The sequence below is a fragment of the Bradyrhizobium sp. IC4060 genome (assembly GCF_020193715.1).
GTDB lineage: Bacteria > Pseudomonadota > Alphaproteobacteria > Rhizobiales > Xanthobacteraceae > Bradyrhizobium > Bradyrhizobium yuanmingense.
Genome location: NZ_JADYVJ010000017.1, coordinates 1 through 86,247, shown reverse-complemented (window position 1 = coordinate 86,247; position 86,247 = coordinate 1). Strand labels below are relative to the sequence as shown.

At 65.2% G+C, this 86,247-nt stretch carries 82 protein-coding genes and 1 tRNA gene; 43 read left to right on the top strand and 40 right to left on the bottom strand.

The features are described from left to right. The first annotated feature begins 408 nt into the window (after positions 1-408). Positions 409-1,284 carry a diaminopimelate epimerase gene (gene dapF / locus I6F16_RS33715; protein WP_036008867.1) on the top strand — a complete coding sequence of 292 codons (876 nt, stop codon included), beginning with the start codon at positions 409-411 and terminating at the stop codon, positions 1,282-1,284. Next, positions 1,284-2,537 (top strand): tRNA (N(6)-L-threonylcarbamoyladenosine(37)-C(2))-methylthiotransferase MtaB, encoded by a 1,254-nt coding sequence (gene mtaB, locus I6F16_RS33710; protein ID WP_225114543.1) that lies wholly within the window; start codon positions 1,284-1,286, stop codon positions 2,535-2,537. The genes dapF and mtaB overlap by 1 nt, the downstream gene beginning before the upstream one ends. A gap of 167 nt (positions 2,538-2,704) precedes the next feature. Here the strand turns inward: mtaB and I6F16_RS33705 are convergent, their stop codons facing one another. Together I6F16_RS33705 and I6F16_RS33700 are read right to left on the bottom strand one after the other, a co-directional pair. Beyond that, entirely contained in the window at positions 2,705-3,814 is a 1,110-nt protein-coding gene (locus tag I6F16_RS33705; protein ID WP_225114544.1) for a DUF2336 domain-containing protein, read from the bottom strand. 254 nt (positions 3,815-4,068) lie between these two features. Continuing rightward, positions 4,069-4,770: an RNA pseudouridine synthase gene (locus I6F16_RS33700; RefSeq protein ID WP_225114545.1), complete on the bottom strand. Its 702-nt coding sequence runs from the start codon at positions 4,768-4,770 to the stop codon at positions 4,069-4,071. Positions 4,771-4,827: 57 nt separating this feature from the next. On the opposite strand from I6F16_RS33700, the gene ftsY reads away from it, so the two are divergent. Both ftsY and I6F16_RS33690 read left to right on the top strand, forming a co-directional pair. Then, positions 4,828-5,772: a signal recognition particle-docking protein FtsY gene (gene ftsY, locus I6F16_RS33695; RefSeq protein ID WP_128265185.1), complete on the top strand. Its 945-nt coding sequence runs from the start codon at positions 4,828-4,830 to the stop codon at positions 5,770-5,772. A 122-nt stretch (positions 5,773-5,894) separates the two neighbouring features. After that, positions 5,895-6,497: a septation protein A gene (locus tag I6F16_RS33690; protein ID WP_036008846.1), complete on the top strand. Its 603-nt coding sequence runs from the start codon at positions 5,895-5,897 to the stop codon at positions 6,495-6,497. A 165-nt stretch (positions 6,498-6,662) separates the two neighbouring features. Here the strand turns inward: I6F16_RS33690 and I6F16_RS33685 are convergent, their stop codons facing one another. The 5 genes from I6F16_RS33685 to ccmA all read right to left on the bottom strand — a co-directional run bounded on the left by I6F16_RS33685 (position 6,663) and on the right by ccmA (position 9,716). Beyond that, positions 6,663-7,256 carry a DsbE family thiol:disulfide interchange protein gene (locus I6F16_RS33685; protein ID WP_036008843.1) on the bottom strand — a complete coding sequence of 198 codons (594 nt, stop codon included), beginning with the start codon at positions 7,254-7,256 and terminating at the stop codon, positions 6,663-6,665. After that, positions 7,253-7,438 carry a heme exporter protein CcmD gene (gene ccmD, locus I6F16_RS33680; protein WP_109141829.1) on the bottom strand — a complete coding sequence of 62 codons (186 nt, stop codon included), beginning with the start codon at positions 7,436-7,438 and terminating at the stop codon, positions 7,253-7,255. Before ccmD ends, I6F16_RS33685 begins: the two co-directional genes overlap by 4 nt. Next, on the bottom strand, positions 7,435-8,226 hold the full coding sequence (locus tag I6F16_RS33675; RefSeq protein ID WP_036008837.1) for a heme ABC transporter permease: 792 nt from the start codon (positions 8,224-8,226) through the stop codon (positions 7,435-7,437). Before I6F16_RS33675 ends, ccmD begins: the two co-directional genes overlap by 4 nt. 91 nt (positions 8,227-8,317) lie before the next feature. After that, a complete protein-coding gene (ccmB, locus tag I6F16_RS33670; protein ID WP_025032861.1) occupies positions 8,318-8,986 on the bottom strand; it encodes a heme exporter protein CcmB in 669 nt (222 codons plus the stop codon). Between the two features lie 127 nt (positions 8,987-9,113). Then, entirely contained in the window at positions 9,114-9,716 is a 603-nt protein-coding gene (gene ccmA, locus I6F16_RS33665; protein WP_036008829.1) for a heme ABC exporter ATP-binding protein CcmA, read from the bottom strand. A gap of 241 nt (positions 9,717-9,957) precedes the next feature. Between ccmA and acnA the strand changes: the two genes are divergently transcribed. From acnA to I6F16_RS33650, 3 genes are all read left to right on the top strand, one after another. Next, positions 9,958-12,678, top strand: a complete 2,721-nt coding sequence (gene acnA / locus I6F16_RS33660; protein ID WP_036040732.1) for an aconitate hydratase AcnA — start codon at positions 9,958-9,960, stop codon at positions 12,676-12,678. 231 nt (positions 12,679-12,909) lie between these two features. Continuing rightward, the gene (locus I6F16_RS33655) at positions 12,910-13,686 is read left to right on the top strand and encodes a DUF1223 domain-containing protein (RefSeq protein WP_057026569.1); all 777 of its coding nucleotides are present in this window, start codon (positions 12,910-12,912) and stop codon (positions 13,684-13,686) included. 530 nt (positions 13,687-14,216) lie between these two features. Continuing rightward, a complete protein-coding gene (locus I6F16_RS33650) occupies positions 14,217-14,588 on the top strand; it encodes a DUF2794 domain-containing protein (RefSeq protein WP_036008814.1) in 372 nt (123 codons plus the stop codon). Positions 14,589-14,718: 130 nt separating this feature from the next. On the opposite strand, the gene I6F16_RS33645 is transcribed toward I6F16_RS33650, so the two are convergent. From I6F16_RS33645 to I6F16_RS33630, 4 genes are all read right to left on the bottom strand, one after another. Further along, positions 14,719-15,249, bottom strand: coding sequence for a GNAT family N-acetyltransferase (locus I6F16_RS33645; RefSeq protein ID WP_036008811.1), 531 nt, complete (start codon positions 15,247-15,249; stop codon positions 14,719-14,721). A gap of 249 nt (positions 15,250-15,498) precedes the next feature. Further along, positions 15,499-16,290 (bottom strand): Bax inhibitor-1/YccA family protein, encoded by a 792-nt coding sequence (locus I6F16_RS33640; RefSeq protein WP_036008808.1) that lies wholly within the window; start codon positions 16,288-16,290, stop codon positions 15,499-15,501. A gap of 280 nt (positions 16,291-16,570) precedes the next feature. Beyond that, positions 16,571-19,141, bottom strand: coding sequence for an FtsX-like permease family protein (locus I6F16_RS33635; protein ID WP_225114546.1), 2,571 nt, complete (start codon positions 19,139-19,141; stop codon positions 16,571-16,573). Further along, the gene (locus I6F16_RS33630) at positions 19,138-19,857 is read right to left on the bottom strand and encodes an ABC transporter ATP-binding protein (protein WP_057026565.1); all 720 of its coding nucleotides are present in this window, start codon (positions 19,855-19,857) and stop codon (positions 19,138-19,140) included. The genes I6F16_RS33635 and I6F16_RS33630 overlap by 4 nt, the downstream gene beginning before the upstream one ends. 55 nt (positions 19,858-19,912) lie before the next feature. Here I6F16_RS33630 and I6F16_RS33625 point away from each other — a divergent pair, with 55 nt between their 5' ends. From I6F16_RS33625 to I6F16_RS33565, 13 genes are all read left to right on the top strand, one after another. Further along, the gene (locus tag I6F16_RS33625; protein ID WP_036008792.1) at positions 19,913-20,548 is read left to right on the top strand and encodes an arylesterase; all 636 of its coding nucleotides are present in this window, start codon (positions 19,913-19,915) and stop codon (positions 20,546-20,548) included. Positions 20,549-20,724: 176 nt separating this feature from the next. Next, positions 20,725-21,261 carry an RNA 2',3'-cyclic phosphodiesterase gene (gene thpR, locus I6F16_RS33620; protein ID WP_027572985.1) on the top strand — a complete coding sequence of 179 codons (537 nt, stop codon included), beginning with the start codon at positions 20,725-20,727 and terminating at the stop codon, positions 21,259-21,261. A 240-nt stretch (positions 21,262-21,501) separates the two neighbouring features. Continuing rightward, entirely contained in the window at positions 21,502-22,689 is a 1,188-nt protein-coding gene (gene zapE, locus I6F16_RS33615) for a cell division protein ZapE (RefSeq protein ID WP_036008788.1), read from the top strand. 240 nt (positions 22,690-22,929) lie between these two features. Further along, a complete protein-coding gene (mdh, locus tag I6F16_RS33610) occupies positions 22,930-23,898 on the top strand; it encodes a malate dehydrogenase (RefSeq protein WP_025032846.1) in 969 nt (322 codons plus the stop codon). Between the two features lie 203 nt (positions 23,899-24,101). After that, positions 24,102-25,301, top strand: coding sequence for an ADP-forming succinate--CoA ligase subunit beta (gene sucC, locus I6F16_RS33605; RefSeq protein ID WP_036008785.1), 1,200 nt, complete (start codon positions 24,102-24,104; stop codon positions 25,299-25,301). Between the two features lie 4 nt (positions 25,302-25,305). Continuing rightward, on the top strand, positions 25,306-25,785 hold the full coding sequence (locus I6F16_RS33600; RefSeq protein ID WP_036008783.1) for a DUF1579 family protein: 480 nt from the start codon (positions 25,306-25,308) through the stop codon (positions 25,783-25,785). 36 nt (positions 25,786-25,821) lie between these two features. Continuing rightward, positions 25,822-26,706, top strand: coding sequence for a succinate--CoA ligase subunit alpha (gene sucD / locus I6F16_RS33595; protein WP_036008780.1), 885 nt, complete (start codon positions 25,822-25,824; stop codon positions 26,704-26,706). A gap of 137 nt (positions 26,707-26,843) precedes the next feature. Beyond that, positions 26,844-29,801: a 2-oxoglutarate dehydrogenase E1 component gene (locus I6F16_RS33590; RefSeq protein ID WP_036008777.1), complete on the top strand. Its 2,958-nt coding sequence runs from the start codon at positions 26,844-26,846 to the stop codon at positions 29,799-29,801. A 163-nt stretch (positions 29,802-29,964) separates the two neighbouring features. Then, a complete protein-coding gene (gene odhB / locus I6F16_RS33585) occupies positions 29,965-31,206 on the top strand; it encodes a 2-oxoglutarate dehydrogenase complex dihydrolipoyllysine-residue succinyltransferase (RefSeq protein ID WP_225148676.1) in 1,242 nt (413 codons plus the stop codon). 11 nt (positions 31,207-31,217) lie between these two features. Next, a complete protein-coding gene (locus I6F16_RS33580) occupies positions 31,218-31,451 on the top strand; it encodes a hypothetical protein (protein WP_036024626.1) in 234 nt (77 codons plus the stop codon). Positions 31,452-31,476: 25 nt separating this feature from the next. Next, positions 31,477-32,226 (top strand): SDR family oxidoreductase, encoded by a 750-nt coding sequence (locus I6F16_RS33575; RefSeq protein WP_225174311.1) that lies wholly within the window; start codon positions 31,477-31,479, stop codon positions 32,224-32,226. 58 nt (positions 32,227-32,284) lie between these two features. Further along, the gene (gene lpdA, locus I6F16_RS33570) at positions 32,285-33,685 is read left to right on the top strand and encodes a dihydrolipoyl dehydrogenase (protein ID WP_225174310.1); all 1,401 of its coding nucleotides are present in this window, start codon (positions 32,285-32,287) and stop codon (positions 33,683-33,685) included. A 34-nt stretch (positions 33,686-33,719) separates the two neighbouring features. Then, on the top strand, positions 33,720-34,250 hold the full coding sequence (locus tag I6F16_RS33565; RefSeq protein ID WP_225114551.1) for a hypothetical protein: 531 nt from the start codon (positions 33,720-33,722) through the stop codon (positions 34,248-34,250). Positions 34,251-34,439: 189 nt separating this feature from the next. On the opposite strand, the gene I6F16_RS33560 is transcribed toward I6F16_RS33565, so the two are convergent. Further along, the gene (locus I6F16_RS33560; protein ID WP_036008765.1) at positions 34,440-35,027 is read right to left on the bottom strand and encodes a DUF4337 domain-containing protein; all 588 of its coding nucleotides are present in this window, start codon (positions 35,025-35,027) and stop codon (positions 34,440-34,442) included. An 85-nt stretch (positions 35,028-35,112) separates the two neighbouring features. After that, a complete protein-coding gene (locus tag I6F16_RS33555; protein ID WP_225174309.1) occupies positions 35,113-36,078 on the bottom strand; it encodes a tyrosine recombinase XerC in 966 nt (321 codons plus the stop codon). A 113-nt stretch (positions 36,079-36,191) separates the two neighbouring features. Between I6F16_RS33555 and I6F16_RS33550 the strand changes: the two genes are divergently transcribed. Beyond that, on the top strand, positions 36,192-38,396 hold the full coding sequence (locus I6F16_RS33550; RefSeq protein ID WP_225174308.1) for a primosomal protein N': 2,205 nt from the start codon (positions 36,192-36,194) through the stop codon (positions 38,394-38,396). A gap of 226 nt (positions 38,397-38,622) precedes the next feature. Here the strand turns inward: I6F16_RS33550 and I6F16_RS33545 are convergent, their stop codons facing one another. After that, complete coding sequence (locus I6F16_RS33545) at positions 38,623-39,120, bottom strand: septal ring lytic transglycosylase RlpA family protein (protein WP_225145392.1); 498 nt, start codon at positions 39,118-39,120, stop codon at positions 38,623-38,625. A gap of 658 nt (positions 39,121-39,778) precedes the next feature. Here I6F16_RS33545 and I6F16_RS33540 point away from each other — a divergent pair. From I6F16_RS33540 to I6F16_RS33520, 5 genes are all read left to right on the top strand, one after another. Continuing rightward, on the top strand, positions 39,779-40,339 hold the full coding sequence (locus tag I6F16_RS33540) for a F0F1 ATP synthase subunit delta (RefSeq protein WP_109141817.1): 561 nt from the start codon (positions 39,779-39,781) through the stop codon (positions 40,337-40,339). Then, positions 40,339-41,868 carry a F0F1 ATP synthase subunit alpha gene (atpA, locus tag I6F16_RS33535; protein ID WP_057026554.1) on the top strand — a complete coding sequence of 510 codons (1,530 nt, stop codon included), beginning with the start codon at positions 40,339-40,341 and terminating at the stop codon, positions 41,866-41,868. The genes I6F16_RS33540 and atpA overlap by 1 nt, the downstream gene beginning before the upstream one ends. Positions 41,869-42,038: 170 nt before the next feature. Further along, positions 42,039-42,911 carry a F0F1 ATP synthase subunit gamma gene (locus I6F16_RS33530; protein ID WP_036024640.1) on the top strand — a complete coding sequence of 291 codons (873 nt, stop codon included), beginning with the start codon at positions 42,039-42,041 and terminating at the stop codon, positions 42,909-42,911. A gap of 34 nt (positions 42,912-42,945) precedes the next feature. Beyond that, positions 42,946-44,388 (top strand): F0F1 ATP synthase subunit beta, encoded by a 1,443-nt coding sequence (gene atpD / locus I6F16_RS33525; protein WP_036008750.1) that lies wholly within the window; start codon positions 42,946-42,948, stop codon positions 44,386-44,388. An 86-nt stretch (positions 44,389-44,474) separates the two neighbouring features. Beyond that, a complete protein-coding gene (locus I6F16_RS33520; RefSeq protein WP_036008748.1) occupies positions 44,475-44,882 on the top strand; it encodes a F0F1 ATP synthase subunit epsilon in 408 nt (135 codons plus the stop codon). Between the two features lie 169 nt (positions 44,883-45,051). On the opposite strand, the gene I6F16_RS33515 is transcribed toward I6F16_RS33520, so the two are convergent. The 10 genes from I6F16_RS33515 to proB form a co-directional block, all read right to left on the bottom strand. Beyond that, positions 45,052-45,552, bottom strand: a complete 501-nt coding sequence (locus I6F16_RS33515; protein WP_225114555.1) for an RNA pyrophosphohydrolase — start codon at positions 45,550-45,552, stop codon at positions 45,052-45,054. Positions 45,553-45,749: 197 nt separating this feature from the next. Beyond that, positions 45,750-46,256: an RNA pyrophosphohydrolase gene (locus I6F16_RS33510; protein WP_036024645.1), complete on the bottom strand. Its 507-nt coding sequence runs from the start codon at positions 46,254-46,256 to the stop codon at positions 45,750-45,752. Positions 46,257-46,331: 75 nt separating this feature from the next. Beyond that, complete coding sequence (locus I6F16_RS33505) at positions 46,332-47,552, bottom strand: divergent polysaccharide deacetylase family protein (protein WP_225174307.1); 1,221 nt, start codon at positions 47,550-47,552, stop codon at positions 46,332-46,334. Between the two features lie 146 nt (positions 47,553-47,698). Continuing rightward, positions 47,699-49,060 (bottom strand): S41 family peptidase, encoded by a 1,362-nt coding sequence (locus I6F16_RS33500; RefSeq protein WP_036008736.1) that lies wholly within the window; start codon positions 49,058-49,060, stop codon positions 47,699-47,701. Beyond that, positions 49,057-50,436: a peptidoglycan DD-metalloendopeptidase family protein gene (locus I6F16_RS33495; RefSeq protein ID WP_036008738.1), complete on the bottom strand. Its 1,380-nt coding sequence runs from the start codon at positions 50,434-50,436 to the stop codon at positions 49,057-49,059. The genes I6F16_RS33500 and I6F16_RS33495 overlap by 4 nt, the downstream gene beginning before the upstream one ends. Positions 50,437-50,468: 32 nt before the next feature. Beyond that, on the bottom strand, positions 50,469-50,951 hold the full coding sequence (gene rlmH / locus I6F16_RS33490) for a 23S rRNA (pseudouridine(1915)-N(3))-methyltransferase RlmH (protein WP_225174306.1): 483 nt from the start codon (positions 50,949-50,951) through the stop codon (positions 50,469-50,471). Positions 50,952-51,042: 91 nt separating this feature from the next. Then, a complete protein-coding gene (gene rsfS, locus I6F16_RS33485) occupies positions 51,043-51,399 on the bottom strand; it encodes a ribosome silencing factor (protein ID WP_024338888.1) in 357 nt (118 codons plus the stop codon). 209 nt (positions 51,400-51,608) lie between these two features. Then, positions 51,609-52,253, bottom strand: a complete 645-nt coding sequence (locus I6F16_RS33480) for a nicotinate-nucleotide adenylyltransferase (RefSeq protein WP_036024650.1) — start codon at positions 52,251-52,253, stop codon at positions 51,609-51,611. Between the two features lie 19 nt (positions 52,254-52,272). Further along, on the bottom strand, positions 52,273-53,568 hold the full coding sequence (locus I6F16_RS33475; RefSeq protein ID WP_225174305.1) for a glutamate-5-semialdehyde dehydrogenase: 1,296 nt from the start codon (positions 53,566-53,568) through the stop codon (positions 52,273-52,275). Positions 53,569-53,674: 106 nt separating this feature from the next. Continuing rightward, positions 53,675-54,796: a glutamate 5-kinase gene (proB, locus tag I6F16_RS33470; RefSeq protein WP_036008728.1), complete on the bottom strand. Its 1,122-nt coding sequence runs from the start codon at positions 54,794-54,796 to the stop codon at positions 53,675-53,677. A 192-nt stretch (positions 54,797-54,988) separates the two neighbouring features. Between proB and I6F16_RS33465 the strand changes: the two genes are divergently transcribed. Beyond that, complete coding sequence (locus tag I6F16_RS33465) at positions 54,989-55,954, top strand: Bug family tripartite tricarboxylate transporter substrate binding protein (RefSeq protein ID WP_036024653.1); 966 nt, start codon at positions 54,989-54,991, stop codon at positions 55,952-55,954. A 157-nt stretch (positions 55,955-56,111) separates the two neighbouring features. On the opposite strand, the gene I6F16_RS33460 is transcribed toward I6F16_RS33465, so the two are convergent. From I6F16_RS33460 to I6F16_RS33450, 3 genes are all read right to left on the bottom strand, one after another. Continuing rightward, positions 56,112-57,746: an alkaline phosphatase family protein gene (locus I6F16_RS33460; RefSeq protein WP_225115130.1), complete on the bottom strand. Its 1,635-nt coding sequence runs from the start codon at positions 57,744-57,746 to the stop codon at positions 56,112-56,114. 236 nt (positions 57,747-57,982) lie between these two features. Then, entirely contained in the window at positions 57,983-59,023 is a 1,041-nt protein-coding gene (gene obgE / locus I6F16_RS33455) for a GTPase ObgE (RefSeq protein WP_036008723.1), read from the bottom strand. 85 nt (positions 59,024-59,108) lie between these two features. After that, on the bottom strand, positions 59,109-59,591 hold the full coding sequence (locus I6F16_RS33450; protein ID WP_225115129.1) for a MaoC family dehydratase: 483 nt from the start codon (positions 59,589-59,591) through the stop codon (positions 59,109-59,111). Here I6F16_RS33450 and I6F16_RS33445 point away from each other — a divergent pair. After that, a complete protein-coding gene (locus I6F16_RS33445; protein WP_225115128.1) occupies positions 59,590-59,802 on the top strand; it encodes a hypothetical protein in 213 nt (70 codons plus the stop codon). The two genes, I6F16_RS33450 and I6F16_RS33445, sit on opposite strands and share 2 nt — an antisense overlap. A 59-nt stretch (positions 59,803-59,861) precedes the next feature. Continuing rightward, positions 59,862-60,776, top strand: a complete 915-nt coding sequence (locus I6F16_RS33440) for a DMT family transporter (protein WP_225115127.1) — start codon at positions 59,862-59,864, stop codon at positions 60,774-60,776. A gap of 174 nt (positions 60,777-60,950) precedes the next feature. Here the strand turns inward: I6F16_RS33440 and I6F16_RS33435 are convergent, their stop codons facing one another. The 3 genes from I6F16_RS33435 to rplU form a co-directional block, all read right to left on the bottom strand. Continuing rightward, positions 60,951-61,544, bottom strand: a complete 594-nt coding sequence (locus tag I6F16_RS33435) for a GNAT family N-acetyltransferase (protein ID WP_057026542.1) — start codon at positions 61,542-61,544, stop codon at positions 60,951-60,953. A 162-nt stretch (positions 61,545-61,706) separates the two neighbouring features. Then, positions 61,707-61,976, bottom strand: coding sequence for a 50S ribosomal protein L27 (gene rpmA, locus I6F16_RS33430; protein WP_025032812.1), 270 nt, complete (start codon positions 61,974-61,976; stop codon positions 61,707-61,709). 103 nt (positions 61,977-62,079) lie between these two features. Next, positions 62,080-62,466, bottom strand: a complete 387-nt coding sequence (gene rplU, locus I6F16_RS33425; protein WP_036008712.1) for a 50S ribosomal protein L21 — start codon at positions 62,464-62,466, stop codon at positions 62,080-62,082. Between the two features lie 331 nt (positions 62,467-62,797). Between rplU and I6F16_RS33420 the strand changes: the two genes are divergently transcribed. Continuing rightward, the gene (locus tag I6F16_RS33420; RefSeq protein ID WP_036008710.1) at positions 62,798-63,925 is read left to right on the top strand and encodes an ROK family protein; all 1,128 of its coding nucleotides are present in this window, start codon (positions 62,798-62,800) and stop codon (positions 63,923-63,925) included. A 174-nt stretch (positions 63,926-64,099) separates the two neighbouring features. Here I6F16_RS33420 and I6F16_RS33415 read toward each other — a convergent pair whose 3' ends face one another. Next, positions 64,100-64,963 carry an alpha/beta hydrolase gene (locus I6F16_RS33415; RefSeq protein WP_225115126.1) on the bottom strand — a complete coding sequence of 288 codons (864 nt, stop codon included), beginning with the start codon at positions 64,961-64,963 and terminating at the stop codon, positions 64,100-64,102. 136 nt (positions 64,964-65,099) lie between these two features. Here I6F16_RS33415 and I6F16_RS33410 point away from each other — a divergent pair. Beyond that, positions 65,100-65,189 (top strand) — tRNA-Ser (locus tag I6F16_RS33410). Between the two features lie 34 nt (positions 65,190-65,223). On the opposite strand, the gene I6F16_RS33405 is transcribed toward I6F16_RS33410, so the two are convergent. Then, a complete protein-coding gene (locus tag I6F16_RS33405) occupies positions 65,224-66,135 on the bottom strand; it encodes a LysR family transcriptional regulator (protein ID WP_225174304.1) in 912 nt (303 codons plus the stop codon). A gap of 111 nt (positions 66,136-66,246) precedes the next feature. Between I6F16_RS33405 and I6F16_RS33400 the strand changes: the two genes are divergently transcribed. Continuing rightward, positions 66,247-67,887 (top strand): FAD-dependent oxidoreductase, encoded by a 1,641-nt coding sequence (locus I6F16_RS33400; protein WP_225115124.1) that lies wholly within the window; start codon positions 66,247-66,249, stop codon positions 67,885-67,887. Between the two features lie 75 nt (positions 67,888-67,962). Continuing rightward, positions 67,963-68,943: a tripartite tricarboxylate transporter substrate binding protein gene (locus tag I6F16_RS33395; protein ID WP_225115123.1), complete on the top strand. Its 981-nt coding sequence runs from the start codon at positions 67,963-67,965 to the stop codon at positions 68,941-68,943. A gap of 32 nt (positions 68,944-68,975) precedes the next feature. On the opposite strand, the gene I6F16_RS33390 is transcribed toward I6F16_RS33395, so the two are convergent. Then, complete coding sequence (locus I6F16_RS33390; RefSeq protein ID WP_225115122.1) at positions 68,976-69,878, bottom strand: LysR family transcriptional regulator; 903 nt, start codon at positions 69,876-69,878, stop codon at positions 68,976-68,978. Positions 69,879-69,970: 92 nt separating this feature from the next. Between I6F16_RS33390 and I6F16_RS33385 the strand changes: the two genes are divergently transcribed. From I6F16_RS33385 to I6F16_RS33350, 8 genes are all read left to right on the top strand, one after another. After that, positions 69,971-71,032 (top strand): aldo/keto reductase, encoded by a 1,062-nt coding sequence (locus I6F16_RS33385; protein WP_225115121.1) that lies wholly within the window; start codon positions 69,971-69,973, stop codon positions 71,030-71,032. A gap of 76 nt (positions 71,033-71,108) precedes the next feature. Beyond that, a complete protein-coding gene (locus I6F16_RS33380) occupies positions 71,109-71,624 on the top strand; it encodes a nuclear transport factor 2 family protein (protein ID WP_225115120.1) in 516 nt (171 codons plus the stop codon). Between the two features lie 290 nt (positions 71,625-71,914). Then, the gene (locus I6F16_RS33375; protein ID WP_225115119.1) at positions 71,915-73,186 is read left to right on the top strand and encodes a DUF2157 domain-containing protein; all 1,272 of its coding nucleotides are present in this window, start codon (positions 71,915-71,917) and stop codon (positions 73,184-73,186) included. Next, positions 73,183-73,797, top strand: coding sequence for a GDYXXLXY domain-containing protein (locus tag I6F16_RS33370; protein WP_225115118.1), 615 nt, complete (start codon positions 73,183-73,185; stop codon positions 73,795-73,797). The genes I6F16_RS33375 and I6F16_RS33370 overlap by 4 nt, the downstream gene beginning before the upstream one ends. Positions 73,798-74,118: 321 nt before the next feature. Then, a complete protein-coding gene (locus I6F16_RS33365) occupies positions 74,119-75,528 on the top strand; it encodes a DUF4041 domain-containing protein (protein ID WP_225115117.1) in 1,410 nt (469 codons plus the stop codon). Positions 75,529-75,672: 144 nt separating this feature from the next. Continuing rightward, entirely contained in the window at positions 75,673-76,812 is a 1,140-nt protein-coding gene (locus I6F16_RS33360) for an FAD-dependent oxidoreductase (RefSeq protein ID WP_225115116.1), read from the top strand. Positions 76,813-77,239: 427 nt separating this feature from the next. Next, positions 77,240-78,100, top strand: a complete 861-nt coding sequence (locus I6F16_RS33355) for a DMT family transporter (protein ID WP_225115152.1) — start codon at positions 77,240-77,242, stop codon at positions 78,098-78,100. A 78-nt stretch (positions 78,101-78,178) separates the two neighbouring features. Continuing rightward, positions 78,179-78,463, top strand: coding sequence for a hypothetical protein (locus I6F16_RS33350; protein ID WP_225115153.1), 285 nt, complete (start codon positions 78,179-78,181; stop codon positions 78,461-78,463). Between the two features lie 3 nt (positions 78,464-78,466). On the opposite strand, the gene I6F16_RS33345 is transcribed toward I6F16_RS33350, so the two are convergent. Together I6F16_RS33345 and I6F16_RS33340 are read right to left on the bottom strand one after the other, a co-directional pair. Then, positions 78,467-79,681, bottom strand: a complete 1,215-nt coding sequence (locus tag I6F16_RS33345) for an EAL domain-containing response regulator (protein WP_225115154.1) — start codon at positions 79,679-79,681, stop codon at positions 78,467-78,469. A 497-nt stretch (positions 79,682-80,178) separates the two neighbouring features. Further along, on the bottom strand, positions 80,179-81,342 hold the full coding sequence (locus tag I6F16_RS33340) for a hypothetical protein (protein WP_225115155.1): 1,164 nt from the start codon (positions 81,340-81,342) through the stop codon (positions 80,179-80,181). A gap of 335 nt (positions 81,343-81,677) precedes the next feature. On the opposite strand from I6F16_RS33340, the gene I6F16_RS33335 reads away from it, so the two are divergent. Beyond that, a complete protein-coding gene (locus I6F16_RS33335; protein ID WP_057026527.1) occupies positions 81,678-82,307 on the top strand; it encodes a helix-turn-helix transcriptional regulator in 630 nt (209 codons plus the stop codon). A 69-nt stretch (positions 82,308-82,376) separates the two neighbouring features. Here I6F16_RS33335 and I6F16_RS33330 read toward each other — a convergent pair whose 3' ends face one another. From I6F16_RS33330 to I6F16_RS38250, 5 genes are all read right to left on the bottom strand, one after another. Further along, entirely contained in the window at positions 82,377-82,625 is a 249-nt protein-coding gene (locus tag I6F16_RS33330; protein WP_036024694.1) for a hypothetical protein, read from the bottom strand. A gap of 151 nt (positions 82,626-82,776) precedes the next feature. Next, a complete protein-coding gene (locus I6F16_RS33325; RefSeq protein WP_057026528.1) occupies positions 82,777-83,151 on the bottom strand; it encodes an Hpt domain-containing protein in 375 nt (124 codons plus the stop codon). Between the two features lie 154 nt (positions 83,152-83,305). Beyond that, on the bottom strand, positions 83,306-84,004 hold the full coding sequence (locus tag I6F16_RS33320) for a Crp/Fnr family transcriptional regulator (RefSeq protein ID WP_192893380.1): 699 nt from the start codon (positions 84,002-84,004) through the stop codon (positions 83,306-83,308). Between the two features lie 186 nt (positions 84,005-84,190). After that, the gene (locus I6F16_RS38255) at positions 84,191-84,592 is read right to left on the bottom strand and encodes a helix-turn-helix domain-containing protein (RefSeq protein ID WP_345960995.1); all 402 of its coding nucleotides are present in this window, start codon (positions 84,590-84,592) and stop codon (positions 84,191-84,193) included. Then, entirely contained in the window at positions 84,589-84,900 is a 312-nt protein-coding gene (locus tag I6F16_RS38250) for a hypothetical protein (RefSeq protein ID WP_346656624.1), read from the bottom strand. The genes I6F16_RS38255 and I6F16_RS38250 overlap by 4 nt, the downstream gene beginning before the upstream one ends. Before the next feature lie 335 nt (positions 84,901-85,235). On the opposite strand from I6F16_RS38250, the gene I6F16_RS33310 reads away from it, so the two are divergent. Further along, the gene (locus I6F16_RS33310) at positions 85,236-85,718 is read left to right on the top strand and encodes a response regulator (RefSeq protein WP_225152508.1); all 483 of its coding nucleotides are present in this window, start codon (positions 85,236-85,238) and stop codon (positions 85,716-85,718) included. Positions 85,719-86,247 lie beyond the last annotated feature (529 nt).

The following is an 86,247-nucleotide window of genomic DNA, read 5'->3' as shown; positions in this document are numbered from 1 at the left end:
AGGCACTTGCAGCCGGGGCGGGCGCAGCCGACGGGGCCGGCGAGGGACTTGCCGATGCGGCCGGCGCCGGGCTTGCGGTCTGCGCCAGAGCGCCTGACAGCCCATGCGACAAGGCCGCAGCCGGGATCAGCGCGGCCAAAGCGAGGCGACGAAAAGTGTTCATTTTATTCTCCCCGAGGCCCGCTTCGTCGGGGCCTCAATTCATCAAGGCCTTACCCACCAAGGCCTTAACCCGGCCGCGCGTCCCGGTTCGCGCGAACCGCGCCGTTCTAACACGCGAGCGCCGAATTCGTCCCATGACAGATGCGTCATGGCAGGCACCTTGCCCGATGTGCCGGCTCGGGCGGCAAATCACTGGCCAAGCGGCCGAGGATCGCCATATAAGGCAGGCGAAATTCGGGAATTTTCATGAGCGCGCTGGCCAACCACGCATTTGCCAAGATGAACGGCATCGGCAACGAGATCGTCGTTGTCGACTTGCGCGATTCGGCGGCCAAGGTCACGCCGGACGATGCCCGCGCCGTGGCGTCCGCGAACGGCGGCGTGGCCTACGACCAGCTCATGGTGCTGCAGAAGCCCCGGCTCGACGGCACCGAGGCCTTCATCAGCATCTACAACAATGACGGCTCGGAGGCCGGTGCCTGCGGCAACGGCATGCGCTGCGTCGTGCGCCGCATCTTCGAGAAGACCGGGCAGACCAGTGCGACCTTCGAGACGGCCGCCGGCCTGCTCAATGCCTGGCAGGGTCCGGCGCCCGACCTCTACACAGTGGATATGGGCGCGCCGAAATTCGGCTGGCAGGACATTCCGCTGGCGGAAGAGTTTCGCGACACCCGCTACATCGAATTGCAGATCGGGCCGATCGACAATCCCATTCTGCATTCGCCCTCAGTGGTGAGCATGGGCAATCCGCACGCGGTGTTCTGGGTCGACGACGTCAACGCCTACGATCTCGGCCGCTTCGGTCCGCTCCTGGAAAACCATCCGATCTTCCCCGAGCGCGCCAACATCACGCTCGCCCATATCGTCGATCGCGAGCACATCACGATCCGCACCTGGGAGCGCGGCGCCGGCCTGACCAAGGCGTGCGGGTCGGCGGCCTGCGCCACGGCGGTCGCCGCCGCGCGGCTGAAGCGCGCCGAGCGCAAGGTCGAGATCACATTGCCCGGCGGCAAGCTCGGCATCGAATGGCGCGAGCGCGACGACCACGTGCTGATGACCGGCACCGCGACCTTCGAATATGAGGGCAGCTTCGATCCGGCGCTGTTCGCGCCGGTCGCCTGATGGCCGTCGACATCGTCACCTTCGGCTGCCGCCTCAACGCCTTCGAGGCCGAGGTGATCCGCAGCAAGGCGGAAGTCGCAGGGCTTTCTGACACCATCGTCATCAACAGCTGCGCCGTCACCAACGAGGCGGTGGCGCAGGCGCGCCAGTCGATCCGCAAGTTGAAGCGCGAGCGCCCCGAGGCGCGCATCGTCGTCACCGGCTGCGCGGCGCAGACGCAGGCTGCGATGTTTGCGGGCATGGCCGAGGTCGATCGCGTCGTCGGCAATGACGACAAGATGCGCGGCGAAGCGTGGCGGGAGACGCGCCACGCTTTCGATCTTGGCGCCAGCGAGAAGATCGCCGTCAGCGACATCATGGCGGTGAAGGAGATGGCGCCGCACCTCGTCGATGGCTATGCGAGCGGCCTGCCGCGCGTCTTCGTGCAGGTGCAGAACGGCTGCGATCATCGCTGCACCTTCTGCATCATCCCGTTCGGCCGCGGCAATTCGCGCTCGGTGCCGATGGGGGCGGCGGTCGAGCAGGTGCGCGCCCTGGTCGAACGCGGCCATGCCGAGATCGTGCTGACCGGCGTCGATCTCACCAGCTATGGTGCGGACCTGCCCGGCGCGCCCAAGCTCGGCATGCTGACCAAGCAGATCCTGCGCCATGTGCCCGAGCTCAAGCGCCTGCGCATCTCCTCGATCGATTCAATCGAGGCGGATGACGACCTGCTCGATGCCATCGCGGAGGATGCGCGCCTGATGCCGCACCTGCACCTGTCGCTGCAGTCGGGCGACGACATGATCCTGAAGCGCATGAAGCGGCGGCATTCGCGGCAGGATGCGATTGGCTTCTGCGAGCAGGTGCGCCGCCTGCGCCCCGATGTCGTCTTCGGCGCCGACATCATCGCGGGCTTCCCGACCGAGACCGAGGACATGTTCTCGCGCTCGCTCGACCTCGTCGAGCAATGCGGACTGACCTTCCTGCACGTCTTCCCTTATTCGCCGCGGCCCGGCACGCCCGCCGCGCGGATGCCGCAGGTGGCGGGGCCGGTCATTAAAGAGCGTGCGAAGCGGCTGCGCGCGGTAGGAGAGGCGGCGCTGCAGCAGCGGCTGCAAGCCGAGATCGGCGCAAGGCGCGATGTGCTGATCGAGAGCGAGGGGCAGGGCCGCACGGAGCATTATCTGCCGGTGGCGATTGCGGGCGAGCGGGTGGGAAGCATCGTGCGGCTGAAGATTGCTGGCATTGATGGCGAGCGGCTCACGACGTAAGCAGCTGCTCTCTTCCTTCTCCCCTTGTGGGAGAAGGTGGCGCGAAGCGCCGGATGAGGGGTTGTATCCGCGCAATCGCATTGAGAGGTCATGCGCGGAGAGAGACCCCTCACCCGTCTCGCCGCTCTCGCAGCGAGCCACCCTCTCCCGCAAGGGGAGAGGGAAAACTACGACGCCCTGACCTGCCAGAATCGCAGCGTGCGCTTGGCGTTCTCCGCCGTCATTCTCGCAAAATGCCCCTGTGTCCTCGCGATGTCCGCGGGCGTCATCGCGCCTGTCGCGAAACGGGATTCGAGCACGGCCATGGTGGTCTCCCAGCTGAGCTGTGCGGCCTTGCACGGCACCAGCAGGCCGTCCTCGCGGAGACTCTGCATCAGCGGTCGGATCACCTCGACCGTCGATCCCGACAACGCCGCCAGCGCCGCCACCGTCTCCTCATAGCGCCGCTGTCTGGCGAAGCCGAGCAACGTCGCCTCGTCGAGCTGGCCGGTGGCCTTGAGGCCGGCGATGGCGCGCTTGGCACCTTCGAAATCGCGCACCGCCGACATTTCGCGTTCGGCGCCGATGGCGACGGCGGCGATCGCGCTCTGGATCTCCTCGAACAGATGCGGCGGGGCGCGCGACAACAGGCGGGTGCGCACGGCGTCCGTCGCCGAGCGCAGCAATTGGCGGCGCAGCTCCGAGGGCAAGTCGACGCGGACGCCGACACTGACTGCGAGCTCCGGGTCGCTTTCGGCCTGGCCGACGATGATGGCGAACCCTTTTCCGGAGACGCGCGCGCCGGGATTGGCCGCAAGCCGCCGGCTGACGCTGGGGTAGCGGCGCGCCAGCAGCGCGTCGGTGACGATCTCCTTCAGCCACCAGCGGCCGGCGACCGCGAGCAGATGCGGCTCGCCCTTAGCTGATGCGATCTTCACCAGCTCGCCGTCGTCGAGGCGCGCGGATTCCTGCAGCACGGGGCCGGCGATGCGGATCTCGTCATTGTTGGCGAGGCGGCGGATCACCGACGGCGGCGCCTGCGCGACCGGCGCCAGCTGCGCGCTGATCTCGGCCAGCGCCACGCGCGCTGCCACATCGGCGATGGCGCGCAGCTCGATGGTGCCGATCAGGCGCTCGAGCACGTCGTCGAACAGCGCGATCTGCTCGTCGTCGAAATTGCCGGCGGAGGAGAGGAACAGGTCGGTGACGCGCCTGGCCGTCTCCAGGCCCTTTTCCGGCGAGCCGATCCGCAGTGCGGATTCGACCTCGTCGATGATCGATAGCCCGGAATTGGTCATCGCGCGCGGCTCGTCCTGAGCGGTTACGGAAGCTTGTTCTAAGCAACCGTTATCATTAGAGGCGAGCGCTGAAGGTTTCGTAAACCATGGCACGGTAGCCGAGCACAGCCGCTTCTCGACCGACCACCGCTCCTCATCCCGAGGAGCCCGCGAAGCGGGCGTCTCGAAGGATGGATACGACCGCGATGCGCCTGCGGGGCCTCTATGGTTCGAGACGGCGCTGACGCGCCTCCTCACCATGAGGGTCTAAGAGGCTACTCCCCCTTCCACCCGCAGGCCCGGAGCTTCTCGTGCATATGCGGCGGGGCCGGCGCCACCACGCGGACCGGCTCCTTGTTCCGGGAGATCGGCACCACGATCTCGCGCGAATGCAGGTGCAGGCGCGGCTCGCCGAAGCGCGGACCGTTGCCGTAAATGTTATCGCCGAAGATCGGCCAGCCGCTCGCGGCCGCATGCACCCGCAATTGATGGGTCCGGCCGGTCACCGGTTCCATGGCAAGCCAGGTGAAACCGTCGCCCCGGCCCATCACCTTCCAGTTCGTAATCGCCTTCTGCCCTTCCGGATCCGGCTTCTGCCACCAGCCGCGTTCGGCATTGAGCCGGCCGAGCGGCATGTCGATGGTGCCTTCGTCCTCGGCAGGGCCGCCTTCGACCACGGTCCAGTAGGTTTTGCCGATCTTGCCGTGCTTGAACAAAAGGCCCAGCGATGCCGTCGCCTTGCGGTGGCGGCCGAGCACGAGGCAGCCCGAGGTGTCCTTGTCCAGCCGGTGGGCCAGCACCGGCGGTCGCGGCAGGCCGAAGCGCAGCGCGTCGAAGCAATCCTCCAGATTGGGGCCACCCTTGGGGCCGCGATGCACCGGCAGGCCGGCCGGCTTGTCGATGACCAGCATCAGGCCGTCGCGATGGAGCACGCGGCCTAAGATCTCATCGGCGGTCAATTGGGGAACATCGAGCAATCGCAGGACTTTCGGTCAAGGCTTTCGTTTACGGGCCGGAACGGCTAACACGCCACCATGAACGATACCACCTCCGAGACCCCCAAGCTGAGCTGGTGGCGCCGCCTGTCCAATGGGCTGAAGCGCACCTCGTCCTCGCTCGGGACCGCGGTCGCCGACCTCGTCACCAAGCGCAAGCTCGACCGCGCCATGCTCGACGACATCGAGGACGTGCTGCTGCGCGCCGACCTCGGCACGTCGGTCGCGGTGCGCATTGCGGATGCCGTCGGCACGGGGCGCTACGACAAGGCGATCTCGGCGGACGAGGTCAAGGACGTCGTCGCGACCGAGGTCGAGAAGGTGCTGTCGCCGGTGGCAAAGCCGCTCGTGATCGATGCGGCAAAAAAGCCGTTCGTGATCCTCGTGGTCGGCGTCAACGGTTCCGGCAAGACCACCACGATCGGCAAGCTGTCGCAGAAATTCGCCTCCGAAGGCCGCAAGGTGATGCTGGCCGCCGGCGACACGTTTCGCGCCGCCGCCATCGAGCAGCTCAAGGTCTGGGGCGAGCGGACGAAGACGCCCGTCATCGCGGGCGCGCAGGGCTCGGATTCCGCAAGCCTCGCCTTCAACGCGCTCACCGCGGCGAAGGAGCAGGCGATTGACGTGCTGCTGATCGACACCGCCGGCCGCTTGCAGAACAAGGCCGAGCTGATGAACGAGCTCGAGAAGGTCGTGCGCGTGATCCGCAAGGTGGATGACACTGCGCCGCATGCCGTGCTGCTGGTGCTGGATGCGACCGTCGGCCAGAATGCGCTGTCGCAGGTCGAGGCCTTCCATCGCACCGCCGGGGTCACCGGCCTCGTCATGACCAAGCTCGACGGCACCGCGCGCGGCGGCATCCTGGTGGCGCTCGCGGAGAAGTTCAAGCTGCCGGTGCACTTCATCGGCGTCGGCGAAGGCGTCGACGATCTCGCGCCCTTCACCGCGCGCGACTTCGCCCGCGCCATCGCCGGAATCGAATAGCGTCATCCTTCGAGACGCCGCTTGCGCGGCTCCTCAGGATGAGGTCGTGCCACACATGAGGTCCTCATCCTGAGGAGACCGCGAAGCGGTCGTCTCGAAGGATGGGAGATACGGAAGAGAGAATGGACAAGACCCAGCCGCATCCGCTGTTCAAGCTCGCGACCGAGCTCGGTCCGCTGCTCGTGTTCTTCTTCGTCAACGCGAAGTTCAATCTGTTCGCGGCGACCGGCGCCTTCATGGTGGCCATCGCGGTCGCGATGGCCGCCTCTTACATCGTGACGCGTCACATCCCGATCATGGCGATCGTCACGGGGGTGATCGTGCTGGTGTTCGGCACGCTGACCCTGGTGCTGCACGACGAGACCTTCATCAAGGTCAAGCCGACCATCATCTACGGCCTGTTCGCCGCGATCCTCGGCGGCGGCCTGTTGTTCGGCCGTTCCTTCATCGCCGTGATGTTCGACCAGGTGTTCAACCTGACGCCGCAGGGCTGGCGCATCCTCACCTTGCGCTGGGCGCTGTTCTTCGCCGGAATGGCGGTGCTGAACGAGATCGTCTGGCGCACCCAGAGCACGGATTTCTGGGTGAACTTCAAGGTATTCGGCGTCACCCCGATCACGATGATCTTCGCCATCGCACAGATGCCGCTGACCAAGCGCTATCATCTCGCGCCGGTCTCGCTGGAGAGAAGCGAGGCCGAGGCGGGGGATGTGAGCAAGGGTTAGGCGAAGGACAGGCGAAGCGTCGCTCCACATACCGCTGTCATGCCCCGGCTTGACCGGGGCATCCAGTACGCCGCAGCTTCTCCGTATACGACTGGCGTCTCTGGAATACTGGATCGCCCGATCAAGTCGGGCGATGACAGTTGAGCGTGTGGTACGAGCGCGGCATCAGCTTCCTGCCTTCAGCGCCTTCTCCAGCTCCGGCATCAGCACGGCCTTGAGATTTTGCGGCGTGATCGGCCCGACCAGCTTGTAGACGATGGTGCCCTCGCGCCCGACGACGAAGGTCTCCGGCACGCCATAGACGCCCCATTCGATCGACGCGCGGCCGTTGGCGTCGACGCCGACGTGGCCGAACGGGTTGCCGTAGCGGCCGAGGAAGCGCCGCGCATTGTCGGCGGCGTCCTTGTAGTTGATGCCGACCAGCTGGAAGCGCTTGTCTTTTGCCATTTCGGTCAAAAGCGGCGCTTCGTCATGGCAGGGCACGCACCAGGACGCCCAGACGTTGACGAGGCTGACCTTGCCCTTGAACGCAGCCGGATCGAGTCCCGGCACCTGCGTGCCATTCTCTTGCAATCCCTGGAGCGGCGGCAGCACGGTTTGCGGTGCGGGCCGGCCGATCAGCGCGGACGGAATCCGCGAGGGATCGCCACTCCCGAGCCGGAACCAGAACAAAAGCGCTAGGCCGATGAAGACGATCAGCGGCAGCATCACCAGGAAGGTGCGGCGCTGCGGCGAAGCGGAGGCAGGCTGATCGCTCATCGCAGCTCCGTCGCGCTGCGGCCCGACCGGCGGGTGATGCCGCGCTGCTCCAGCTCGCGCAGGCGCTGCGTCTGGCTGCGATAATCGAGCATGACCCAGCCGATCAGGATCGCGACCACGAGGGCGACAGCTGCGTAAGACGCCACGATGAAAGAGGCATAAGGACCGAGCGACATCGTCATGCAGCCCCAGCTTCTTTGGACGCGTTGTCTTCACGCGAACCGGCGGCCATGTCGCTCGAAAACGCCATGCGGCTGGCCTGCATCATCTGCAGCGAGCGGACACGGCGGCGCAAAATCTCGTTGCGCATCGCGGCCAGGTGCAGCGTGACGAACAGCAGCGTGAAGGCGACCGCCATCACCAGCAGCGGAATCAGGAACGACTTGTCCAGCGCCGAGCCGCCCATGCGCATCACCGAGGCGGGCTGGTGCAGCGTGTTCCACCAATCGACCGAGAACTTGATGATCGGCAGGTTGATCGCGCCGACCAAGGTCAGCACCGCGGCTGCGCGCGCTGCACGCGAGGGATCGTCGACAGCGCGCCACAGCGCCATCAGGCCGAGATACATCAGGAACAGGATCAGCACCGAGGTCAGCCGCGCGTCCCACTCCCAATAGGTGCCCCACATCGGCCGGCCCCAGAGCGAGCCCGTGAGCAGCGCGAGGAAGGTGAAGGCGGCGCCGATCGGAGCTGCGGCCTTGGCGGCGACGTCGGCGAGCGGATGCCGCCACACCAGCGTGCCCAACGATGCGATGCTCATCACGCCCCACACGAACATCGACAGCCATGCATTGGGCACGTGGATGAACATGATCTTGACGGTCGCGCCCTGCTGATAGTCGTCGGGCGCGAGCGCAGCTTGATAGAGACCGATCGTGAGCAGGATGATTGTCGCGGCCGCCAGCCACGGTAACACCCGCGCTGTCAGCGCGAGGAACCGCGTGGGGTTGGCGAGGTCGATCAGCGTCATGGTATCCTGATAATCACCGGGGGCCGCTCAGGCAATCAGCACGAAAGCCCGTCGCGAAAGTTGATCCGGGTCAAGGTCCGTCGAGCCCATCTCAGTCGAGGCCATGCCGCAGGCTTGCTGCGGCCGCGAACGGGCCGATCACGAGGCTGACCAGGGACAGCGCGCACAGGATCGAGAACGGCGCGCCGAAGGTCATGGGACCGACGATCACCGCCTGCGAGGCCGCGACGCCGAAAATCAGCACGGGAATCGACAGCGGCAGCACCAGCACCGCCATCAACAGCCCGCCGCGATGCAGCGTCACCGCCAGCGCCGCGCCGATCATGCCGGTGAAGGTCAGCGCCGGAGTGCCCGCCAGCAGCGTCAGCGCCACCGCGGCCGTGGCGATCATGTCGAGGTTGAGCAACAGCCCGAGCACGGGGGTTGCGACAATCAGCGGCAGGCCGGCGGCGAGCCAATGCGCCAGCGCCTTGGCGGCGCAGGCGAGTTCCAGCGGCGTCCGGCTCATCGTGATCAGGTCAAGCGAGCCGTCCTCATGGTCGGCCATGAACAGCCGGTCGAGGGTCAGCAGGCTCGCGAGCAGGGCGCCGAGCCAGAGGATCGCAGGTCCCAGCCGCGACAGCAGCGCCAGATCCGGCCCGACCGCGAACGGCATCAGCACCACCACGGTCAGGAAGAACAGCACCCCGATCAGCGCCCCGCCGCCGACGCGAAGCGCAATCCTGATGTCCCGGCGGATGAGGGCGGCAAGGGCGGTCATGGGAGGCTTCCAGCTTCTGGGAACGCATCCGACAGCCACAGGCACACTGCGCTCCCTTCCCCCTTGTGGGGGGAGGGAATGGAGAGAGCCGAGCCCGGCCGCTTGGAAAACTGAGGGTGCCTGAACTTCACGCCACACCCCCGATCCGCAGCTCCCGCGATTCGATCCCGAGCGGGGCATGCGTCGCCGCGACGATCATGCCGCCGCCGGCCAGATGCTCGCGCATCAGGCCGGCGAACATGTCCTGACCGGCGACATCAAGCGCATTGGTCGGCTCGTCCAGGAGCCAGACCGGGCGGCGGACCGTCAGCAGCCGCGCCAGCGAGAGCCGGCGGCGCTGTCCCGCGGACAGGAATCCGGCGGGCAGATGGATGGCGTGGTCGAGCCCCACCTTGGCAAGGCTCTCGACGGCATCGAAAAGCTCGCCGCCGAGAAAATCAGCCCAAAACGTCAGGTTTTCGGCCACGCTCAGCGCCGGCTTCAGGGCATCGCGATGGCCGAGATAGTGGCACTGCTCCGCCAGGGTCAGCTCACTATGGCCCCCCTCCAGCGCGATCGTCCCGCCGGCCGGAACGAGCAGGCCCGCGATCAGCCGCAGCAGCGAGGTCTTGCCCGATCCGTTGCGGCCGACCACAGCCACGGCCTCGCCCGACCCGGCCGCGAAATCGAGCCCGGCGAACACCTCGCGCCCGCCCCGCACGCATCTCAGCCCGTGACCTGACAGCCGCATGTCGCCTTGGTTCAGTCCGCTCACAGCCGGGCCTCAGGAAATCTTGGGGTAGCGCATGGGAATTTTTGGCTCGCGAATTGCTGCGGCACGATAGTGGCTGTGGCGGCGCGGTTAGAAAGCTTCTATAAGCCCGGAACTACTTGATGCAGCAACTCAACCTGCCCCTGCAAGCGGCCCAGCCTGATACGCTGACGGTGTTAAAATACCCTGCCGGGTATAACTAGCAATTGGGATCTCCTACATGACCTCGCTCGACAGCTTCAAATGCAAAAAGACTCTCAAGGTCGGCGCCAAGACCTATGTCTATTACAGCCTGCCCACCGCCGAGAAGAATGGTCTGAAGGGAATTTCGAAACTTCCCTACTCGATGAAGGTCCTGCTCGAGAATTTGCTGCGCAACGAGGATGGCCGCTCGGTCAAGAAGGAAGACATCGTCGCGGTGTCGAAATGGCTGCGCAAGAAGTCGCTGGAGCATGAGATCGCCTTCCGCCCGGCGCGGGTGCTGATGCAGGACTTCACCGGCGTGCCCGCGGTGGTCGACCTCGCCGCGATGCGCAACGCGATGCAGAAGCTCGGTGGCGAGCCTGAGAAGATCAACCCCTTGGTGCCCGTCGATCTCGTCATTGACCATTCCGTGATCGTGAACTTCTTCGGCGACAACAAGGCTTTCGGCAAGAACGTCACCGAGGAATACAAGCAGAACCAGGAGCGCTACGAGTTCCTGAAGTGGGGCCAGAAGGCGTTCTCGAACTTCTCCGTCGTGCCGCCCGGCACCGGCATCTGCCACCAGGTCAATCTCGAATATCTGGCCCAGACGGTCTGGACCAAGAAGGAGAAGATGACCGTCGGCAAGAAGACCGGCACCTTCGAGGTGGCCTATCCCGATTCGCTGGTCGGCACCGATTCGCACACCACCATGGTCAACGGCCTTGCCGTGCTCGGCTGGGGCGTCGGCGGCATCGAGGCGGAAGCCTGCATGCTCGGCCAGCCGCTGTCGATGCTGCTGCCCAACGTCGTCGGCTTCAAGCTGAAGGGCGCGCTGAAGGAAGGCGTCACCGCGACCGACCTCGTGCTCACCGTGACGCAGATGCTGCGCAAGCTCGGCGTGGTCGGCAAGTTCGTCGAGTTCTTCGGCCCCGGCCTCGACCACCTCTCGGTCGCCGACAAGGCGACGATCGCCAACATGGCGCCCGAATACGGCGCGACCTGCGGCTTCTTCCCGGTCGATGCCGCCGCGCTCGATTATCTCAAGACCTCCGGCCGTGCCTCGGCCCGCGTCGCGCTGGTGCAGGCCTATGCCAAGGCGCAGGGCCTGTTCCGCACGGCCAAGTCGCCCGACCCCGTGTTCACGGAAACGCTGACCCTCGACCTCGGCGACGTCGTGCCGTCGATGGCCGGCCCGAAGCGTCCCGAAGGCCGCATCGCGCTGCCGACCGTCGCGGACGGCTTCTCGCTCGCGCTTGCCAGCGAGTACAAGAAGGCCGAGGAGCCGGCCAAGCGTTTCCCCGTCGACGGCAAGAACTTCGACATCGGCCATGGCGACGTCGTGATCGCTGCGATCACCTCCTGCACCAACACCTCGAACCCGAGCGTGCTCATCGGTGCCGGCCTGCTCGCGCGCAATGCGGCTGCGAAGGGCCTCAAGGCCAAGCCGTGGGTGAAGACCTCGCTCGCGCCGGGCAGCCAGGTGGTCGCGGAATATCTCGCCAATTCCGGTCTGCAGCCCGATCTCGACAAGGTCGGATTCAACCTGGTCGGCTTCGGCTGCACCACCTGCATCGGCAATTCCGGTCCGCTGCCTGAGGAGATCTCGAAGTCGATCAACGACAACGGCGTCGTCGCGGCCGCCGTGCTCTCCGGCAACCGCAACTTCGAAGGCCGCGTTTCGCCGGATGTGCAGGCGAACTACCTGGCCTCGCCGCCGCTGGTGGTCGCCTACGCGCTCGCGGGCAGCGTCACCAAGAACCTCGCCACCGAGCCGCTCGGCGAGGGCAAGGACGGCAAGCCGGTGTACCTGAAGGACATCTGGCCGACGACCAAGGAGATCAACGCCTTCATGAAGAAGTTCGTGACCGCGTCGATCTTCAAGAAGAAGTATGCCGACGTGTTCAAGGGCGACACCAACTGGCGCAAGATCAAGACGGTCGAGAGTGAGACCTATCGCTGGAACATGTCTTCGACCTATGTGCAGAACCCGCCCTACTTCGAAGGCATGAAGAAGGAGCCGGAGCCGGTCACCGACATCGTCGAGGCGCGCATCCTCGCCATGTTCGGCGACAAGATCACCACCGACCACATCTCGCCGGCCGGCTCCATCAAGCTCACCTCGCCCGCCGGCAAATATCTCAGCGAGCACCAGGTGCGTCCGGCCGACTTCAACCAGTACGGCACGCGTCGCGGCAACCATGAAGTGATGATGCGCGGCACCTTCGCCAACATCCGCATCAAGAACTTCATGTTGAAGGGCGCGGACGGAAACATCCCCGAGGGCGGCCTGACCAAGCACTGGCCCGACGGCGAGCAGATGTCGATCTACGACGCCGCGATGAAGTACCAGGAAGAGAAGGTGCCGCTGGTGGTGTTCGCGGGTGCCGAGTACGGCAACGGCTCCTCGCGCGACTGGGCCGCCAAGGGCACGCGCCTGCTCGGCGTGCGCGCCGTGATCTGCCAGAGCTTCGAGCGCATCCACCGCTCCAACCTGGTCGGCATGGGCGTGCTGCCGCTGACCTTCGAGGAAGGCACCTCCTGGCAGTCGCTTGGGCTGAAGGGCGACGAGAAGGTGACCATCCGCGGCCTCGTCGGCGACCTCAAGCCGCGCCAGAAGCTGACCGCGGAGATCGTCTCCGGCGACGGTTCGCTGCAGCGCGTTTCGCTGCTCTGCCGCATCGATACGCTGGACGAGCTCGACTACTACCGCAACGGCGGCATCCTGCACTACGTGCTGCGCAAGCTCGCGGCGTAAACGCGGATTTGTGAATGATGGCTCACTGCGAAGTGAGTAGAAGCCTTAACGAAGGCGGCCTATCAAAGGCCGCCTTCGCGCGTTTGCGGTACGCTTCAGATGGGCCCGCCCGGCGGAAAACCTCCCTTTGGACGGTGGCCCGGATGGATGAATGTACCGCGCCCCGTAAGACTACGGTGACCATCCGGCGATAAGATTTCCCTCTGAGAGCAACGGTGTGCGGCGTTCGACATGACGACAATGACGGCTTCCCATCTGATTCCACGTTGGTCCGGCGCCCTCTGGTCGGGAGCTCTCGGCATATGTGCGATCATCGCCGTCATTCGTCCTGCCGAGGCTGAACCCCGCGCCGTCGTCGAATTGTTCACCTCGCAGGGCTGCTCCTCCTGCCCGCCCGCCGACCAGATCATCGGCGATCTCTCCAAGGACCCCTCCGTCATCGCGCTGAGCATGCCGATCGATTATTGGGACTATCTCGGCTGGAAGGACACACTGGCGGATTCGCGCTTCTCTGCACGGCAGCGTGCCTATTCGCGCATGCGCGGCGACCGCGAGGTCTACACGCCGCAGGTCGTGGTCAACGGCTCCACCCATGTCATCGGCAGCGATCGCACCGGCATCGAGAACGCGATCGGCAAGACCGACAAGGGCACTGGCGTGATGAGCGTGCCGGTGACGATGTCGCTCTCGGGCAAGCAGATCAACGTGTCGGTCGCCGCAAGCAAGGAGCCCACGGTCTCGCGCGGCGAGGTCTGGATCTGCTCGATCGCGAAGTCGGTGCCGATCGCGATCACCCGCGGCGAGAACAAGGGACAGCAGGTCACCTATCACAACGTGGTGCGCAGCCTGCTCAAGGTCGGCGACTGGACCGGCCGTCCGGAGAGCTGGACGGTGCCGATCGAGAACCTCACGCGCGACGGCGTCGACGGCGCGGTGGTCTACGTCCAGGACGGCAGCCGCGAGCGACCGGGCCCGATGCTGGGTGCGGCCTACACGTCGCTGCATTGAAGCAGGCAGAACGTCTCAGCAATTGATGCTCGTCATTCCGGGGCGCGCCTCTTGGCGCGAACCCGGAATCCATTTCTCAGCCTGTGTGATGGTAAATGGATTCCGGGCTCGCGCTTCGCGCGCCCGGGAATGACGGCGGACCCGGAAACATCTCGGCACAAACAAAAAAGGACCAACTTGCGTTGGCCCTCCTTGTCGTGCGTACAGACCCGATCCTGTTCGACCCCGGGGGGCTGGGGGCTGAGGAATCCGGAACCGAAAGGACCGGGTCAACGCACGTCACCCTTTTCGCAGTGCAGGGCGGCAGGCGGTTGGCGGAAAAGCGGCGATACTATGATTCCTGCTAACGATCCCGTGACGGTTTGCCGCGACGGAGTTCCACCCTTGCGTGTGTCCTGATGCGACGCCGATTCGATGGGTCGAGCCCCTTGCGATGCGGAACGGTTGGCGCAATCATGCAATTGTCACGAACGCGGTTCCGGGACGATCTTGGCGGACGCGGGTAGCCGTGCGATGAGGAGGCGCTTCCCATGAGTCTGACGTCGGAGGATGCCGATCCGAGCGAGCAGCGCGCGGCGGCGCGTCCTGCCGCGGCGCATGCGCAGCCGAACCGGGTGACGTTCAACCGGCTCGAGCTGCACCGGATTCTCAATCTCTACGGCCGCATGGTCGCCGACGGCGAATGGCGCGACTATGCCATCGACTTCCTGAAGGACCGCGCCGTGTTCTCGGTCTATCGCCGCGCCTCGGAAGTGCCGATCTATCGCATCGAGAAGGACCCGCGCCTGGCGCGCAAGCAGGGCATGTACAGCGTGATCTCGGCGACCGGCCTGATCCTGCGTCGCGGCCACGAGCTCGAGCGGGTGCTGCTGGTGATCGATCGCAAACTGGCGGTGGTGTAGCCGAACCATCGATCGTCATTCCGGGGCGCGACGAAGTCGCTAGCCCGGAATGCATCCCTCCCTCCACCGCCCCTGCCGTTCAATGGATTCCGGGTTCGATGCTGTGCATCGCCCCGGAATGACGGATGAACTACTTCCCCGGCACCGTGCTTGCGCCCTCGCCGAGGTCGCGCTGCATCATCACGGTGTCCAGCCAGCGGCCGAATTTCAGCCCGACACTGGGATGCGTGCCGATCATCTTGAAGCCGCACCTTGTGTGCACGCCGATCGACCCGGCATTGGCGGAATCGCCGATGACAGCGATCATCTGGCGAAAGCCGCGCGCTTCGCATTCGACGATCAGCCGTTCCAGCAGCATTGAGCCGACGCCGCGGCGGTGGAAGGACGGATCGAGATAGATCGAGTTCTCCACCGTGAAGCGATAGGCGGGCCGCGGCCGGTAGGCGCCGGCATAGGCATAGCCGGCCACGCGGCCGTCCAGCATGGCGACGAAATAGGGATAGCCGCCGTCGATCAGCGCGCGATAGCGGCGCGTCATTTCCGAGAGGTCGGGCGGCTCCAGCTCGAACGTCGCCGTGCCCTCGCGGACGGCCTGCTGGTAGATGGCGGTGACGGCGGGGAGGTCGGCCTCGGTGGTGGGCCTGATATCGGGTGCGGACATGGGGGAAGGATAGAGCGTTCCCTGAGGGGCCGGAAGAGGCTGCGCTGCCTCCACACCCGTCATTGCGAGCGCAGCGAAGCAATCCAGAAATGCATCTGCGGAGGGGCTCTGGATTGCGTCGTCGCATCGGCGCAAAATTGCTGCGCAATTTTGTCGCGAGCTCCTCGCAATGACGGGGAGAGGCCGTACCCTCAAAACAAAACCCCGGCCTTTCGGCCGGGGTTCGTGTCCGTTCTCTCGTCTCAGAGCTTACTCGCGCTGGCCGAGGAGCTGCAGCAGCAGCGTGAACAGGTTGATGAAGTTCAGGTACAGCGACAGTGCGCCGGTGATGGCCGAACGCTCTGCGACGTCACCGCCGGCCGAGGCATAGCCGTAGATGTAGTCGTTCTTCAGCCGCTGGGTATCCCAGGCGGTCAGGCCCGAGAACACCAGCACGCCGACCACCGACACGATGAACTGCAGCATCGAGCTGGCCAGGAACAGGTTCACCAGGCTGGCGAGAACGATGCCGATCAGGCCCATGAACAGGAACGAGCCCATGCCGGTCAGGTCACGCTTGGTGGTGTAGCCGTAGAGGCTCAGCGCACCGAAGGTCGCCGCGGTGATGAAGAACACCCGCACGATCGAGGTGTGCGTGAACACCAGGAAGATCGACGACAGCGAGATGCCCATCAGCGCCGCGAACACCCAGAACAGGATCTGGGCGGTCGAGGGTGCCAGACGATTGATGCCTGCCGAGATCACGAATACCATCGCGAGCGGCGCCAGGATGAACAGCCACTTCAGGGGGCTGACGAACATGGCGTAGCCGAACGGCGTCAGGAACACCTTGCCGACGCGGACGGCGTCCGCCGTCGGAACGTCGGTCACGGCGGCCATGTAGACGCCGAGCGCGGCAAGGCCGGTGATGGCCAGGCCAATGCTCATGTAGTTGTAGATGCGCAGCATATAGGCGCGCAGGCCGGCATCGACCGTCGCGGCGTCAACACGCCCGGCGGCCCTGCCGAAAGGAGAAGCGTAGTTACGGTCTAGGTCCGACATGGTCGAATTCCCGTTGGTTGGTCCGGTCCGGCACGAGGGTCGCCATGCCGCCGGTTCGTCAAATTCTATCTCGGAGACCGCTGCCAGCCGATTTAATTTTGGCTCACAATCGGGACTCCGAACCCATCCGATATGTGGGAAACTAACACATTCGCCGCAACCTTCCACGCGCGGCTGAATGTCGCCCTCGGCGTCAATCCTGACGCGAAGCTGACCGGTAGCGTGGTTAATCGCCGAAACCGGGCCGATTCCGGCCAGCCCGATCCGCCGCTACATTTTGTCACAAATTTCGCAACACCGTCGCGGGCTTTTTGTTCAATGCCAGCAGCGTGCCGGCAAGCCCGAGCCCGACGGTGACGACCAGCGCGGCGGCGACCACGCCGGCGGCGCTGCCGGCCTGCCAGACGAAGCTCAGCGTCATCAGCCGCGTCACGATCAGCCAGGCCGCGATGCTGCCCGCGATCACCCCGAACACCGCGGTGGCAAGGCCGATCAGGAGGTATTCGAGGGCATAGGCGCCGAGCAGCCGCAGCCGCGTCGCGCCCAGGGTCTTCAGGATCACCGCGTCGTAGACCCGGTGGCGGTGGCCGGCGGCGAGCGCCCCACCCAGCACCAGGATCGCCGAGATCAGCGTCACGGCGCTGGCGCCGCGGATCGCCAGGGCCAGATTGGTCACCACGGAGCCGACCGTCTCCATCACCTCGCGCACGCGCACGCTCGTCACCATCGGATAGGCGTCGGCGACCTCCTTGATGATCTTGCCGTCGCCCGCCGCCTTTCCGCCCGCTTCTGTCAGCGTCGCGATATGGGTGTGCGGCGCGCCCTTGAAGGCGTTGGGCGAGAACACCAGGACGAAATTGATGCCGAGACCTTGCCAGTCGATCGTGCGCAAATTGCTGATCTTGGCCGGAATGTCGCGGCCGAGCACGTTGACCACGACCTCGTCGCCGAGCTTGAGGCCGAGCCCGTCGGCAATCTTCTTCTCCAACGAGACCAGCGGCGGGCCAGAATAATCGGCGCGCCACCATTCGCCCTCGACCACCTTGGAGCCCTTCGGCAGCTCGGCGGTGTAGGTCAGGCCGCGATCGCTCTGCAGCACCCATTCGGAATCCGTGGTCGGCTTGAGCTCCTCGGCGCGCACCCCGCGCGCGGCGACGATGCGTCCGCGCAGCATCGGCACGTCCTCGATCCTGGCGCCGGGGGCGATCTGGCGCAGATAGCCATCGAACTGCTCGGCCTGCGCGCTCGGAATGTCGATGAAGAAGAACGATGGCGCCTGGTCGGGGAGCGCCGCCAGGAACTGCCGGCGCAGATTGCCGTCGATCTGGGTGATGGTGACGAGCACGGCGAGCCCTAGGCCCAGCGACAGCACGACGGACGGCGTCAGCGCGCCCGGCCGGTGGATGTTGGCGATCGCAAGCCGCAGCATCGGCAGCCGCGTCCGTGGCAGCCGTCGTGCGATCGTCATCAGCAGGGCGGCGATGCCGCGCAGCAAGGCGAACACGACCACTGAGGAGGCCACGAACACCGCGGCGATGCGCCTGTCGAACGACAGGCCGATCACGACCGCGATGAGGAGTGCGATCACGACGGCCATGAACACGAGATAGCTCGCGCGTGGCCGGTGCCATTCGGAGCTGATGGTGTCGCGGAACAGCGCGGCCACCGGCACGTCGTGCACGCGCGCGAGCGGCCACAGGCCGAAGGCGAGCGCGGTGAGGAGGCCGTAGAGGAAGGACAGCGCGAGCTCGTCGGTGTGCACGGCCGGCACCACCGGCAGCGGCAACAGCTTGCCGAACAGGCCAACGATCGCAAAGGGCATCGCGGCGCCGAGCGCCAGGCCGATCACGGACCCGATCGCGGCCAGCAGGACCACTTGCGCCAGGTAGATGCCGAACACGTCCCGGCCGGTGGCCCCGACGGCCTTGAAGGCAGCGATCACCTCGAGCTTGCGGTCGATGTGACTCTTGACGGCATTGGCGACGCCGACGCCGCCGACCAGCAGCGCGGCAAGGCCGACCAGCGTCAGGAACTGCGTGAAGCGGTTGATGTTGCGCTCGAGCTGCGGCGAGGCGTTGGAGCGGCTGCGGATCTCCCAGCCGGCCTGCGGCGCGGCGCTGCGCGCATCCGCGATGAAGGCTTCGGTGGCGCGCTCGTTGTTAGCAGCCTCCGGCAGCTTGACCCGGTAGACCCAGCGCACCAGGCTGCCGGGCTGGATCAGGCCGGTGGCGCGCAAGGCCGCCTCGCTGATCAGAAAGCGCGGCCCGAAGCCGATGCCGCCGGCCAGCTTGTCGGGCTCGGCCTCGACGGTGGAGCGGATCTGGAACGTTGCGGACCCGATCGTGACGCGGTCGCCGGTCTTGAGCGAGAGCCGCGCCAGCAGCGTCGGATCGGCGGCGGCACCGAACGCGCCGTCGCGTTCCGCGAGCAGATCGGACATCTCCAGCTGCGGCGCAAGCTTCAACTTGCCGAGCATCGGATAGGTGTTATCGACCGCCTTCATCTCGACCAGCGCCAGCTTGCCGTCAGCCGAACGCGCCATGCCGCGCAAGGTCGCAGCCGCCGACAGCGTGCCGCGCGAACGCAGGAACGCGACCTCTTCCGGCTTGGCCTCGCGCTGGAACAGCACGAAAGAGACGTCGCCGCCAAGCAGCGTGCGGCCTTCGCGCGCGAGACCGTCGCTCAGGCTCGCGGACACCGAGCCGACGCCGGCAATCGCCATCACGCCGAGCGCGATGCAGGCGATGAAGACGTAGAAGCCGCGCAGGCCGCCGCGCAATTCACGCAAGGCGTAGCGCAGCGACAGCGCGACGGCGTTGGGCTTCGGGAACGATTCGGCCGCGGCGCTCATGCGGGCGCAGACTGCGTGTCGATGCGCCCGGAACGCAGGCGGATGACGCGATCGCAGCGATGCGCGAGCGAGGAATCGTGCGTCACCAGCACCAAGGTCATGCCGCGCTCGGCATGCTTGCTGAACAGCAGATCGACGATCTGCTTACCGGTTGCTTCGTCGAGATTGCCGGTCGGCTCGTCAGCGACCAGGATCGCGGGATCCGGCGCCAGCGCGCGGGCGAGCGCGACGCGCTGCTGCTCGCCGCCGGAGAGCTGGGTCGGATAATGATGCAGGCGGTCACCGAGCCCGACCGATTGCAGCTCCTCTGCCGCGCGCTTGGCGGCATCGGGATTGCCGGCAAGTTCGAGCGGCACAGCAACGTTCTCCAGCGCCGTCATGGTCGGGATCAGGTGAAAGGACTGGAAGACGATGCCGACCTGGCGGCCGCGGAAGCGCGCCAGCGCGTCCTCGTCGAGGGCATTGAAAGGCGTGCCATTCACCACCACCTCTCCGCTATCAGGACGTTCCAGCCCCGCCATAACCATCAGTAGCGTGGATTTGCCCGAGCCTGACGGGCCGATCAGTCCGATCGTCTCGCTCCGGCCGACCCGCAGGCTGATATCCTTGAGGATGTGAACGCGTGCCGCGCCCGTGCCCAATGAGAGGTTGACGTTGGAGATGGCGATGGTGTCCGCGGTAGCGGCGAGCGAAGAGGGGTCGATGCGAGTGTCCATGGTCCGGTCATATGGCAAGTCCGCACGCGGGGTCGAGAGGCGTTACGGATTGTTCATGCACATAGCCGTGTTGATGCTCGCCGTCATGACGATGGCGAACCCCGCTTGGGCGGGTGCGACAAAACCGGTCAAGCTGGTCGTCCTCGGCGATTCCCTAAGCGCGGGCCTTGGCCTTCCGGCCCAGGAGGCGTTCCCCCAAAAGCTTCAAAAAGCCTTGCGGGCCAAAGGCATAGAGGTCGACATGACCAATGCCGGGGTGTCCGGCGACACCACCTCGGGCGGCCGCGACCGGCTCGACTGGTCGGTGCCCGATGGAACTGACGGTGTCATCGTCGAGCTCGGCGCCAATGACGCGCTGCGCGGCATCGATCCCGACGTGGCGCGCGCCGCGCTGACCGACATCGTCCAGCGGCTCAAGGCGCGAAAGATTGCGGTCATGCTCTGCGGCATGCTGGCGCCGCCGAATTACGGCGCCGAATACGCCGCGCGCTTCAATTCGATTTATCCGGATCTGGCGAAGACATTCGACGTGCCGCTCTATCCGTTCTTCCTCGAAGGCGTCGCGGCCGAGGCCAAGCTCAACCAGGCCGACGGCATTCATCCGACCGCTGAAGGCGTCGACATCATCGTCGGCAGGATCATGCCCATGGTGGAGGCATTCATTGGCACGATCGCTGAGCAACGGCGTTGAAAACCAGGCAGCGCTAACCCTAATTCCCAGGGTTTTACCGGGGTGAGGCGCGGTGTGCTTCGCAGAGTCACACAACTGCGATAGGAATCAGGGTACCGGTGATTCGTCGCCGGCTCTAATTTGGATATGGTTCTCGCTGTTCGAGCACCGTACCCAAGCATCGGGAGTGCGAAACGATGCCGCGTTTGTTCACGGGTCTGGAAATTCCGGCCGAAATTGGCCAGTCGCTTTCCAACTTGAGAGGTGGCCTCCCCGGCGCCCGCTGGATCGATCCCGAAAATTATCACGTCACCCTGCGCTTCATCGGCGACATTGACGGGGCTTCCGCCAACGAGATCGCTTCGATGCTGTTTCGCGTCGACCGCAAGCCGTTCGAGGTGAAGGTGCAGGGGCTCACCAGCTTCGGCGGCCGCAAGCCCCGCGCGGTGGTCGCCACGATTGCGCCGAGCAAGCCGCTGATGGAATTGCAGGCCGAGCTCGAGCGCATGATGCAGCGGATCGGCCTCGACCCGGAGGGACGCAAGTTCATTCCGCACGTCACGCTTGCGAGGCTGCACGATGCCTCCGACCGCGACGTCGCCGATTATCTCTCGCTGCGCGGCTATTTCCCGAGCAAGGCGTTCATGGCCGAACGCTTCGTGCTGTTCTCCTCGCGCGCGTCCACCGGCGGCGGCCCGTATGTGGTCGAGGATGCCTACGAGCTGTGTGAGTAATTTCTTTCTTAACCTCTCCCCGCTTGCGGGGAGAGGTCGGATCGCTCTCGCGATCCGGGTGAGGGGGGACAGGTCTTTCGATGGATCTCATACGCGGATAGAGCCCCTCACCCCGACCCTCCCAGCGCGAGCGAAGCTCGTCGCGCCCCCGTAAGAACGGGGCGAGGGAGAAGAAACGCGCATACCTCTGACCCCATTTCACGGCTTGCAATTTCCGTCCGTCTCTGGCGGTAAAGAGCCATGCTCTCCACCCCAAATCCCTCATTCCGCGAGGCCTATCAGGCCGAGATCGCGTCCGGCGCGATCGAGCCGGATCCCGCGCAGGCCGAGGTCGCCGAGGCCTATGCGGCGCTGGACCTGCGGCTTTCGACCTACAAGCCCACCCGCAAGCAGGGCCTGCTCAGCCGCCTGTTCAGCTCTGGTGACAAGGACGAGGCGCCGCGCGGGCTTTACATCCACGGCGAGGTCGGCCGCGGCAAGACCATGCTGATGGACCTGTTCTTCCAGCACTCATCGGTCGAGCATAAGCGCCGCGCGCATTTCCACGAGTTCATGGCGGACGTGCACGAGCGCATCTACGATTATCGCCAGAGCATCGCGCGCGGCGAGATCGCCGACAGCGACGTCATCGCTCTGACGGCCAATGCGATCTTCGAGGAGAGCTGGCTGCTCTGCTTCGACGAATTCCACGTCACCGACATCGCGGACGCGATGATCCTGGGCCGCCTGTTCGCCAAATTGTTCGAGCTCGGCACCGTCGTGGTCGCGACCTCCAACGTCGCGCCCGACGATCTCTACAAGGGTGGCCTGAACCGCTCGCTGTTCCTGCCCTTCATCAAGCAGATCAGCGACCACATGGACGTCGCGCGGCTCGATGCGCGCACCGACTTCCGCCTGGAGAAGCTGCAGGGCGTGCCGATGTGGCTGACACCGGCCGATGGCGATGCGGACGCCGCGCTCGATCGGGCCTGGAAGCGGATGACGGGCGGCGCCAAATGCCGCTCGCGTGACATTTCGATCAAGGGCCGCATTCTGCACGTGCCGTGCTCGGCCCATGGCGTGGCGCGATTCTCCTTCGCCGACCTCTGCGAGCAGCCGCTCGGTGCATCCGACTACCTCAGGCTGGCGCACGACTATCACACCCTCCTGGTCGACCATATTCCAGTGATGGACCTCTCCCAGCGCAACGCGGCCAAGCGCTTCATCACCCTGATCGATACGCTCTATGACAACGCCGTGAAGCTGATGGCCTCGGCCGACGCCAATCCGATCTCGCTCTACCTCGCGACCGATGGCACCGAGGCCATGGAGTTCAACCGGACCGCCTCGCGCCTGATCGAAATGAGCTCGGAATCCTATCTGGCGCTGCCTCACGGCCGCAAGGATTCCACCGCTAGCGGCTCGACCAAGGGCTTGGTCGAGACTTAAGTCCTATCCCCGCCGTCATTCCGGGGCGTCGCAAAGCGACGAGCCCGGAATCCATACTCCGGATGGTGGTTATGGATTCCGGGCTCGCGCTTCGCGCGCCCCGGAATGACGGCCGGGGTATGCTGGCTGCTATCTCGGCAAGCCCGACAATTGGGCATTGGGCGACTTGAACGGGGGAGACGAAAGGGATAACCACCCGTCTCAGTTTCCCCTCCTTACGTGTCTAAAGGACAGGTTCACATGGCGCGCGACAAGATTGCTTTGATTGGCTCCGGCCAGATCGGCGGAACGCTGGCTCACCTCATCGGCCTGAAAGAACTGGGCGACGTCGTGATGTTCGACATCGCCGAGGGCGTGCCGCAGGGCAAGGCGCTCGACATCGCGCAGTCCTCGCCGGTCGACGGCTTCGACGCCCACTACACCGGCGCGAACTCCTATGAGGCGCTCGACAACGCCAAGGTCTGCATCGTCACCGCCGGCGTGCCGCGCAAGCCCGGCATGAGCCGCGACGACCTCCTCTCCATCAACCTCAAGGTCATGGAGCAGGTCGGCGCCGGCATCAAGAAGTACGCCCCCGACGCCTTCGTCATCTGCATCACCAACCCGCTCGATGCCATGGTCTGGGCCCTGCAGAAGGCTTCGGGCCTGCCGCACAAGAAGGTCGTCGGCATGGCTGGCGTGCTGGATTCGGCCCGCTTCCGCTACTTCCTCGCCGACGAGTTCAACGTCTCGGTCGAGGACGTCACCGCCTTCGTGCTCGGCGGCCACGGCGACACCATGGTGCCGCTGGTGAAGTACTCCACCGTCGCCGGCATCCCGCTGCCCGACCTCGTCAAGATGGGCTGGACCTCACAGGCGCGCCTCGACGAGATCGTCGACCGCACCCGCAACGGCGGCGCCGAGATTGTCAACCTGCTCAAGACCGGCTCGGCCTTCTACGCCCCTGCCGCCTCCGCGATCGCGATGGCCGAGAGCTATCTGAAGGACAAGAAGCGCGTGCTGCCCTGCGCCGCCTATCTCAACGGCGAGTACAGCGTGAAGGACATGTATGTCGGCGTGCCCGTCGTGATCGGCGCCAAGGGCGTCGAGCGCGTGGTCGAGATCGAACTCGCCGGCAAGGACCGCGAGGCGTTTGACAAGTCGGTCGGTGCCGTGCAGGGCTTGGTCGATGCCTGCAAGAAGATCGCACCCGATCTTCTCGGCCGCTAAGGCAAAGCAATACCCGCCGAAGATCGAAACCCGGTCTTCGGCGGTTTCACTTCCGGACCCCGGCTACCGGGGTGGGGTTCCGGTCTCGGCAGATCTCGATTGTCAAAGAATCCGGGTTGCAGTTCCTGTGGTATATGGTATGCCAGCCACAAGACTGAGGTGGGCCCATGAGGTCACCGCCCGCGGGTTCAGGGAGCGACCATATGAATATCCATGAATATCAGGCCAAAGCGCTGCTGCATGAATTCGGCGTTCCGATTTCGCGCGGCGTAGCGGTTCTCAAGGCCTCGGACTCCGACGCCGCCGCAAGACAGCTTCCCGGCCCGGTCTGGGTGGTGAAGAGCCAGATCCATGCCGGCGGGCGCGGCAAGGGTAAGTTCAAGGAAGCATCCGCCGGCGACAAAGGCGGCGTCCGCATCGCCAAGTCGGTGGAAGAGGTCAACGAATTCGCCAAGCAGATGCTGGGCGCGACGCTGGTCACCGTGCAGACGGGACCTGCCGGCAAGCAGGTCAACCGCCTCTACATCGAGGACGGCTCCGACATCGACAAGGAATTCTACCTCTCGATCCTGGTCGACCGCGAGACCTCGCGCGTCTCCTTCGTGGTGTCGACCGAAGGCGGCGTCAACATCGAGGACGTCGCGCACAACACGCCGGAGAAGATCGTGACCTTCTCGGTCGATCCGGCGACCGGCATCATGGGCCATCACGGCCGCACGGTCGCGAAGGCGCTGAATCTGTCCGGCGACCTCGCCAAGCAGGCCGAGAAGCTCACCGCGCAGCTCTACGCGGCCTTCGTCGCCAAGGACATGTCGATGCTGGAGATCAATCCGCTGGTCGTGACCAAGCAGGGCGAGCTCCGCGTGCTCGATGCCAAGGTGTCCTTCGACGACAACGCCCTGTTCCGCCATCCCGAGATCGCGGTGTCGTTGCGCGATCTGACCGAGGAAGACGCCAAGGAAATCGAGGCGTCGAAATACGATCTCAACTACGTCACGCTCGACGGCAATATCGGCTGCATGGTCAACGGCGCCGGTCTCGCCATGGCGACGATGGACATCATCAAGCTCTACGGCATGGCGCCGGCCAACTTCCTCGACGTCGGCGGCAGCGCCAGCAAGGAGAAGGTCGCGGCCGCGTTCAAGATCATCACCGCCGATCCCAACGTGAAGGGCATCCTGGTCAACATCTTCGGCGGCATCATGAAGTGCGACGTGATCGCCGAGGGCGTCACGGCTGCGGTTCGCGAGGTCGGCCTCAGCGTGCCGCTGGTGGTCCGTCTCGAAGGCACCAACGTCGAGCTCGGCAAGAAGATCATCCGTGAATCCGGACTGAACGTGGTGCCCGCCGACAATCTCGACGACGCCGCGCAGAAGATCGTGAAGGCCGTCAAGGGAGGCTAGCGCCATGGCCCAGGACCATCTCGCCGCATCATCTCCGCTCCCCGAGCATGCGCGCCTCGCCGCGTTCGCCGGCGAATGGGATGGTGAGGAGATGGTCTTCCCGTCGCGCTGGACGGCGGGCGGGCCGGCGACCTCGCGCACCGTCGCGCGCATGGATCTCAACGGGTTCTATCTGATCCAGGACTCGATCCAGATGCGCGACGGCAAGCAGGTCTTCGCCACCCACGGCATCTTCACCTTCGACCGCGACGACCGGACCTACAAATTGTTCTGGTACGATTCGCTCGGCTATACGCCGCCATCGCCCGCCTCGGGCGGCTGGGCCGGCAAGACCCTGACGCTGGTGCGCGGTTCGCTCCGCGGCAATGCGCGCCACGTCTACGAGATCATCAATGAGGATTCCTACTCGTTGAAGATTCAATTCTCGCCGGACGCGGAAGGCTGGTCCGACGTCCTCACCGGCGTCTACCGCCGCATCCACTGACCCACTCACTCTGTTAGTTTCGCGAAAGCAGACCTCATGTCCATCCTGATCGACAAGAACACCAAGGTCATCTGCCAGGGCTTCACCGGCAAGAACGGCACCTTCCACTCGGAGGCCGCGATCGCCTACGGCACCAAGATGGTCGGCGGCACCTCGCCGGGCAAAGGCGGCTCGACGCATCTGGGCCTGCCGGTGTTCGACACCGTGCGCGAGGCGCGTGAGAAGACCGGCGCCGACGCTTCGGTGATCTACGTGCCGCCGCCGGGCGCAGCCGACGCGATCTGCGAAGCCATCGACGCCGAGGTCCCGCTGATCGTCTGCATCACCGAGGGCATTCCTGTGATCGACATGGTCCGCGTCAAGCGCTCGCTGCTCGGCTCCAAGTCGCGCCTGATCGGGCCGAACTGCCCGGGCGTCATGACCGCCGGCGAGTGCAAGATCGGCATCATGCCCGCCAACATCTTCAAGACCGGCTCGGTCGGCATCGTCTCCCGCTCGGGCACGCTGACCTATGAAGCCGTGTTCCAGACCTCCCAGGAAGGCCTCGGCCAGACCACCGCGGTCGGCATCGGCGGCGACCCGGTCAAGGGCACCGAGTTCATCGACGTGCTGGAGATGCTGCTCGCCGACCCCAAGACCGAATCGATCATCATGATCGGCGAGATCGGCGGTTCCGCCGAGGAGGACGCCGCCCAGTTCCTCAAGGACGAGGCCAAGCGCGGCCGCAAGAAGCCGATGGTCGGCTTCATCGCCGGCGTCACCGCCCCTCCCGGCCGCCGCATGGGTCATGCCGGCGCCATCATCTCCGGCGGCAAGGGCGATGCCGGTTCCAAGACCGAGGCGATGAAATCCGCAGGAATTACAGTGTCCCCGTCGCCCGCCCGCCTCGGCCACACGCTTGCCGAAAAGTTGAAAGGCTAATTCAGTTCTTCGTGCTTTTCCGGGCGAAGTTTCGCAGCAAATAGGGTAAAGGGTGCCTGTCGCGTCGAGCCCTGTCGGGGGAGCTCGGCGCCAGCGCCGTTTGTTATGCGCGAATCGAAATCGCCAGGAACTCAAGTATGTCTCGCCAAGACGCGAACGCAGCCTTTGCCCTGTCATCCTTTTTGCAGGGCACCAACGCCACCTACATCGACGAAATCTACGCCCGCTACCAGAAGGACCCGTCCTCGGTCGATGCCGAGTGGCAGGAGTTCTTCAAGAGCCTGAACGACGCGCCGGCTGACATCAGCAAGAACGCGGAAGGCCCGTCCTGGGAGCGCGACAACTGGCCGCTGACCCCGAAGGACGATCTGACCTCCGCCCTCGACGGCAACTGGGCCGAGGTCGAGAAGACGGTCAGTGGCAAGATCGCCGCCAAGGCGCAGGCCAAGGGGGCCGACATCTCCTCCGCCGACCTGCTTCAGGCGACGCGCGATTCCGTCCGCGCCCTGATGCTGATCCGCTCCTACCGCATGCGCGGCCACTTCCACGCCAAGCTCGATCCGCTCGGCATCGAAGCCCAGCGTAACCGCGAAGAGCTCGATCCGCGCACCTACGGCTTCAGCGAGGCCGATTTCGACCGCAAGATCTTCCTCGATCACGTGCTCGGCCTCGAATACGGCACGTTGCGCGAGATCACCGCGATCTGCGAGCGCACCTACTGCCAGACGCTCGGCGTCGAGTTCATGCACATCAGCAACGCGGCGCAGAAGGCCTGGATCCAGGAGCGCATCGAGGGACCCGACAAGGAGATCTCGTTCACGCGCGAAGGCCGCAGGGCCATCCTGCAGAAGCTGATCGAAGCCGAGGGTTTCGAAAAGTTCTGCGACACCAAGTTCACCGGCACCAAGCGCTTCGGCCTCGACGGCGGTGAAGCCCTGATCCCCGCGCTCGAGCAGATCATCAAGCGCGGCGGCAATCTCGGCGTGAAGGAAATCGTGCTCGGCATGCCGCATCGCGGCCGCCTCAACGTGCTGACCCAGGTGTTGGGCAAGGCCCATCGCGCACTATTCCACGAGTTCAAGGGCGGCTCGGCCAATCCCGACGCGGTCGAAGGCTCCGGCGACGTCAAGTATCACCTCGGCGCCTCCTCGGACCGCGAGTTCGACGGCAACCGCATCCACCTGTCGCTGACGGCCAACCCCTCGCATCTCGAGATCGTCGATCCCGTCGTGCTCGGCAAGGTCCGCGCCAAGCAGGACCAGCACGGCGATCCCCCTGATATGCGCATCTCGGTGATGCCGCTCCTGATGCACGGCGACGCCGCCTTCGCCGGCCAGGGCGTGGTTGCTGAATGCTTCGGCCTGTCCGACCTGAAGGGCTACCGCACCGGCGGCTCCGTGCACTTCATCGTCAACAACCAGATCGGCTTCACCACCTATCCGCGCTACTCGCGCTCCTCGCCCTATCCGTCGGATGTGGCGAAGATGATCGATGCGCCGATCTTCCACGTCAACGGCGACGATCCGGAAGCCGTCGTGTTCGCGGCCAAGGTCGCGACCGAATTCCGGCAGAAGTTCCACAAGCCCGTCGTCATCGACATGTGGTGCTACCGCCGCTACGGCCACAATGAGGGCGATGAGCCGGCCTTCACCCAGCCGGTGATGTACAAGCGGATCGCCGCCCATCCCTCGACGCTGACGCTCTACTCCAAGCGCCTGATCGCGGAAGGCGTCGTCACCGAGGGCGAGGTCGACAAGCTGAAGGCGGACTGGCGCGCCCGGCTCGATGCCGAGTTCGAGGCCGGCACCTCCTACAAGCCGAACAAGGCCGACTGGCTCGACGGCAAGTGGGCGGGCTTCAAGATCGCCGACCAGGAAGAGGATGCGCGGCGCGGCGTCACCGGCGTCGACATCGCCACGCTGAAGGACATCGGTCGCAAGATCACCAAGGTGCCGGACGGTTTCCGCGTTCACCGCACCATTCAGCGCTTCCTCGATAACCGCGCCAAGGCGATCGAGAGCGGCAACGGCATCGACTGGGCGACCGGCGAGGCGCTGGCGTTCTGCTCGCTGCTCAACGAAAACCACCACGTCCGCCTGTCCGGACAGGATTCGGAACGCGGCACCTTCTCGCAGCGCCATTCGGTCCTGATCGATCAGGAGGACGAGAGCCGCTACACGCCGTTCAACCATCTCGGCCACGAGCAGGGCCATTACGAGGTCATCAACTCGCTGCTGTCGGAAGAAGCCGTGCTCGGTTTCGAATACGGCTATTCGCTCGCCGAGCCGAACACGCTGACGCTGTGGGAAGCCCAGTTCGGCGACTTCGCCAACGGCGCGCAGGTCGTGTTCGACCAGTTCATCTCCTCGGGCGAGCGCAAATGGCTGCGCATGTCCGGTCTGGTCTGCCTGTTGCCGCACGGCTATGAGGGCCAGGGGCCGGAGCACTCCTCGGCGCGACTCGAGCGTTACTTGCAGATGTGCGCGGAAGACAACATGCAGGTGGTCTATCCGACCACGCCGGCGAACTACTTCCACGTGCTGCGCCGGCAGCTGCATCGCGAGATCCGCAAGCCGCTGATCATGATGACGCCGAAGTCGCTGCTGCGTCACAAGCGGGCGGTGTCGCGTCTCGACGAACTCGCGAAGGGCACGACCTTCCACCGCATCCTCTACGATGACGCCCAGATGCTGCCGAACGAGGCCATCAAGCTCGTCCCCGACGAGAAGATCCGCCGCATCGTGCTGTGCTCCGGCAAGGTCTATTACGACCTCTACGAGGAGCGCGAGAAGCGCGGCATCGACGACATCTACCTGATGCGCGTCGAGCAGCTCTATCCGGTGCCGCTGAAGGCGCTGGTGGCCGAGCTGTCGCGCTTCAAGAAGGCCGAGATGGTGTGGTGCCAGGAAGAGCCCCGCAACATGGGTGCCTGGCACTTCATCGAGCCCTATCTGGAATGGGTGCTGAACCAGGTGAACGGCGCGAGCCGGCGTCCGCGTTATGTCGGCCGCGCCGCTTCCGCCGCGACCGCAACGGGTCTGATGTCCAAGCATCAGGCTCAGCTGAAGGCGTTCCTGGACGAAGCACTGAGCTGAGAAGTTTTTTTAGGACTCTGTCATGCCCCGCGAAGGCGGGGCATCCAGTACTCCGCGGCTTTCGTTCTGATCACGAAAGTCACGGCGTACTGGATTGCCCGTCTTCGCGGGCAATGACGTATGAATTCATGACCGCTACCTGCGATCCCTTGAGGAAGAGACCATGACTGAAATTCGTGTGCCGACGCTCGGCGAATCCGTCACCGAGGCCACCATCGGCCGCTGGTTCAAGAAGGCCGGCGACCCCGTCGCCGTCGACGAGCCCTTGGTGGAGCTCGAGACCGACAAGGTCACCATCGAAGTCCCCGCGCCGACCGCCGGCACGCTGAGCGAGATCATCGCTGCCGATGGTGCGACCGTTGCCGTGGGCGCGCTGCTCGGTCAGATCACCGATGGTGCCGGCGCAGCCAAGCCCGCCGCCGCGCCGGCCAAGGCTGCGGCGCCTGCAGCTGCTGCCGCCGCTCCCGCGCCGGCTCCCGCTGCCGCGAAGGCGCCGCCGGCCGATGCGCCGCTCGCGCCGTCCGTGCGCAAACTGTCGGCCGAGACCGGCATCGACGCCTCGACCGTGCCGGGCTCCGGCAAGGACGGCCGCGTCACCAAGGGCGACATGCTGGCCGCGATCGAGCGCGCCGCCTCGGCGCCGACGCCGGTCAACCAGCCCGCCGCTGCCGTGCAGGTCCGCGCGCCGTCGCCGGCCGATGACGCCGCCCGCGAAGAGCGCGTCAAGATGACCCGGCTGCGCCAGACCATCGCGCGCCGGCTCAAGGACGTGCAGAACACCGCGGCCATGCTCACGACCTTCAACGAGGTCGACATGACCAACGTCATGGCGCTGCGCGCACACTACAAGGACGCGTTCGAGAAGAAGCACGGCGCCAAGCTCGGCTTCATGGGCTTCTTCACCAAGGCCGTCGTGCAGGCGCTGAAGGACATCCCGGCCGTCAACGCCGAGATCGACGGCAGCGACCTGATCTACAAGAACTACTACCACATCGGCGTTGCCGTCGGCACCGACAAGGGCCTGGTCGTGCCTGTGGTGCGCGACTGCGACCACAAGTCGATCTCCGACATCGAGAAGAGCATCGCCGATTTCGGCCGCCGCGCCCGTGACGGCCAGCTCAAGATCGACGAGATGCAGGGCGGCACCTTCACCATCACCAATGGCGGCATCTACGGCTCGCTGATGTCGACCCCGATCCTGAACGCGCCGCAGTCCGGCATCCTCGGCATGCACAAGATCCAGGAGCGGCCGATGGTCGTCGGCGGCAAGATCGAGGTCCGCCCGATGATGTATCTGGCGCTGTCCTACGATCACCGCGTCATCGACGGCAAGGAAGCCGTCACCTTCCTGGTCCGCGTCAAGGAGAGCCTGGAAGATCCGGCGCGCCTGGTGCTGGACCTCTAAGGGAGGCGACGATGGGGGAGCCGTCGCTCGCGCATGCGCTCATCTCCATGGTGCCGCTCCTGCTGACCACCCTTATCTTTTTCTTCTTTGCGATTCCGATTAGTCGCAGGAAAGGTAAGGGGGTCGGCTTCGCGGCCTTGTGCCTGATCCCGTTTCTCACGCCCTTCATTCTGTTCCATTTGATCAGCTTGACGGACAAGTCCGTGCTTGATCGCTTGGCGGCTCTTGAGGGCAGGACGTCGTAGTGCGCTCGAACTCGTGGGGATTGATGTGACGGATAAAGTCGTTGTCATCACCGGCGGCAGCCGCGGCATCGGGCGGGCGACCGCGCTTGCGGCGGCCGCGCGCGGTTTTCGCGTCGTGGTTGGCTATGCCAGCAACAAGCAGGCGGCCGACGAGGTGGTCGCGCAGATCGCGGCCAGCAACGGCAAGGCCATCGCTGTGAAATGCGATGTCGCCGAGGAAAGCGACATCCTCAATCTGTTCGAGGAGGCCGACAGGTTCGGCACGCTCGGGGCGCTCGTCAACAATGGCGGCATCGTCGGCAAGAGCGGCGTGCGCGTCGACGAGATGTCGGCCGAGCGCATCCAGCGCGTGATGGCCGTCAACGTCACCGGCTCCATCCTCTGCGCGCGCGAGGCGGTGAAGCGGATGTCGACCAAGCACGGCGGCACGGGCGGCGTCATCGTCAACCTGTCGTCCGTCGCAGCGCGGCTCGGCGCACCCAACACCTATGTCGACTATGCCGCGTCCAAGGGCGCGGTCGATTCCTTCACCGTCGGCCTCGGCTATGAGGTCGCGGGCGAGGGCATCCGCGTCGCCGCGATCCGTCCCGGCCTGATCGACACCGACATCCACGCCGCCGGCGGCGAGCCCGACCGCGCCCATCGCCTGGCCCATCTGGTGCCGATGAAGCGCGTCGGCACTGCCGATGAAATCGCCAATGCCATCGTCTGGCTGATCTCGGACGAGGCCTCCTACGTCACCTCAGCCATTCTCGATGTGTCCGGCGGACGCTGACGCGCCGCGCGGGCGCTGACACATCCTCACCACGCCTAACCTTACGGGACTTTCTCTCATGGCTACCTACGATCTCGTCGTCATCGGCACCGGACCGGGCGGTTATGTCTGCGCGGTACGCGCGAGCCAGCTCGGCATGAAGGTCGCCGTGGTCGAAAAGAACGCGACCCTCGGCGGCACCTGCCTCAATGTCGGCTGCATGCCGTCGAAGGCGCTGCTGCACGCCTCCGAAATGTTCGAGGAAGCCGGCCATTCCTTCGCCAAGATGGGCGTCAGCGTTTCCGCGCCGAAGCTCGATCTGCCCGCGATGATGAACTTCAAGCAGCAGGGCATCGACGGCAACGTCAAGGGCGTCGAGTTCCTGATGAAGAAGAACAAGATCGACGTGCTCAAGGGCACCGGCAAGATCCTCGGCACCGGCAAGGTCGAGGTCTCCGCCGACGGCAAGTCGCAGGTGGTCGAGACCAAGAACATCGTGATCGCCACCGGCTCCGACATCGCGCGCCTGAAGGGCATCGAGATCGACGAGAAGCGCATCGTGTCCTCGACCGGCGCGCTGTCGCTGGAGAAGGTGCCAGGCAGATTGCTGGTCATTGGCGCCGGCGTGATCGGGCTCGAACTCGGCTCCGTGTGGCGCCGGCTCGGATCCGAAGTCATGGTGGTTGAATTCCTCGATCGCATCCTGCCCGGCATGGACGGCGAGATCGCCAAGCAATTCCAGCGCATCCTTGAAAAGCAGGGATTTGCATTCAAGCTGGGCTCGAAGGTGACCGGCGTCGAGATGAACAGCAAGGCATTGCTTGCGAAAATCGAACCGGCTTCCGGCGGTGCCGCCGAGACCATCGAAGCCGACGTCGTGCTCGTCTGCATCGGCCGCGTGCCCTACACCGACGGTCTCGGCCTCAAGGAAGCCGGTGTCGCGCTGGACGCGCGCGGCCGGGTGCAGATCGATTCGCATTTCGCCACCAGCCTGAAGGGCGTCTATGCCATCGGCGATGTCGTCGCAGGCCCCATGCTCGCGCACAAGGCCGAGGACGAGGGCGTCGCGGTCGCCGAGATCATCGCAGGCCAAGCCGGCCACGTGAATTACGATGTGATCCCCGGCGTCGTGTATACCACGCCGGAAGTGTCCTCCGTCGGCAAGACCGAGGAGGAACTCAAGCAGGCGGGCGTGGCTTACACGGTCGGAAAGTTTCCGTTCACCGCCAACGGCCGCTCCAAGGTCAACCAGACCACCGACGGCTTTGTGAAGATTCTCGCGGATGCGAAGACCGATCGCGTGCTCGGCGTGCACATTATCGGCCGCGAAGCCGGCGAAATGATCCATGAAGCGTGTGTTCTCATGGAATTCGGCGGCAGTGCGGAAGATCTCGCGCGCACCTGCCACGCCCATCCGACGCGCTCGGAGGCCGTCAAGGAAGCCGCGCTTGCGGTCGGCAAGCGAGCCATCCATATGTAACGACGCACCCAGCGCCGAACCGGGCGGGAAACACATGCTGCGCCGCCTTCTTCAACCGGTCTGGGTCCTGCTTGCGATCATCTTCCTGATCGAAGCCTGGCTGTGGGATCATCTCGAGCCGATCGTCGCCAGGATCGTCGCAGCCATCCCGCTGGCGCGCTTCAAGCATTGGCTGACGGAGCGCGTCGATGCGCTCTCGCCGGCCATGACGCTGCTCGTGTTTGCGGTGCCCGTCGTCCCGCTGTTTCCGCTCAAGCTGGTCGGGCTGTGGCTGCTCGCGCATGAATACTGGACCGGCGCATTCTTCACGATCGTGTTCGGAAAGCTCGTCGGCGTCGGCGTCACCGCCTTCGTGTTCGACGTCACGCGCGCCAAGCTGCTGGAGATGCGCTGGTTCGAGCGGATCTACGCCCTGGTGCTGAGGGTGCGCGCCAAGGCCGCCGAGCTGGTCGACCCGATCAAGCGCCGCATCCGCGAGCTGATCGCCGGCAACGGCGAGGGCTGGTCCTACCGCACGCTGCGTATGATCCAGCGCTTCAGGAAGAGCGTGCACCAGGCGCGGTGAGCTTCGCCACCACAAGGACGGTCCGTAGCCCGGATGGAGCGCAGCGCAATCCGGGACAGGCGTCCCCGCTCTATCCTCCGTCATTGCGAGCGCAGCGAAGCAATCCAGTATCTTTCCCCGGAGGCAGTCTGGATTGCTTCGTCGCAAGGGCTCCTCGCAATGACGCGGTGAGAACCCGGCCTCAACACCTCAATGCAAATGCAGCAGATGTGGCCACCACAGGCCGAGCGCGGTCATGAACAGGCCGGCGATCGTCAGCGCGCCGCCGACATAGGCGAGCGCGATCATGCCGGTGATGATGGTGGCGGACGCCAGCACGATGCCGATCTGGAAGGCGGCCGAGGCCAGCTCGAAATGGTGGTACTTCGCGGTCGCCTCGTCGCGGGCGTGCTCGGCGTGCTTGGCCTTGTCCGCAAGCTGCTCGGTGCCTTCGCCGGTCTCGGGCTCGGAGCGGTAGCGCTGCGCGGTCTTGGTCCAGTCGTCGATCTGCTTCTGCACGGCGGGCTTCTGCGCCTCGGCCGCGGCGGCCAGTGTCAGCTTGCCCTGTTCCGCCGCGGTCACCACCACGGTGCGGCGGATGCTCTTGGCTTGGAAGAATGCCCAGAGATTGGCGGCCTCGACGTTCTTGCTGATCGATTCGGTCTGGGCACCCTTGCCGAGCGTCTCCGAGATCGCCAGGAACAGCGCCAGCACGGCGATCAGAAGAGCGATCTTCTTGTTCGAGCCGGACGCGTGTTCGGCGTGCTCGGCATGCTCCATGCTTTCATGTGCGCCCATATAATGTCCCTCCTGTGCCGGTTCCCACGATTTGACCGAACCGTGGGCGCTGTGCAAGAGGCACGCGAGCTATGACGAGAGTGTGTCAGCGCCGCGGATGGGCGCTGGCATACACCTCGAGCAGCCGCTCGGAATCGATGCCGGTATAGACCTGCGTCGTCGAGAGCGAGGAATGGCCGAGCAATTCCTGGATGGCGCGCAGATCGCCGCCGCGCGAGAGCAGATGCGTGGCGAAGGAATGCCGCAGCGCGTGCGGCGTGGCGCTGTCGGGCAGCCCGAGCGCGCCGCGCAGCCGCTCCATCGCGAGCTGGATGATGCGCGGGCTCAAGGGGCCGCCGCGCGCGCCGACGAAGATCGGTCCTTCCGCCGGCAGCGGATAGGGGCACATCGCAAGATATTCCTGCACCAGCGCGAGCACGTTCTGCAGCACCGGCACCATGCGGGTCTTGTTGCCTTTGCCTGTCACGACCAGCACGTCGCCTTCGCCGGGCTTCGGCACCTCGCGGCGCTTGAGACCCAGCGCCTCGGAGATGCGCAGGCCCGAGCCATAGAGCAGCGCCATCACCGCGGCGTCGCGTGCAAGGATCCAGGTCTCGCGCTCCTCGCCGGCGCGCTCGTCGGCATCGGCCAGACGTTTGGCCGAGGCCATCGGCAGCGGCTTCGGCAGGCTCTTGGCGACCTTCGGCGCGCGGATCGCCGACAATGCACCGACCTTGCCCTTGCCCTCACGCTCCAGAAAACGTCCGAACGAGCGCAGGCCCGCCAGGGCGCGCATCAGGCTGCGGCCGGCGATGTCGTCGGCGCGGCGCATCGCCATGAAGGCGCGCACGTCGGTGGCTTCCAGCGCTGCAAACCGCTCCAGCGTCACCCGCTCGCCCCAATGGGCACAGAGGAAATCCAGGCATTGCCGCAGATCGCGGCCGTAGGCCTCCAGCGTCTTCGGCGACAGCCGCCGCTCGGCGCCGAGATGCGCCAGCCAGCGCGCCATCTCCTGCGCGATCGAGGGATCGGCGCTGGCGAGCTCGATGTGTGGGGCGACCGCTTTGCTCATGCGCTCTGGACGTGGTGATTCCGCACAGTATATCGCATCACACTCGTTTATCGTTCGCTAAGGCCGCCGCGCGGCGCTAGCCTCAAGGCCTCAAGGTTCCGATTCCAAAGCTCATGGACCAATCGCCGCGCAACACCACCGCCCCCGCCACCCGCATGGTCGACGTGCTGGTGCCGGTCGCGCTCGACCAGACCTATTCCTACAAGGTGCCGCGCGGCATGGAGCTGAAGGCGGGCGATCTCATCAGTGTGCCGCTCGGTCCGCGCGAGGTGCTGGCCGTGGTCTGGGGCGAGAACGCCAATCCCGACCCGCGCCTGCATAACCGCCTCAAGGAGGTCAGCGAGAAGCTCGACATCCCGCCGCTCAAGCCGGAGCTGCGCTCGGTGGTGGACTGGGTCGCAAACTACACGCTGAGCCCGCGCGGCATGGTGCTGCGCATGTGCCTGCGCATGGGCGAAAATCTCGGTCCGGAGCGGGTGCGTGCCGGCGTGCGCCTGACCGGCGATCCGCCAAAGCGTCTGACACCGGCGCGTCAGCGTGTCATCGCGCTGCTGTCGGACCGGCTGCTGCACGGCAAGTCCGAGACGGCCAAGGAGGCCGGCGTCTCCTCGGGCGTGATCGACGGCCTCGTCGATGAAGGCACGCTCACGGTGGAGCCGATGCCGCCGCCGCCACCGCCGCCGGCACCCGATCCGGAATTCGGCCGGCCGGATTTTTCGCCGCTGCAGCGTGCCGGTGTGGATGCGATGCGCGCACTCGCGGCCAATGGCACCTTCCATGTCGCGCTGCTCGATGGCGTCACCGGCTCGGGCAAGACCGAGGTCTATTTCGAAGCGGTCGCCGAGGTGATCCGCCGCGGCAAGCAGGCGCTGATCCTGATGCCGGAGATCGCGCTGACCGGCCAGTTCCTCGATCGCTTCGCGCAGCGTTTTGGCGTGCGGCCGATCGAATGGCATTCCGAGCTCACCCCGCGCACCCGCGCGCGCAATTGGGCCGCGATCTCCGAAGGTTCGGCGCCGGTCGTGGTCGGCGCGCGTTCGGCGCTGTTTCTCCCTTACGCCAATCTTGGCCTCATCGTCGTCGATGAGGAGCACGATCAGGCCTACAAGCAGGACGACGGCGTGCATTACCACGCCCGCGACATGGCGGTGGTGCGCGGGCATATCGCAAAAATCCCGGTCGTGCTGGCCTCCGCGACGCCGTCGGTCGAATCCGAGGTCAATGCGCGCAAGAGCCGCTATAAGCGCATCGCGCTGCCCTCGCGCTTCGGCGGCCAGCACATGCCGCATATCGAGGCCATCGATTTGCGCCGCGAGCCGCCCGCGCGCGGCCGCTTCATCTCGCCGCGGCTTGCCGGCGAGATCAGAACCGCGATCGAGCGGCGCGAGCAGGCGCTGTTGTTCCTCAACCGCCGCGGCTATGCGCCGCTGACGCTGTGCCGTGCCTGCGGCCATCGCTTCGCCTGCACCATCTGCGATGCCTGGCTGGTCGATCATCGTTTCCGCCAGCGCCTCGTCTGCCATCATTGCGGCTTCTCGATGCCGCGCCCGCATGTCTGCCCGAACTGTTCGGCCGAGGAATCGCTGGTCGCGGTTGGCCCCGGCGTGGAGCGCCTGCAGGAGGAGGCGGCCGCGTTGTTCCCGCAAGCGCGCACCATGGTGCTGTCGAGCGATCTCATCACCTCGATCGAGACGATGCGAAGCGAGCTCGCCGAGATCGCGGAGGGCCGCGTCGACATCATCATCGGCACGCAGCTCGTGGCCAAAGGGCACAACTTCCCGCGGCTCAATCTGGTCGGCGTCGTCGATGCCGATCTTGGCCTTTCCAACGGCGATCCGCGTGCGGCCGAGCGTACCTGGCAATTGCTCAACCAGGTGATCGGCCGCGCCGGGCGCGAGCAGGGCCGCGGCGTCGGCTATCTCCAGACCCATCAGCCCGACCATCCCGTGATGCGGGCGCTGATCGCCTGCGACCGCGAGGCCTTCTACGACAGCGAGATCGAGCTGCGCGAAAAGACGCTCTATCCGCCGTTCGGCCGGCTCGCCAGCCTCATCATCTCTGCCGGCGATCGCCCGGGCGCCGAAGGCTTCGGCCGCAAGCTCGTCGCGCTGGCGCCGCGCGACGAGCGCGTCGTCGTGCTCGGCCCGGCCGAAGCCCCGCTCGCCGTCATCAAGGGCCGCTACCGCTTCCGCATCCTGGTGAAATCGGCGCGCGGTTTCGACCTGTCGGACTACTTACGCAACTGGCTCGCGGTCTGCCCGAAGCCGACAGGCAATCTGAAGCTGGAAGTCGACGTCGATCCGCAGAGCTTTTTGTAGGGCCACCGCAGCCATACCCTCTACTGTCATTCCGGGGCGCGCGTAGCGCGAGCCCGGAATCCATCGGGCGGCAGAGTTTGTGGATGAATGGATTCCGGGTTCGCGCTCCGCGCGCCCCGGAATGACAAAACAAAAAAAGCCCGCGGTCCCCCAAGACCGCGGGCTTGTTTCACGTGCGCAGCAAACTGATGAAAACTGCGCGCTCGATCAGGCGCGGATCGCGCCTTTAGGAGACGACTTCCGCGGTGACGCGGCCAACGCCGCGACTGGTGAGGCCAATGGCGCGGGCGGCACCCGTGGAGAGGTCGAGCACACGCCCGCGAATGAACGGGCCGCGGTCGTTGATGGTGACGATGACGCTCTGGCTGCCATGGGTGACGCGCAGCTTGGTGCCGAAGGGCAGCGAACGGTGCGCCGCGGTCATGGCGTTCTGGTTGAAGCGCTGGCCCGAGGCGGTCTTGCTGCCGGACTCATTGCCGTAAAAGGACGCGATGCCGGAGAAGCTGCGGCCCGTGCCGGAGGTCGGCGTCATCGACGCATTGGCATTGCGCCAATCGGAGGTCGCGTTGGCCTCGGTCTGGGCGTGGTGGCGGTGGTGATGCCGGTGATGCCGGGATTTGGCGGAAGCTTCGGTGGCAGTTCCACCGACGAGGAGAGTTGCGGCGACGAAAGCAATCGCCGTACGCGGCCGGGTCGCAAAGCCCAGCGTCTTCAAAGACAGCATTTAATGGTCCCTAAGCTAGTATTGCCACATGTGTGGCAAGTGGAGCCCCCATCAGTTTGTGAGCGATTCGGCGTTTCGATTCCCAATGAGGCGTGAATTGGGCAGTAAATCCGCTATGTGTCGTCTTGAAATATCTTGTTACCGTCGCGTGATATTCAGCCGATGTTCCGTAATCTTCGCCTTTAACGATTTATTAACCTCTATATTACTTGCGAATACTGTAAAGCGAAGTCATCGCCCCTAGCGTTTAGAATTCGATAAGTATTCGGCGGGTGGAACCGGTGGGAACGGATTCACGTCCCAGCGATCCGTGTTCATGGCCGCTATGCGCTGGGGGCAGGAACCAATGGAAGGTGTCGCGGCACGGCCGGCGCTGAATTCCGTGACGTGGCAGGTCGCCGCCTCGGTCGGCCCTCCCCCGCGCAATGTGTTGCGAGGCTGCGACGAACTGGCGACAGAACTTCATGCCTTTAGTTTGGCGTCATGTTGCACCTGCGCACCTGCTATGTTAGCAAAGCCGCGATTTTAACGAGCCCGGCACCTCCCGTGCTGGTCGGAAATCGAAGTCCCGCTTGAATTCCAAGGGCTTGGATCGCTAGGCGCCGCTTCGTGGCGACGGTTTTTCCCTTGCGAGTTTGACAGCAAAAAGAGCGCGTCTGTGGCTGCAGAAGATACGTCCGTTTCAGGTGTGTCCGGCCGTTATGCAACGGCCTTGTTCGAGCTGGCCCGCGACCAGAACGTGGTCGACGAGGTCAAAGCCGATCTTGATAAATTCGATGCCTTGCTGAACGAAAGCGCTGATCTCAAGCGCCTCGTCCGCAGCCCGGTGTTCGCCGCCGACGCCCAGTCCAAGGCCCTTTCGGCCGTGCTGGACAAGGCGGGTATCGCCGGCATCACCGCCAACTTTCTGAAAGTGCTGACCGCCAACCGCCGCCTGTTCGCGGTGGCCGACGTCAGCCGCGCCTACCGCGCCCTCGTGGCCCGGTTCAAGGGCGAGACGACGGCTGACGTCACGGTGGCGGAGGCGCTCTCTGACAAGAATCTCGATGCCCTCAAGGTTGCCCTGAAGTCGGTGACCGGCAAGGACGTCGCGCTGAACGTGAAAGTCGATCCCTCGATCATCGGTGGCCTCGTCGTCAAGCTGGGCAGCCGCATGGTGGATGGTTCGCTTCGCACCAAACTCAATTCGATCAAGCACGCGATGAAAGAGGCAGGCTGATGGACATCCGCGCCGCGGAAATTTCCGCGATCCTCAAGGACCAGATCAAGAATTTCGGCCAGGAAGCTGAAGTCTCCGAAGTCGGACAGGTGCTGTCCGTCGGCGACGGTATCGCCCGCGTCTACGGTCTGGACAACGTCCAGGCCGGTGAAATGGTCGAGTTCGAGAACGGCACCCGCGGCATGGCGCTGAACCTCGAAACCGACAACGTCGGTGTCGTTATTTTCGGTGCCGACCGCGAGATCAAGGAAGGCCAGACCGTCAAGCGCACCCGCGCCATCGTGGACGCGCCGGTCGGCAAGGGCCTGCTTGGCCGCGTGGTCGACGCGCTCGGCAACCCCATCGACGGCAAGGGCCCGATCCAGGCCGACAAGCGCATGCGCGTCGACGTCAAGGCGCCCGGCATCATTCCGCGCAAATCGGTGAACGAGCCGATGGCGACCGGCCTCAAGGCCATCGACGCCCTGATCCCGATCGGCCGCGGCCAGCGCGAGCTGATCATCGGCGACCGCCAGACCGGCAAGACCGCGATCGCGCTCGACACCATCCTGAACCAGAAGCCGCTCAACGCGCAGCCGGACGAGAACATCAAGCTGTACTGCGTCTACGTCGCGGTCGGCCAGAAGCGTTCGACCGTCGCCCAGTTCGTGAAGGTGCTGGAAGAGCAGGGCGCGCTCGAATACTCGATCGTCGTCGCCGCCACCGCCTCCGATCCGGCGCCGATGCAGTACATCGCGCCCTTTACTGGCTGCACCATGGGCGAGTACTTCCGCGACAACGGCATGCACGCGGTCATCATCTATGACGATCTGTCCAAGCAGGCCGTCGCCTACCGTCAGATGTCGCTGCTGCTGCGCCGCCCGCCGGGCCGCGAAGCCTATCCCGGCGACGTGTTCTATCTGCACTCCCGCCTGCTCGAGCGCGCGGCGAAGCTGAACAAGGACATGGGCTCGGGCTCGCTGACGGCGCTGCCTGTCATCGAAACCCAGGCCAACGACGTGTCGGCTTACATCCCGACCAACGTCATCTCGATCACCGACGGCCAGATCTTCCTGGAAACCGACCTGTTCTTCCAGGGCATCCGTCCTGCCGTGAACGTCGGTCTGTCGGTGTCGCGCGTCGGTTCGTCGGCGCAGACCAAGGCCACCAAGAAGGTCGCCGGCAAGATCAAGGGCGAGCTCGCGCAGTACCGCGAAATGGCGGCGTTCGCGCAGTTCGGCTCCGACCTCGACGCCTCGACCCAGCGCCTGCTCAACCGCGGCTCGCGCCTCACCGAGCTGCTCAAGCAGCCGCAGTTCTCGCCGCTGAAGATGGAAGAGCAGGTCTGCGTGATCTGGGCCGGCACCAACGGCTATCTCGATCCGCTCCCGCTCAACAAGGTGCGCGCGTTCGAGGACGGCCTGCTGTCGCTGCTGCGCGGCAAGCACGCCGACATCCTCAACGCGATTCGCGACAGCCGCGATCTCTCCGACGATACCGCTGCCAAGCTGAAGTCGGTGGTCGAGGGCTTCGCGAAGTCTTTCTCATAAGAAGGCTGTCATGGCCGGGCCAAAGCGCGAAGCGCGTCTTCGCAACTGAAGTCCCGGCCATCCACGTCTTGTGCGTGGAAGACGGAGAACGTGGATGCCCGGGACACGCCCGGGCATGACGAAAGGATAGGGTCGCGGTCGAGCCGCAGGCTGATCGCTGGGGACGAAGAATGGCGTCACTTAAAGACATGCGCGTCCGCATCGCCTCCACCAAGGCGACGCAAAAGATCACCAAGGCCATGCAGATGGTCGCGGCCTCCAAGCTGCGCCGCGCGCAGACCGCCGCGGAAGCGGCGCGTCCCTATGCCGACAAGATGAGCGCGGTGATCTCCAACATCGCCAGCGCCGCGGTCGGCTCGCCCGGCGCACCGGTGCTGCTGGCCGGCACCGGCCGGGACCAGGTTCATCTGCTGCTGGTCTGCACCGGCGAGCGCGGCCTGTCCGGCGCCTTCAACTCCTCGATCGTGCGTCTCGCCCGCGAGCGCGCTCTGGCGCTGATCGCGCAGGGCAAGGAAGTGAAGTTCTTCTGCGTCGGCCGCAAGGGTTACGAGCAGCTCCGCCGCCAGTTCGACAAGCAGATCGTCGAGCACATGGACCTGCGCAGCGTCCGCCAGCTCGGTTTCGTCAACGCCGAGGAGATCGCCAAGAAGGTTCTGGCGCGGTTCGACAACGGCGAGTTCGACGTCTGCACGCTGTTCTACTCGCAATTCAAGTCGGTGATCGCGCAGATCCCGACCGCCCAGCAGGTCATCCCGCTGGTCATCGAGGAGGGCGGTGCCGCCAACACGACGTCGTACGAATACGAGCCGGAAGAGGACGAGATCCTCACGCGCCTGTTGCCGCGCAATCTCGCCGTGCAGATCTTCCGCGCCCTGCTCGAGAACAACGCCTCGTTCTACGGTGCGCAGATGTCGGCGATGGACAACGCCACCCGCAACGCCGGGGAAATGATCCGCAAGCAGACGCTGGTCTACAACCGCACGCGTCAGGCTCAGATCACCAAGGAACTCATCGAAATCATCTCCGGCGCAGAAGCAGTCTGACCGGACACGAAATTCGGATTGAAGGAGACAGTAAATGGCTACAGCAGCCACACAGATCGGTCGCGTTACCCAGGTCATGGGCGCCGTCGTCGACGTGCAGTTCGAAGGCCACCTGCCGGCCATTCTCAACTCGCTCGAAACCAAGAACGGCAACAACCGCCTGGTGCTGGAAGTCGCGCAGCATCTCGGCGAGTCGACCGTCCGCACCATCGCGATGGACGCCACCGAAGGTCTGGTGCGCGGCCAGGAAGTGACCGACACCGGTCAGCCGATCTCGGTTCCCGTAGGTGACGGTACGTTGGGCCGCATCATGAACGTCATCGGCGAGCCGATCGACGAGGCCGGCCCGATCAAGTCGGAAGGCACCCGCGCCATCCACCAGGAAGCGCCGACCTACACCGACCAGTCGACTGAAGCCGAAATTCTCGTCACCGGCATCAAGGTCGTCGATCTGCTCGCTCCGTATGCGAAGGGCGGCAAGATCGGCCTGTTCGGCGGCGCCGGCGTCGGCAAGACCGTGCTGATTCAGGAGCTGATCAACAACGTCGCGAAGGCGCACGGCGGTTACTCCGTGTTCGCCGGCGTCGGCGAACGCACCCGCGAGGGCAACGACCTCTATCACGAGTTCATCGAGTCCAAGGTCAACGCCGACCCGCACAATCCGGATCCGAGCGTGAAGTCGAAGTGCGCGCTGGTGTTTGGTCAGATGAACGAGCCGCCGGGCGCCCGCGCCCGCGTCGGTCTGACCGGTCTGACCGTCGCCGAGCACTTCCGCGACCAGGGCCAGGACGTGCTGTTCTTCGTCGACAACATCTTCCGCTTCACGCAAGCGGGTTCGGAAGTGTCGGCGCTGCTCGGCCGTATTCCTTCGGCGGTGGGTTATCAGCCGACGCTCGCGACCGACATGGGCGCGCTGCAGGAGCGCATCACCACCACGCAAAAGGGCTCGATCACCTCGGTGCAGGCCATCTACGTGCCGGCCGACGACTTGACCGACCCGGCGCCCGCGACCTCGTTCGCGCACTTGGACGCTACCACGGTGCTGTCGCGCGCGATCTCGGAAAAGGGCATCTATCCGGCGGTGGACCCGCTCGACTCGACCTCGCGCATGCTCTCGCCGCTGGTCGTCGGCGAGGAGCACTACACCGTCGCCCGTCAGGTCCAGCAGGTGCTGCAGCGCTACAAGTCGCTCCAGGACATCATCGCCATTCTCGGCATGGACGAGCTTTCGGAAGAGGACAAGCTGACGGTGGCCCGCGCCCGCAAGATCGAGCGCTTCCTGTCGCAGCCGTTCCACGTCGCCGAAATCTTCACGGGTTCGCCGGGCAAGTTCGTGGACCTCGCCGACACCATCAAGGGCTTCAAGGGCCTGGTGGAAGGCAAGTACGATCACCTGCCGGAAGCTGCCTTCTACATGGTCGGCACCATCGAAGAAGCCGTCGAGAAAGGCAAGAAGCTGGCGGCGGAAGCCGCCTAAGAGGCGAATGGCGAATGGGGAGTGGCGAATAGAAGCTGCTCCCGTCCGCCACTCGCTATTCGCCACTCGCTACTCGCAGGTTTCCCATGGCCACCTTCCATTTCGATCTCGTCTCTCCGGAAAAGCTCGCCTTCTCGGGTGAGGTCGATCAGGTCGACATCCCCGGCGCCGAGGGTGATTTCGGCGTGCTGGCGGGGCATGCGCCGGTCGTGGCTGCGATCCGGCCCGGCATTCTCACCGTCACCACCGGCGGCCGCCACGAGAAGATCATCGTGCTCGGCGGCCTTGCCGAAGTCTCCGAAAAGGGTCTCACCGTGCTCGCCGACGTCGCGACCTCGCTGGACGAGCTCGACCGTGTCCAGTTCGCCGAGACGATCGCGGAGATGGAAGAGAACTTGAAGGAGCACGAAGGCACCGAGCTCGATCAGGCCATCGAGCGGCTCGACCACTTCAAGAGCATCCAGCATCAGCTCAACGCCACGGCTATGCACTAAGCCCCGGGGCACCGCTCCGGGGCTCGATCTCCAAATTCCTGAACAGTTTCAGCGCTCGTCACGGTCGTGGCGGGCGCTGAAACTTTATTGCGCTATCGCTGGCGCTGTCGCCTATTTTATCGCGGCGCGTCAGTCACTTCGCTACTGTGCATGGGTTGTTTTCGAGAGTTCAGTCGGCGAGGTGCGCAAACTCATGTGCCACCGCGCGGTAGACCTCGCGGCGGAACGGCACCACGAGGTCGGCGACACGGTCGAGGCGCTCCCAGCGCCAGGCGTCGAACTCGGCGGGCTGGCCGTTGCGCGGCGTCAGCGGATCGATCTCGTCGTCCGTGCCGGTGAAGCGCAGCGCGAACCATTTCTGGCGCTGGCCGCGAAATTTCGCCAGCCGGTGCGTCTGCGGTCCGTCGTAAGGCGGGAATTCATAGGTGAACCAGTCGGTCTCGCCGAGATAGTCGGCACTGACGACGTTGGTCTCCTCCCACAGCTCGCGCATCGCCGCATCACGCAGGTTCTCGCCCTCGTCGACGCCGCCCTGCGGCATCTGCCAGTCGAGCCCCGGCAGGATGATCTCGGGTCCGTCACCCTTGAAGCGATGGCCGATCAGCACGCGGCCGTCGGCGTTGAACAGCGCGATGCCGACGTTCGGGCGGTAGGGTTTGTGGGTCGTCACGCGTAACCTTCTCTCGTCATTCCGGGGCGCGCGAAGCGCGAGCTCTGGTGCGCAATTGCGCACCTGAGAATCCATAACCACAGGCCACAATGGGTTGAAAGGCCGTGGCTGCGATCCTTCGCACAGCTTCTGTCTGGGAGTATGGATCCCCGCCTTCGCGGGGATCACGACCGAGCGAGCCGCGACAGGTGATCTGATCACCCCTCCGCCAGCGCAGAAAATTCCTGCACCACGCGCTCATAGACTGGGCGCTTGAACGGGATGATCAACTCAGGGAGATTCTTCATCGACTCCCAGCGCCAGCTCACGAATTCCGCCTTGTGGCCGCCGCCGCCGGGATGCTCGACGTTGATCTCGCTGTCCTTGCCGGTGAAGCGCACCGCGTACCATTTCTGGCGCTGGCCGCGGTAGCGGCCCTTCCAGGCGCGCCCGGCAACGGTGCGCGGAATGTCATAGGTGAGCCAGTCCGGGACCTCGCCGAGCCGCTCGACCGAGCGCACGCTGGTCTCCTCGTAGAGCTCGCGCTTGGCCGCTTCCCAGGTGTCCTCGCCGGGATCGACCCCGCCCTGCGGCATCTGCCAGACATGGGTGTCGTCGACATGCTCGATGCCGCCGGCGCGGCGGCCGATGAACACCAGTCCCTTTGGATTGATCAGCATCACGCCGACGCAGGTCCGGTAGGGCAGATCCTCGTAACGCGCCATTCCGCCAGACCTCTTGCCTGCTTCTTGGGAAGGCATGCCGGCCCCGCGAGACCCGCGCCGAACCAATTCGTTGATTTAGCTGGATTTTGATTTCAGCATCGCGGTTGTCAATGGCACCAAAAGGATACCTCGGTCGCCCAATGTCTTGGTCCAGGCGCTGATGCGCTCGATCGAGACGGGCAGGGCGGAGGCCGTGCCGACGGCGATGCCGCGCTCGCGCGCCGCCGATTCCAGCTTGTTGAGGGCGCGGTCGATTTCGGTCGCCGTCGGCACCGCGTCGATGGCGATATCGCCCTTGCCGAACGGCACGGCCTGGTTCGCCGCGGCCTGGGGCGCGATGCTGCGGGGCGAGGAGCCGTCGTCGAAGAAGCCGAGCCCGCGCTTGGCCGCCTCGCGGATGATCGGCTGCATCGCCGGCTCCGTGGCGACGAAGCGGGCGCCCATGAAATTGGTGAGGCCGGCATAGCCCTGCATCCGGCTGAGGTGCCAGTACAGGCGGTCCATGTTCTGGTCGGGGCTGAGCGAGGTCAGCAGCGTCTGCGGCCCCGGATCGTTGTCGGGGAAGTCGTAGGGCTCCATCGGGATCTGGAGGAAGATCTCGTGGCGCTGCGCCCGCGCTCGCTCGGCGAGCTTGCCGGGGTCGGAGCCGTAGGGCGTGAAGGCCAGCGTCACCGCCGGCGGCAGCTTCATGATGGCGTCCAGGGTCTTGGCGGCGCCGACGCCGAGGCCGCCGATCACGATCGCGACCACCGGCATCTTGGCGGCCTTGGCGCGATCGGCGTCCGCCGCATAGACGTTGAACGGCCTCAGCCCGTCGGCGACCACCGGGATCATGCCGTAGCGCGATTTCTCCAGCAGCTTCGGATTGATCCCGGTCATGACGGGCGGCGGGGCGGATGCAGCCTCGCCCTTGTCGGCGGCATCGCCCCCGCCGATCACCACGTCGCGGCGGGCGCCGGTGGAGCCATCGATCATGGTGATGGTCTTCTGCTCGCCGGGCGCGGCCTGCTTCGGCGTTTCCTTGGTCTCGTGCTTGGTTTCCTGGCCTTGGCCGATGGCAGACTTGTCGTCCGTGGCCTTCTCGGCCGGCCTGAGCTGGTTGATCGCGATCCGGCTCATCGGCTCACCGCCGAGCGGGTCCTTGTTGAAGATGGCGAAGCCGGCAAAGGTAACCAGGAACAGGCCGAGCAGAACAGCGAGCAGCTGCATAGACGTGAACGGCAGCCGCAGCCGCCGTTTGCGGCGCGGCTTATCCTGTCCGAGCGGGGCGCTCAGATCATCGGCCGTTTCAGTCATGCGCGATCCCGAATCACTCCAGCCGACGATACCACGCCGAGGTCAAGCGGCGGCAGGCCGGGATAGGCCGGAGGCAGCAGCAGTTCCCAAGCAAAAAGGGCGGCTTCGGGAAGCCGCCCTTTCGCTGGATCGCGTGATACGCCGACCTAGTTCGCCGCTTTGGCCTTGTCGGTCGCCGCCTTGTTGTCGTTGCCGGGCGTCGGCGCCGCGGAGGCGCTGTTCTTGATGCCGTGGAGCAGGTCGCCGGCGAGCTTGAGCGCCTTGTCGTCCTTGGCGTCCGGCGGGACGTAGGACTGCGAGCCCGTCTTCTCGTCGCCGTCGTTCTTCAGGTGGCCGCGCAGCGAAGCCTCGCCCTTGGTGTCGGTGCGCGACTTCAGCTCGTCCGGCACGTCCTGCAGCACTTCGATATCGGGCACGATGCCCTTGGCCTGGATCGACTTGCCCGACGGCGTGTAATAGCGCGCGGTGGTCAGCCGCAGCGCGCCGTTGCCGCTGCCGAGCGGAATGATGGTCTGCACCGAGCCCTTGCCGAACGAGCGCGTGCCGACGATGGTCGCGCGCTTGTGGTCCTGCAGCGCGCCGGCGACGATTTCCGACGCCGAGGCCGAGCCGCCATTGACCAGCACGATGACCGGCCTGCCCTTGGTCAGGTCGCCCGTATGCGCGGCGCGGCGCTGGGTCTCCTCGGCATTGCGGCCGCGGGTCGAGACGATCTCGCCCTTCTCGAGGAACGAGTCGGAGACGGTGACCGCTTCCTCGAGCAGGCCGCCCGGATTGTTGCGGAGGTCGATGATGAAGCCCTTGAGCTTGTCGCCGCCGATCTGGTTCGTGAGGTTGCCGATCTCGCGCTTCAGGCCTTCGGTGGTCTGCTCGTTGAAGGTGGTGATGCGGATATAGCCGATGTCATCCTGCTCGACGCGCGCGCGCACCGAGCGGACGCGGATGTTGTCGCGCACCAACGTGACGTCGAGCGGATTGTCCTGGCCCTTGCGGATGATCTTGAGCTTGATCTTGGTGTTGACTGGACCGCGCATCTTCTCGACCGCCTGGTTCAGGGTCAGGCCCTGCACCGCCTCGTCGTCGAGATTGGTGATGATGTCGTTGGCCATGACGCCGGCGCGCGAGGCGGGCGTGTCGTCGATCGGCGAGACCACCTTGATCAGGCCGTCCTCCATCGTGACCTCGATGCCGAGGCCGCCGAACTCGCCGCGGGTCTGCACCTGCATGTCGCGGAAGCTCTTCGCGTCCATGTAGCTCGAGTGCGGATCGAGGCCGGTAAGCATGCCGCTGATGGCGGATTCGATCAGCTTGGTGTCATCGGGCTTCTCGACATAGTCGGAGCGCACGCGCTCGAACACATCGCCGAACAGGTTGAGCTGGCGATAGGTGTCCGCGGTGGCGGCTCGCGCGCTGGAGCCCATGAACACCGCGCGCGGCTGGGTCACGAACAGCGTCAGCGCCGCACCGGTGGCGGCGCTGAGGAGGATTACTGAAGTCTTGCGCATCATCCGCGAACCTTCTCGCCTTCATTTGCGGCCCACCATGGGCCTGGATCGATTGGAGTGCCGTCTTTACGGAACTCGACATACAGCACAGGTTGACTCGCATTGGTGGCGAGAATGGAAGCGACCTGAGAGGTCGACCCCATGGTCGCGACCGGCTCCCCCGTGAGCACAAACTGGCCGATGTTGACCGAAATGCGCTCCATCCCGGCGATCAGGACATGATACCCGCCCCCGGCGTTTAGGATCAAGAGTTGTCCATAGCTGCGGAATGGGCCGGCATACACAACCCAGCCATCACACGGCGTCGTGACCTGGGCGCCGGGCTTGGTCGCCAGCGAAATGCCCTTCTGGACGCCGCCGACCCCGTCGGAACCGCCAAAGTCCCTGATCTTGTTACCGTTAACCGGAAACGGCAGGAGGCCCTTGGCCGAAGCGAAGGCGATCGCCGGGGTGGTGCGGGACTTGTCCTTGAACGCGCCCGGGCCCTGTTTGGCGCTGGCGGCCGCGTTTGCCGCCGCCAGTTTGGCCTCCTTGGCCTCGGCCTGCCTTGCGGCCTCGGCAGCCTTCTCGGCCGCCCTGGCGGCGGTTTGCAGATCCTGCTCCATCTTGGCGATCAGCCCCTGGAGATCGCCGACCTGCCTTGACAGCGCGATCGCGCGCGCGCTTTCGGCGTCGAGATCTTTTTCCCGCGCGGACTGCTGACGCTGCCGTTCCTCGATCAGGGCGGTGAGCCGGGTCTGGTCGCTCCTGACCTTGTCGCGGTCGGAGGCGAGCTGATCGCGCTCGGTGGCTATGGTCTTGCGCAAGGCCACGAGCTCGCCGAGCTCGCTTGCGATCTTCTCGGCGCGGCCGCGCAATTCCGGCACGACGGCGCCAAGCAGCATCGCGGTGCGCAAGGATTGCAGCGCATCTTCGGGCCGCACCAGCAGCGCCGGCGGCGTGCGCCGGCCGGCGCGCTGCAAGGCCGCCAGCACCTCGACGATGTCGGCCCGGCGCGAATCCAGCGAAGCGCGCATCTGCTGCTCGCGGCCGTTCAGAGTTCGCAGCCGCGCTTCGGCCTCGTCGATCTTGGCTTCCACGGCGCGCACATTGGCGGCGGTGTCGATCAGCTGCTGATTGAGCTGGGTGCGGTCCTGGCCGAGCGCGGTGATCTCGGCCTTCAGCTTGGCCTGCGCTTCTTCCGCGCTTCGTTGCCTCGCGCGCGCGGCCTCCAGCTCCTGCTCGCGCTGCTTGATCGCATCGGGCGAGACGGCGGCAGTCTGCGGCGACGGCGCAACTGTCTGACCTTGCGTCTGAGCTTGCGCGAGGCTTTCTTCGGCGAAGAGGCTTGCGCCGGCAAGGCCGGTGATCAGCAGCAGGTTGAGGAGCGGCGCTCGCATCGTGTCGGCAAAGGTGCTCGTTGTGGCGCGCATCACGCGCGGTGATAGGGATGGCCGGCCAGGATGGTGGCGGCCCGATACAGCTGTTCCAGAAGCATGACGCGGACCATTTGGTGCGGCCAGGTCGCAGAGCCGAACGCGATCGCGAGCTTGGCCTTACGGCGCAATTCGGGCGAAAGTCCGTCCGCCCCTCCGATCACGAAAATAGTATGTCCGGCGCCCTCGTCGCGCCAGCGCGCCAGATGCCGTGCGAATACGGTGGACTCGAGATTCTGGCCGCGCTCGTCCAGCGCCACCAGGATCGCCTTGTCAGGAATATGCGCCGAGATCGCCGCGGCCTCTTCGGCCATCCGCGTCGCCGCATCGCGTGCGCGGCTTTCGGGAATTTCGTGGATGCCGAGCTCGCGGAATCCAAGCTTGCGGCCGGCCTCCTCGAACCGCTCGAAATAGCGGTCTGCAAGCTCCCGGTCGGGGCCCTGCTTCAGCCGGCCCACCGCAATGACAGCAACACGCATGATTCTTGAGTCGCGTTGACGAGACCGCGCGCAACAAGCGCGCGCACGACGCTAGCATGCGCGTCAGCCGATTCGAAATCGGCCTTCGAGCCTAGATCGCCTTCGCCGCCCCTGGGCCCTGCGTGTACAACCGCTCGAGGTTGTAGAACTCGCGGACCTCGGGTCTGAACACGTGCACGATCACGTCGCCGGAATCGATCAGCACCCAGTCGCAATTGGGCAAGCCCTCGACATGGATGTTTTTGATGCCGTTTTCCTTGAGGCTCTTGGTGACGTTTTCCGCGATCGCGCCGACGTGCCGGTTCACCCGGCCGGTGGTGACGATCATGTAGTCGGAGTACGCCGATTTGCCGCGAAGGTCGATGGTGACCGTCTCTTCCGCCTTCATGTCCTCGAGGCGGGAGAGGATCAGGCTCAGCGTCTTGTCGGCGTCGGGTTGCGCCTTCAAGGCCGCAGCTTTGGTCGATGTTTTACGCGTAGGCTTGGCAACCTTGGGTAAAACAGACTTGGACAATACAGATGCGGTCAGGGACCATTCCTTTCACTGTATCGCGAACGCCGAATCCGGGCGCCCACTGGTTACACTACATCATGTGGGGTTAAGGGTTTCAATATGCCAGAGAGACCGAAATCCCCACCAGGTCGGCACACTTCGTCTCACTTCGTACCTTTCCAGCTCCCGTCCGGGTTCCGTAGGCCGGTCGAGGACAGATTCAGCTTCAATCCGGTCAGGAACACCCAGGCCGGTGCCGGCCGATCTGCAAGCTGGACAGCCTTGTTCTCGGGCAGACGGTAGCGCGATAACGCCTGGGCCGCGGGCGAGCCGAGCGCGCGAAAACTCTGCGGGGGGCGATCGATCACGGCCATCGGCACCTGGGCGGCGATGCGCCGCCAGTCCTGCCAACGATGGAATTGAGCGAGATTGTCGGCGCCCATGATCCAGACGAAGCGCAAGCCAGGAAAGCGGCGGCGCAAGGTGTTGATCGTGTCGATAGTATAGCGGGTGCGAATGACGGATTCGAGACAGCTCACCTCGATGCGCGGATCATCGGCGACCTCGCGCGCGGCCTGCATGCGCTCGCCGAGCTCGTGCAGCGTGCCGTTCTCCTTGAGCGGATTGCCCGGCGTAACCAGCCACCAGACGCGATCGAGCTGCAATCGCTTCAGCGCGAAGCGGCTGATCGCGCGGTGCGCCTGATGCGGCGGGTTGAACGAGCCGCCGAGCAGGCCGATGCGCATGCCCGGCGTCGAGGGCGGAACCGCTTGCGCCACGAAGCGCGGCACGACGAGATTGTTGCTCAATGCCCGCGCCCCGCGACGTCTACGGCCGAGTCTGTCCGGTGCCGCGGACGCGATATTTGAAGCTCGTCAATTGCTCGGCGCCGACCGGGCCGCGGGCGTGGAAGCGGCCGGTGGCAATCCCGATCTCGGCGCCGAACCCGAACTCGCCGCCATCGGCAAACTGCGTCGAGGCGTTGTGGAGCACGATCGCGGAATCGACCTCGCTCAGGAACTTGCTCGCCACAGCCTCATCCGCGCTCACGATGGCATCGGTGTGATGCGAGCCGTGGTCCTGGATGTGCGCGATCGCGCCGTCGACGCCGTCCACCACCTTCGCCGCGATGATCGCGTCGAGATATTCGGTGTCCCAATCCTCCTCGCTCGCCGGCTTGACGCGCGCATCGGCCTTCTGCACGGCCTCGTCACCGCGCACCTCGCAGCCGGCATCGAGCAGCATCTCCACCAGCGGCTTCAGGTTCTTGCCAGCGGCGGCATGATCGACCAGCAGCGTCTCGGCCGCGCCGCAGACGCCGGTGCGTCGCATCTTGGCATTGAGCACGATCGACTTCGCCATGGCGAGGTCGGCGCTGCCATCGATATAGACGTGGTTGACGCCTTCGAGATGCGCGAAGACAGGCACGCGCGCCTCCTGCTCGACCCGCGCGACGAGGCTCTTGCCCCCGCGCGGCACGATCACGTCGATGGCGCCGTTGAGGCCCGACAGCATCATGCCGACCGCTGCGCGGTCGCGCGTCGGCACCAGCGTGATCGCAGCTTCCGGCAGGCCGGCTTCGCGCAGGCCCTGCACCAGGCACTCATGGATGGCGCGGCACGAGCGGAAACTGTCGGAGCCGCCGCGCAGGATCACGGCATTGCCCGACTTCAGGCACAGCACGCCGGCATCGGCCGCGACATTGGGCCGGCTCTCAAAAATCACGCCGACGACGCCGAGCGGCACGCGCACGCGCTCGATGGACATGCCGTTCGGCCGCTGCCAGCGCTCGGTGACGACGCCGATGGGATCGGCGATGCCGCGCACAATGCCGATGCCTTCGGCCATGCCCTCGATGCGCGCCGGCGTCAGCGTCAGGCGATCGATGAAGGAGGAGGTGGCATTGCCGGCGGCACGGGCCTCCGCGACGTCCTCCGCATTGGCGGCGAGGATCGCGGCCGAGTTGGCGCGGATTGCCCGCTCCATGGCTTCCAGCGCGCGGTTCTTCTGCTCCGGCGGCGCCAGCGCCAGCACGCGCGCGGCAGCGCGGGCACGGGTTCCGAGATCGGACATCAGCGCCTGAAGATCGGCATTGCCGTCAACGGCTTTGAGGGGGGCGGCCATGGGGTCAAAACCTTCTGCTAAGGCGGTGTCCTAGCACGGAAATCCCGCTTTTGCGAAGGGCGGGGAGGGTATGGCTGGTCTCCCGGCGGCGAGCGGGGCGGGGCCCTTACCCGCCCACCACCAGATCATCCCGGTGGATCATCTCCGCGCGGCCGCTGATGCCGAGGATGGTCATCACGTCGGGGGAGGAGCGGCCCTTGATCCGCTCGGCATCATCGGCGTCATAGGCGATCAGGCCGCGGCCGACCTCGCTGCCGTCGGGGCCGCGCACGATCACGGCATCGCCGCGGGCAAACTGGCCCTCGACCTTGTTCACGCCGGCCGGCAGCAGGCTGGCCCCGGCCCGTAGCGCGGTCACCGCGCCGGCATCGATGGTCAGCGTGCCCTTCGGCTCCAGCGTGCCCGCGATCCAGCGCTTTCGCGAGGTGATGGGATTGGCCGGCGTCAGGAACCAGGTGCAGCGGCCGCCATCGGCGATCGCCTGCAAGGGATGCTCGATCTTGCCGGAGGCGATCAGCATATGCGTGCCGCCGGTCGTCGCGATCTTGGCGGCCTCGACCTTGGTGCGCATGCCGCCACGCGACAGCTCGGACTCGGCATCGCCGGCCACGGCCTCGATCTCCGATGAGATGCTGTCGACGACGGGAATAAGCTTAGCGTTCGGATTGTTCTTCGGCGGGGCGTCGTAGAGCCCGTCGATGTCGGACAGCAGCACCAGCAGGTCGGCGCTCGCCATGGTCGCGACGCGCGCGGCGAGGCGATCGTTGTCGCCGTAGCGGATCTCGGTGGTCGCCACCGTGTCGTTCTCGTTGATCACGGGGATCGCGCGCCATTCCAGCAGCTTGCCGATGGTGGAGCGCGCGTTGAGATAGCGGCGGCGCTCCTCGGTGTCCTGCAGCGTCACCAGGATCTGGCCGGCGCCGATACCGTGGGCGCCAAGCACCTCCGACCAGATTCGCGCCAGCGCGATCTGACCGACGGCGGCCGCGGCCTGGCTCTCTTCCAGCTTCAGCGGGCCGCGCGGCAATTTCAGCCGGCTGCGGCCGAGTGCGATCGAGCCGGAGGAGACGACCAGCACGTCGCGCCCTTCCTTGTGCAGCTTGGCCATGTCGTCGGCCAGTGCAGCCAGCCAGGACGCACGCACCTCGCCCCTGTCGGAATCCACCAGCAGCGCTGAGCCGACCTTGACGACGATGCGGCGGAATTGGCTGAGTTCGGGGCTGGCCATGTCTCTTGTGTGCTGGCGCTGGATGCGAATGACGGCGGAGCGACAGGCGGCGCCGATGAGCCCCTGCTTTTGCAGCAGGACGGTGACCGGCGCAAGTCAGCCGGGATGGTAAACGACGCATGTCGGCCTTGTGTCAGCCGTCCGTCTGGCTCTAATGGCGATCAACGATAAACGGGCCGAAAGAGGAAACGAATGGATCGCCGCAAATTCATGGCCGGATGCCTCGGCCTGCCGCTGTTCGCGCAGGCGGGTGGTGCGCGGGCGCAGGCCGGGCTGACGAAGATCATCTTCCCGTTTGCGGCCGGAGCCGGCGGCGACACGCTGTGCCGGCTGCTCGCGCAGGAGATGGCTCCGCTGCTGCAGCGGACCGTCGTGGTCGAGAACCGCACCGGCGGCGACGGCCTGATCGGCATCAAGGCGGTGAAAGGCGCGAGCCCCGACGGCAGCATGGTGCTGGTGACGACAGGGCCGACCATGTATCTGCTGCCAATGGTGGAGGCGACGCCGAGCTTCGACACGGCCAGGGATTTCATGCCGGTGTCGCTGCTGGCGCGCTTCGAGTTTGCGCTGGTGATCGGCCCGGGCATCGATGCTGCCGATTTCAAAGCGTTCGTAGCGTGGCTGAAATCGCATCCGGACAAGACCTCGTTCGGAGTGCCGAGCAACGGCACCATTCCGCATTTCACCGGCTCCAAGCTCGAGAAGGATCTCGGTATTCCCCTGACCCGCGTGCCCTATCGCGGCAGCGCGCCGATCCTTAACGACCTCGTCGGCGGCCACATTTCCTTCGGGATCACCACGCTGGCGGACGCGCTGCCGCAGCACCGCGCCAAGGGCGTGAAGATCATCGCGGTCGCGAGCGCGGAACGTTCACCCTTCGCGCCTGACGTGCCCACGCTGAAGGAGAGCGGCATCGATCTCGTTGCCGACGCCTGGTACGGCATGTGGCTTCCCGCCGGCAGCCCGCCGGAGTTCGCGAGCAAGCTCGGGGCGGCGGCGAGCGCGGCGCTTGCCAAGCCGGAGGTGAAGGAGAAGTTGACGGCGATCGGGCTGATTCCGATCGGCAGCAATGCGGACGCGCTATCCAAGGAGCTCGCCGCGAACACCGCGCTGTGGCAGCCGATCGTGAAGGCGACGGGCTACAAGATCACGAATTGAAGGCCTCTTCTCCCTCTCCTCGTTCTTACGGGGAGAGGGTTGGGGTGAGGGGCTGTCTCCGCGAAAGCGCTGGCAATTGAACTCGCGGAGGGTCCCCCTCATCCGGAATTTGCTCTCGCAAATTCCGGCCTCTCCCCGCAAGCGGGGAGAGGCTGCTTCACATCTTCGCGCGCTGGGCGATGCCGTCCTTGATCGCCGCGAGCTCTTTCTCGTCCCAGATGCCGATCAGGATGCCACCCTTCACCTGGAGCTGACTATCCGCATAGGCGGCGATCTTCTCGCGTGGTGTGGTGATATGATCGTTCGGATGCAGCGCCCAGTCGAACAGCTCGGCCTGGAGCCGCGCGATGATGCCGGCGCATTCCGGATCGTCGCCGCGATCCAGATATTCGTCCGGATCGGTTTCGAGGTCGTACAGCATCGGGCGGAAGCCGGAGGCGTGGATGTATTTCCAGCGCCCGTCGAACACCATGAACAGGCGGCAGCGCTCGATCGGCTGGTTCAGCTTCAGCCGCACGTCCTGCATGGAATAGTCATATTCGGAGAACGCCACCTTGCGCCAATCTGATGGCGTGGGCCCGCGCAGCAGCGGCAGCAATGACCGCCCTTCGAGGATGTGGCCCGGCACCTTGCCGCCGAAATAATCGACGAAGGTCGGCGCGAGATCGATTCCCTCGACCAGCGCGTCGCTGCGCGTGCCGCGCGTGGCGTCGGCTTCCTTCGAGGGATCGATGATGATCAGCGGGATCTTCGCCGACTGCTCGTGGAACAGGTCCTTCTCGCCCATCCAGTGATCGCCGAGATAATCGCCATGATCGGAGGTGAACACGATCATGGTGGTGTCGAGTAGGCCGCGCGCCTCCAGAAACTTCATCAGCACGCCCATCTGGTCGTCGATCTGGGTGATCAGGCCCATATAGGTCGGGATCACCTTCTCGCGTGCATCATCGCGCGCCATGTTGCGGGAGTAGCGCATGTCCATGTAGGCGCCGAACACCGGATGCGGATTCTGCCGTTCGCGCTCCGAGCGGATCACCGGGATCATGTCATCCGTCGAATACATGCTGGCATAGGGCTCCGGCGCGATATAGGGCCAGTGCGGCTTGATGTAGGACAGATGCAAACACCAGGGGCGGCCGTCCGTTTCCGCCTCGCTGATGAAGTCCATCGCGCGCCGCGTCATGTAGGGCGTCTCGGAATGCTCTTCTGGCACGCGCGCGGCCTTGTCGGCATGCACCAGCAGCCAGCCGTTCTGCAAGCTGCCATCCTCGGCAGCGCCGGAATTGGCCCAGTGCTCCCAGGGATTGGTGGCTTCAAAACCCTGCTTTCGCAGATATTCGTCGTATTTCGGGCGTGGCCGTCCGGTCGGATGCAGGCCGTCGTCGCGCTCGTAAGGCTCGAAGCCGCATTCGGCGACATGCACGCCGATCATCGATTCCGGCGGGATGCCGAGCGCCTTCATGCCTTCGATATCAGGCGCCATGTGGGTCTTGCCGACCAGCACGTTGCGCACGCCGATCTTGTTGAGGTGATCGCCGAGCGTGGGCTCCCCGACGCGCAGCGGCCAGCCGTTCCAGTGCGAGCCGTGCGAGCGCATGTAGCGCCCGGTGTAGAACGACATCCGCGACGGGCCGCAGATCGGCGATTGCACATACGCCTTGCTGAACAGCACGCCGCGCTTGGCCATGGCGTCGATGTTCGGTGTCTTCAGCGTGGGATGGCCGGTGCAGCCGAGATAATCGTAGCGAAGCTGGTCGCACATGATCCAGAGAACGTTCTTCGCGCGCGCCATGCGTTGTCCCTGCCGTTTCTTGATTGTTTGATGCTGCGCTATCGCGGGCGCGAAGACAAGCCGTGATGCGCGCGCTCGCAGCGATAGACTCCGCTGTCGTCCCCGCGAAGGCGGGGACCCATAACCAAAGGGAGTCGTTTGGCGAAGACTCGTCGTTCGGTACTTCGACCCTTCGCAACAGATAGATCACGCGGTATGGGTCCCCGCCTTCGCGGGGACGACGTTGGGGAGAGAGTTTAAGCCGACCACGGCTCCGCTTCGGCCGCGCTCTTGGCCTTGGCGGAGACCGGGCTTTCGCCGATCACATCGGCCAGCGCGCGCAACGCCTCCTTGACGCCCTGGCCGGTGGCGCCCGACAGCAGCAGCGGCGTCTTCTTGGCGGCGCGCTTGAGGCGGTCCTTCTGCTTCTTCAGCTCGTCCGGCTCGACCGCATCGATCTTGTTCAGCGCGACGATCTCGATCTTGTCGGTGAGCTGCCCGCCATAGGCGTCGAGCTCCTTGCGCACGGTCTTGTAGGCCTTGCCGGCATGCTCGCAGGTGGCGTCGATCAGGTGCAGCAGCACGCGGCAGCGCTCGACATGGCCGAGGAAGCGGTCGCCGAGGCCGGTGCCTTCATGCGCGCCCTCGATCAGGCCGGGAATGTCGGCCAGCACGAATTCGCGGCCGTCGGCATTCACGACGCCGAGCTGGGGATGCAGCGTGGTGAAGGGATAATCGGCGATCTTCGGCTTTGCCGCGCTGACCTTGGAGAGGAACGTTGACTTGCCCGCATTGGGCATGCCGACGAGGCCGGCGTCCGCGATCAGCTTCAGCCGCAGCCAGATCCAGCGCTCCTCGCCGGGCTGGCCGGGATTGGCGTTGCGCGGCGCGCGGTTGGTCGAGGACTTGAAATGCGCATTGCCGAAGCCGCCATTGCCGCCTTCGGCCAGCACGAACTTTTCGCCGACCTTGGTGAAGTCGTGGATCAAGGTCTCGCGATCCTCGTCGAAGATCTGCGTGCCGACCGGCACCTTCAGCACGATGTTCTTGCCGTTGGCGCCGTGGCGGTCCGAGCCCGAACCGTTCTCGCCCTTCTGCGCCTTGAAATGCTGCTGGTAGCGGTAGTCGATCAGCGTGTTGAGGCCGTCGGCGACCTCGATGATCACATTGCCGCCGCGGCCGCCATTGCCGCCGGAGGGACCGCCGAATTCGATGAACTTCTCGCGGCGGAACGCCACGCAGCCGTTTCCGCCGTCACCGGAGCGGATATAGACCTTTGCTTCGTCGAGGAATTTCATGGGCCATAGGTAGGCCAGCCGGCCCCCTGCGGCAACCCGGATCGGTCCGCAAATCGGCTGAAATTCCGCGAATTGGACCCCTTGCTTAATCCACCGGCCGCCGCCGGATCAGGAATTTCTGCGTGCCCTCCAGCACCAGCTCCTTGCGCTGGTTGAACACGGTGCTGCGCAGCGTCACCACGCCGGTGCTGCGCCCCGGCACCAGCTCGGTGACTTCGAGCGCGGGATAGATGGTGTCGTCGGCGAACACCGGCTTGAGGAACCGGCTCGACTGCTCGAGGAAGCCGACCAGGGAGTCCTCGACCATGAACGGAAACAGGCCGGCGCCGGGCGCGGTGTGGATCAGGGTCTGGAAGCCGTGGGCGAGCAGATGCGGCATGCCGCGGGCGCGGCAATATTCCACGTCGTAATGCACGGGGTGGGTGTCGCCGCTCGCGGTCTGGAATGCGGCGAACAATGCCGAGGTTTGGGTGCGGCTCGGCAGCACGAAGCGTTCGCCGACGACGAAATCCTCAAACCAGCGTTGCGTCGGGATCATGCGATGCCGGGCCGGATCGAAATCGGTCATGTCAAAGCTCTCTTTTCGTCGCTGGGCGCTTATCGCTACCGCGATGCAAACAATGCGACAATCCGTTCAATTCGGCTTGCGCGGGCTTGCCGCGGCGGCTGCCGTCATTAAAACGACTGCAAGCGACTCTATTCGCCTGCTTTCGCCGCTATCTCCCCGTCATTGCGAGCGCAGCGAAGCAATCCAGAATCCCTCCGCGGAAAGATTCTGAATTGCTTCGTCGCAAGAGCTCCTCGCAATGACGAGCCCCCGAACCTGCAACTCGTCGCAATGCCCCTGTTCAAGAATCTCTCCGCCTATGACGATCGCTCCGCGCGCCTGGCCGGCATCGGGCTCATGGTGCTGTCGATCTTCATGTTCTCGTTCGGCGACGCCATGGGCAAGTTCCTGGTCGGGACCTATTCGGTGGGGCAGCTGCTATTCCTGCGCGCCTGCGCGGCACTGCTCCTGCTGTCGCCGCTGATCTGGAAGCAGCGTCACCAGTTTCTGCATCTGGAGCGGCCGGGCCTGCAGCTGGTTCGCGTCGTGCTGTCGACGCTGGAAGTCGCGGCCTTCTTTCTCGCAACCGTCTATCTGCCGCTCGCCGACGTCATCACCTATTATCTCGCCGGCCCGATCTTCGTCACCGCGATGTCGGCAATCTTTCTGGGCGAGAAGGTCGGCTGGCGGCGCTGGACCGCGATCCTGATCGGCTTCTGCGGCGTCTTGATCGCGCTGCGCCCCTCGGCGCAGACCGTCAGCCTGCCGGCCCTGATCGCGCTAGGCGGCAGTCTTTCTTTCGCGACCCTGATGCTGATCACGCGCAGCCTGCGCAAGACGCCCGACATCGTGATGGCGTCCTCGCAATTCCTCGGCACGTTCTCCCTGGGCGCAGTGCTGTCGGTGTTCAACTGGGTGCCGCCGACGCCGGGCAGCCTCGCGATCTTCGCCGCCGCCGGGCTGGTTTCGGTCACCGCGCTGTTCTGCGTCAACCGTTCGCTCAAGCTGGCGCCGGCCAGCGTCGTGGTGCCCTACCAATATTCGATGATCGTCTGGGCGGTGATCTTCGGCTTCGTCGTGTTCGGCGACGTCCCGTCCATCGCAACACTCGTCGGCGCCGCAATCATCATCGGCGCCGGGTTCTACATTTATCTTCGGGAGCGCGATTTGGGGCGTGAGAGCGACGAGGTCAATCCGCCGGCGTAGCCACGACGTCGTCCCGGGGCGCGCGCAGCGCGAGCCCGGGACCCATAGCCCCAGAGAGCAATTGGACGACGACCCGGAGTGGGCGCTTTGCCCCACACTGCGCTCCGGGATTATGGATCCCGGGCTCGCGCTACGCGCGCCCCGGGATGACAATTGTGAGTGCGGCGCCTCGCCCTACCGCACCCGCCTCGCACTGCTCCAGCTCTTCAGCGAGGCCCACACGCCGCGCGAGAGGCGGAAGCAGTCGACGGGGGTCGAGGAGCCGAGCGCCAGGAAGCGGTGCAGCTGCACGCCGCTCCACTGGAAGCCGCACTTCTCCAGCACCTTGCGCGAGGCCGGATTGGTGACGCGCGCGCCGGCATAGAGATGCTCGTCCTCGAACTCCTCGAAGAAGAAATCGATCGCGCCGCGCGCCGCCTCGGTGGCAAAGCCCCGACCCCAATGCTCGACGCCGAGCCAGTAGCCGAGCTCGGCATTGCCGGGCTTGGAGCAATCGATGCCGACCATGCCGACCGGCCCGCTGTCGTGCTCGATCAGGAACACGGTCTCGCTGCCGAGCTCGGCGGTGGCGCGGATGAATTCGGCGGCGTCGTCCTGCGAATAGGGATGCGGCAGGCGGCGCGTGTTCTCGGCGATACGGCGGTCGTTGGCGAGCCGGGCGATGGTCCTGACGTCGGCCAGCGTCGGCCGCCGCAAGGTCAGCCGCTCGGTGGCGACGACGCTTGGTCTCGCCTCGGCCAAGGTCACGCTCGAGAAATCCTGCAACATGTCCGGCTCCGTGAAAGTCACTAAGTCAAAGTGCAAAGAACAAAGTGAGCAAAGAAAAGGGGAGGCCGGTTTCCCGCCTCCCCTTGGAGCCTTCGATCTCTTGCGATCTCTAGGACTCCGCCGGTTCAGTCGGGACCGGCGGACTCCGTTTTTGTCCACCGTCTATTCAGCAGCCTCGGCAAGCGGGAGCACCGATACGAAGGTGCGGCCGTTGGCTTTGGCTTGGAACGCAACGCGGCCCTCGATCTTGGCGAACAGAGTGTGGTCCGTACCCATGCCGACATTGAGGCCGGGGTGCCAGGTCGTGCCGCGCTGACGCGCAATGATGTTGCCGGGCGTGACGATCTCGCCGCCGAACGCCTTGATACCGAGGCGCTTGCCCTTGGAATCGCGACCGTTGCGCGATGAACCGCCTGCTTTTTTGTGAGCCATGGCTCGTCTCCGAAATCCTGCGTAGTTCTAGGTCAATTCCTTGACGGAATCATTTCAAAACGTCGCACGCATCAATTCGTGAATTGGCGTGATCGGTTTTGCGTTACTCGGCGGCTTCCGCTGCCGGCTCCTTCGTCACCTTTTCCTTCTTCGGACGCGGGCCCTTGGTGGGCTTGGCGCCGTCCGTCAGAATCTCGCTGATGCGCAGAACCGTGATCTCGTCGCGATAGCCGCGCTTGCGGCGCGAGTTCTTGCGGCGGCGCTTCTTGAACGCGATGACCTTCGGTCCGCGCTTGTGGTCGAGCACCTCGACCGCGACGGACGCGCCTGCGACCGTCGGGACGCCCAGCACCGGCGTGTCGCCGCCGACCACGAGCACTTCATTCAGCTGCACGATCGAGCCGACTTCGCCTTCGATCTTGCCTACTTCGAGAACATCATCCGGCACGACGCGGTATTGCTTGCCGCCGGTTTTGATGACTGCGAACATCGTTCTTTCTCCGTGTTCAATCCCGGCCTCGGGACGAGCGTCGTCCGGGCCGGCTTTTTGTCAGTCGCTATGGTTTATGCGAGTCTGCGTGGGCGGGAATTATCCCTTTGAAAACCCAAGCAAAACAAGCGGCGCGAGAAACGCCCCGCGCCGGCTGTGGGACTTATAGCGGCCGAGCGCGCCAAGTCAAGGAAAAGTGGGCGAAAACCGCCCGGATTTGAAGGCTTTGGCCGCGCTGAAAGCGCGCAGCCGAATCTCGGGTGGGCTTTGCAACAAACGGGTTCCCCCGCAGTTGTCCCGGCCGGAACAGGAAAGCGGGGCAAGGGCTCTCATGGCAACAGACGAATTGGTCAAAACAACGGGCATTGCCCAGCATGGCGCCGAACGGCTGCCATCGGTCGATGTCGACAGCTTCAACATCGAGATCAAGGACGAGGACGGCTTTCTCGGCGACCGCGCCAGCAAGGGCGCGTTCCGGGAGGTGCTCGAGCGCTGGCGCAAGCCGCTGCGCAAGACGGGGGAGGACCCGTTCGGGAAGGTGCCGACCGAGGAGATCAACAAGAAGACGCTGGACGCCATCCTGATCGGCGACGACACCGAGGCCTCGGCCGTGGTGCACAGCGCGATCGAGGATTTCTCCCAGGAGCTCGCTTATGTCACGCGCCGATTCCTCAAGACCAAGGCCTGGGCCAAGACCGAGCGCATCGTCGTCGGCGGCGGCTTTCGCGATTCAAGGCTCGGCGAGCTCGTGATCGCCCGCGCCGAGATCATCCTGAAATCCGAGGGCTTCAAGATCGACCTGCAGCCGATCCGCCATCATCCTGACGAGGCCGGCCTGATCGGCGCGCTGCACCTGGCGCCGTCCTGGATCTTCGAGGCTCATGACAGCATTCTCGCCGTCGACATCGGCGGCACCAACATCCGCTGCGGCGTGGTGGAAACCGGCTGGAAGAAAGCCAAGGATCTGTCCAAGGCCAAGGTGGTGCATGCGGAGCTGTGGCGTCACGCCGACGACGAGCCGACGCGCGAAGGCGCGGTGAAGCGGCTGACCAAGATGCTGAAAGGGCTGATCACGGAGGCCGAGGCCGAAGGCTACAAGCTCGCGCCGTTCATCGGCATCGCCTGTCCCGGTGTGATCAACCCGGACGGCTCGATCGAGAAGGGCGCGCAGAATCTGCCGGGCAATTGGGAGAGCAGCAAGTTCAACCTGCCGGCGAGCCTGATCGAGGGCATCCCCGCTATTGGCGAGCACGACACCGCGATCCTGATGCACAATGACGGCGTGGTGCAGGGGCTCTCGGAAGTACCGTTCATGCAGGACGTTGACCGCTGGGGCGTGCTCACCATCGGCACCGGACTTGGCAATGCGCGCTTCACCAATCGCCGCAAGGAAGGCAACGGCAAGGACCGGGATTCCACGGAGAACGGGAAGAAAAAAGGTAAAGCGGACAAGGAGTAACCTTGACCGGTTAGGTTAAGGACCGGATTGCGTTGCGGACCGCCCGTCGCACGCTAGGGTCGAATCGTCGCTTCCACTCGGCCGGCGAAGCCGCCCTTCACGGCCAGTATTTCAATAAGCGGCACGGGACCGCCAGTGTTTACCGCGTCTGGCGGTCCCACCCCGTTTTTCTCCTCAGCTCCAGCCGATGCGCGCAAAGAACGCGGCGATCTCGCGTGCCGCGCGATCCGGATTTTCCCGATGCGGGAAGTGGCCGACGCCGGGAAACATCTCGAGGTCGAGATCGCTGAAGGTCTCGGACAGCCGGTCGGTCCAGCCAAAGGGAAACAGCGGATCGTGCTCGGCCCAGCGCACGCAGGTCGGCACCGCGATCGGCGGCAGCCTGGGCGCCTCGCCCTTCATCATCGCCACGCGCCCGGCATGCGAGGCGCGGTAATGCGCAAAGCCGCCGGCGAGGTTGCCGTCTTTCAGGAAATTGTCCGTGAAGGCGTCCAGCACGTCGTCGAAGGCGTTTGTCCGGTGCGCCCAGCCTTTGAGGAAATGGCTGATGTAGAGCCGGCAGCTCTCCCGGCTCGCGCCGACGAGCTGTGGGGCCATCTCCATCTGGTGAAAGGACTGGTACCAGATGTGGTTGAGCCTATCGGGCGCGGCCATGCGCGGCCCGATCCCGGGATAGACGAAATCGAAGAAGAAGAGGCCCGCCATCCGCTCGGGCGCCTGCCGGGCCAGCGGCTGCATGACAGCGCCGCCGACATCGTGGCCGACGACGCCGAATCGGTCGATGCCGAGCCGGTCCATCAGCGCCAGCATATCGGCGGCATGGCCGTCCGGTCCGTAAGGTCCACCTGGCTTGTCGCTGTCGCCGAAGCCGCGGAGGTCAGGCGCGACAAGCGTGAATCGGTCCGAAAGCCTCGATATCACCGGCTCCCAGGTCAGCCAGAATTCCGGCCAGCCATGCAGCAAAAGCAGCGGTTTGCCGCTTCCGGCACGAGCCACGTGGAATTTGGCGCCATTGGCGGTGACCGTCAGATGCTCCATGGCAGTTCCTTCCCAAAGCGGGATAGTGGGCGAAAAGAGGCAGCGGATTTTCCCCTTTCGCGCCTTGTCTGGCCCGCCATCCTCGCCTATTAACGCCCCCAACCACAGGGGCCCAGCTCCTAATATGGCGCCTTCAGGAGAGGTGGCAGAGTGGTTGAATGCACCGCACTCGAAATGCGGCATAGGTGCAAGCCTATCGGGGGTTCGAATCCCTCCCTCTCCGCCAGCTCAGCGACCCCCCTCTCAATAGCTCCGCAAAATCAGCCTGATGCCGGTGCCGTTCGCCCCGCGAGCACCATCCGCGCCGTCGCCACAAACGCCTGCGCCGCGGGCGACAGCGTCCGGCCTTGGCGCTGCAGCAGCGACACGGGGCGGGTGAGGGCGGGGCGCACCAGCGGTCTTGCGATCAGTGTCGGGAACTGGTCGGCCGGCAGCATCGTCGCGGGAAGGATGGCGAGGCCGAGGCCTTGCGCCGTCATGGCGAGGGCGGTGTTGATCAGGGTCACTTCATAGGTCGGATCGAGGCGCTTGCCCTGCGCGCTCAGGGCCTGATCGATCTGCATGCGGATGCGTGTCTCGCTGCGCATCGCAATCGTCGGCAGTTGCACCAGCTCGTCCCAGGTTAGGGACCGACGCGCGGCGAAGTCCGCGGTGCGACGGCCGATCGCGCTCAGGCGGCCGCTCGTCAGCGTCTCGATCGTCATGTCCGCGAATTCGCCCTCCACGCTGCCGATCGCGAACTCGGCGTCGGTCGTGCTCAGCCGTGGCACGAGATCGTCGGCGGCGACATCGCGCATGTCGATCTCGATGTCGGGATGACCAGTGCGGAATTTCGCCAGGACCATGGGCAGCAGCGCCGATGCGGTGCCGGCCGAGGCGAGGAACACGACCCGGCCTGCGCGAGCCTGCGCGAGATCACGCATGCGGCGCGACAGGCCTTGCGCATCGCTCAGCATGCGCTCGGCGGCGGCGAACGCCTCGTCGGCGGCCAGCGTCGGCTGCACCGAGCGCGTGGAGCGGTCGAACAGCTTGACGCCGAGCTGGGTCTCGAGCTGCTGGATCAACAGGCTCGCCGCCGATTGCGTGATGCCGAGCTCGCGGGCGGCCCGCGTGATGCTGCGCGTCCGGTACACGCCGGTGAAGACCCGCAACTGGCGCAATGTGACATTCATGGCGAAATCTCATGAATTGATGAGTTCTTTCCGACTTATCGCATAAACGGACCTGCAATAAAATGCATGCTGTGCGGACGAAAAGAATCCGCGGCAAGGATTGGAGCGAGCATGAGAGCACAAGTGCTGGTGGTGGGGGCCGGGCCCGTCGGATTGACCGCGGCGATGGATCTCGCTTCGCGCGGAATCGACGTCGTCGTCGCGGAGATCCGCCACGCCGGCGATCCGCCCAGCGTCAAGTGCAATCACGTGTCGGCGCGCTCGATGGAGATTTTTCGACGGCTCGGAATAGCCGCCCGCTTGCGCGATGCGGGGCTCCCTGCGGACTTTCCCAACGATTGCTCCTACCGGACCACGGCGACCGGGATCGAGCTTTGCCGCATCGACATTCCCTCCCGCGCGCGCCGCTATAGCGCGACCGGCGGCCCCGACACCTGGTGGCCGACGCCCGAGCCGCCGCACCGGATCAACCAGGTCTATCTCGAGCCGATCCTGTTCAGCCATGCCGCTGCCCAATCACGCATCAAGATCCTGGCGCGCACGGAAATCACCGACATCGAGCAGCACGACGACCATGTCGTCGCGCTGGCGCGCGATCTCGACAGCGGACATTCGCTCCGCATCGAAGCCAGCTTCGTGATCGGCTGCGACGGCAGCCGATCCCTCGTCAGAAAAGCAATCGGTGCCAGCCTGTCCGGCACGCCGGTGATCCAGCGCGTGCAGTCGACCTTCATCGAAGCGCCGCAGCTGAAAGAGCTGATGGGGGCGCACAAGCCGGCCTGGATGGTGCTCTCGCTCAATCCGCGCCGCTCCGGCACTGTTGTTGCCATTGACGGTCACGACCGCTGGCTGATCCACAATCATCTGAAGCCGGACGAGCCCGAGTTCGACTCGGTCGATCGCGACTGGGCCATCCGTGCCATTCTCGGCGTCGACGAGCGCTTCGAATACCGCGTGCTCAGCAAGGAGGATTGGGTCGGACGGCGCCTCGTGGCCGACCGCTTCCGCGACCGCAGGGTCTTCATCTGCGGCGACGCCGCGCATCTGTGGATGCCCTATGCCGGCTACGGCATGAATGCGGGCATCGCGGATGCCGTCGATCTCTGCTGGCAATTGGCGGCGCATCTGAACGGCTGGGCGCCGGCTGCGATCCTCGATGCCTATGAGGCGGAGCGCCAGCCCATCACCGAGCAGGTGTCGCGCTTTGCGATGGACCATGCGATGAAGATGATGGCGCAGCGCGGCGGCGTGTCCGCCGAGATCGAGGACGACACGCCGCGCGGCCAGGCGGCGCGCGCGGCGCTGGCGAAAGCGGCCTACGATCTCAACGTGCAGCAATATTGCTGCGCCGGCCTCAACTTTGGCTACTATTACGACGCCTCGCCGATCATCGCCTATGACGGCGAGACGCCGCCGCCTTACGCGATGGGCAGCTTCACGCCATCCACCGTGCCGGGCGCCCGCGCGCCGCATTTGTTCTTGCGCGACGGACGCTCGCTCTACGACGCCTTCGGCCCCGGCTACACATTGCTGCGGTTCGATCCGGCAATCGATGTGACGCGGCTGCAGGACGCCGCAAAGGCGCGCGGCGTGCCGCTCGCGCTGGTCGACGTCGCGCCGGAGGAGGCGAACGGCGCCTATGCCGAGAAGCTCGTGCTGGCGCGGCCCGACCAGCACATCGCCTGGCGCGGGCAGTCGGCGCCGGAGAACGCGCAGGGCCTGCTGGCCCGTATCACTGGCGCTGCGGCGTAGGACGACATCGAGCGGACGGCCTGGCGACGTAGCTCGCCAAGCCGAGTTTCAAAAACAGAATACATGGAGGAGACCGTGTTTCACGTTGCAAGACGCCGCATCCTGGCCGCGCTGACGGCCGCCGCTTTCGCACTGTTGCCGGTGGCGGCGGCCCGAGCCGCCTATCCCGAGCAATTGATCAAGATCATCGTGACCTTCCCGCCCGGCGGCAGCGCCGACACGGTCATCCGCGCGCTCGAGCCGCTGGTCACCGCCGAGCTCAAGCAGGGCCTGGTGATCGAGAACCGCGCCGGCGCCGGCGGCAACATCGGCATGGCCGCGGTCGCGCAGGCCAAGCCCGACGGTTATACGCTCGGCGTGGCGCCGGCGGGTGCGTTGACCGTGAATCCGCACCTCAATGCCTCGATGCCGTTCGCGCTGAAGGATCTCGCGCCCATCACCCTGCTCGCGGAAATTCCCTTTGTGCTGGTCGCGTCCGCGAATATCCCGGCGCGTACACCTGCGGAGACCATCGCGCTCGCCAAGGCGAAGCCGGGTGGGCTCTCGATCGGGCATGGCGGCAACTCGACGGCGATGCACTTGACCGCCGCGCTGTTCACGCAGAGAAGCGGGATCGCGATGGAGCTGGTGCCGTATCGCGGGACGGCGCCGGCGGCGGTCGATGTTCTCGCAGGCCATGTCCCGTTCGCGGTGCTGGATATTCCGGCATCGCGACAATTGATCCTCGAAGGCAAGCTCAACGCGATCGGCGTGTCCTCCGCGCGCCGCCTTGCGTCCCTGCCCGATGTGCCGACGCTGGCCGAGAGCGGCCTTGCCGGTTTCGAATCCGTCGGCTGGTTCGGGCTCGTTGCTCCTGCCGGCACGCCTGCGGATGTCATCGCCCGACTGAACGAGGCCTTCGCCAAGGCGCTGAAGGACCCTGCCGTGGCGGAGAAGATCCGCACCCTCGGCGCGGAGCCTGCGCCGACCTCGCCCGAGCAGTTCGGCCGCTTCATTCAGGACGAAAGCGCGAAATGGGGCAAGCTGATCAGCGAGGCCGGCATCAAGGCAAACTAGAGCGGACCGATTCGATCTAAAGCCATTCCGCTTTAGCGTTTTCCGCTTCCCCGATAACGCACGTGATCGACCAGCGCGCGCAGCTTCGGCGGAAGATTCCGCCGATCCGGAAAGTAGAGGAAGAAGCCGGGGAAGAACGGGCAGAATTCCTCCAGCAGGGGCACCAATTCTCCGCGCTCGATATACGGCTTGAACGTCTCTTCCATGCCGAATGTCAGGCCGCCGCCCGCGCAGGCGGTCCGCACCATGACCCACATGTCGTTCGTCGTGATCCTCGGCTCCACCGCGACGTCGAACTCGCGCCCCCCTTCCGCAAATTCCCAGCGGTAGGGCGCAACGTGCGGCGCCGGCCGCCACCCTATGCAGCAATGCTGTGAGAGCTCGCGCGGGTGCGAGGGCGCGCCGAACCGCTCCAGATAGGCGGGAGCTGCCACGACCAGCTGGCGCTGATCGCCCGAAACAGGCACGGCGATCATGTCCTGCTCGATCACCTCGCCGAGCCGGACGCCGGCATCAAAGCCCTCGGCCACGATGTCGAATTCCGCATCGGTCACCGTGACGTCGACCTGCACGCCGGGATTGGCGTGCGTGAACTCGGCCAGCAACGGACCGCGAATGAATCGCTCGGCGATGGACGAGACGGCGAGACGCAGCTGCCCCGTCGGCTGCGCGTCACGGTCGCGGGCGCCGTTGATCGCCCGTTCGACTTCGGCGACCGCCGGGGCCACGCGCTCGTGCAAGCGCAGGCCAGCCTCGGTGAGACTGACGCTGCGCGTCGTTCGCTGGACGAGCGCCACGCCCAGCTGGTCTTCCATGCGTCGGATCGCCTGGCTCACGGCGGATCGGGTCACCCCTAACCGCTCGGCGGCGCCACGGAAGCTCTTGGCGTCCGCGACCGCGATGAAGACGGCGACAAGGTTAAGGTCGGTGGTCATTGGTTAGTTAGGCTTACCACCCCAGTCATCATTGGCCAACTTCTCCCACCTCTCGCCGTGGACTATCTCGGAGCCACACGAAGGAGGCTCTGATGACGTCGCTCGATCAATACCGCCTGCTTGGCCGTTCCGGCCTGCGCATTTCCCCCCTTGCCCTGGGTACGATGACTTTCGGGACCGAGTGGGGATGGGGATCCGATCCCGGCGAGGCACGGCGGATCTTCGACCTCTACGTCGACCGCGGCGGCAACTTCATCGACACCGCGGTGAACTACACCAACGGCGCGTCCGAGCGCATGGTCGGCGAGTTCGCCCGCGACAAGCGCGATCGTCTCGTGCTCGCGACCAAATTCACCATGGCGCGCGATCCCGGCAACCCCAATTCCGGCGGCAACCACCGGCTCAACATGGTTCGTTCCGTGGAGCAGAGCCTGCGGCAGCTCGAGACCGATCGCATCGACCTGCTTTACCTGCACGCCTGGGATGCGACGACACAGCCGGATGAGGTGATGCGCGGCCTCGACGATCTCGTGCGCAGCGGCAAGGTCCAGTATGTCGGCATTTGCAACACGCCGGCATGGCGCATTGCACAGCTGCAGACGCTCGCAGACCTGCGCGGCTGGTCGCCCTTCGTTGCCCTGCAGATCGAATACAATCTGGTCGAGCGCACCGTCGAACACGAGCTCATCCCGCTCGCGGCGACCCTCGGCCTCGGCGTGCTGCCCTGGTCGCCTCTCGGCGGCGGCGTGCTCACAGGCAAGTACACCCGCGCCGATCTCAGGGATTCCCAGGACCGCGCCGTCGGAACGACACGCGCCTCGATCATCGCGTCATCGGGCCTTCTCAACGAGCGATCGCTGGATGCGGCCGAGACGGTGCGAGCCATCGCCTGGGAGCTCGGCGCGACGTCCTCGCAGGTGGCGATTGCCTGGACGCTGTCCAATCCCGCGGTCACCGCGCCGGTGATCGGGGCCCGCACGCTGGAGCAGGCGGAAGACAATTTTGGCGCGGTCGGGATCTCGCTGTCGCCCGAGCAGATGGCGCGCCTCGACCAGGCGACCGCGCCCGATCCGATCTTTCCCGGACGCTTCCTGCGCCGCCCGATGGTGGAGCAGCTCATCTTCGGCGGCGCCAGCGTCGCGCGGCGCGGGTAGGTCGAGCAACAACGCGACCGACCTGCGTGCATCACTTCGGGGCAGACGACATCTTGCACCAGAAAGGGAGACACCAATGGCAACCATGCTCAATCGCGCGCTTGCGTCCTGCGTCTACGCGGTCATCGTCACGGCATCCACCCTGACGACGGCCGCACCCTGCGGGCAGGCGAATTCCGTGCCGGAGGACAACAAGCGGATCGTCACCGATGCGTTCGATCGATGGGCGGCGGGAGGCACCACCTTCTTCAATGACCTGCTGCACGACAACGTGGTCTGGCGCATCAGGGGATCCGGCCCGAGCGCCGGCGAGTTCAGAGGGCGCGATGTCTTCGTTGATCGCGCGGTCCGCCCGTTCGCCAGCCGGTTGTCGATCCCGGTCCGTCCGACTGCTGTGAGGATCTTCGCTGACGGCGACCACGTCATCGCGCACTGGGAAGGCAGCGGCGTCGCGCGTGACGGCAAGCCCTACGCGAACTCTTACGCGTGGATCCTGCTCATGCAGGACGGCAAGGCGGCGGAGGTCACAGCCTATCTCGACCTCGCACCCTATGACGACGTCCTGCGGCGCATTCCTGCGCCGGCGCAATAGGGCGCAGAAAAGAGTGATGTCGCTTGTGGCCATCCTTCGAGACGCCCGCCCTTGGCGGGCCCTCAGGATGAGGACCGAGTGTGTGGGCGAGTTTAGCGGGCTCCGATGCCGCTTAGCCTCATCCTGAGGAGGCGCGTAGCGCCGTCTCGAAGGACGAGGCGCGCGCTCAGCTCGCGCAAAGAGCCATATGCGATCACCCCCTGCCGCGAGGAGGGGCTTGAACCCATCGCCCGCACGATCCGACCTAGCAAGGTCCCGCCATCCGGCGGGCGCCAGGTGATCCCAGGACGATGTTCGACAAATCCTACCGGCAGCGCCTCGAAGCCGATCTTGCGCGATGGGAGGCCGACGGCGTGATTGCGCCGGCGGCGGCCGTCGCGATCCGCAGCGCGCTGCCGCCGCTTCCGGCCGGCATCAACATCGCAATGGTCGTCGCCATCGTCGGCGGCCTGCTGATTGCCGCCGCGTTCCTCGCCTTCGTGGCGGCGCACTGGACCGAGATCGCGCGCTTGGCGCGGTTTGCAATCCTGCTCGCCGGCATGGTGATCGCCGGTGGTCTCGGCGCCTGGTTCGCCGCGCGGGAGCGCACCATTCTCGCCGATCTCTGCGCCAGCATCGGTGCGATCATCTTCGGCGCGGGCATCGCGCTGGTCGGGCAGATGTACCACCTCGGCGACGACTTCGCCGGCGGCATGCTGCTGTGGTCGATCGGCGCGTTTGCCGCGGCGCTTCTGACCGGCTCGCGCGGTGCGCTCGCGGTCGGTCTCGTCGCCGCCTCGATCTGGACCTGCATGCGGATCACCGACGCGTCCGACGTGCTGCATCTTCCGTACGTCTTGGTCTGGCTCATCGCCGCCGCACTCGCCTTCGCCTGGAATTCCCGCGTCGCCGCTCATCTCGTCGCGCTGGCGCTGCTGCCGTGGTGGATCGCGACCTCGCTCCGCTTCGAATTCGAGGGCACCCAGCCGTCCTTCGTGCTCGCGAGCGGTGCGGCCCTGCTGTTCGGCGCCGGGCTCGCGATCGCCGCTGCGGCCTCGCCGCGCGCGCTCCGGCTCGGCAGCGTCCTGTCGATCTACGGCGCGTTTTCACTGGCCATTGCCGCGTTCCTGGAGGTGACGACGGTCGACGATCTCGTCCGCTTCCGCGAAGGGTCCCTTGCGGGCCAGCCGCTTTGGGCCATCGCGTGCGGAAATGCCGGCGTGATCCTCGCGCTGGCCTCGGCTGCCATCACCAGGCGCGCGGGAGAACTGCTTGCAGCAGCTGCGATCGCCCTGGTCCTGCTCGCGGCGCCGGTCTGGCCGGCCTCGATGGCCGGCGAATCCTGGCTCGCCTATGCCGCGCTGCTTGCGGCCATGCTGTGTCTCGTCGTCTCCGGCATGCTCGACGACGTGCGTCCGCGCATCGTCGCCGGCTGGCTCGGGATCGCCGGGGTCATCGCCGGCATCACCTGGGCCGTGAAGGGCTCGCTGCTGCGCCGCTCGGCCTTCCTGGCAGTGACGGGCGTCGCGGCCGTCGCCTTTGCCACCGTGCTGGGCCGCATGCTGCCGAGGGCCGCGCGATGAACGAGATGATCGCATCGCTCACCGCGTTCTGGCAGCGCATCCCGAAAGCCGCGCTGTTTTGTGCCGCCATCCTGATCCAATGCGCGCTGCTGGTCCTGATGGTCGCCGACCGCATGCAGATCCTGCGTAACGGCGTCGAGGTGACCTTGCAGACCCAGCCCGTCGATCCCCGCGATCTCCTGCGCGGCGACTATGTCGTGCTCCGTTACGACATCTCGCAACTGCCGGCCGGCGCGCTCAAAGGCAAGGTCGCCGACGCGCGCCATCCCATCGTGTTCGTCAAGCTCGCGCCCAATGCCGGCGGCGTCTATCAGGCGGTCTCGGTCCATGCCGAGCCTGTCAAGGTCACCGCGCCCGAAGTGCTGATCCGCGGCCGCGTCGGAAATTATGGCGGCTCCTGCGGTGACGACCGGCGAAGGTTCTGCGACAAGCTGCCGATCAAATATGGCCTGGAAAGCTATTTCGTGCCCGAAGGCGAGGGCAAGAAGCTCGAGGATGCCCGCAACCAGCAGAAGCTGCGCATCGTCGCCGCCGTGCTGCCCTCAGGCCGCGCCGCGATCAAGCGGCTGCTGCTCGATGGAGAGCCGGTGTATGAGGAGCCGTTGTATTAGCGGGGGAATGCCGCTGGGATAGATCGATTGCCGCGGCGCTTGTTCACCTCTGCCGCTCGCGGTAGGAGCCGCAGCGCCTTCAGAGAGCTGGCAGGGTGGTTGAATGCACCGCACTCGAAATGCGGCATAGGTGCAAGCCTACCGGGGTTCGAGCCCCTCCCTCTCCACCACGACCCATACATCGGTACGCATCCTTGTCGCTCCGCCCATCACATCGCGGTTCACTTGGAACGCAGTTTGGCGAATTGCGCGAAGCTGCAACCATTAGTAGTCTGGGCAGCCCAGCGGCTTCCTGACCAAGAAATAATTCGAAGAAGATCTATGTCTACATCCAGCAAACCCTCATCCATCCCCTTCTTTGGAGCCCGAAAACTTGCCCGACGGCTATTGGCGGAGGTGGATGAGCTGCAAGCGCGATTAAGCGCTGAGGAAGCAAAGACGCAAAAGCTTGCCGAAATTGGACGCAACTTGGTTGCGGATGCGAAGGCAATCCAGGCAGAACGTGATCAAGCGTTAGCGCAACTTGATGCGTTAGGCGGGCTGCCAATCCTGGAGCTAGAAAAACGAAAGCAAGAGGCGCAAACTGAAATCGCGAAGTTAGAGGCACTGATCGCGTCATCCAAAGAGCAGGTTGAAGCAGCAAGCCGCTTGGTCGACGCCAAGAACGCAGAAGCCCGCCAGATCGTGGTAGAGACACGAGAAGCAGTCATACTGCAAGAAGTGGGAATCTATGACTACCGACATCCTCTCACTGATGCGGTCGCGTATGAGCAAGCGCTCGACCGGTTGCAGGCATCGATCAAGTCCGCAACGAAGCGCGACGGCGGTGCGATTCTAGCTGCCACTGACTGGACGGTGAATGGCTCCGTTCAGGAAGGGCGAAAGATGGTGCAAGATTTCTCCAAACTGATGCTGCGGGCATTCAATGCCGAGGCGGACACTTCAGTGCGCGGCCTCAAGCCCTATAAGCTCAATAGCGCACTAGAACGCCTTCGCAAAGTCGAGGAGATCATCAGGCGTCTTGGCGCGACAATGCAAATTCAAATATCGCCTGCATACTACCAGCTTCGCATCGATGAGCTGACATTGACTGCTGATTTCCTTCAGAAGCAAGCGGAGGAAAAGGAGGTTGAACGCCAGGAGCGAGAGCGCCTGCGAGAGGAACGGAAAGCACAGCAGGAAATCGAGCGCGAGCGAGCTAAACTGGAAAAGGAAAAGCAACACTACTCAAATGCATTGGCGGCCTTGGAAGCGAACGGCGACTCGGAGGGAGCCCAGAGACTACGTCAGCAACTTGCAGATGTTGATCAGGCGATTGAGAGTGTTGACGCGCGAGCTGCCAACATACGCGCTGGATATGTGTATGTCATTTCCAACATCGGCTCATTTGGTGAGAGCATGGTGAAGGTTGGAATGACCCGGCGTCTCGATCCGATGGATCGCATAAGGGAGCTTAGCGACGCCTCTGTGCCATTTAACTTCGATGTCCACGCATTATTCTTTTCGAATGATGCAGTGGGTATCGAATCTGCGATGCACGAAAGGCTGGCGGCGCTACGCGTCAACACCGTTAACCGGAGGCGCGAATTCTTCAGGGCTACGCCGCTGGAGGCAAAGGCTCACCTCAACGATCTGACGGGTGAACTGCTCGAATTCAGGGAGATCGCGGAGGCCATCGAATATCGCCAAACATTGCATGGCGCACATCCGATGAAGCCCGTAGCGGCCTGAAGCGCGTCCTGATGGCGCTGATGCGGCCCCATTGATCTGTGACTGCGTTGTCGATGCCGGCCGCAATCGCCCTCCCGTAGACCTTGTCATTACGCGAAATCACCACGATGATCTCCGCGTCGTAGCATCGCTCGCGAGGTCTTCATGCGAAAATGCGAAGTCGCCGTGCTGGGTCTGGGGCTCATGGGCGGAGCAGCGCTGGGCGCGTTGCTGGATGCTGGCGTCGATGCGCTCGGCTTCGACCCTGTCGCAGCAGGTTCGGATCGAGGCTCGTCACATGGTTCTTGTCGCATTTTCCGTCGCTTCAATTTCGAAAACCCCAACTACACCAGCCTGAGCGACGAGGCTCATGCTGGCTGGACCCGGCTACAGAGGGAAAGCGGTCAAACAATTCTGACGGAAACCCCTGTTCTGGAGGCCGGCCGCCCCGGCTCCGCCATGGTGGCGTCCTCGCGCGCGGCCGCGATCGCGAAAGGGCGTCCGGATCCGATGTTGACCGCGGCTCAAGCGAACAAGCAATTTCCGGCTTTCAGTCTGCCCGACGACTGGGACGTCGTCGTGCAGGACGGTGGCGCGATCCTGCGGACCGAGGTCGTCATGACACTGATGCGCGCACGCGCTCGCGACCGCGTGATTCCGGAACGCGCGAGCTTCACGCCGCGCGGCGACGGCGTGTCGATCCGCACGGATACCGAAGAGTTCTTCGCCGAGCGCGCCATCCTGGCGCTAGGCCCATGGCTCGGTCGCGCACTCCCGAAACTGGGCGCGCTGCTGAACGTGACCCGACAGGCGGTCGGCTGGTTCGCGCCTGCTAGCCCCGACAGCGTGGCGCTCGGTCGTTTCCCGATCTTCATTCTGGACCGAGGTCCGAACGACACGGTCTACGGCTTTCCGGACTTCGAAAAGCGCGGCGTCAAAGCTGCGCCTCACAACCACGGGCCCGTGGTCGGCCCCGACGACTGGGGTCCGCACGCCAGCGATGCCGAACTCCGCCCGGTCGGCGAAGCGTTGGCCGCCCTCGTCCCGGGTGCGGCCGGGCCCATCATCGATCGCGACGTTTGCCTCTACACCAACACCGCGCCCGCCGACCGCCGGCCCGATGCGGGCGAGGAATTCATCATTGATCGCTGGCCGGAGTCCCGCCTGATCGTCTGCTCCGCCTGTTCAGGCCATGGTGCGAAGTTCGCGCCCGCCATCGGGCAAAGGCTTGCTCGCCTTGCCACCGATCCGTCCTACCAGGCAGAATCCTTCTTTCAGCTTTCCCGCTATTCTCGATTCGCCTGAGCGGATGCTGGATGTTGCGGTGACAGTGCACGAAACGCGCACCGTCCGGCGGCAGACGGCTTCACGAGACCGGGCCAAAGCCCTGCCTGTCCGACCTCCTGCGATGATGCCACTATGCTCCTGTTTTGCCCGACGAAGCAAATGACAGGAGACGTCATTCGGAATGGGCGACAGCGCTCGCCGCCAATTGCCGTCAGCTCGCACGGGTGCGCCGGATAGCCGCGTCAAACCACGATCCCCCGACTTTTCGGCCTCCAAAACCCCGCTCGACCCGCACCTCATCCCATCCCCCACCTAACCCATTGATCTTGCAACCCCCGTCTACTGTGCATGGGGTTGTTTTCGAACTTCTGTTATTCCATGGCTGAACGCCAAGCGTTCAACCGTCACGGCACCACCTCCGCCGCCCCCACCAAGCGAGACCAACATGCACTCTTCCGCCAGCGGCTGGGGCAACGGGCTTCTCGGCGTCATCATCTTCAGCGGCTCGCTGCCGGCGACGCGCGTGGCGGTCGGCGGCTTCTCGGCGCTGTTCCTGACCTCGGCGCGCGCGGTCATCGCGGCGCTGATTGGTGCTGTGGTGCTCGGCCTGCTGCGGCAGGCGCGACCGCAGCGCCGTGATCTCGCCTCGCTCACCATCGTCGCCATCGGCGTCGTGGTCGGCTTTCCTCTGCTGACGGCGCTCGCGCTCCAGCACATCACCTCCGCGCGCTCCATCGTCTTCATCGGCCTGTTGCCGCTGTCGACCGCGATCTTCGGCGTGCTGCGCGGCGGCGAGCGTCCGCGGCCGCCGTTCTGGCTGTTCGCGGGTCTCGGCAGTGCCACGGTGGCCGGCTTTGCCCTCACCGGCCACGGCGCGGCCTCGCTTCAAGGCGATCTGCTGATGGTCGCCGCGATCGTGCTGTGCGGCCTCGGCTATGCCGAGGGCGCCGCGCTGTCGCGCCGCCTCGGCGGCTGGCAGGTGATCTCCTGGGCGCTGCTGCTCGCGCTGCCCTTGATGCTGGTGCTCGCCGTGCTGACCTGGCCGCCCGTCTGGAGCGGCGTCAGTGTGCCCGCCTGGATCGGGCTCGCCTACGTCTCCGTCTTCAGCATGTTCGTCGGCTTCATCTTCTGGTACCGCGGGCTCGCCATCGGCGGCATTGCCCGAATCGGCCAGCTGCAGCAGCTGCAGCCGTTCTTCGGTCTGGCGCTCGCCGGTCTTCTGCTGGGCGAGCCGGTCGCAGCAAGCATGATCGCCGCGACGGCAATCGTGGTCGCCTGCGTCTTCTTCGCGCGGCGGTTTGCCTGAGCCAAACCTTGATCTAGATCAATGCCTGTTCCGGCGCGGTGCCTGCCTCTAAACGCAGGAAAAGCGGAGGAGGACGTCATGCGACACCGAACGAAATTGTGGTTAGCCGGCGCCGTTGTTGTCTGCGCAGCCTTGGGCTCGGTGCAGTGGTCGGCAGAGGACGGTCTTTCACTCTCGATCCAGAGCGCGGAAGCCCGCGTCGGGCGGCCCGCGACGCCGGCGAGTGTCGCGGGCGTCGCACGTCGAACGACGCGTCGTGCCGTGGTCGGTGGCGCCGCCGTCGGTGCAGCAGCCGCAGGAGCCGCCGTCGTCGCGCCAGCCTGCGTCCGCGTGCTGGTCAACGGCGTCTGGGTCTGCCGCTAGGCCTCACGCCTGCCCCATCACCGTTCGCGTCAGCGCGCTCCGTGCGAACTTCTTCAGCGGCATCGGCTTGCCGAACAGAAAGCCCTGAACGACATCGAAGCCGATCTCGCTCGCCGCGATGAGGTCGGCGCGGCTCTCGACCCCTTGCGCCACCGCGCGCGCGCCGAAGGTCTGCGCCAGCTCGACGATATGACGGCACACTGTGCGCTTCAACCGATCGCCGCCGCTGCCGGTGACGAACTGCCGATCGGCCTTCAGCTTGACGAAGGGAATCTTGTCGAGGTCCATCAGCTGTGGCCAGTTGGCGCCGAGATTGTCGATCGACAGGCCGATATTGTGCAGGCCGACCTCGCGCGCGACCTCGGCGAGGAAATCGAGCTCGCGGATCGCCTCCTCGCTGTCGATCTCGACCGTCAGTCCGCCGAAGGCCGGATGCGTCGGCACGCGGCGGCAGAGATCGCGCACCGCCTGCGGCCCCCTGAGATAGGCGGCGGGAAGATTGATCGACAGGTTGACCGGGCTTTGTTGCTCCAGAAGATAGTGCCAGTCCTGCACGGCGCGATCGATCACGAACTCCGACAGCTCGCGAAAATGCGGATCGTGCGGCTCCGGGATGAAATAGGCCGGCGGCACCACGCCCCAGGTCGGATGCCGCATCCGCACCAGGGCCTCGGCGCCGTTGCGGACCAGCGTGCGCGCGTCGATCTTGGGCTGGTACCAGAGCTCGAGCCAGCCGGCATGCAGGGCTTCGCCGACATGCACGGCCGGGCTCGGCGCCGGCTCATCCGGCAGCAGCATCGCAACGCGCTCGCGCAGCGTCTCCGCGGCAAAGGGCGTGGTCAGCGGCGGCAGCATGGCAAGGCCATATTCGTCGCCGACCTGCCGCACGGCTTTGACGATGATCGAATCGCGGGCGCCGACGGCGAGAACCTTGCCGGCAAATGCCTCACGCACCAGGACTTCGAGGAATCGTCCCGGCTCGATGCCGTCGGCGGCGACGCCGAGCAGGATCAGGTCCGGCAATTCGCTCGCGAGCACCGTCTTGAGCTCGTCGGCGCTGGCACATTCGCAGGTGACGAAGCCGAGATCCTCGAGGATCTCGCTGAGGAACGCGCGCAAGTGACGCTTGCTGTCGGCCACGCAGGCGCGCGGCGTCACCTTTCGCCGTCCGAAGGTCACAGGCCTTCGTCCGACGAGTTCAATCATCCCATCGTTCATCGTACACCACTCCCGTTCCGTGACGGTTTCTTAAACGCGGAGCGTGGGTTCAAATAAGGAGAGCTTCACATCGTTCTTGAATTATCTGAGTAACGTTAAGCCCTGCAATTCGAGCTAATTTGTCGACGAAATCTTTGGGTGCACGCGCGCGGTTGTCCCGCGGCGGCGATGAAGCCGGCGCAACGTGAATCGGCGGCGGCTTTCACGCTTGCGTCTTCCCGCGATGCGCGCACCGCCGCCTTTCGCTCGTGACGGTCATGCGACAACGGGTCCGCGTCGGCGGCCAAGAATGTGAAGCACATCACACGCGCATTGCCGCACTCGCGCTAAAGGTCCCCCGAGCCGGTGGAGGGCTGTCGAGGATTACAGCTATGTCGATGCGGCGAATGATGTATTGGTGGTTCAGGTTCGTGCTGTCAGGGCGATTCATGGATCGCTTCCTGTGCCTGCCGCGCTAGCCGCGCGGCGCATCGTGGCTTTTCGCGGCCGAACCGGATCTAGGTTTGCCCGATCAATTTGCGGAACGCCGCCGCACTGTCCTGCATCGCGTCGCGTCCCTTCCAGGCCAGATAGGACAGCTTGCCGCCGAGCGTGTCGTGGCTGCGCAGCCGCCGCGAGCCGAGAATGTGGCCGACATTGGCAGGGAAGCGGCTCACCTCGGCGGAGACCAGCGCCGCGATCGCATCCATCAATTGCTGGAGGCGGACGCCCCATTCGCATTGCTCGATGCCGTCGATGCGGACCTTGAGCGCATATTCGGTGTCGTAGATCTCGGCGAGCAGGTCGCGGGCGATCAGCACCCGGTTGTGCCGGAGCGCGACGCGAAGTGCGAGACGCTTGTCGTCGAGCCGGTCGAGAACCATGGGAACGACGCAGGCATAGGGGGTGGCGGCGACGTCTGCGGCGGCCTTGCTCGCAGCGGCTCGGGTAGCAAGCCGCACCAATTGCCAGGACGTCCTCAGGCGTCGCGCCACCAGCGCCAGCGCGAAGGGCAGCGCCTGAGGATGCGCCTTCTTGAAGGCATCGAGCTGCGCGGTGATCTGGGCGACCTGGCCGTCGTCGAACTTCGCGATCTTCTCGGGCAGCTTCTCGTTGAACTTCGGCAGTGCATCGCCGGCGCGCAACACGTGCAGCATCTTTACGACGTCGTCGAAGGCGGTGCGTGAGGCCGTATATTGCCCGAGCTTGGCGCGTGCGGTTTCGGCGCTCTCGGGCGAGGCGAGGGTGCTCTCGAGGACCTTGACGACCTTGATCTGGAAGGTCGAGGCGATCTTCTGGACTTCCTTCGGGTTGTTGGCCGCGACCTGGTCGCCGATCGCCTTGATGTAGTCGCGCGCCATGGTCGGCAGCAGGTCGCGGCAGATCCATTCCCAGATCGGGGTGAGGGTATTGCGCGAGATCCGCCCCATGTTGGCGTGCTCGGGCGCGCCGTCGATCAGCAGCAGCTCGAGCGGCGCGAAGAAATAGCGCGACGGGCTGGTGGCGCGCGCCTGGGTCGATCCGTCCTTGCGGAATTCGGCGCGCAAGCGGGCCTGGATGTCGGCCGAACCCGGCATCTCGATGCCGCACAGCTCGAGCCGTTCGAGCTCGCTGAGCAGACAGCTGCGCGACAGCGGCGTCAGCCTCTGCAGAAATTCCGATAGCCGGTCGATCTCGTCCATGGCACGCAATCTTTCGCAGCGTGGCCCGCGGGCTTGCGGGCCCAATGCGTGGAGGCATTTGCGCGCTCTCAACCTCCCTAGAGAAGCAAGTCGCCGTTAATTAATCCGTAAAATCCGGGGGGTGGATGTCGGAGCAAGGCGTTCGCCGAGGAGCTTTCCCGTTCCCACCCCACGATTTCGGCAGAAAACTCAACCGCTGCATGGTCGCGTGCGGCACCGCGCAAGCACAAATTGTGCCGAAGTCGTCATTTCAGCGTAAAACCGTCTAAATCACCGTAGTCATACGGAGCAAAAAGTTAATCACAGACCCGCCCCGGTTCCGCTAAACGAGTGACATGGGGTCACAGAATGATACGGCCACCGATTCGCGGCCGTCGGCATGGCACGAAAGCAGCGCTGCTTCAGCTGAAGAGCTCGATTTCGCCCGCCTGAGCGCCTTGCGTGCCAAGGCGGCCGACGAAATGGCGGCTGCCATCGCCCGCGAGCTCAATGGCCCCCTGACCGCGCTGCTGCTCTACATGGGCGAGATCAAGCACCACAGCGATCAGCTCGTCCCCGCGACCGGCGATCGCGCCTATTTGCAGCGGGTGGTGGAGAACGCGCTGGCCCAGACCGAGCGCGTTTGCGGCCTGGTCAAGCAGCTCGCCGGCCCGCCCAAGGGCGGCTCCAAGGGCGGCTTGCCCAGCCCGTCCGAAGAAGCGGAATCGAAGGCCGTCCGCGTGCTGCAACCGCCGCGGCCGCCGAGCGCCGATCTGATCGGCCCGTCGGGCCAGAAGCGGCTGACCAGGCGCGAGCGCGAGGTGCTGAGGCTGATCAGCGAAGGCTACTCGAACAAGCAGGGTGCGCTTCGCATGCAGATCAGTCCGCGCACTTTCGAGAGCCATCGCGCCGAGGCGATGCGCAAGCTCGGTGCGCGCAACACCGCGGACCTCGTCCGTGCGGCGCTGCTGCATTCGATCGACTGAGGCCGGGCCCGTCGCCCGCCGTCGGGCGAGACCCGACGCCTATCTCGAAAGTTGGGAAATCCGTGGCGCTCAGAAATAGTCTTCGGCGAAGGGACGTGCGCGCGAGGTGGGACGCAGCGGCTTGATCTCTTCCTTCGGCGCGCTCGGAATGATCGTGATGGTCCAGCGGGGGGGCATGCTCGATTCCTGCTCCAGCACCGAGCGCACGAAGCCGGTCACGGTCGACTCGCCGGCTTTCACCGTCGCCATCCGGCCGTTGAACTGTGCGATCCGGAAGCGACGAACCTCCTTCTGGTCTGCGGTCTCGTAGGTGAACATGGAAAACCCTCCTGGTTTTCCGGGACTATCGCCAGCTATGATTAGCCATCTGTGAAAATCGCAAACCGTAGAAGTACGGCGGGAATGCACGCGCGAGTAGTTCGGAGCGTTTTCACGCGAAGCAGCGCGACGAGCGCGCATCCCAAGCCAGCTAGCCTTGCGGCTCCTGCGCATGCGCGGCGGCGTAGGCCGCATCCATCAGGTCCAGCAGCGCGCGGAATTCGGTCTCGCCGAGGCTTTCCGCGGTTTTCTCCAGCCGGAGCGCCAGCGCTGCCAGCCTGAGATAGCCGAACGTTCCGGCCGCGCTCTTCAAAGAATGTGCTTCGCGCGCGATCCTGGCGTGGTGCTGCGCAGGCGAGAGCGTTCGGAACGATTGCAGGCGCGCGCAGGTCTCGCTCCAGAACACGTCGCGCACTTCGCCGGCACCGTCCTCGCCGATCTCGCGCACCAGCGCTTCGTACGCGCGCGGCTCGCGCGCGGGTTCGGCATCGATCGCGTTCGCAAGCCCGACGGTGACGTCAAACATGTCTTGCCTGCCCTGATCCCGGTTCGTGTCGCGCGGCACGCCGCCGCGCGAGGCATGTCGCGTGTGTACGGCCTTCGAATTTCAGTTCTGGTAGCAGGATGGCTGGTGTTTGCAGGCCGGCATTAGCCCGCGGTTTACCAAGCGACCGCGGCGTTCAGGGCGGGCCGAGCAGCCGGTCGTACTGGGCCTTCACGGCGGCGTAGCATTCGCACGCCGTCTGGCGCAGCCCGTCCAGGTTGGTGATCTGGATGTGTCCGCGGCTGTAGTGGATGAAATTGGCCTGCTGCAGGGAGTTGGCGACCAGCGACACGCTGTTGCGCCGGGCCCCGATCATCTGAGCCATGGTCTCCTGTGTCAGCAGCAGACGCGACTCGCCCGACATGTCATGCGTGTGCAGCAGGCAGCGCGACAGCCGCGACTCCACCGGATGAGCGGCGTTGCAGCCCGCGGTTTGCTGCACCTGGGCGTAGACCGCCAGCCCGTGACGCGCAAGCTGCGTGCGCAGGGCGCTGCTCTGATCGGCGGCCATGCGCAGGCGGTCCAGATCCACCACCGAGGCGGCGCCGGGAACCAGCACGATGGCGGTGTTCAACGCACACGCATCACCCTCGATGGCGAGCGTTCCGAGCAGGCTGCCACGGCCGATCATGGCGACCTGCACATGCTCGCCTTTGGCCAGTTCAACCACCAGCGAGATGACGCCGCGGTGAGGAAAATAGGCGCGCATGAGCGTCTCGCCGGTCTCGACCAGCACCGCCCCGTGGGGCAGATCCACAGTTCGCAGGTGCGGGCGGATCAACTCATAATCGTCTGCCGACAGTGCGGACAGGAAACCGTTGGACGGACGCGCCATGCTTTCCAAAGCTGCCTCCTCCGTACCCTTGCACCTGGGAATCGCACGCCTGCACTCACGCGGTGCGCGGGTAAGTTCCATCATCCTCGCGGCGGGATATATTGGCAATTGAGACAAGTTGTCCGGCCCTGGCGATGCATCGACGCTGCGTGCACGTCGGAACACAGAGATCGCATCGTGCTCCCGTCACGCCACGACTCCCATCAGGCGCAGGTGATGGGCCTTCACCGCCGAATAGCAGCCGCAGGACGTCGCCAGCAGCGCCTTGGGATCGATGATCTCGATCTGGCCGCGGCTGTAGTGAATGATGCCGGCGCGCTGCAGCGCATGCGCGACCAGCGAGATCGCATTGCGGCGGACGCCGATCATCTGCGCCAGCGCCTCCTGGGTCAGCGGCAGGATTTGGCCGTCGGACAGGTCGTGGGCGCGGAGCAGCCAACGCGCGAGCCGCGCCTCGACCGGATGCAGCGTATTGCAGAGCAGCGATTGCTGCACATGCGCGAGCATGACCTGCTCGTGGCGGACCATCAGCTTGCGGAGGCGTGCGCTTGCGGTCGCGACCGCGCGGAAAACTCCGATTTCGATCACGGAAGCAGCTCCTGGAACAGCACAACCGCGTCCATCGGCGAGATGCCGTCGGCAAGGGCCGCACCGGCCCCCACGACGCTGTCGCGGCCCAGCATCGCAATTTCGATCGTCTGTCCTTCGGACAGGCTCACCCTGATCGAAACGCATCCACCATGCGGGAGGTAGACATGTTTCGGTGCAGTGCCGATCTCGCCCACGACAGATTTGCTGACCATTTCAACCGTCGCGAGGTGCGGACGCAGCAGATCGAAATCCGCGGCATCGAGCAGTTGCAGCAGCTGGTTGGGCGGGCGGCCGCTCACGGTCATGCAGGTTAATCCGGCGGGTTCGATGGACGCTGGGCGCGGCGGCCTTCGTCACTCAGTTGCACGGCGCGCAAATACTAATCTGAAGGTTGTGGTGTCGTCCATATACCCGTTAGAGGGCAGACAACCTGTCTCATTTGCGGCGGAATTAAGTAGCGCACGCTGATTCGTTGACGAGGCGGCCGTCCTGCAACGATTGCGCAGGGAAAAAGCGGCAAGGGGGCCTCAGGAGCCGGAAGGCATTGCAGTCGCGCTGGCCATTGGGCCGGCTCGCGTCGCCTCGACCGCGTCCGCAAAAATGTTAGTTTCATCTCTCATCGAAAGCAAAGGAGAAAGGCGTGCCCCACGGTTCGATTGTTGAATCGCCGGAACGGGAAGCTCAATCCGGGCGAGACGATCTGCGCCATATTCTCGTCGTCGACGATGACCCGATGGTGTGCATGGCCATCGAGGTTTACCTCCAGCGCAACAATTTTCGGGTGACGATCGCCGAGGGTGGTGAAGCCGGACTGCGCGCCCTCGAGCACAAGCAATTCGATCTGATGATCATCGACATCTTCATGCCGCACATGCGCGGGTTCGAATCGATCCGGATTTTCCACGACCGGGCTCCGGTCATTCCGCTGATCGCGATGTCCGGCTACGCCTTCGCGAATTTGGACTCGCCCGCGCCGGACTTCCTGCGGATGGCGTTGGAGCTCGGCGCCGCGCGCTGTCTGCGCAAGCCGTTCACGCCGCACGCGCTGCTCGCCGCCATCAACGATTGCCTGGCAGAGCCTCGCCCCCGCTCCGACATTGCCACGGCCGTGCAGCTCGGTTAGCGCGACACGAGCCGCTTTCCCCGCGGGGTAACGCTTCGTTTACCTCGAGCGTGGACCGCCTAGATCCGGCAACGCCCAAGCACTCGCGCGACGAGGGCGCGGCCGGCTTGCCTCGACCGCCTCTATCGTTCTTCACGAGCAGGACTTTCTCGCACGCCGCGTCGCGCGATTAGTGGCTCGTTCACCGCGCGGCTCCCGCCGTTGCGGCGCGGGGATGGTTTTGCCGAAAAGCGCTGCAACACGCGGCAGAACCGCAAACTTCTCTTCAAAATCCGTAGTAGCACGGAGGATGAAATTAACGGGACTGTGAAAGGGGATGTCTAACGATCCAGGATAGGGCGTCCGTCCGTGCCAAGGGTGGCTCGGACGTCGCGTTTGCGGCCCCGGTCAGTAAGGCGTAGCTCATGGATGATCTGTTGCGGGAGTTTCTGACGGAGACCAGCGAGAGCCTGGACACCGTGGACAATCAGCTGGTGAAGTTCGAGCAGGAGCCGAACAACGCCAAGATCCTGGATAACATCTTCCGCCT

Bases quoted from the DNA above. Each gene is read 5' to 3' on its own strand.
- proB (WP_036008728.1), bottom strand. From the start codon at position 54,796: ATGGCCAGCCCCGAACTCAGCCAATTCCGCCGCATCGTCGTCAAGGTC.
- I6F16_RS33385 (WP_225115121.1), top strand. From the start codon at position 69,971: ATGACGTCGCTCGATCAATACCGCCTGCTTGGCCGTTCCGGCCTGCGC.
- I6F16_RS33495 (WP_036008738.1), bottom strand. From the start codon at position 50,436: ATGCGAGCGCCGCTCCTCAACCTGCTGCTGATCACCGGCCTTGCCGGC.
- I6F16_RS33320 (WP_192893380.1), bottom strand. From the start codon at position 84,004: ATGGCGCGTCCGTCCAACGGTTTCCTGTCCGCACTGTCGGCAGACGAT.
- I6F16_RS33375 (WP_225115119.1), top strand. From the start codon at position 71,915: ATGTTCGACAAATCCTACCGGCAGCGCCTCGAAGCCGATCTTGCGCGA.
- I6F16_RS33555 (WP_225174309.1), bottom strand. From the start codon at position 36,078: ATGAGCAAAGCGGTCGCCCCACACATCGAGCTCGCCAGCGCCGATCCC.
- thpR (WP_027572985.1), top strand. From the start codon at position 20,725: ATGCCGCGTTTGTTCACGGGTCTGGAAATTCCGGCCGAAATTGGCCAG.
- ccmB (WP_025032861.1), bottom strand. From the start codon at position 8,986: ATGACCGCCCTTGCCGCCCTCATCCGCCGGGACATCAGGATTGCGCTT.
- odhB (WP_225148676.1), top strand. From the start codon at position 29,965: ATGACTGAAATTCGTGTGCCGACGCTCGGCGAATCCGTCACCGAGGCC.
- I6F16_RS33415 (WP_225115126.1), bottom strand. From the start codon at position 64,963: ATGGAGCATCTGACGGTCACCGCCAATGGCGCCAAATTCCACGTGGCT.
- I6F16_RS33560 (WP_036008765.1), bottom strand. From the start codon at position 35,027: ATGGGCGCACATGAAAGCATGGAGCATGCCGAGCACGCCGAACACGCG.
- atpD (WP_036008750.1), top strand. From the start codon at position 42,946: ATGGCTACAGCAGCCACACAGATCGGTCGCGTTACCCAGGTCATGGGC.
- I6F16_RS33545 (WP_225145392.1), bottom strand. From the start codon at position 39,120: ATGCTGTCTTTGAAGACGCTGGGCTTTGCGACCCGGCCGCGTACGGCG.
- I6F16_RS33590 (WP_036008777.1), top strand. From the start codon at position 26,844: ATGTCTCGCCAAGACGCGAACGCAGCCTTTGCCCTGTCATCCTTTTTG.
- I6F16_RS33370 (WP_225115118.1), top strand. From the start codon at position 73,183: ATGAACGAGATGATCGCATCGCTCACCGCGTTCTGGCAGCGCATCCCG.
- sucD (WP_036008780.1), top strand. From the start codon at position 25,822: ATGTCCATCCTGATCGACAAGAACACCAAGGTCATCTGCCAGGGCTTC.
- ccmD (WP_109141829.1), bottom strand. From the start codon at position 7,438: ATGACGATGTCGCTCGGTCCTTATGCCTCTTTCATCGTGGCGTCTTAC.
- I6F16_RS33530 (WP_036024640.1), top strand. From the start codon at position 42,039: ATGGCGTCACTTAAAGACATGCGCGTCCGCATCGCCTCCACCAAGGCG.
- I6F16_RS33520 (WP_036008748.1), top strand. From the start codon at position 44,475: ATGGCCACCTTCCATTTCGATCTCGTCTCTCCGGAAAAGCTCGCCTTC.
- I6F16_RS33500 (WP_036008736.1), bottom strand. From the start codon at position 49,060: ATGATGCGCAAGACTTCAGTAATCCTCCTCAGCGCCGCCACCGGTGCG.
- I6F16_RS33630 (WP_057026565.1), bottom strand. From the start codon at position 19,857: ATGGACACTCGCATCGACCCCTCTTCGCTCGCCGCTACCGCGGACACC.
- I6F16_RS33505 (WP_225174307.1), bottom strand. From the start codon at position 47,552: ATGACTGAAACGGCCGATGATCTGAGCGCCCCGCTCGGACAGGATAAG.
- I6F16_RS33625 (WP_036008792.1), top strand. From the start codon at position 19,913: ATGCACATAGCCGTGTTGATGCTCGCCGTCATGACGATGGCGAACCCC.
- I6F16_RS33705 (WP_225114544.1), bottom strand. From the start codon at position 3,814: ATGACCAATTCCGGGCTATCGATCATCGACGAGGTCGAATCCGCACTG.
- mdh (WP_025032846.1), top strand. From the start codon at position 22,930: ATGGCGCGCGACAAGATTGCTTTGATTGGCTCCGGCCAGATCGGCGGA.
- I6F16_RS33645 (WP_036008811.1), bottom strand. From the start codon at position 15,249: ATGTCCGCACCCGATATCAGGCCCACCACCGAGGCCGACCTCCCCGCC.
- I6F16_RS38250 (WP_346656624.1), bottom strand. From the start codon at position 84,900: ATGACCGTGAGCGGCCGCCCGCCCAACCAGCTGCTGCAACTGCTCGAT.
- I6F16_RS33335 (WP_057026527.1), top strand. From the start codon at position 81,678: ATGGGGTCACAGAATGATACGGCCACCGATTCGCGGCCGTCGGCATGG.
- I6F16_RS33365 (WP_225115117.1), top strand. From the start codon at position 74,119: ATGTCTACATCCAGCAAACCCTCATCCATCCCCTTCTTTGGAGCCCGA.
- I6F16_RS33440 (WP_225115127.1), top strand. From the start codon at position 59,862: ATGCCCCTGTTCAAGAATCTCTCCGCCTATGACGATCGCTCCGCGCGC.
- zapE (WP_036008788.1), top strand. From the start codon at position 21,502: ATGCTCTCCACCCCAAATCCCTCATTCCGCGAGGCCTATCAGGCCGAG.
- I6F16_RS33420 (WP_036008710.1), top strand. From the start codon at position 62,798: ATGGCAACAGACGAATTGGTCAAAACAACGGGCATTGCCCAGCATGGC.
- atpA (WP_057026554.1), top strand. From the start codon at position 40,339: ATGGACATCCGCGCCGCGGAAATTTCCGCGATCCTCAAGGACCAGATC.
- I6F16_RS33360 (WP_225115116.1), top strand. From the start codon at position 75,673: ATGCGAAAATGCGAAGTCGCCGTGCTGGGTCTGGGGCTCATGGGCGGA.
- rlmH (WP_225174306.1), bottom strand. From the start codon at position 50,951: ATGCGTGTTGCTGTCATTGCGGTGGGCCGGCTGAAGCAGGGCCCCGAC.
- mtaB (WP_225114543.1), top strand. From the start codon at position 1,284: ATGGCCGTCGACATCGTCACCTTCGGCTGCCGCCTCAACGCCTTCGAG.
- I6F16_RS33450 (WP_225115129.1), bottom strand. From the start codon at position 59,591: ATGACCGATTTCGATCCGGCCCGGCATCGCATGATCCCGACGCAACGC.
- I6F16_RS33475 (WP_225174305.1), bottom strand. From the start codon at position 53,568: ATGGCCGCCCCCCTCAAAGCCGTTGACGGCAATGCCGATCTTCAGGCG.
- I6F16_RS33345 (WP_225115154.1), bottom strand. From the start codon at position 79,681: ATGAACGATGGGATGATTGAACTCGTCGGACGAAGGCCTGTGACCTTC.
- I6F16_RS33325 (WP_057026528.1), bottom strand. From the start codon at position 83,151: ATGTTTGACGTCACCGTCGGGCTTGCGAACGCGATCGATGCCGAACCC.
- dapF (WP_036008867.1), top strand. From the start codon at position 409: ATGAGCGCGCTGGCCAACCACGCATTTGCCAAGATGAACGGCATCGGC.
- I6F16_RS33635 (WP_225114546.1), bottom strand. From the start codon at position 19,141: ATGAGCGCCGCGGCCGAATCGTTCCCGAAGCCCAACGCCGTCGCGCTG.
- obgE (WP_036008723.1), bottom strand. From the start codon at position 59,023: ATGAAATTCCTCGACGAAGCAAAGGTCTATATCCGCTCCGGTGACGGC.
- I6F16_RS33550 (WP_225174308.1), top strand. From the start codon at position 36,192: ATGGACCAATCGCCGCGCAACACCACCGCCCCCGCCACCCGCATGGTC.
- I6F16_RS33330 (WP_036024694.1), bottom strand. From the start codon at position 82,625: ATGTTCACCTACGAGACCGCAGACCAGAAGGAGGTTCGTCGCTTCCGG.
- I6F16_RS33405 (WP_225174304.1), bottom strand. From the start codon at position 66,135: ATGAATGTCACATTGCGCCAGTTGCGGGTCTTCACCGGCGTGTACCGG.
- I6F16_RS33650 (WP_036008814.1), top strand. From the start codon at position 14,217: ATGAGTCTGACGTCGGAGGATGCCGATCCGAGCGAGCAGCGCGCGGCG.
- I6F16_RS33350 (WP_225115153.1), top strand. From the start codon at position 78,179: ATGCGACACCGAACGAAATTGTGGTTAGCCGGCGCCGTTGTTGTCTGC.
- I6F16_RS33465 (WP_036024653.1), top strand. From the start codon at position 54,989: ATGGATCGCCGCAAATTCATGGCCGGATGCCTCGGCCTGCCGCTGTTC.
- I6F16_RS33655 (WP_057026569.1), top strand. From the start codon at position 12,910: ATGACGACAATGACGGCTTCCCATCTGATTCCACGTTGGTCCGGCGCC.
- I6F16_RS33355 (WP_225115152.1), top strand. From the start codon at position 77,240: ATGCACTCTTCCGCCAGCGGCTGGGGCAACGGGCTTCTCGGCGTCATC.
- I6F16_RS33390 (WP_225115122.1), bottom strand. From the start codon at position 69,878: ATGACCACCGACCTTAACCTTGTCGCCGTCTTCATCGCGGTCGCGGAC.
- I6F16_RS33435 (WP_057026542.1), bottom strand. From the start codon at position 61,544: ATGTTGCAGGATTTCTCGAGCGTGACCTTGGCCGAGGCGAGACCAAGC.
- acnA (WP_036040732.1), top strand. From the start codon at position 9,958: ATGACCTCGCTCGACAGCTTCAAATGCAAAAAGACTCTCAAGGTCGGC.
- I6F16_RS33580 (WP_036024626.1), top strand. From the start codon at position 31,218: ATGGGGGAGCCGTCGCTCGCGCATGCGCTCATCTCCATGGTGCCGCTC.
- rplU (WP_036008712.1), bottom strand. From the start codon at position 62,466: ATGTTCGCAGTCATCAAAACCGGCGGCAAGCAATACCGCGTCGTGCCG.
- I6F16_RS33380 (WP_225115120.1), top strand. From the start codon at position 71,109: ATGGCAACCATGCTCAATCGCGCGCTTGCGTCCTGCGTCTACGCGGTC.
- I6F16_RS33400 (WP_225115124.1), top strand. From the start codon at position 66,247: ATGAGAGCACAAGTGCTGGTGGTGGGGGCCGGGCCCGTCGGATTGACC.
- I6F16_RS33510 (WP_036024645.1), bottom strand. From the start codon at position 46,256: ATGGCGCGTTACGAGGATCTGCCCTACCGGACCTGCGTCGGCGTGATG.
- I6F16_RS33445 (WP_225115128.1), top strand. From the start codon at position 59,590: ATGTCAAAGCTCTCTTTTCGTCGCTGGGCGCTTATCGCTACCGCGATG.
- I6F16_RS33600 (WP_036008783.1), top strand. From the start codon at position 25,306: ATGGCCCAGGACCATCTCGCCGCATCATCTCCGCTCCCCGAGCATGCG.
- ccmA (WP_036008829.1), bottom strand. From the start codon at position 9,716: ATGCGGCTGTCAGGTCACGGGCTGAGATGCGTGCGGGGCGGGCGCGAG.
- rpmA (WP_025032812.1), bottom strand. From the start codon at position 61,976: ATGGCTCACAAAAAAGCAGGCGGTTCATCGCGCAACGGTCGCGATTCC.
- I6F16_RS33565 (WP_225114551.1), top strand. From the start codon at position 33,720: ATGCTGCGCCGCCTTCTTCAACCGGTCTGGGTCCTGCTTGCGATCATC.
- lpdA (WP_225174310.1), top strand. From the start codon at position 32,285: ATGGCTACCTACGATCTCGTCGTCATCGGCACCGGACCGGGCGGTTAT.
- I6F16_RS33460 (WP_225115130.1), bottom strand. From the start codon at position 57,746: ATGGCGCGCGCGAAGAACGTTCTCTGGATCATGTGCGACCAGCTTCGC.
- I6F16_RS33675 (WP_036008837.1), bottom strand. From the start codon at position 8,226: ATGACGCTGATCGACCTCGCCAACCCCACGCGGTTCCTCGCGCTGACA.
- I6F16_RS33690 (WP_036008846.1), top strand. From the start codon at position 5,895: ATGGACAAGACCCAGCCGCATCCGCTGTTCAAGCTCGCGACCGAGCTC.
- sucC (WP_036008785.1), top strand. From the start codon at position 24,102: ATGAATATCCATGAATATCAGGCCAAAGCGCTGCTGCATGAATTCGGC.
- I6F16_RS33340 (WP_225115155.1), bottom strand. From the start codon at position 81,342: ATGGACGAGATCGACCGGCTATCGGAATTTCTGCAGAGGCTGACGCCG.
- ftsY (WP_128265185.1), top strand. From the start codon at position 4,828: ATGAACGATACCACCTCCGAGACCCCCAAGCTGAGCTGGTGGCGCCGC.
- I6F16_RS33685 (WP_036008843.1), bottom strand. From the start codon at position 7,256: ATGAGCGATCAGCCTGCCTCCGCTTCGCCGCAGCGCCGCACCTTCCTG.
- I6F16_RS33640 (WP_036008808.1), bottom strand. From the start codon at position 16,290: ATGTCGGACCTAGACCGTAACTACGCTTCTCCTTTCGGCAGGGCCGCC.